This window comes from Actinophytocola sp. KF-1 (assembly GCF_054661535.1).
This window is the reverse complement of record NZ_BAAFVK010000006.1, coordinates 53249-167492: the sequence shown is the minus strand read 5'-3', so window position 1 is coordinate 167492 and position 114244 is coordinate 53249. Positions and strand designations below refer to the sequence as shown.

General features: G+C 70.8%; 113 protein-coding genes (2 of these 113 cut by a window edge). 65 read left to right on the top strand and 48 right to left on the bottom strand.

Going from position 1 to position 114244, the window contains the following annotated elements; all coding sequences use genetic code 11:
* On the bottom strand, positions 1-9 hold the 5' end (the start) of the coding sequence (locus tag ACYQ77_RS19535; RefSeq protein ID WP_459713281.1) for a ferritin. The gene continues 519 nt to the left of window position 1, outside the view; the window shows 9 of its 528 coding nt (coding positions 1-9); it begins with the start codon at positions 7-9; its stop codon lies beyond the left edge, outside the window.
* Positions 10-142: 133 nt separating this feature from the next.
* Here ACYQ77_RS19535 and ACYQ77_RS19530 point away from each other — a divergent pair, with 133 nt between their 5' ends.
* Positions 143-1288: a GNAT family N-acetyltransferase gene (locus tag ACYQ77_RS19530; RefSeq protein ID WP_459713280.1), complete on the top strand. Its 1146-nt coding sequence runs from the start codon at positions 143-145 to the stop codon at positions 1286-1288.
* 172 nt (positions 1289-1460) lie between these two features.
* On the opposite strand, the gene ACYQ77_RS19525 is transcribed toward ACYQ77_RS19530, so the two are convergent.
* Both ACYQ77_RS19525 and ACYQ77_RS19520 read right to left on the bottom strand, forming a co-directional pair.
* On the bottom strand, positions 1461-1871 hold the full coding sequence (locus tag ACYQ77_RS19525; protein ID WP_459713278.1) for an SRPBCC domain-containing protein: 411 nt from the start codon (positions 1869-1871) through the stop codon (positions 1461-1463).
* A complete protein-coding gene (locus tag ACYQ77_RS19520; protein WP_459713277.1) occupies positions 1868-2257 on the bottom strand; it encodes a RidA family protein in 390 nt (129 codons plus the stop codon). The genes ACYQ77_RS19525 and ACYQ77_RS19520 overlap by 4 nt, the downstream gene beginning before the upstream one ends.
* Before the next feature lie 62 nt (positions 2258-2319).
* On the opposite strand from ACYQ77_RS19520, the gene ACYQ77_RS19515 reads away from it, so the two are divergent.
* Complete coding sequence (locus ACYQ77_RS19515; RefSeq protein WP_459713275.1) at positions 2320-3231, top strand: helix-turn-helix transcriptional regulator; 912 nt, start codon at positions 2320-2322, stop codon at positions 3229-3231.
* A 157-nt stretch (positions 3232-3388) separates the two neighbouring features.
* Here ACYQ77_RS19515 and arcA read toward each other — a convergent pair whose 3' ends face one another.
* Positions 3389-4612 (bottom strand): arginine deiminase, encoded by a 1224-nt coding sequence (gene arcA / locus ACYQ77_RS19510; RefSeq protein ID WP_459713274.1) that lies wholly within the window; start codon positions 4610-4612, stop codon positions 3389-3391.
* 62 nt (positions 4613-4674) lie between these two features.
* Here arcA and ACYQ77_RS19505 point away from each other — a divergent pair, with 62 nt between their 5' ends.
* Complete coding sequence (locus ACYQ77_RS19505; RefSeq protein WP_459713273.1) at positions 4675-5178, top strand: DM13 domain-containing protein; 504 nt, start codon at positions 4675-4677, stop codon at positions 5176-5178.
* A 47-nt stretch (positions 5179-5225) separates the two neighbouring features.
* Positions 5226-6095: a hypothetical protein gene (locus ACYQ77_RS19500; RefSeq protein WP_459713272.1), complete on the top strand. Its 870-nt coding sequence runs from the start codon at positions 5226-5228 to the stop codon at positions 6093-6095.
* Here ACYQ77_RS19500 and ACYQ77_RS19495 read toward each other — a convergent pair.
* A complete protein-coding gene (locus ACYQ77_RS19495) occupies positions 6092-6550 on the bottom strand; it encodes a PPOX class F420-dependent oxidoreductase (RefSeq protein WP_459713270.1) in 459 nt (152 codons plus the stop codon). The two genes, ACYQ77_RS19500 and ACYQ77_RS19495, sit on opposite strands and share 4 nt — an antisense overlap.
* A 35-nt stretch (positions 6551-6585) precedes the next feature.
* Here ACYQ77_RS19495 and ACYQ77_RS19490 point away from each other — a divergent pair, with 35 nt between their 5' ends.
* The 3 genes from ACYQ77_RS19490 to ACYQ77_RS19480 are packed head-to-tail and all read left to right on the top strand — an operon-like array spanning position 6586 to position 10325.
* Positions 6586-7386, top strand: a complete 801-nt coding sequence (locus tag ACYQ77_RS19490) for a CPBP family intramembrane glutamic endopeptidase (protein ID WP_459713268.1) — start codon at positions 6586-6588, stop codon at positions 7384-7386.
* 23 nt (positions 7387-7409) lie between these two features.
* Positions 7410-9818: a DNA ligase D gene (gene ligD, locus ACYQ77_RS19485; protein ID WP_459713267.1), complete on the top strand. Its 2409-nt coding sequence runs from the start codon at positions 7410-7412 to the stop codon at positions 9816-9818.
* Complete coding sequence (locus ACYQ77_RS19480; RefSeq protein ID WP_459713265.1) at positions 9819-10325, top strand: O-acetyl-ADP-ribose deacetylase; 507 nt, start codon at positions 9819-9821, stop codon at positions 10323-10325.
* A gap of 656 nt (positions 10326-10981) precedes the next feature.
* On the opposite strand, the gene ACYQ77_RS19475 is transcribed toward ACYQ77_RS19480, so the two are convergent.
* Together ACYQ77_RS19475 and map are read right to left on the bottom strand one after the other, a co-directional pair.
* Positions 10982-11443, bottom strand: coding sequence for a GNAT family N-acetyltransferase (locus ACYQ77_RS19475; RefSeq protein WP_459713263.1), 462 nt, complete (start codon positions 11441-11443; stop codon positions 10982-10984).
* Positions 11440-12207, bottom strand: coding sequence for a type I methionyl aminopeptidase (gene map, locus ACYQ77_RS19470; RefSeq protein WP_459713261.1), 768 nt, complete (start codon positions 12205-12207; stop codon positions 11440-11442). The genes ACYQ77_RS19475 and map overlap by 4 nt, the downstream gene beginning before the upstream one ends.
* Before the next feature lie 54 nt (positions 12208-12261).
* Between map and ACYQ77_RS19465 the strand changes: the two genes are divergently transcribed.
* On the top strand, positions 12262-12510 hold the full coding sequence (locus ACYQ77_RS19465; RefSeq protein WP_459713258.1) for a helix-turn-helix domain-containing protein: 249 nt from the start codon (positions 12262-12264) through the stop codon (positions 12508-12510).
* On the opposite strand, the gene ACYQ77_RS19460 is transcribed toward ACYQ77_RS19465, so the two are convergent.
* Positions 12493-13269 carry a DUF2470 domain-containing protein gene (locus tag ACYQ77_RS19460; RefSeq protein ID WP_459713256.1) on the bottom strand — a complete coding sequence of 259 codons (777 nt, stop codon included), beginning with the start codon at positions 13267-13269 and terminating at the stop codon, positions 12493-12495. The genes ACYQ77_RS19465 and ACYQ77_RS19460 overlap by 18 nt on opposite strands.
* Before the next feature lie 65 nt (positions 13270-13334).
* Between ACYQ77_RS19460 and ACYQ77_RS19455 the strand changes: the two genes are divergently transcribed.
* Positions 13335-13964 carry a LysE family translocator gene (locus ACYQ77_RS19455; RefSeq protein WP_459713254.1) on the top strand — a complete coding sequence of 210 codons (630 nt, stop codon included), beginning with the start codon at positions 13335-13337 and terminating at the stop codon, positions 13962-13964.
* A gap of 3 nt (positions 13965-13967) precedes the next feature.
* On the opposite strand, the gene ACYQ77_RS19450 is transcribed toward ACYQ77_RS19455, so the two are convergent.
* Together ACYQ77_RS19450 and ACYQ77_RS19445 are read right to left on the bottom strand one after the other, a co-directional pair.
* Positions 13968-16202 (bottom strand): PQQ-dependent sugar dehydrogenase, encoded by a 2235-nt coding sequence (locus ACYQ77_RS19450; protein WP_459713252.1) that lies wholly within the window; start codon positions 16200-16202, stop codon positions 13968-13970.
* Positions 16203-16272: 70 nt separating this feature from the next.
* Entirely contained in the window at positions 16273-17451 is a 1179-nt protein-coding gene (locus ACYQ77_RS19445; protein ID WP_459713250.1) for a homogentisate 1,2-dioxygenase, read from the bottom strand.
* 70 nt (positions 17452-17521) lie between these two features.
* Between ACYQ77_RS19445 and ACYQ77_RS19440 the strand changes: the two genes are divergently transcribed.
* Genes ACYQ77_RS19440 through ACYQ77_RS19430 form a run of 3 tightly spaced genes read left to right on the top strand, consistent with a single transcriptional unit; the run spans position 17522 to position 20272 of the window.
* Complete coding sequence (locus ACYQ77_RS19440; protein WP_459713958.1) at positions 17522-18397, top strand: hypothetical protein; 876 nt, start codon at positions 17522-17524, stop codon at positions 18395-18397.
* Positions 18394-19590 (top strand): fumarylacetoacetase, encoded by a 1197-nt coding sequence (fahA, locus tag ACYQ77_RS19435; RefSeq protein ID WP_459713249.1) that lies wholly within the window; start codon positions 18394-18396, stop codon positions 19588-19590. Before ACYQ77_RS19440 ends, fahA begins: the two co-directional genes overlap by 4 nt.
* 1 nt (position 19591) lies before the next feature.
* A complete protein-coding gene (locus ACYQ77_RS19430; protein WP_459713247.1) occupies positions 19592-20272 on the top strand; it encodes a helix-turn-helix domain-containing protein in 681 nt (226 codons plus the stop codon).
* 500 nt (positions 20273-20772) lie between these two features.
* On the opposite strand, the gene ACYQ77_RS19425 is transcribed toward ACYQ77_RS19430, so the two are convergent.
* Complete coding sequence (locus ACYQ77_RS19425; protein WP_459713246.1) at positions 20773-21633, bottom strand: oxygenase MpaB family protein; 861 nt, start codon at positions 21631-21633, stop codon at positions 20773-20775.
* Positions 21634-21682: 49 nt separating this feature from the next.
* Here ACYQ77_RS19425 and ACYQ77_RS19420 point away from each other — a divergent pair, with 49 nt between their 5' ends.
* The 4 genes from ACYQ77_RS19420 to ACYQ77_RS19405 all read left to right on the top strand — a co-directional run bounded on the left by ACYQ77_RS19420 (position 21683) and on the right by ACYQ77_RS19405 (position 24476).
* On the top strand, positions 21683-22312 hold the full coding sequence (locus tag ACYQ77_RS19420; protein WP_459713244.1) for a TetR/AcrR family transcriptional regulator: 630 nt from the start codon (positions 21683-21685) through the stop codon (positions 22310-22312).
* 243 nt (positions 22313-22555) lie between these two features.
* On the top strand, positions 22556-22882 hold the full coding sequence (locus ACYQ77_RS19415) for a PAS domain S-box protein (RefSeq protein ID WP_459713242.1): 327 nt from the start codon (positions 22556-22558) through the stop codon (positions 22880-22882).
* A gap of 20 nt (positions 22883-22902) precedes the next feature.
* Complete coding sequence (locus tag ACYQ77_RS19410) at positions 22903-23775, top strand: GAF and ANTAR domain-containing protein (RefSeq protein ID WP_459713240.1); 873 nt, start codon at positions 22903-22905, stop codon at positions 23773-23775.
* Positions 23772-24476, top strand: coding sequence for a GAF and ANTAR domain-containing protein (locus ACYQ77_RS19405; protein WP_459713239.1), 705 nt, complete (start codon positions 23772-23774; stop codon positions 24474-24476). The genes ACYQ77_RS19410 and ACYQ77_RS19405 overlap by 4 nt, the downstream gene beginning before the upstream one ends.
* Positions 24477-24535: 59 nt before the next feature.
* Here the strand turns inward: ACYQ77_RS19405 and ACYQ77_RS19400 are convergent, their stop codons facing one another.
* Together ACYQ77_RS19400 and ACYQ77_RS19395 are read right to left on the bottom strand one after the other, a co-directional pair.
* Entirely contained in the window at positions 24536-24775 is a 240-nt protein-coding gene (locus ACYQ77_RS19400) for a hypothetical protein (protein WP_459713237.1), read from the bottom strand.
* Between the two features lie 116 nt (positions 24776-24891).
* Positions 24892-25491, bottom strand: a complete 600-nt coding sequence (locus tag ACYQ77_RS19395) for a TMEM165/GDT1 family protein (protein ID WP_459713235.1) — start codon at positions 25489-25491, stop codon at positions 24892-24894.
* A 285-nt stretch (positions 25492-25776) separates the two neighbouring features.
* On the opposite strand from ACYQ77_RS19395, the gene ACYQ77_RS19390 reads away from it, so the two are divergent.
* From ACYQ77_RS19390 to ACYQ77_RS19345, 10 genes are all read left to right on the top strand, one after another.
* The gene (locus tag ACYQ77_RS19390; protein WP_459713233.1) at positions 25777-26184 is read left to right on the top strand and encodes a hypothetical protein; all 408 of its coding nucleotides are present in this window, start codon (positions 25777-25779) and stop codon (positions 26182-26184) included.
* Entirely contained in the window at positions 26150-26821 is a 672-nt protein-coding gene (locus ACYQ77_RS19385) for a DUF3558 domain-containing protein (RefSeq protein WP_459713231.1), read from the top strand. Before ACYQ77_RS19390 ends, ACYQ77_RS19385 begins: the two co-directional genes overlap by 35 nt.
* A gap of 64 nt (positions 26822-26885) precedes the next feature.
* A complete protein-coding gene (locus ACYQ77_RS19380; RefSeq protein ID WP_459713229.1) occupies positions 26886-28340 on the top strand; it encodes a cytochrome ubiquinol oxidase subunit I in 1455 nt (484 codons plus the stop codon).
* Positions 28341-28350: 10 nt separating this feature from the next.
* Entirely contained in the window at positions 28351-29325 is a 975-nt protein-coding gene (cydB, locus tag ACYQ77_RS19375; RefSeq protein WP_459713228.1) for a cytochrome d ubiquinol oxidase subunit II, read from the top strand.
* Entirely contained in the window at positions 29322-33056 is a 3735-nt protein-coding gene (locus ACYQ77_RS19370) for an ATP-binding cassette domain-containing protein (protein ID WP_459713226.1), read from the top strand. The genes cydB and ACYQ77_RS19370 overlap by 4 nt, the downstream gene beginning before the upstream one ends.
* 7 nt (positions 33057-33063) lie before the next feature.
* The gene (locus ACYQ77_RS19365; RefSeq protein ID WP_459713224.1) at positions 33064-34194 is read left to right on the top strand and encodes a GAF domain-containing sensor histidine kinase; all 1131 of its coding nucleotides are present in this window, start codon (positions 33064-33066) and stop codon (positions 34192-34194) included.
* A gap of 94 nt (positions 34195-34288) precedes the next feature.
* Positions 34289-35038, top strand: a complete 750-nt coding sequence (locus tag ACYQ77_RS19360) for an ABC transporter ATP-binding protein (protein WP_459713222.1) — start codon at positions 34289-34291, stop codon at positions 35036-35038.
* The gene (locus ACYQ77_RS19355; protein WP_459713220.1) at positions 35038-37542 is read left to right on the top strand and encodes an FtsX-like permease family protein; all 2505 of its coding nucleotides are present in this window, start codon (positions 35038-35040) and stop codon (positions 37540-37542) included. The genes ACYQ77_RS19360 and ACYQ77_RS19355 overlap by 1 nt, the downstream gene beginning before the upstream one ends.
* A 61-nt stretch (positions 37543-37603) precedes the next feature.
* Positions 37604-38242: a class I SAM-dependent DNA methyltransferase gene (locus ACYQ77_RS19350; RefSeq protein WP_459713218.1), complete on the top strand. Its 639-nt coding sequence runs from the start codon at positions 37604-37606 to the stop codon at positions 38240-38242.
* Entirely contained in the window at positions 38235-38597 is a 363-nt protein-coding gene (locus ACYQ77_RS19345) for a hypothetical protein (protein WP_459713217.1), read from the top strand. Before ACYQ77_RS19350 ends, ACYQ77_RS19345 begins: the two co-directional genes overlap by 8 nt.
* On the opposite strand, the gene ACYQ77_RS19340 is transcribed toward ACYQ77_RS19345, so the two are convergent.
* The 3 genes from ACYQ77_RS19340 to coaA are packed head-to-tail and all read right to left on the bottom strand — an operon-like array spanning position 38598 to position 40934.
* Complete coding sequence (locus ACYQ77_RS19340; protein ID WP_459713215.1) at positions 38598-39230, bottom strand: response regulator; 633 nt, start codon at positions 39228-39230, stop codon at positions 38598-38600.
* A gap of 9 nt (positions 39231-39239) precedes the next feature.
* On the bottom strand, positions 39240-39980 hold the full coding sequence (locus ACYQ77_RS19335; RefSeq protein WP_459713214.1) for a maleylpyruvate isomerase family mycothiol-dependent enzyme: 741 nt from the start codon (positions 39978-39980) through the stop codon (positions 39240-39242).
* 30 nt (positions 39981-40010) lie between these two features.
* Positions 40011-40934: a type I pantothenate kinase gene (gene coaA / locus ACYQ77_RS19330; RefSeq protein WP_459713955.1), complete on the bottom strand. Its 924-nt coding sequence runs from the start codon at positions 40932-40934 to the stop codon at positions 40011-40013.
* 44 nt (positions 40935-40978) lie between these two features.
* On the opposite strand from coaA, the gene ACYQ77_RS19325 reads away from it, so the two are divergent.
* Positions 40979-41467 (top strand): N-acetyltransferase family protein, encoded by a 489-nt coding sequence (locus ACYQ77_RS19325; protein ID WP_459713212.1) that lies wholly within the window; start codon positions 40979-40981, stop codon positions 41465-41467.
* Between the two features lie 47 nt (positions 41468-41514).
* Here ACYQ77_RS19325 and ACYQ77_RS19320 read toward each other — a convergent pair whose 3' ends face one another.
* On the bottom strand, positions 41515-41901 hold the full coding sequence (locus tag ACYQ77_RS19320; RefSeq protein WP_459713210.1) for an SCO5389 family protein: 387 nt from the start codon (positions 41899-41901) through the stop codon (positions 41515-41517).
* Between the two features lie 305 nt (positions 41902-42206).
* On the bottom strand, positions 42207-42827 hold the full coding sequence (locus ACYQ77_RS19315; protein WP_459713209.1) for a macro domain-containing protein: 621 nt from the start codon (positions 42825-42827) through the stop codon (positions 42207-42209).
* 122 nt (positions 42828-42949) lie between these two features.
* On the opposite strand from ACYQ77_RS19315, the gene pheA reads away from it, so the two are divergent.
* The 3 genes from pheA (at position 42950) to ACYQ77_RS19300 (ending at position 45718) form a co-directional block, all read left to right on the top strand.
* On the top strand, positions 42950-43870 hold the full coding sequence (gene pheA, locus ACYQ77_RS19310; protein WP_459713207.1) for a prephenate dehydratase: 921 nt from the start codon (positions 42950-42952) through the stop codon (positions 43868-43870).
* Positions 43871-43967: 97 nt separating this feature from the next.
* Entirely contained in the window at positions 43968-44921 is a 954-nt protein-coding gene (locus ACYQ77_RS19305) for an ATP-binding cassette domain-containing protein (protein ID WP_459713206.1), read from the top strand.
* On the top strand, positions 44918-45718 hold the full coding sequence (locus ACYQ77_RS19300) for an ABC transporter permease (protein ID WP_459713204.1): 801 nt from the start codon (positions 44918-44920) through the stop codon (positions 45716-45718). The genes ACYQ77_RS19305 and ACYQ77_RS19300 overlap by 4 nt, the downstream gene beginning before the upstream one ends.
* Here the strand turns inward: ACYQ77_RS19300 and ACYQ77_RS19295 are convergent.
* Complete coding sequence (locus ACYQ77_RS19295) at positions 45672-46469, bottom strand: arylamine N-acetyltransferase family protein (RefSeq protein WP_459713202.1); 798 nt, start codon at positions 46467-46469, stop codon at positions 45672-45674. The two genes, ACYQ77_RS19300 and ACYQ77_RS19295, sit on opposite strands and share 47 nt — an antisense overlap.
* Before the next feature lie 256 nt (positions 46470-46725).
* On the opposite strand from ACYQ77_RS19295, the gene ACYQ77_RS19290 reads away from it, so the two are divergent.
* A complete protein-coding gene (locus tag ACYQ77_RS19290; protein WP_459713200.1) occupies positions 46726-47166 on the top strand; it encodes a hypothetical protein in 441 nt (146 codons plus the stop codon).
* Between the two features lie 725 nt (positions 47167-47891).
* Here the strand turns inward: ACYQ77_RS19290 and ACYQ77_RS19285 are convergent.
* Entirely contained in the window at positions 47892-48149 is a 258-nt protein-coding gene (locus ACYQ77_RS19285; protein WP_459713198.1) for a hypothetical protein, read from the bottom strand.
* A gap of 37 nt (positions 48150-48186) precedes the next feature.
* On the opposite strand from ACYQ77_RS19285, the gene ACYQ77_RS19280 reads away from it, so the two are divergent.
* Positions 48187-48606 (top strand): DUF4232 domain-containing protein, encoded by a 420-nt coding sequence (locus ACYQ77_RS19280; RefSeq protein WP_459713196.1) that lies wholly within the window; start codon positions 48187-48189, stop codon positions 48604-48606.
* Here ACYQ77_RS19280 and ACYQ77_RS19275 read toward each other — a convergent pair.
* Both ACYQ77_RS19275 and ACYQ77_RS19270 read right to left on the bottom strand, forming a co-directional pair.
* Positions 48603-49262 (bottom strand): response regulator, encoded by a 660-nt coding sequence (locus ACYQ77_RS19275; RefSeq protein ID WP_396106574.1) that lies wholly within the window; start codon positions 49260-49262, stop codon positions 48603-48605. The genes ACYQ77_RS19280 and ACYQ77_RS19275 overlap by 4 nt on opposite strands.
* A complete protein-coding gene (locus tag ACYQ77_RS19270; protein ID WP_459713195.1) occupies positions 49259-50980 on the bottom strand; it encodes a sensor histidine kinase in 1722 nt (573 codons plus the stop codon). Before ACYQ77_RS19270 ends, ACYQ77_RS19275 begins: the two co-directional genes overlap by 4 nt.
* A gap of 187 nt (positions 50981-51167) precedes the next feature.
* Here ACYQ77_RS19270 and ACYQ77_RS19265 point away from each other — a divergent pair, with 187 nt between their 5' ends.
* Positions 51168-51362 carry a hypothetical protein gene (locus ACYQ77_RS19265; protein WP_459713194.1) on the top strand — a complete coding sequence of 65 codons (195 nt, stop codon included), beginning with the start codon at positions 51168-51170 and terminating at the stop codon, positions 51360-51362.
* Here the strand turns inward: ACYQ77_RS19265 and ACYQ77_RS19260 are convergent.
* The 3 genes from ACYQ77_RS19260 to ACYQ77_RS19250 form a co-directional block, all read right to left on the bottom strand.
* On the bottom strand, positions 51359-51673 hold the full coding sequence (locus ACYQ77_RS19260; protein WP_459713192.1) for an ArsR/SmtB family transcription factor: 315 nt from the start codon (positions 51671-51673) through the stop codon (positions 51359-51361). The genes ACYQ77_RS19265 and ACYQ77_RS19260 overlap by 4 nt on opposite strands.
* 252 nt (positions 51674-51925) lie before the next feature.
* Positions 51926-52579, bottom strand: a complete 654-nt coding sequence (shbA, locus tag ACYQ77_RS19255; RefSeq protein ID WP_459713190.1) for an RNA polymerase sigma factor ShbA — start codon at positions 52577-52579, stop codon at positions 51926-51928.
* Between the two features lie 148 nt (positions 52580-52727).
* The gene (locus tag ACYQ77_RS19250) at positions 52728-53906 is read right to left on the bottom strand and encodes an endonuclease/exonuclease/phosphatase family protein (protein ID WP_459713188.1); all 1179 of its coding nucleotides are present in this window, start codon (positions 53904-53906) and stop codon (positions 52728-52730) included.
* A gap of 52 nt (positions 53907-53958) precedes the next feature.
* Between ACYQ77_RS19250 and ACYQ77_RS19245 the strand changes: the two genes are divergently transcribed.
* From ACYQ77_RS19245 to ACYQ77_RS19235, 3 genes are all read left to right on the top strand, one after another.
* The gene (locus ACYQ77_RS19245) at positions 53959-54651 is read left to right on the top strand and encodes a TetR family transcriptional regulator (protein ID WP_459713186.1); all 693 of its coding nucleotides are present in this window, start codon (positions 53959-53961) and stop codon (positions 54649-54651) included.
* Between the two features lie 67 nt (positions 54652-54718).
* Positions 54719-55615 carry an AurF N-oxygenase family protein gene (locus ACYQ77_RS19240; protein WP_459713184.1) on the top strand — a complete coding sequence of 299 codons (897 nt, stop codon included), beginning with the start codon at positions 54719-54721 and terminating at the stop codon, positions 55613-55615.
* A 34-nt stretch (positions 55616-55649) separates the two neighbouring features.
* Entirely contained in the window at positions 55650-56828 is a 1179-nt protein-coding gene (locus ACYQ77_RS19235; RefSeq protein WP_459713182.1) for an RtcB family protein, read from the top strand.
* Between the two features lie 3 nt (positions 56829-56831).
* On the opposite strand, the gene ACYQ77_RS19230 is transcribed toward ACYQ77_RS19235, so the two are convergent.
* Positions 56832-57410, bottom strand: a complete 579-nt coding sequence (locus tag ACYQ77_RS19230) for a TetR/AcrR family transcriptional regulator (RefSeq protein ID WP_459713180.1) — start codon at positions 57408-57410, stop codon at positions 56832-56834.
* 96 nt (positions 57411-57506) lie between these two features.
* Here ACYQ77_RS19230 and ACYQ77_RS19225 point away from each other — a divergent pair, with 96 nt between their 5' ends.
* Both ACYQ77_RS19225 and ACYQ77_RS19220 read left to right on the top strand, forming a co-directional pair.
* Positions 57507-58478: an NAD(P)-dependent alcohol dehydrogenase gene (locus ACYQ77_RS19225; RefSeq protein WP_459713179.1), complete on the top strand. Its 972-nt coding sequence runs from the start codon at positions 57507-57509 to the stop codon at positions 58476-58478.
* A gap of 1792 nt (positions 58479-60270) precedes the next feature.
* Positions 60271-60408, top strand: coding sequence for a hypothetical protein (locus ACYQ77_RS19220; RefSeq protein WP_459713177.1), 138 nt, complete (start codon positions 60271-60273; stop codon positions 60406-60408).
* On the opposite strand, the gene ACYQ77_RS19215 is transcribed toward ACYQ77_RS19220, so the two are convergent.
* The 5 genes from ACYQ77_RS19215 to ACYQ77_RS19195 form a co-directional block, all read right to left on the bottom strand.
* The gene (locus ACYQ77_RS19215; RefSeq protein WP_459713953.1) at positions 60405-60773 is read right to left on the bottom strand and encodes a transposase family protein; all 369 of its coding nucleotides are present in this window, start codon (positions 60771-60773) and stop codon (positions 60405-60407) included. The genes ACYQ77_RS19220 and ACYQ77_RS19215 overlap by 4 nt on opposite strands.
* Positions 60774-61060: 287 nt before the next feature.
* A complete protein-coding gene (locus ACYQ77_RS19210) occupies positions 61061-63517 on the bottom strand; it encodes a VIT domain-containing protein (RefSeq protein WP_459713176.1) in 2457 nt (818 codons plus the stop codon).
* Positions 63514-64110, bottom strand: coding sequence for a MerR family transcriptional regulator (locus ACYQ77_RS19205; RefSeq protein ID WP_459713174.1), 597 nt, complete (start codon positions 64108-64110; stop codon positions 63514-63516). Before ACYQ77_RS19205 ends, ACYQ77_RS19210 begins: the two co-directional genes overlap by 4 nt.
* A gap of 58 nt (positions 64111-64168) precedes the next feature.
* Positions 64169-64519: a metallopeptidase family protein gene (locus ACYQ77_RS19200; protein ID WP_459713172.1), complete on the bottom strand. Its 351-nt coding sequence runs from the start codon at positions 64517-64519 to the stop codon at positions 64169-64171.
* A gap of 1 nt (position 64520) precedes the next feature.
* Positions 64521-65489: a septum formation family protein gene (locus tag ACYQ77_RS19195; RefSeq protein ID WP_459713170.1), complete on the bottom strand. Its 969-nt coding sequence runs from the start codon at positions 65487-65489 to the stop codon at positions 64521-64523.
* An 86-nt stretch (positions 65490-65575) separates the two neighbouring features.
* Between ACYQ77_RS19195 and serS the strand changes: the two genes are divergently transcribed.
* On the top strand, positions 65576-66835 hold the full coding sequence (gene serS, locus ACYQ77_RS19190; protein ID WP_459713168.1) for a serine--tRNA ligase: 1260 nt from the start codon (positions 65576-65578) through the stop codon (positions 66833-66835).
* A 688-nt stretch (positions 66836-67523) separates the two neighbouring features.
* Entirely contained in the window at positions 67524-68393 is an 870-nt protein-coding gene (locus ACYQ77_RS19185; RefSeq protein WP_459713951.1) for a DMT family transporter, read from the top strand.
* Here the strand turns inward: ACYQ77_RS19185 and ACYQ77_RS19180 are convergent.
* Together ACYQ77_RS19180 and lhgO are read right to left on the bottom strand one after the other, a co-directional pair.
* The gene (locus ACYQ77_RS19180; protein ID WP_459713166.1) at positions 68390-70504 is read right to left on the bottom strand and encodes an acyltransferase family protein; all 2115 of its coding nucleotides are present in this window, start codon (positions 70502-70504) and stop codon (positions 68390-68392) included. The two genes, ACYQ77_RS19185 and ACYQ77_RS19180, sit on opposite strands and share 4 nt — an antisense overlap.
* 5 nt (positions 70505-70509) lie before the next feature.
* A complete protein-coding gene (gene lhgO / locus ACYQ77_RS19175; RefSeq protein WP_459713165.1) occupies positions 70510-71685 on the bottom strand; it encodes an L-2-hydroxyglutarate oxidase in 1176 nt (391 codons plus the stop codon).
* A 56-nt stretch (positions 71686-71741) separates the two neighbouring features.
* On the opposite strand from lhgO, the gene ACYQ77_RS19170 reads away from it, so the two are divergent.
* From ACYQ77_RS19170 to ACYQ77_RS19155, 4 genes are read left to right on the top strand one after another with little or no spacing between them, the layout of a single operon-like run.
* Positions 71742-73046: a hypothetical protein gene (locus ACYQ77_RS19170; RefSeq protein WP_459713163.1), complete on the top strand. Its 1305-nt coding sequence runs from the start codon at positions 71742-71744 to the stop codon at positions 73044-73046.
* 11 nt (positions 73047-73057) lie between these two features.
* Positions 73058-73816, top strand: a complete 759-nt coding sequence (locus ACYQ77_RS19165) for a glycosyltransferase family 2 protein (protein ID WP_459713161.1) — start codon at positions 73058-73060, stop codon at positions 73814-73816.
* Positions 73813-74169, top strand: a complete 357-nt coding sequence (locus tag ACYQ77_RS19160; protein WP_459713159.1) for a DUF2304 domain-containing protein — start codon at positions 73813-73815, stop codon at positions 74167-74169. The genes ACYQ77_RS19165 and ACYQ77_RS19160 overlap by 4 nt, the downstream gene beginning before the upstream one ends.
* Positions 74166-75053 (top strand): glycosyltransferase family 2 protein, encoded by an 888-nt coding sequence (locus tag ACYQ77_RS19155; protein ID WP_459713156.1) that lies wholly within the window; start codon positions 74166-74168, stop codon positions 75051-75053. Before ACYQ77_RS19160 ends, ACYQ77_RS19155 begins: the two co-directional genes overlap by 4 nt.
* 1 nt (position 75054) lies before the next feature.
* Here the strand turns inward: ACYQ77_RS19155 and ACYQ77_RS19150 are convergent, their stop codons facing one another.
* Complete coding sequence (locus tag ACYQ77_RS19150; RefSeq protein ID WP_459713154.1) at positions 75055-77016, bottom strand: DUF6541 family protein; 1962 nt, start codon at positions 77014-77016, stop codon at positions 75055-75057.
* A 236-nt stretch (positions 77017-77252) separates the two neighbouring features.
* On the opposite strand from ACYQ77_RS19150, the gene ACYQ77_RS19145 reads away from it, so the two are divergent.
* Complete coding sequence (locus ACYQ77_RS19145) at positions 77253-79913, top strand: PQQ-dependent sugar dehydrogenase (protein WP_459713152.1); 2661 nt, start codon at positions 77253-77255, stop codon at positions 79911-79913.
* A 26-nt stretch (positions 79914-79939) separates the two neighbouring features.
* Positions 79940-82432, top strand: coding sequence for an RCC1-like domain-containing protein (locus ACYQ77_RS19140; RefSeq protein WP_459713151.1), 2493 nt, complete (start codon positions 79940-79942; stop codon positions 82430-82432).
* 46 nt (positions 82433-82478) lie between these two features.
* Here ACYQ77_RS19140 and ACYQ77_RS19135 read toward each other — a convergent pair whose 3' ends face one another.
* Positions 82479-83120, bottom strand: a complete 642-nt coding sequence (locus tag ACYQ77_RS19135; RefSeq protein ID WP_459713149.1) for a class I SAM-dependent methyltransferase — start codon at positions 83118-83120, stop codon at positions 82479-82481.
* Positions 83121-83142: 22 nt separating this feature from the next.
* A complete protein-coding gene (locus ACYQ77_RS19130) occupies positions 83143-85122 on the bottom strand; it encodes a DUF6541 family protein (protein WP_459713147.1) in 1980 nt (659 codons plus the stop codon).
* 165 nt (positions 85123-85287) lie between these two features.
* On the opposite strand from ACYQ77_RS19130, the gene wecB reads away from it, so the two are divergent.
* Positions 85288-86343 (top strand): non-hydrolyzing UDP-N-acetylglucosamine 2-epimerase, encoded by a 1056-nt coding sequence (gene wecB / locus ACYQ77_RS19125; RefSeq protein ID WP_459713145.1) that lies wholly within the window; start codon positions 85288-85290, stop codon positions 86341-86343.
* Positions 86344-86442: 99 nt separating this feature from the next.
* Here the strand turns inward: wecB and ACYQ77_RS19120 are convergent, their stop codons facing one another.
* The 4 genes from ACYQ77_RS19120 to ACYQ77_RS19105 form a co-directional block, all read right to left on the bottom strand.
* Positions 86443-86754 (bottom strand): hypothetical protein, encoded by a 312-nt coding sequence (locus ACYQ77_RS19120; protein WP_459713143.1) that lies wholly within the window; start codon positions 86752-86754, stop codon positions 86443-86445.
* 263 nt (positions 86755-87017) lie between these two features.
* Positions 87018-88151, bottom strand: a complete 1134-nt coding sequence (locus ACYQ77_RS19115) for a glycosyltransferase family 4 protein (RefSeq protein ID WP_459713141.1) — start codon at positions 88149-88151, stop codon at positions 87018-87020.
* Positions 88148-89125, bottom strand: coding sequence for a Gfo/Idh/MocA family protein (locus ACYQ77_RS19110; protein WP_459713139.1), 978 nt, complete (start codon positions 89123-89125; stop codon positions 88148-88150). The genes ACYQ77_RS19115 and ACYQ77_RS19110 overlap by 4 nt, the downstream gene beginning before the upstream one ends.
* Before the next feature lies 1 nt (position 89126).
* Positions 89127-90218: a DegT/DnrJ/EryC1/StrS family aminotransferase gene (locus tag ACYQ77_RS19105; RefSeq protein WP_459713137.1), complete on the bottom strand. Its 1092-nt coding sequence runs from the start codon at positions 90216-90218 to the stop codon at positions 89127-89129.
* Between the two features lie 541 nt (positions 90219-90759).
* Here ACYQ77_RS19105 and ACYQ77_RS19100 point away from each other — a divergent pair.
* From ACYQ77_RS19100 to ACYQ77_RS19085, 4 genes are all read left to right on the top strand, one after another.
* Positions 90760-91068, top strand: coding sequence for a hypothetical protein (locus ACYQ77_RS19100; protein ID WP_459713135.1), 309 nt, complete (start codon positions 90760-90762; stop codon positions 91066-91068).
* Between the two features lie 355 nt (positions 91069-91423).
* Entirely contained in the window at positions 91424-92575 is a 1152-nt protein-coding gene (locus ACYQ77_RS19095; RefSeq protein ID WP_459713134.1) for a glycosyltransferase family protein, read from the top strand.
* Positions 92572-93579: a glycosyltransferase family protein gene (locus tag ACYQ77_RS19090; RefSeq protein WP_459713132.1), complete on the top strand. Its 1008-nt coding sequence runs from the start codon at positions 92572-92574 to the stop codon at positions 93577-93579. The genes ACYQ77_RS19095 and ACYQ77_RS19090 overlap by 4 nt, the downstream gene beginning before the upstream one ends.
* A 2-nt stretch (positions 93580-93581) precedes the next feature.
* Positions 93582-95060, top strand: coding sequence for a lipopolysaccharide biosynthesis protein (locus ACYQ77_RS19085; protein ID WP_459713130.1), 1479 nt, complete (start codon positions 93582-93584; stop codon positions 95058-95060).
* 690 nt (positions 95061-95750) lie between these two features.
* Here ACYQ77_RS19085 and ACYQ77_RS19080 read toward each other — a convergent pair.
* Genes ACYQ77_RS19080 through ACYQ77_RS19070 form a run of 3 tightly spaced genes read right to left on the bottom strand, consistent with a single transcriptional unit; the run spans position 95751 to position 98337 of the window.
* A complete protein-coding gene (locus ACYQ77_RS19080) occupies positions 95751-96419 on the bottom strand; it encodes a class I SAM-dependent methyltransferase (protein WP_459713128.1) in 669 nt (222 codons plus the stop codon).
* A gap of 34 nt (positions 96420-96453) precedes the next feature.
* Complete coding sequence (locus tag ACYQ77_RS19075; protein WP_459713126.1) at positions 96454-97044, bottom strand: acyltransferase; 591 nt, start codon at positions 97042-97044, stop codon at positions 96454-96456.
* A gap of 3 nt (positions 97045-97047) precedes the next feature.
* Complete coding sequence (locus tag ACYQ77_RS19070; RefSeq protein WP_459713124.1) at positions 97048-98337, bottom strand: nucleotide sugar dehydrogenase; 1290 nt, start codon at positions 98335-98337, stop codon at positions 97048-97050.
* A gap of 153 nt (positions 98338-98490) precedes the next feature.
* On the opposite strand from ACYQ77_RS19070, the gene ACYQ77_RS19065 reads away from it, so the two are divergent.
* Positions 98491-99180, top strand: a complete 690-nt coding sequence (locus ACYQ77_RS19065; protein ID WP_459713122.1) for a glycosyltransferase family 2 protein — start codon at positions 98491-98493, stop codon at positions 99178-99180.
* A 7-nt stretch (positions 99181-99187) separates the two neighbouring features.
* Positions 99188-99559, top strand: coding sequence for a DUF2304 family protein (locus ACYQ77_RS19060; protein WP_459713120.1), 372 nt, complete (start codon positions 99188-99190; stop codon positions 99557-99559).
* A 4-nt stretch (positions 99560-99563) separates the two neighbouring features.
* Here ACYQ77_RS19060 and ACYQ77_RS19055 read toward each other — a convergent pair whose 3' ends face one another.
* Positions 99564-100502, bottom strand: coding sequence for an NAD-dependent epimerase/dehydratase family protein (locus tag ACYQ77_RS19055; RefSeq protein ID WP_459713118.1), 939 nt, complete (start codon positions 100500-100502; stop codon positions 99564-99566).
* Positions 100503-100648: 146 nt separating this feature from the next.
* Here ACYQ77_RS19055 and ACYQ77_RS19050 point away from each other — a divergent pair, with 146 nt between their 5' ends.
* The 3 genes from ACYQ77_RS19050 to ACYQ77_RS19040 all read left to right on the top strand — a co-directional run bounded on the left by ACYQ77_RS19050 (position 100649) and on the right by ACYQ77_RS19040 (position 104844).
* A complete protein-coding gene (locus tag ACYQ77_RS19050) occupies positions 100649-102592 on the top strand; it encodes a glycosyltransferase (protein ID WP_459713116.1) in 1944 nt (647 codons plus the stop codon).
* 14 nt (positions 102593-102606) lie between these two features.
* The gene (locus ACYQ77_RS19045) at positions 102607-104499 is read left to right on the top strand and encodes a glycosyltransferase (protein WP_459713114.1); all 1893 of its coding nucleotides are present in this window, start codon (positions 102607-102609) and stop codon (positions 104497-104499) included.
* 84 nt (positions 104500-104583) lie between these two features.
* The gene (locus ACYQ77_RS19040) at positions 104584-104844 is read left to right on the top strand and encodes a hypothetical protein (protein ID WP_459713112.1); all 261 of its coding nucleotides are present in this window, start codon (positions 104584-104586) and stop codon (positions 104842-104844) included.
* 63 nt (positions 104845-104907) lie between these two features.
* Here the strand turns inward: ACYQ77_RS19040 and cspE are convergent, their stop codons facing one another.
* Complete coding sequence (gene cspE / locus ACYQ77_RS19035; protein ID WP_075126052.1) at positions 104908-105111, bottom strand: transcription antiterminator/RNA stability regulator CspE; 204 nt, start codon at positions 105109-105111, stop codon at positions 104908-104910.
* 223 nt (positions 105112-105334) lie between these two features.
* On the opposite strand from cspE, the gene ACYQ77_RS19030 reads away from it, so the two are divergent.
* Positions 105335-105682, top strand: a complete 348-nt coding sequence (locus ACYQ77_RS19030; protein WP_459713110.1) for a hypothetical protein — start codon at positions 105335-105337, stop codon at positions 105680-105682.
* Between the two features lie 14 nt (positions 105683-105696).
* On the opposite strand, the gene ACYQ77_RS19025 is transcribed toward ACYQ77_RS19030, so the two are convergent.
* Both ACYQ77_RS19025 and ACYQ77_RS19020 read right to left on the bottom strand, forming a co-directional pair.
* Entirely contained in the window at positions 105697-106167 is a 471-nt protein-coding gene (locus ACYQ77_RS19025; protein WP_459713109.1) for a SixA phosphatase family protein, read from the bottom strand.
* Between the two features lie 7 nt (positions 106168-106174).
* The gene (locus ACYQ77_RS19020; RefSeq protein ID WP_459713107.1) at positions 106175-106999 is read right to left on the bottom strand and encodes an HAD family hydrolase; all 825 of its coding nucleotides are present in this window, start codon (positions 106997-106999) and stop codon (positions 106175-106177) included.
* Positions 107000-107041: 42 nt separating this feature from the next.
* On the opposite strand from ACYQ77_RS19020, the gene ACYQ77_RS19015 reads away from it, so the two are divergent.
* The 7 genes from ACYQ77_RS19015 to ACYQ77_RS18985 all read left to right on the top strand — a co-directional run bounded on the left by ACYQ77_RS19015 (position 107042) and on the right by ACYQ77_RS18985 (position 113296).
* Positions 107042-107596, top strand: coding sequence for a hypothetical protein (locus ACYQ77_RS19015; protein WP_459713105.1), 555 nt, complete (start codon positions 107042-107044; stop codon positions 107594-107596).
* A 26-nt stretch (positions 107597-107622) separates the two neighbouring features.
* On the top strand, positions 107623-108507 hold the full coding sequence (locus ACYQ77_RS19010) for an LLM class flavin-dependent oxidoreductase (protein ID WP_459713103.1): 885 nt from the start codon (positions 107623-107625) through the stop codon (positions 108505-108507).
* 27 nt (positions 108508-108534) lie between these two features.
* Complete coding sequence (locus ACYQ77_RS19005; protein ID WP_459713101.1) at positions 108535-109776, top strand: outer membrane protein assembly factor BamB family protein; 1242 nt, start codon at positions 108535-108537, stop codon at positions 109774-109776.
* Between the two features lie 162 nt (positions 109777-109938).
* Positions 109939-110547, top strand: coding sequence for an endonuclease (locus ACYQ77_RS19000; RefSeq protein ID WP_459713099.1), 609 nt, complete (start codon positions 109939-109941; stop codon positions 110545-110547).
* Positions 110548-110583: 36 nt separating this feature from the next.
* Positions 110584-111798 carry a UDP-galactopyranose mutase gene (glf, locus tag ACYQ77_RS18995; RefSeq protein ID WP_459713097.1) on the top strand — a complete coding sequence of 405 codons (1215 nt, stop codon included), beginning with the start codon at positions 110584-110586 and terminating at the stop codon, positions 111796-111798.
* A complete protein-coding gene (locus tag ACYQ77_RS18990; protein ID WP_459713095.1) occupies positions 111798-112367 on the top strand; it encodes a phosphatase PAP2 family protein in 570 nt (189 codons plus the stop codon). The genes glf and ACYQ77_RS18990 overlap by 1 nt, the downstream gene beginning before the upstream one ends.
* Positions 112364-113296, top strand: a complete 933-nt coding sequence (locus ACYQ77_RS18985) for a decaprenyl-phosphate phosphoribosyltransferase (RefSeq protein ID WP_459713093.1) — start codon at positions 112364-112366, stop codon at positions 113294-113296. Before ACYQ77_RS18990 ends, ACYQ77_RS18985 begins: the two co-directional genes overlap by 4 nt.
* A 288-nt stretch (positions 113297-113584) precedes the next feature.
* On the opposite strand, the gene ACYQ77_RS18980 is transcribed toward ACYQ77_RS18985, so the two are convergent.
* Positions 113585-113992: a GtrA family protein gene (locus ACYQ77_RS18980; RefSeq protein WP_459713091.1), complete on the bottom strand. Its 408-nt coding sequence runs from the start codon at positions 113990-113992 to the stop codon at positions 113585-113587.
* Between the two features lie 45 nt (positions 113993-114037).
* On the opposite strand from ACYQ77_RS18980, the gene ACYQ77_RS18975 reads away from it, so the two are divergent.
* Positions 114038-114244 carry the beginning of an FAD-binding oxidoreductase gene (locus ACYQ77_RS18975; protein WP_459713089.1) on the top strand. The gene runs 1134 nt beyond the window's last position, so only the first 207 of its 1341 coding nucleotides appear in the window; the start codon lies at positions 114038-114040; its stop codon lies beyond the right edge, outside the window.

The window sequence follows — 114244 nt, the reverse complement described above, 5'->3', positions numbered from 1 at the left end:
CTTCGACATGATTTCGATAATACGCACCGGGATGGGCAATAGCAATTTGCTTGCAATTTAGGCAAGCCTATGGAAATGCAATTCAGGTAAGGCATTCCTAAACTGGATTGCACCCGGCCCGCCGACCGCCGACCATGGTGCGGTGACTTCCTTCCCCGCCGACGTGCCCACGCTCACCGATGGTGAGATCACGCTCCGTGCCCACGCGATGTCCGATGTGGACGACGTGGTCGTGCAGTGCACCGACCCGGCGTCCATCCGGTGGACGACCGTGCCCGTGCCGTACGGCCGCGCGGACGCGGCCGGGTTCGTCGGCGAGATCGTGCCCGCGGGCTGGGAGAGCGGGAAGGACCTGTGCTTCGCGATCGAGGCGCCGCACCCTGACGGCGTCCGCCGGTTCGCAGGCTCGATCTCGCTGCGGCCGATGGGGTCGAACGTCGCGGAGCTCGCGTTCGGCCTGCACCCGGCCGTGCGCGGGCACGGCGTGTGCGGCCGCGCCGTCAAGATGATCCTGGACTGGGGTTTCGAGCAGCGGGACATCGAGCTGGTCGTGTGGTACGCGCACGTGGGCAACTGGGCGTCGTGGCGCGTGGCGTGGGCGAACGGGTTCTCGTTCGACGGCAAGGTCGCGAAGTTCCTGAGCCAGCGCGGCGAACGCCACGACGCGTGGTGCGGCTCGCTGCGCAAGGACGACACCCGCGAGCCCAAGCACGCGTGGCACGTGCCGCCGACCCTCGAGTCCGACCGCCTGCGGCTGCGCCCGCACAACGACACGGACGGTGTCCGCTTCATCGAGATGATGGCCGACGAACGCAGCCGCCACTTCGGCGGCCGCTACGGCTGGGCGAACGAGAAGATGCCGCCCCCGGACAAGGTGCTGCTGCGCGCGATGGAGTTCGACGCGCGCGGCGAACGCTACGACTGGACCATCGCCGACCGCGAGACCGACGAGCTGATCGGGGAGATCCAGCTGTTCAACCTCGGCGGCCTGGACAAGACGGCCGCGGAGATCGGCTACTCGGTCCACCCGGACGCACGCGGCAAGGGCGTGCTGACGGAGGCGCTGGGCATGCTGGTCGACTGCGCCTTCACCCCGAAGGACAAGGGCGGCCTCGGCCTGCGCCGCCTGAGCCTGTCGACCGCGGGGAGCAACAAGGCGTCCCGCTACGCGGCGGAGAAGGCGGGCTTCCTCCACGTGGCGAGCATCCCGGACTCCTTCCCGACCGGCCCGTCCGGCTTCGAGGACGAGACCATCTACGCGCAGGTCAACCCCCGCTGGACGGAGTAGTCCACAGCCCACCCGGTTGTCCACAGCCAAGATCGACTTCCGTCCCCCTGTCGGTGGATACCGGTAGACTGGACAGCGGGGTGCCCCCGGGAGTGGTGGGGGCCGCCCGTACGTACTGGGGGGTGCGCGTTTTCGCAGGTCAGAGGCGATTCGTGGCCTGGGTGGGCCCAGTTCACGCGCTCAGCGCCGCCACCAGGTCGTTGACCACGCCGCGCCAGTGCGTCCGCTGCTGTTCGCGTTCCTCCGCGTCGGCCAGCCGTTCCTGGTGCACGCCCAGCCGTGCCCGCCCCGCGCCCGCGTGGGACACCGTCAACTGCAACGTCGTCTCGTGCCGCCAGCCCGGCGGCTGCCACGTGAGCCGCACCCGGTCCAGCTCGCGGTAGCTCCGCGTCTCGCCGCGCACCCCGGCCGCCGTCTCGTACCCGGCGCCCGGCTCCGACAGCACGGTCACGCCCTCACCCAGCCAGATCGCGATGCCCGCCGGCGACGTGATGAAGCTCCACACGTCCTCGACCGGCCGGTCGATCGTCTTCGACACCCCGATCTGCCAGCCCGCGTCGCGGGTCTTCCCGACCGGGCTCACGCGACCACCGCCGCGACCGCGCTGACCTCGACCAGCGCACCCGGCACCGCCAGCCCGGCGACCCGCGCGACCACGACGGCGGGCTTCGCGCCTGCCAGCTCGGCGGCCGCGACCGGATAGGCCGCACCGATGTCGGTGCCGTCGACCAGCAGGATCGTCATCATGACCAGATCCTGAACGCTCGCGCCCGCCGCGGCCAGCGCGACATGCAGGTTCTTCATCACCTGCCGGGTCTGCGCGACGACGTCGTCACCGACGAGCGAGCCGCTGCCGTCGACGCCGTTCTGCCCGCCGACGTGGATGGTCGTCGCCCCCGGCGGCACTACGGCCACGTGGCTGAACGCGGGCGACTGGACAAGTCCCTCGGGACTGAGAAGCGATGTCATGTGACCATCGTGCCCACATACCCGGACGGATACTGTCAGGGTTTTCCGCCATCATCGACGTCGTGCGCACCACGAACCGCCGCCTCGAGACGCTCTCGCTGCTCCAGGCGCACCCCGGCATCTCGGCGACCCAGCTCGCGGCCCGCCTCGGCGTGACCGAACGCACGGCCCGCCGCGACATCGCGGAACTGCGCGAGGTCGGCTACCGCATCGACGGCGAGGCGGGCCGGACCGGCGGCTACCGGCTGGCGTCCGGCACCGCGATGCCCCCACTGCTCCTCGACGCGGACGAGGTGGCCGCGGTGGCGCTGGGCCTGCGCACCGCGGTCACCGTCGACGGCCTGGAAACGGCGGCGATCACGGCGCTCGCGAAGCTGACACAGGTCGTGCCGTCCCGCTGGCGCACCCGGCTGAGCGCGCTCGCCCAGGTGGAGACGCTGCCACTGCACAGCACGAACCGCGACGTGCTGATCCCCGCCGCGCTCGCGTGCCGCGCGGGGGAGGCCATCCGCATCCGCGGGCGCGGGAACGCGGTCGACGTGCAGCCGCACCGGCTGGTCATGGTGCGGCGCCGCTGGTACCTGGTCGCCTGCCTGCGCGACACGACGCGGTGGCGGGTCCACGCGCTCGACCGGATCACGCACGTGCAGCCGCTGGGCACCCGCTTCCCCGTCCCCGAGCCCCCGGAAGACGCGGCGACGTTCGTGGCCGGCTCACTGGCGCACGGCTCGTGGCGCCACCAGGTCCGCGTCCGCGTCCACACGTCGGCGGACCTGGTCCGCGACCTGGTCGACCCGACGGTGGCCACGGTGGTCGACGACGAGGACGACTGCGAACTCCGCTTCGGCACCGACGACCTCGACTGGGCGGCCCGCTGGCTCACCTACCTGAACCTCGACATCGACGTCCTCGAACCGGCGGAACTGAACGACCACCTGCGCGGGCTGGGCCGCTGGCTGTCGGACCGCTACTGACGTTGTCCACAGCCCACCCGGTTGTCCACAGGCAAGATCGACATCCGTCCCCCTGTCGGTGGACACCGGTAGACTGGACAGCGGGGTGCCCCCGGGAGTGGTGGGGGCCGCCCGTACGTACTGGGGATGCGTGTTTTCGCAGGTCAGCGGCTTGTTACTACAGCTGTGCCCGCACGATCGGGCACGACATGCACCGCGGCCCACCCCGGCCGCTGCCCAGTTCCGAGCCGCGGATCCGCAGCACCTCGATCCCCGCCTCCTCGAGCCGCGCGTTCGTCTCCACGTTCCGCTCGTACGCGACCACCACCCCGGGCGCCACCGCGAGCGTGTTGTTCCCGTCGTCCCACTGCTCGCGCTCCGCCGTCACCGGGTCGAGCCCCGTGTCGATCACCCGCAGCCGGTCGATGCCCATCGCCGACGCGGCCGCCTCCAGGAACGGCACCGGTCCCGCGACCCGCACGCCCTTCGCCTCGTCGGGCTGCAGCGGGTACGCCACCAGCGTGTCCCGCACCGCCGGGTACATCACGACCGCGTCCCGGTCGACCATCGTGCACACCGTGTCCAGGTGCATCGTCGCCCGGTCCTGCGCGATCGGCACCGCCAGCACCGTGTGCGCGAGCCCGTCCGCGAACGCCGACCGCGCCAGCGACTCCGCGCCCGCGGGCGACGTCCGCTCACCGACGCCGATCGCGAGCACCCCGGGCGCCAGCAACAGCACGTCGCCGCCCTCGACCGGCGCCGAGTGCGCGCCGTACGCACGCCCCGCCGACCGGAACCGCGGGTGGTACGCGTAGATCAGGTCCAGCAGCGCCGTCTCCCGGTTCCGCGCCGGCAACGCGAGCGACGCGATCGCCACCCGGTTGCCGATCCACACCGACGAGTCCCTGGTGAAGAGCAGGTTCGGCAGCGGGTCGACGACGAAGTCGTGCGGGTGGTGCATCTTCCGCACCAGCGACGCGCCCTCCGCGGCGGGCAGCTCCTCGAACGTCATGCCCGCCATGAGCACGTCCGCCAGCGCCGACGCGGTCATCGACGACAGGTGCGAGCTGAGCGCGTCGGCCAGCTCGTGTCCCACCCGGCGCCGGTCCACCGCGGTGTCGGCCGCCGCGGCGTGGGCGCGTTCGTCGCTCAGCGCCTCCACCAGCGCGTCCACGAGCAGCAGCACTTCGACGTCGCGGGACTCGAGCGTCTCCGCGAACGCGTCGTGTTCCTCCTGTGCGCGGTCGACCCACGGGATGCTGTCGAACAGCAGCTGGTCGTTGTTGCGCGGAGTGAGGCGCTTCAGCTCGGCGCCAGGCCGGTGCAGCAGCACCGTGCGCAGCGGCCCGACCTCGCTTTCCACCCGGGGCTGCTCGTGAACTTCGAGATCAGGTGCGGTCACGACGGCGAGCGTAATAACTCGGTAAGTAGGTTGTCGCGGCCACCTCCGCCACGATGAGTCACATGCGACGACTGCTGATCTGGGTGGGTGTGCCCGTTGCGCTGATCGGGCTCGGTGTGGGCCTCGCCCTGTTCGAGCCGTGGCGCGCGTTCACGAGCAGCCACCTCGACGAGCCGGTCCCGGTGGCGGCGCCCGTGAGCACCGACACCACGTCGCCGCCCCGGCCGGAGGTCCTCGCCGAAGGCACCTTCGTCAGCCAGGAACACGACACCAGCGGCACCGCCCGCGTCCTGGCGCTGCCCGACGGCTCCCGCGTGCTGCGGCTGGCGGGCTTCTCGACCTCCGACGGCCCGGACGTGCACGTCTGGCTCTCCGACGCGACGGCGGGCGGCGACTGGCACTCCTACGACGACGGCCGGTACGTCCCGCTCGGCGAGATCAAGGCCACCGACGGCAACCACAACTACGCGATCCCCGCCGACGCCGACCTCGCGGGCCTGCGCAGCGCGGTCATCTGGTGCGACCGCTTCAACGTCGCGTTCGGCTCCGCCCCACTCGCACTCTAGTTCGAACACCCTGAGTCAGTGATCGATACGCGCGGTAATATGCGCTGGTGCCCTCCCACGTTCACGAAGCCCTGATCGAGCTGTTCCGTCAGCGTCCGGCGCTCGCCGCCGAGTTGCTGCACGGTCAACTCGGTGTGGCGATACCGCCGTACGCACACGCGACCGTGGGATCGAGTGACCTGACCGATCTGACGCCCACTGAGTACCGGGCGGACACGGTCATCGTGCTGACCAGCGGTGACGTGCAGGTCGGGGCGGTGGTCGTCGAGGTGCAGCTGCGGCGGGACCCGGCCAAACGCTGGTCCTGGCCGGTGTACCTGACGACGCTCCGCGCTCGCCTTCGGGTCCCGGTCGTACTGCTGGTGGTGTGCCCGGACGACGCGACGGCGACGTGGTGTTCCGCGCCCATCGACTTGGGGCACCCGGACTGGGCGTTGCGTCCAGTGGTCATCGCACCCGATCGCGTGCCAGTACTCACCGACCCCGAGGAGGCGGTGGGCAAACCGGAACTGGCGGTGCTCTCGGCCATGGCCCACGGCGCCGGAACCGATGGGGACAAGGTCCTGTCCGCGTTCATGGCCGGTCTGCGAGCGCTCTCTGATGACCAAGCAAACTTGTACACTGACCTCGTGCTCATGACGCTCCCGGCAGCGGCACGAGCTCGTCTGGAGGAACTGATGAGCACTGGAACCTGGGAGTACAAGAGCGACTTCGCCCGCCGCTACTACGGCCAAGGCCGCGAAGAAGGCCGCGCCGAGGGCGAGGCCAGGGCGGTCCTGGGGGTTCTCGAGGTGCGCGGCATCACCGTGCCGGACGGCGCACGCGAGCGGATCATGCAGTGCACCGACCTCGACCAGCTCGAGACCTGGGTGCGTCGCGCCGTGACCGTCGCGACCGTCGACGAGCTGTTCGCTTAGGCCAGCTCGGGCGGGAAGCCGCCGGTCGCGACCGGGCCCCAGCGGTCGATCGTGACGCGGATCAGGCACTTGCCCTGCTTGGCCATCGCCGCGCGGTACTCGTCCCAGTCGGGGTGCTCGCCGGAGATCACGCGGAAGTACTCGACGAGCGGCTCCAGCGCGTCCGGCAGGTCCAGCACCTCCGCGGTGCCGTCGACCTGCACGTACGCGTCGTTGAACTCGTCGGACAGGACCAGCACCGACACCTTCGGGTTGCGCCGCGCGTTGCGGGACTTCGCCCGCTGCGGGTAGCTCGAGATCACGATGCGGCCCTCGCCGTCCAGGCCGCACGTCACCGGCGACATCTGCGGGCTGCCGTCGGACCGCGTGGTCACCAGCACCGCGTGGTGGCGGGGGCGGATGAAGTCGTTCAGCGCTTCTCGTTCGACCGTCTCGGCCGTGGCGATCTGTGGCACGGACACCACCCTACGACTGCCGGTAGCGTTCGGCCGTGCTCCGCGACTGGCTGAAACCGTCGACCCCGGCCTTCCCCGAACCGGTCACCGACGCCCGCGAACGACGGGGGATCGTCGTCGAGCTGGTGATCGTCTTCGCGATCACGCTGGGGCTCTCCGGACTGCGGAGCCTGCTGTCGCTCCTCGACTCGCTGCTGCGCGAGGAGCGGCTCGCCGACCAGGCCGTGGCGCTGAACGTCTCGCAGGCCACCAACCAGGTACTGGACTTCCTGCGCCAGCTGTTGTCGGCGACGCAGCTGTTCGCGTGGGGCGTGCTCGGCCTCTACCTGCTGTGGCGGGCGGGCATCCAGCTGCGGCAGATCGGCCTCGCGCGGGGGCGTTTCCTGCGGGACCTCGGGGGCGGCGCAGGCCTCGCGGCGCTCATCGGCGTGCCCGGGCTCGGGTTCTACCTGGTCGCGCGTGCTGTCGGCGCCAACCTCACCGTGGTGCCGACCGCGCTGGACCACTGGTGGCAGTTCCTCACGCTCCCGCTGTCGGCGTTCGGCAACGCGTGGGCCGAGGAGGTCCTGGTCGTCGGCTACCTGATCACGCGGCTGCGCCAGCTCGGGCTGCGGGAGAACACGTCGCTGCTGGTCTCGGCCGTGCTGCGCGGGTCGTACCACCTCTACCAGGGCTTCGGCGGGTTCGTCGGCAACGTGATCATGGGGCTGGTGTTCGGCCGGGTGTGGCAGCGGACGAACCGGCTGTGGCCGCTGGTACTGGCGCACTTCCTGATCGACTTCGTCGCTTTCATGGGGTACGCGGTCCTGCGTGGCCGCGTGTCCTGGCTGCCGTGACGTTTCCCGGGTACGAATAGGGCATGGCCGGCCTCGACGAGTACCGCAAGAAGCGGGACGCCGCGAAGACCCCGGAGCCCGTCCCCGCCGAGGGGCCGCTGCCGACCGGCAACAACGACACGTTCGTCATCCAGGAGCACCACGCCACCCGGCTGCACTGGGACGTGCGGCTGGAACGCGACGGCGTGCTCGTGTCCTGGGCGGTGCCGCGCGGGCTGCCCGACGTGCCCGGTGACATCCGGTTGGCGGTGCACACCGAAGACCACCCGATGGAGTACGCGACGTTCTCCGGGGAGATTCCGAAGGGTGAGTACGGCGGCGGCCGGATGTTCATCTGGGACCGCGGCCGCTACGAGACGCTGAAGTGGTCCGACCGCGAGGTCGCGGTCGTCTTCGACGGGGAACGGGCCAAGGGCAGGTACACGTTCTTCCGCAGCGGCAAGGACGCCAAGGACTGGATGGTCCGCCGTTCCGAGCCGCCGCTGCAGGCCGGTTTCGAGCGGCTCCCGGAGCTGGTCGAGCCGATGCTGGCGTCGCCGGGCACGCTGCCCGAGGACGAGTCCGACTGGTCGTACGAGTTCAAGTGGGACGGTGTCCGCGCGCTCGCCCGCGTCGAGGGCGGCCGGCTGCGGCTGCATTCCCGCAAGGGCAACGACATCACGGTCACCTACCCGGAGCTGCGGATACTCGGCGAGGAGCTGGGTGCGACGCAGGTCTGGCTGGACGGCGAGATCGTGGCGTTGAAGGACGGCAGGCCCAGCTTCCCGGCGCTGCAGCAGCGCATGCACGTCCAGAACGACCGGCAGGCACGCAGCCTCGCGAACTCGGTCCCGGTGACGTACCTGATCTTCGACGTGCTGCACCTGGACGGGAAGTCGTGCGTTGACCTCCCGCTCGCGGAACGCCGCGCCCTGCTCGAAGGGCTCGAGCTGCGCGGACCGAACTGGAACCTGTCCCCGTCGTTCACCGGCGACGGCGCCGCGGTGGTGGAGACGGCACGGGACCAGCAGTTGGAGGGCGTGATCGCGAAACGGCTGTCCTCCCGGTACTACCCCGGCAGACGGACCGCCGACTGGGTGAAGATCACCGAGGTCCTGACCTTGGAGGTGCTGGTCGGCGGGTGGCGCCCGGGGGAGGGCAGGCGCGCGGGTTCGATCGGCTCGCTGATGCTGGGTGTGCCGACGGACGCGGGCCTGCGTTACGTGGGCCAGGTGGGCACCGGCTTCACCGACGAGGCGCTCGCCGCACTGCACGATCGGCTGAAACCGTTGGTGCGCAAGGAGAACCCCTTCTTCAACGAGGTGCCACGAGAACGGGCCAAAGGCGCCACGTGGGTGATACCCGAACTGGTCGGCGAGGTGGAGTTCCGCAACTGGACACCGGACGGCCGCCTGCGCGCGCCGTCGTGGCGGGGCCTGCGCTCGGACAAGGACGCGGCGGACCTGGAACCGGAAGCGATGCCCGGCGCGGCGGCCGACGACGAGCCACCGTGGACCGACGAGGAACCGGACGACGAGCCGCAGCCGCAGAACGTGCTGGTGGAGGTGGAGGGCAAGCGCCTGCGTCTGTCCAACTTGGACAAACCGCTGTACCCCGGCTTCAGCAAGGCGCAGGTGATCGACTACTACAGCCGGATCGCGCCGTTCTTGCTGCCACATCTGAAAGACCGCCCGGTGACGCTACGCAGGTGGCCGGACGGCGTGCTGGGCCAGCCGTTCTTCGAGAAGAACGCGGCCCGGCACGCGCCGGAGTGGTTGCGGAAGGTGCGGATCGAGACGCCGGGCAGCACCAAGGGCAACGAGACGCTGGACTTCGTGGTGCTGAACGACCTGCCGAGCCTGGTGTGGTCGGCGAACATGGCGGCGCTGGAACTGCACATCCCGCAGTGGAAAGTCGACAAAGCGGGGGAGCGGCTGACGCCGGACCTGCTGGTGTTCGACCTGGACCCGGGCCCGCCGGCGACGATCGTCGAGTGCTGCGAAGTGGCGCTGGAACTGCGGAAGGTGCTGGCGGAGCACGGCCTGAAGGCGTACGCGAAAACCAGTGGCAACAAGGGGATGCAGCTGTACGCCCCGATCACCACGTCGGCGGTGGAGAAGACGTCGGAGTACGCGAAAGCGGTGGCGGAGCACCTGGCGAGCGAACACCCGAAGCTGATCGTGGCGCGGATGGCGAAGGACCTGCGGCCACGCAAGGTGTTCATCGACTGGAGCCAGAACAACCGCTACAAGACGACGATCGCGCCGTACTCGTTGCGCGGCCGCGACACCCCGACGGCGTCGACCCCGATCACGTGGGACGAGGTGGCGAACTGCCGCCACCCGAACGACCTGACCTTCACGGCGAAGAACGTCCTGACCCGCGTGGAGGAGTTCGGGGACCTGCTGAAACCACTGCTGGCGAAGAAACGCCCGAAACTCCCGGAGCTGTAGATGATCGAGGCGGTGCGCGGCGACATCACCGAACAACAGGTGGACGCCATCGTGAACGCGGCGAACTCGTCGCTGCTGGGAGGCGGCGGCGTCGACGGCGCCATCCACCGCAAGGGCGGCAAGGACATCCTCGACGAGTGCCGGGCACTGCGGGCAAGCAAGTACGGTGGTGGCCTCCCGACAGGCCAGGCGGTGGCGACCACCGCGGGCCGGCTGCCGGCGAGGTGGGTGATCCACACGGTGGGTCCGGTGTGGTCGTCGTCGGAGGAGCGATCGGTGCTGCTGGCGGACTGCCACCGCAATTCGTTGCGGGTGGCGGCGGAGCTGGGCGCGTCCACAGTGGCCTTCCCGGCGATTTCGACCGGCGTGTACCGCTGGCCGGTCGAGTCGGCAGCGGAAATCGCCGTGGCGGCGGTGAAAGAGGTGCTGCGGAACAGTCCGGTGACGCTGGTCCGCTTCGTCCTCTTCGATGACCATGCATACAAGGCGTTCAGCGCACAGCTATAGCGTCCGCGAGTTGTCCACAGGTGCCGTGGTTGTCCACAGCCAAGATCGACATCAGTCCCCCTGTCGGTGGACACCGGTAGACTGGACAGCGGGGTGCCCCCGGGAGTGGTGGGGGCTGTCCGTACGTACTGGGTGGGGCGTTTTCGCTGGTCAGTGCCGTTGTGGCGGTTTGTGTTCCCCGGGTTTGGTGGTGTGCCTTGCGCGGGGTTTTCCCTCCGGGGGGTCCTCGCCGGACGGGCTGGTCTCCGGGATGGCGGGGGTCTTGCACGGGGTTGGGTTGGCAAGGACTGGTGTCCGTTGTCTGCCTGCCATCCCGTCGACCTCCCGGAGGGCTATCACACCGCGTCAAGGGGGCCCGGCGGCTTTGGGCATGTGGTTGGTTCGTGCTTCGGGCCCCCTTGACCCGGTGTGATCGGGCTTCGCCAGGTCGACGGGATGGCAGGCAGGCAGTCCCTGTGTGGTGGGGCTTGCGCCCTTTCGGCCTTGCTGTCGTCCGGTGTGGACGGTTGGGGTAGTTGTCCACAGGTGGTGGAGTTGTCCACAGGTGGCTGTCGTGGGCTGGTTTTGTCGGTGTCTGCTGGTAGACTGGCAAGGCGGGTGGCCCCCGGGATCGGGTGGGGTTTCGCATCCGGGCGGGCTGTGTGTGGGCGCCTGGGTCAGGTCGCTGGTTTTTCCAGGTGTACCAAGAACAGTGTGGGCGCGACCCGTTCCTCTCGGACCGTTTCGTAGCCCACCTTTCGGTACAGCGCCAAGTTGGCGGTGCTGCGATCGCCTGTGTGCAGCGCGAACCGCCGCACTGATGCCGGTGCGTGTTCCTCCACCGCCAGCAACAGCCGTCGGCCTATGCCTTTGCCTTGTTGGTCCGGGGCCACCACCAGGCGTTCCACGTGGCAGACCGGGCCATCGACCCTGCCCCGCACGGCGCCCACGATGCGGGGACCCACCCGGGCGACCAGGACGATCTCCGATTCGATGGCCGCCCGCACGCTCTCCAGCGGTTCCGACAGCGCCGAGAAGTGCGGATTGTCGTACAACTGCGCCTCGGACACGTACGCGGCGCGCTGCACCGTCATGATCTCGCCCGCGTCCGTTGTCGTTGCCCGGTCGATCTGGCTCATGGCACCGTCAGGATCACCGGGCCGTCCGCGGTGATCGCCACCGTGTGTTCGAAGTGTGCTGCCCGGCTGCCGTCCACCGTGCGCAGGGACCAGCCGTCGTCGTCGATCGTGTACTTGTCCTGGCCGCCTGCCATGAACATCGGCTCGATCGCCAGTACCAGGCCCTCGCGCAGGCGGAGCCCCCGGCCGGGTTTGCCCTCGTTCGGGACCGACGGGTCCTCGTGCATGCGCCTTCCCACGCCGTGGCCGCCGAAGTCCTCCGGGATGCCGTAGCCCGCCGCGCGACCGATCTCGCCCACCGCATGGGAGATGTCGCCCAGGCGGCCGCCGACCCGCGCCGCCGCTATGCCCGCGTGCAGCGCCTTCTCCGTCGTCTCCACCAGGGCCACGTCCGCGGGGTCCGCCTCGCCGACCACGAACGACACGGCCGCGTCGCCGTGGAAGCCGCCCAGGCTCGCGCCGAAGTCGATGCTCAGCAGGTCGCCGTCGCGCAGGCGGTAGGCCGACGGGATGCCGTGCACGATGACGTCGTTCACCGACGTGATCATCACGCGCGGGAAGGGGGTCGGGGCGAAGTGCGGGTGGTAGTGCTGGAACGACGACGTCGCGCCGAAGTCCGACAGCACGCCGGCCGCCACGTCGTCCAGCTCCAGCAGCGACACCCCCACCGCGGCCGCGTCCCGGCACGCCGCCAGCGCGGTCCCGACGACCCGGCCCGCCTCGCGCATGACCTCGAGCTCCGCCCGGGTCTTCAGTTCCACCATGCTTCCTCCCAATAACTATCCCGGTATTTCTATCACGGGATTAGTATTGGAGCCATGGTGCGCCCCCCGTTGAGTGAGCAGGACCGTGAACGTGGCCTCCGCCTCGGCGAGATCCTGCGGTCGGCCCGCGGTGACCGCTCGATGGTGGAGGTCGCCGCGCAGGCCGGGATCTCCGTCGAGACCCTGCGCAAGATCGAGACCGGGCGCATCCCCACGCCCGCGTTCTTCACCGTGGTCGCCATCGCGCGTGCCGTCGACGTCTCGCTCGACGCCCTCGACCTGCGGCTAGACCCCGTGCTGTAGCGCCAGGAACGGGCAGCCGACCATCCTGCGCAGCTCGTCGGACAGCTCGGCGAGCGTGCTGATCGGCCGCGAGAACGCGAGCCGGATGTCGTGGTCGCCGTCGATGTCCTCCACCCGCAGGCGCAGGCCGTAGCGGTCCAGGCCCAGCGGCCGCAGGTGCCCGCCCTGCAGCCGCTCCGGCAGGTGGCGGCGCAGCGTGTGCACGACCTCCGTGTGCGACAGCTCGAGGTGCCGCAGCCAGCCCGCCTCCTCGTGGCAGAACGGGTCCGGGTCGGTCGCCGCGAACGTCGACTGCGTGACCGGGTGCGTGCCGTCGGCGTCCGCGATCACCATCGACACCGGCGTCAGCCGCAGGAGGGTGGCGCCGTGGCCGAGGTCGAGAAGACGTGGGTCGGGGCGTTGTGCCGCGATCGTCAGCGCCACCCCGCGGGCGGCGGGCAGCGGCAGCGCCGACAGCCGGCCGGTGATCCACAGCAGCCCGCGCACCGGCTCCCGCAGGGGCACCGGCGCCATGTCGACGATCTCGATCATCGACGTGAGCACGCCGTCCGCGAGTGCCGTCGGCAGCTGGTGGTCGTCGGGCAGGAGCACCGACACGACGCCGTCGTCGTGCACGTGGTGGAGCAGCGGCGTCACCCGGTCCGTCACCGCGCCGGTCGGCGGCAGCGACTGCCCAGGTGGCAGCAACGTCGCCGGGCCACGCGCGGCGATCGTCCTGGCGCGCTCACCCGGGCTGGGCGTCGGCGGTCGATCGGTCAAGGAGCACCTCCCCGGAGTTAGGGTAACCTAAGTTCTTCCCGAAGAACAATCGGTAGGCTGGCGCCGTGACCGTGACCCAGGCCCTCGCCCTCGCCGGCGTCATCCTCCTCGCCGCCATGTCGCCCGGCCCCGACTTCGTCATCATGCTCCGCAGCGTGCTGTCCGGCGGCCGTCGCGCCGGCATGGCGTGCGGGGCGGGCATCGCGTCCGGCGTGCTGGTGTGGGCGGTCGTGACGTCCGTCGGCATCGCCGGGGTGCTCGCCGCGTCCGCGGTCGCGTTCACCGTGGTCAAGCTCGTCGGCGCGGCCTACCTCGTGCTGCTCGGCGTCCAGTCGCTGCTCGCCGCGCGCCGCGGTGGCTACGAGCAGACCAAGGAGCCGGCCGCCGAGCAGACCCGGCGCAGCGCGTTCGTCGCCTACCGCCAGGGCCTGCTCACCAACATCTTCAACCCGAAGGTCGCGGTCTTCTTCCTCGCGCTGTGGCCGCAGTTCCTGCCGCACGACGCGACGGTCGCCGACACCTCGATCCTCGCCGCCGTCGCGGCGGGGACCTCGCTCGTCTGGTTCACGGTCCTGTCGAACGTGGTCACCGCGCTGCGGCGGTTCCTCACCGCGTCGAAGGTCCGGCGGACGATCGACGCGGTGATGGGCACCCTGCTGGTCGGGATCGGTGTGCGGATCGCGATCAGCCAGTAGGCCTCAGCACAGGCACAGGCTGAAGTTCGCCCGGTAGGTCGCCGGGCTCGCGGGCGCGGTGATGTTGTGGGTCTGCGCCCCGCCGTCCGACCAGTTCGAGAAGCGGAACCGCAGGCCCAGCGTGAGGCTTTGCGGGCTCGGCGCGCTGACCGAGTTGCTCGACCCCACGATCACGGTCCGCGTGAACGGCGCGACCTGCTCGACCGAGCCGACCACCAGCCGGGCGCCGGTCGGGTTGGACTGGAACGTCAGCGTCACCGTGCGCGGGTTCAGCCGCACCGTCTGGGACGTCGTGTTGCCGTCCGAGTCGGTCGCCCGCAACGTCAGGTCCAGGAACGACGGGTACTCGTGGTCCGGTGCGACGAAGCTGCCGGACGCGACGCCGTTCCACGACTGGACGTTGTGCGCGTGGCAGTTCGTCGACGTCGTGCAGTGCTGCAACGTGAGCTGCCACGACAGCGCGGACGCCGGCAGGTTCCCGTCCTGCGCGTCGGCGGCCCGGCCCGCGAACGGGATGGTCTGGCCCACGCTCCACTGCGTCGCCGCGGTCGGGTTGTCGATCGTCACCACCGGCGCGTTCGACGGCGGGTTCCCGACCGTGATCACCACCGACTCCGTGTCGGTCAGGCCGCCGGGATCGGTGACCAGCAGCCCGGCCGTGACCGACGCCTGCGTCAGGTACGTGTAGGTCGGGTTCGCGGCCGTCGAGTCGTCGTAGCCGCCGTCACCGTCGAGGTCCCACGCGTAGGTCAGCGCGCCGCCCTCCGGGTCCGTCGACCCGGAACCGGTGAACTGCACGGTCAGCGGCGCGTTGCCGGACGTCGGGTTCGCCGTCACCACCGCCGTCGGCGGCTGGTTCGTGCCCGTCGGGTAGCTCACCCGGCGCAGCTGGCCGGCGCCCAGCGCCACGTAGTACAGGTCGCCGCCGGGGCCGGTCAGCACCTGCACCGGCGCGTTCACACCGGTCACGAACGGCACGATCGTCGCCGGGTTCGGCAGGCCGTTCGAGCCGCGCTGCATGGCCCAGATGCAGCCACGCGAGCTGTCGGCGAAGAACAGCGCGCCGTCGTAGGCGGCCGGGTAGTTGCTGGTCGTCTCGAACGCGATGCCCGCGATCGACGAGCCGCCGGTGGGGCAGCCGTCGCCGGTGACGACCGACGCGCTGTGGTTGTAGGCGTAGTACGGGGCGGTCTGGCCCACGCTGTACAGCGACTCGCACAGCGTCAGGTTCGCGCCGTCGTAGCCGGACTGGCGGCCCGCGCCCTCGTAGCACGGCCAGCCGAAGTTCTCGACCGCCGCGTCGGACACGTCCGTGATCCGGTTGATCTCCTCCCACGTGTTCCAGCCGACGTCACCGGCCCAGATCTCGCTGGTGCCGGGGCGGAACGCGAAGCGGAACTGGTTGCGCAGGCCGTACGCGACGATCTGGTGCGCGCCGGTGTCCGGGTTGACGCGGGTGACCGCGCCGTCGAGCGTCACCGGCTCACCGGCCGGGCGGCGCGGCGACTGCGACCGCAGCGCGCCACCGCGGGCGTCCGGCGGCGCCAGGTTCGTCCCCGCCGGGCTGGGCGGGTCGGCACACGGGTTCCCGCGCTGGCCCCAGTCGGCGAAGTTGAAGCTCGCGCCGTCACCGCCGCCGACGTACAGGTTGCCGTCCGGGCCGAACGCGACCGTGCCGATCGAGTGCGACGGGTACTGCTGGCACCAGTCGGTGAGCAGCACCTGCTCACCGCCGGTCGCGACGCCGTCCGTGCCGAGCGTCAGCCGCGACAGGCGGCCGGTGACGACACAGCCCTGGTCGGTGGCCCCCGGCGGGGTCGGGCACTGGTCACCCCAGCGGGGCGCGGCGCCACCCGGTTCCGCGTCGTAGGTGTACAGGACGTACAGGTACGGGCGGGCCGGGTAGGCCGGGTCGAGCGCGAGGCCGAGCAGGCCGCGGTCCCAGAAGTCCTGCGTCTGCGTGCGCAGGTCGGCGGTGATCGTCGCGGTGGTGTCGGCGAGCGAGTCGAACGTCTTGACCAGGCCGCTCTTCTCGCTGACGAACACGCGGCCGTCCGGCGCGAACACCGCGTTCGTCGGCGACGTCAGGCCGCTGATCACCGCGGTGTCGGTGAATCCGGCCGGTACCGCGGCCGCCGCGTTCGTGACCGGCGTGAGCGCGGTCAGCAATCCGGCGACGAGACCTGCCGCGGCGACCAGAGCTGTTTTCGGGCGCGCTGAAGTAAGGCGGGTACGCACGGGCTTCCCCCAATCCAGGCAGTTCGCTGCCAGGAGAGTCGGCCCGTGCGGCCGTCCCGTTTCACCCGATTCAGCTACCCGGTCCGCGCCCCGACCACGACCACGCGTAGGCGGGGTCTTCGCAGGTCATGGCCGCTTCGCCGAGGTCGAGCGGCCGGAACGTGTCCACCATGACGGCGGTTTCGTCGAAATAGTCCGCACCAATGGACGCCTCCGCGGCACCCGGTTGGGGGCCATGAGTGAATCCGGATGGGTGCAAGGACAGCGAACCGATGCCGATTCCGGAACCTTTTCGTGCCTCGTAATTCCCGCCGACGTAGAACATCAGCTCGTCGGAGTCGACGTTCGCGTGGTTGTAAGGCACCGGGATCGACAGCGGGTGGTAGTCGACCTTGCGCGGGCAGAACGAGCAGACCACGAAGTTCGGGCCCTCGAACGTCTGGTGCACCGGCGGCGGCTGGTGCACGCGGCCCGTGATCGGCTCGAAGTCGCGGATGTTGAACACCCAAGGGTAGAGGCAGCCGTCCCAGCCGACGACATCGAACGGGTGATTGGCGTAGGTGAACCGCGTGAGGCCTGCGCGGTGCCGGACCAGCACGGGCACGTCGGTGCCGTCGGCCAGCAGCGGCTCGGACGGGCCGCGCTGGTCGCGCTCGCAGTACGGCGCGTGCTCCAGGAACTGGCCCTTCGTCGACAGGTACCGCTTCGGCGGGCCGATGTGACCGGTCGCCTCGATGACGTACAGGCGCGCCTCGCCGTGGGGGAGCACGCGGTAGGTCGTGGACGTCGGCAGCACGACGTAGTCGCCGTCCGTGACCTCGAGGGCGCCGTAGACGGTCTCGATCGTGGCGGCGCCCGCCTGGACGTACAGCAGCTCGTCACCGGCCGCGTTGCGGTACAGCGGGCTCGGCGCGGAGGCGATGGCGAACGCGATCGTGAGGTCGTTGTTGCCGAACAGGGTCCGCCGACCGGTCACCGCGTCGGCTTCGTGCTGGCCTTCCGCCTTGAGGTCCTGGGTGCGGAAGTGCCGCGGCTTCAACGGGTGGTTGGGCGTCAGCTTGCCGCGGAAGTCCTCGACGACCTCGGCGTTCACGATCGCCGTCGGCAGGTGGCGGTGGTAGAGCAGAGCCGAGTCGGAAGAGAAGCCCTCCACGCCCATGAGCTCCTCGGCGTACAGGCTGCCGTCCGGTGAGCGGAACTGTGTGTGCCTCTTTCGGGGGATCTCCCCGACGCTGCGGTAGTAAGGCATTGGCCTCTCCGAAACGTCCGATAGTCGGACATCTTTGTTCAGTTGCCGATACGCTACTAGCGTGTCAGCCGTGTCAAGCGCCGCACCCCAGCCCGCATCGGATCAGCGGGACGTGCCATCCCTGCTCGCCCGTCTCATCGACGACGCCGCGTTGTTCCCGCCCGGCAACGCGACCGTGCCCGACGCGGTGCGGTTGCACCTCGAAGGCAGATCGAGCGACCACGCCGACCTCGTGGGGCTCTTCCTGTGCCCCGCCTCCCGGTTGCCCGAGCTCATCACCGAGTTGATCAAGGTGAAGCCGGGCAAGCCAGTGGAGTTGTCCCTCGTCATCGACACCGGACTCGGTGGCGTGCCGAAGGCCCTGTCGATCGTCGAGTCGCGAGCCGAGCTGCTCGCGCTGCGCATGGTCGAGATGCCCGCCCCGTCCGACGTCGACGAGGTGTGGCTCGAACGCGTCTCCGAGTTCGTGCCGGAGGACGTGATCCGGGTGATCGAGCCGCGCCGCGGCGGCGCGGGCTGGCTGGACGGCATCCAGCGCGTCATCGAGCACGGCAGCTGGCCGAAGCTGCGCTGCGGCGGGCTGTCCGCCGAGAACTTCCCGAGCGTGGACGAGGTCTTCGAGTTCCTCAAGGTCATCAACACCGGTGGCGCGTCGTTCAAGGCGACCGCAGGCCTGCACAACGCGGTCCGGCACACCGCGGAGGACACCGGGTTCACCCACCACGGCTTCCTCAACCTGCTGATGGCCACCGGCCGCCTGCTCGCGGGCGCCGACGCGGAGGACGTGCGGGCGGCGCTCGCGTCCACCGACGGCAAGGCGCTCGCCGAGGAAGCGCAGAACATGACCGAGCACGAGGCACTGTCCGTGCGCGGCGTGTTCGCCTCCTACGGGTCGTGCTCGCTCACCGACCCGGTCGCCGACCTCGAGGAACTGGGCCTGCTGTGACCGCGACGTGGGTGCGCGACCCGGCCTTCGCGCGTGACCAGCCGTTCGGCCCGCAGACCCTGCCGTACGGCGTGGTCGACGCGGGCGACGGCCCGCAGGTCGCGGTCCGGCTCGGTGACCACGCACTGCCGCTGCGCTCGGTCGCGCACGACCTCGGTGACCTCGCCGACCTGGTGGCCGGCCCGTCGCTGGACCCGCTGCTGGCGGCGACGCGGGCCGAGTGGAGCGCGCTGCGGGCCCGGCTCGTCACGCTCGTGACGCAGACGTCCGCGCCGCGCGGTGTGACGCTGGTGCCGCTGGCGGACGTGCGGATGGCGCTGCCGTTCACCGTCGGCGACTACGTGGACTTCTACTCGTCGCGCTACCACGCGGAGAATGTCGGCCGGATCATGCGGCCGGACAGCGAGCCGCTGCTGCCGAACTGGACGCACCTGCCGGTCGGCTACCACGGCAGGTCCGGCACGGTCGTCGTGTCCGGCACGGACGTCGAACGCCCGCACGGTCAGCGGCGCGGCTCGTCCGGTCCGCACTTCGGCCCCAGCGGCCGGCTCGACATCGAGGCGGAGGTCGGGTTCGTGTGCGGCGGCCCGGTCGCCCGCCGCGTGCCGACGTCGGCGGTGGCCGAGCACATCTTCGGCGTGGTGATGGTGAACGACTGGTCGGCACGCGACATCCAGGGCTGGGAGTACCAGCCGCTGGGACCGTTCCTCGGCAAGTCGTTCGCGACGTCGATCTCGGCGTGGGTCACCCCGCTCGACGCGCTGGCGGTGGCGCGGGTGCCGGTCCCCGACTTCGACCACCCCCGGCTGCCGTACCTGGTCGAGGACACGCCGTGGGGCCTCGACCTGCGGCTGAAGGTCGAGTGGAACGGCACGGTGGTGTCGCGGCCGCGGTTCTCGGACATGTCGTGGTCGTGCGCGCAACAGCTCGCGCACATGACGGTGAACGGCGCGACCGTCCGGCCGGGCGACCTGTTCGCGTCCGGCACGGTGTCCGGCCCGGAGAAGAACCAGCGCGGCTGCTTCCTCGAGCTGTCGTGGGGCGGCCAGGAGAAGATCACCCTCGCGGACGGCGACACCAGGACGTTCCTGGAGGACGGCGACGAGGTCGTGATCAGCGCGACCGCACCGGGCGAGGACGGCTCCACCGTCGGCATCGCCCCGGTGACCGGCAAGGTAGTCCCGGCGGTCTGACGTGGCCCGCCCGATCCGCCCGATCCAGCCAGCGGCCCGCCCGCCGGCCGGGACCGGGCGGGAGAGCTCGCTGACGCTCGAACGTGGCCTGGCCCTGTTGCAGGCGGTGGCGGACTCGGAGTCGGAAGCCCCGACGATCAGCGACCTGGCCACGGCCATCGGCGCGTCCCGGGCCGCGGTCTACCGCCTGCTGGTGCCGCTGCAGGAACGCGGGCTCGTGCGGCGCGACGGTTCGAAGGTGCGGCTGGGACTGGGCCTGCTGCGGCTGGCGGCGAGCGTGACCCCGCAGCTGCGGCTCGCCGCCCTGCCCGCGCTGCGGGAACTGGCGGAGTCGGTGGGCGCGACGGCACACCTGACGGTCGCGGACGGCGAGGAGGCCCAGGCGATCGCGGTGATAGAGCCGTCGTGGACGACGTACCACGTGGCTTACCGGGTGGGCACGCGGCACCCGTTGTCGCGGGGCGCCGCGGGGAAGGCGATCGGGCTGCGGTCCGAGGACCCGGGGTGGCTGGCCACGACGGGGGAGCTGCAGTCGGGGGCGTCCGGGATCGCGGCCCCGGTGCGCGGGGTGCCGGGGTTGCGGGCGAGCGTGGGCGTGGTCAGCTTCGAGCCGCTGGACAGCGACGTCGTGGGACCAAAGGTGCTGGCGGCCGCGTCCTCGGTGGCGGCCGCGCTCCGCTGAGTTGTCCACAGGTGGGGTGGTTGTCCACAGCCAAGATCGACTTCTGTCCCCCTGTCGGTGGGTACCTGTAGACTGGCATGGCGGGTGGCCCCCGGGAATGGGTGGGGGTTCACGTACGTACTGGGTGGGGCGTTTTCGCAGGTCAGCGCCTTGCGTCTGCGCTTTGTGGTTGGCCTTGCCTGGGTTTTTCCCTCCGGGGGGTCCTCGCCGGACGGGCTGGTCTCCGGGATGGCGGCGGGTCGGGCACGGGGCTGGGTTGGCAAGGACTGGTGTCCGGGGTGTGCCTGCCATCCCGTCGACCTCCCGGAGGGCTATCACACCGCGTCAAGGGGCCCGGGAGGCTTGGGCACGGGGTTGGTTTGGGCATCCGGGCCCCTTGACCCGGTGTGATCGGGCTTCGCCAGGTCGACGGGATGGCAGGCAGCAGGCCCTTGGTGTTGTGGGGGCTTGCGCCCGTTCGGGGGCTTGGGCAGCTGTTTGTGTGCGTCACCGCGTCCTGGTCATATCGGGCGGTGTTCGAGCGCTCGGCGTAGTGCGCGCTGTGCGCGTTCGACCTTTCGCGCCTCGTACGCGATGGGGAAGTACCGGAACCGTTCCGGCAGCAGTGGCACCACGCGGCCGATCACGGACCCCAGCAGCCGCAGGACGCGTTCGTCGCGGGGTGTCCACGGCAGGCCCAGTTTCTCGCGGGCCGCGGCGGGCAGGGTGCCGACCGTGACGAAGTGCTGCACGCGGCCCGGTATGTCCATCGCGAGGCGCCACAGTGGGCGTAGGGCGGCGGGCATGTCGACCGGCGGTGGGGTGTGGCGTGTCGACTCGAGGAAGTCGTACGCGGTCGGGTGGGCGACCAGGGTCTCGTCGACCATGTCGGCGAAGTACTTGAGGTACGCGTCGTAGGTCGGCGGGATCTCCTTCTCCGCCACGTGCAGGTTCCGCGCCAGCTGCACGATCTCCGCGTAGTACGCCTCCTCCTCGGCCCTGGTCAGCGGCCGTTTCGAGAAGTACCGGGCCGCGGTCGTGTACGCGTAGGGCGCGGTCAGGATGATCCACGCCCACGGGCCGGACGCGAGCGCCGTGTACGTCTTGCCGTCCACAGTGGACTTCAACGGGGCGTGCAGCGCGCGGAGGCGGTCGCCCTCGCGCAGTGCCTCCTCGCCGCCGTACACCCACGTCATCACCGACGCGATCGACCGCTGCGCGCGCCCGATCGCGTCCGTGCGGAACACCGAGTGCTCGCCGACGACGGCGCCGACCGCCGGGTGCATCACCTGCAACGCGAACGCCGCGCCCGTGGTCAGGGAGAACGTGACGAGCCCGGTCTCGTCCCACAGCCGCGTGTCCGGGCCGATCGGTTGCCGCATGAGCCCGCTCCCTTCTGGTGAAGGACGTCACCAGATAATGTAGGTTCGCATGAAGACCTACGGTGGCGCCAGCCCCGGCGAGCGAAAGGCCAAGCGCCGCGCCGCCTTGTGCGAGGCCGCGCTCGACCTGCTCGCCGAGGGCGGCTGGGAACGCGTCACCGTGCGCGGGGTCTGTGGCCGCGCCAAGCTCAACGACCGGTACTTCTACGAGAGCTTCCGCGACCCGGCCGCGCTGCTGCTCGCCGTCCGCGAACAGGTGACCGCCCACGCGTTCGCGGTCGTCGACCAGGCGATCGCGGACACCAAACCCGACCCCGACGTGCGGGTCCGCGCGGTGATCGTGGCCCTCGTCGACTTCTTCACCGAGGACCCGCGCCGCGGTCACGTACTCGTCCAGTCGCAGGCCACCGAGGAACTGCGCGCCGCGCGCCAGACGTCCATCCGCGCGATGGCACGCGTGGTCGCCGACCAGGGCGCCGCGATGCTCGGCACGCAGGCCCCGCCGGAACAGGACCGCGAACTGGCCGCGCTGACGCTCGTCCACGGCACGCTCGAACTGTTCGCCTCGTGGCTGCGCGGTGAACTGGACATCACCCGTGAGCACCTCGTCGACTTCCTCGTCGCCATGGTCCGCACGACCGAGGACCTGGCGGCGGCGCTGCGCCGCCAACGGGGCTGAACCCCTGCCGCACGGCTGCCTCCGTGCACACCGGCAGCCGCGCGTACGACGTCGTGGCGTGACGCCGGAGAACACCGACCGGCAGCGGCAGATCCGCGACCTCGCGCTGGACACGCGCCGAACGCGATGGTGGGTCCACCAACGAGGAACTCCAGTCCGGCAACGAGGAACTGGAGACGGTGAACGAGGAGATGCGGAGCCGCGCCAACGAGCTCGAGCGAGGCGCGCACGTTCCTCGAGGGCGTGTTGTCGAGCATCGCGGCCTGCGTCGTGGTGCTGGACGCGGACCTGCGGGTGCGCAGCTGGAACCGCGGCGCCGAGGAACTGTGGGGACTGCGCGCCGCGGAGGCCGACAGCGCGGACTTCTTCACGCTCGACTTCGGGCTGCCGGCAGGCGGCCTCCGCGAGCTGGTCCGCCGGTGCCACACTGAAGGGCGCCGGATGGGCCCGGTCGAGCTGGCGGCGGTCGACCGGCGCGGGCGCTCGTTCCCCTGTGCGGTCACCTGCACGCCGCTGAACAGCGACGGAGGCGGTGTGGTCCGGTTGATGGAGTCGCTCGATCAAGGCTGAAGCGGAGTACCCTGTGGCGGGTGCCTGAGCAGCACACCGGAGAGCCCGGTATCACCACGGCCGGTCAGCGCGCCGCCCGTGAGCGGACCCGCGCCCTACGTGCCCGCGAGATCGCGCGGCGGCACGAACTCCTTGCGGCGCAAGCGAATCCCGAGCTGCGAGCCCTGCACCTCGACATGGCCGAGATGCACCGCGCGATCGAGCGCAGGCACATGGCCGCCGCGCGGATGCACGCCTACCACGCCGCGCGCCTGTCGACCTGGAGCGGCCGGTCCGCGATGCCGCGCTTCATGTCCGCCGTTGCCACCGCACTCGGTGTCGAGCACGTCGGGGTCAGCCTCGTCTTCGGCAACCGGGAACAGGCCGTGAACGTGGGGTCCGACGAGGTCGCCGTCGCCGCGCAGGAGGCGGAGTTCACCCTCGGTGAGGGCCCGGTGCACGACGTCACCAAGGCCGGTGCCGCGGTGACGGTCGACGAGGCGGCGTTGACGTCGCGGTGGCCGCGCTTCGCGTCCGCCGTGACCGGGCTCGGCGTGCGGGCCGTCGCGGCGGCACCGCTGCGGACGAGCACCAACTGCCTCGGCGTGCTGACCGTGTTCGACCCGCCCGCCGAGCCGGAACGCGCGGCGGCGGCGCTGGCCACGGTCGCCGACGCGCTGGTCTACTCGTCCCTCCTCGTGCCGGAGAGCGGCGATCCACTCGACCTCCCGCTGCTCGACGGCGGCGAGGACCACGCCGTCGTGCACCAGGCCAGCGGCATGGTCGCCGAACAACTCGGCTGCCGCGCCGACGACGCGCTGATCGTCCTGCGGGCGCGGGCGTTCACGACGGACGAACCACTCGCCGCGATCGCGGCCGAGGTCGTGCACAGCGGGCTGAGATTGGACAGATGAACGAGAGCAGTCGGGGGTTAGTGGACCTCACCGAGATCCTCGTCGGCGGGCTGGACGGGCCCGCCCAGCGGCAACGACTGACCGTGATGTGCGCCGAACTGCTCGACGTGCGGGCCACCGCGCTGCTGGCGCTCGACCTGGACGGCGTGCCCGCGATGGAGGCCGCGTCCGAGGAGACGGCCGAGCTGCTCACCCGGTTCGAGCTGGTCTACGAGCAGGGCCCCGGCATCGACGTGCTCCGGACCGGTGCGCGGGTGGAGTGCACCGACCTGACCGCGGCCAAGCTGCGGTGGCCCCGGTTCGCCCCGGTCGCGCTGGACGCGGGCGTCGCCGCCGCGGTCGGGCTGCCGTGCGTGCTGTGCGACGACGTGGTCGGCGCGCTGACCCTGTACATGGACACCCCCGGCGCCATGTCCACCGACGGCGACGAGCTCAGCAGGGGCCTGGCGAACACGATGTCGTTGGGGGTGACCGCGCACCGCAGCCGGGAGCTGGCGGCACGTGCCGCGCAGCTGCAGGGCGCGCTCGACAGCAGGGTCGTGATCGAGCAGGCCAAGGGCATGCTCGCCGAACGGGAGTCCATCACCGTCGACGAGGCGTTCACGCTGCTGCGCAACCACTCGCGCAGCACCGGCACGAAGCTGCGCGAGGTGGCGCAGGACGTGGTCAAGGGCGTGCTGAGGCTGCCCCGCAAGGAGTGACGGGGTCGCCGGCCGGCGACGTGGACGTGCTCGGTTCGTCCTCGGGGTGGCGTGGTGAGTTACCCCGGTCGCCGGCCGGCACCTCCCGCCCCCAGGCGCAGCTGGCCCGCGGCCAGCAGCCGGATGTCCCGGATGGCCTGGTCGAGCCCGGTGATGGCCTGTTCGAGACGGGCCCGCGCGTGCCCGTCGGTGTCACTGAGCGCGACATTCATGTCGAGAGCGGCACGCGCGAGTCGTTCGCTGATCAACCCGGCCTGGACGACGAGCACGTCGCCCGCCTCGTGATCGTCCCAGCCCATGCGGTCCCTCGACGGGGTCTGGTGAAGCGCGCCGGGTCCTGGGCGGCAATTTCAAGACGTTCGCACTGTAACTCCGCCGCGGACACGCTGTGTATCCGCCAAACGGTCGACACAGGTCAGAGGACCGCCTGCCACAACGCGACGACCGCGAACACGGCGAAGACGACCGCCGCGCCGCGCTGGATGACGTGCGCGGGCACCTTCGCCCGCAGCTTCCTGCCCACCAGCAGCGCAAGGATCGTGACACTCATCAACGCCAGGAACGTGCCAAGCCCGACAGCCACCGGCGTTGCGTACCGCGCGGCGACGCCGATGGCCGTGACCTGCGACGCGTCCCCCCACTCGGTGAGGAACAGCGTGCCGAACGAGATCATCGCCGCCCGCACGAACGTCGTCGCGTCCCGGTTCACCGGCCCGGCGGCGTCGGTCTCGTCGGTATGGCCCTCGCGGCTCTCCCGCCACAGCAGGAACGCCCCGACCCCGAACAACACCGCGATCGCCGCCGCCACCACCCGGTCCGGCAGCAGCGTGATCGCACTACCCAGAGCAACCGCGATGACCGCCTGCAGCGCGAACGCCAGCCCGGCCCCCACGAGAACGGGCCTGCTGCGGAAGCGGCTGGACAGCACGAGCGTCAGCGCCGTGGTCTTGTCCGGCAGCTCGAGCAGGAAAACGGCGCCGTACGCCGAGACGAAAGCGAGGAGCCAGTGGCCCATGTGGACGGAATTCCCTCCGCGTCGGGCCCGGACGGAGGCAGCATGACTCCGGCCGGGCATGCTTCTACCCGGCCGGAGGTCTCGTTCGCCCGCACGAAGCGGGTGAGGCACCGGACCCGAAACGGGTCAGTATGTCGATGCGCTCGCCGGGCAGGCACAAGGCCCGCCGCGGGAACTACTCCCCTCTGGCACCCCCAGTGTACCGAACCCCGAGACCCCCCGAACCCACCCGGTGACGAACACGACTCCCGTATGCTCGATCACCGAGTGTGGCGAGGAGGGGCGATGGGTCAGGGGGACCAGGACCGCATCCAGGCACTTCTGGGCGGAATCCAAACCGGCGAGACCACCGGCACGGTCACGGGCGGCCAGTTCAGCTACGACGAAGCCACTTTGCGCCAGATCATCAAGAACTGGCGAGAACTCGCCCAGAGCTACAACGACTCGCTGAGAAACGCTCGTCCGATGGCGCTGATCTCGTCGCCCGCGGACGACTTCGCCAGCACGACCTTCACCGGCAAGGCCAACGAATCCGGCAAGGCTTATCTGTCGTACCTTCAGCACAATCGGGACTACTGTTTGGAGCAGGCTCAGTTGTTTCAGGACGCGCTGAATGACTATCTCGGCACTGAGGAGCAGGTGGTCATCGATCTCAACGATGCCGCCGACAGCGGTCCTCAGCCAGGGCTGTAAAGGCATGAAGACCAGCCGCCTCGCCACGCTGGTCGTCCTGTCGGCAGTCGTTCTCGCCGGTTGCACGACGACGCGCCAGGGCGATCCGAACCCCGCCACCACGGTTGTCGAGAGCACCACCGATTCGGTGCCGTCCGCCGGCGACGAAGAGCTGCCGTTCGCCGGGGCTCCCGAGGTGGATGATCCACTCGAGACGGACCGCTTCCAGCAGGACCCCTGCCAAGCGCTCACCGCTGACCAGACGCGGCGGCTCAACCTGCCGCCCAGCGGCGAACCGGTCGACAGGCCCCTCGGCGAGGCCTGCCAGTGGCGGAACCCGGACACGCGTGCCGACACCGAGGTCCACTTCCTGGACGGGAACACGCAGGGGCTCAGCGCGGAATACCAGGCCAACGACAACGGCGAGTTCGCCTACTTCACCGAGCTGCCGCCGATCGAGGGCTACCCCGCGGTCGCCAACGATGTCGTCGACGACCGGGACGCCGGGCGGTGCACCGTGGTCGTGGGTGTGTCCGACGAGGTCACCTTCGAGGTGCCGGTCCAGCTGTCCGACGCGAACGTGGGCAAGAGGGATCCCTGTGATGCGGCCGTGCAGGTGGCCGGGATGGCGCTGGAGACGATGAAGGCCGGGACCTAGGTCCCGGCCGGACAGGACCGGGAGACCTGCCGCGACAAGCCCCTCACCAGGCACTGTGGCAGGCGTGGAAGTACTCGATCTCGCCCGGTGGCAGTTCGGCATCACGACCGTCTACCACTTCCTGATGGTGCCGCTGACGATCGGGCTCTCGCTGCTCGTCGCCGGCATGCAGACGGCGTGGGTGCGCACCGGCAACCCGCGCTACCTGGCCATGACGAAGTTCTGGGGCAAGCTCCTGATGATCAACTTCGCCATGGGGGTGGTGACCGGGATCGTCCAGGAGTTCCAGTTCGGGATGGCGTGGAGCGAGTACTCGCGCTTCGTCGGGGACGTGTTCGGCGCGCCGCTCGCCATGGAGGGGCTCGTCGCGTTCTTCGTCGAGTCGACGTTCCTCGGGCTGTGGATGTTCGGCTGGGACCGGCTGCCCAAGCGCGTCCACCTCGCATGCGTGTGGGCGTTCTCGCTGGCCACGGTCGCCTCGGCGTACTTCATCCTCGCCGCCAACTCGTGGATGCAGCACCCGGTCGGCATCGAGATGGTCGACGGGCGGCCCCGGCTCACGTCGATCTGGGCGGTGCTCACCAACTCGACCGTGCTCGCCGCGTTCCCGCACGCGATCTTCGGCGCCTTCGCGGTCGCGGCGACCTTCCTCGTCGGCATCGGCGCGTGGCGGTTGTGGCGCTCCCGCAAGGACGAGGGCACGTGGCGGGCGTCGGTGCGGCTCGGCGCGTGGGTCGGTGTCGTCGCGTTCGCCGGTCTCGCGATCAGCGGTGACCTGCAGTCGAAGCTGATGTTCGAGCAGCAGCCGATGAAGATGGCGTCGGCGGAAGCCCTGTGCCACACCGAACAACCCGCCGGGTTCTCGGTCTTCGCGATCGGCGACGTGTCCGAACCGGACTGCGAGAACGTCAAGTCGATCACCGTGCCCGCGCTGCTGTCCTTCTTGGCGCACGGCGATTTCGACGCCAAGGTGACCGGTGTCGAGGACCTCATCACGCAGTACCAGGAGAAGTACGGCACGCACTACCCGGTCGACCCCCGGCTCGGCGAGCTGTCCGGCCAGCCGATCGACTACGTGCCGAACCTGCCGGTGACGTACTGGAGCTTCCGGCTCATGATCGGCCTCGGCGCCATCGGGACCGCGGCGGGCCTGGCCGTGCTGTGGTTCACGAGAAAGGGCCGGGTGCCGACGACCCGCTGGTTCCCGCGCCTGGCGCTCGCGAGCATCGCGCTCCCGTTCGTCGCCAACAGCTTCGGGTGGATCTTCACGGAGATGGGCCGCCAGCCGTTCGTCGTGGCGCCCAACCCGTCCGGTGTGGACGGTGTGTGGATGTTCACCGCGCGGGCGGTGTCCGGGCTGACCGTCGGCGAGGTGCTGGCGTCGCTGATCGCGCTGACGCTCACCTACGGCGTGCTCGCCGTGGTGGAGGTCGTGCTGATGCGCCGCTACGTGCGGGCGGGGATCGAGGAACCCGAGCCCGGGAAGAAGTCCGACGACAACCTGACCTTCGCGTACTGAGGAGCGTGCGGTGGAGACCTTCTGGTTCGTCGCGATCGCCGTGCTGTGGTTCGGCTACCTGTTCCTGGAGGGGTTCGACTTCGGCGTCGGCATGCTGCTGCGCCTGCTCGGCCGCACCGAACGGGACCGGCGCGCGATGCTCACGACGATCGGCCCCGTCTGGGACGGCAACGAGGTCTGGCTGATCGTCGCCGCGGGCGCCACGTTCGCCGCGTTCCCCGGCTGGTACGCGGGCCTCTTCAGCGCCGGCTACCTGCCGATGCTGCTGTTGCTGCTGGCGCTCATCGGCCGCGGCGTCGCGCTCGAGTGGCGCGGCAAGGTCGACACCGACCGTTGGCGTGCCGTGTGGGACGCGGTGATCACCGGCGGCTCGCTGCTCGCCACGCTCGGTGTCGGACTCGTGCTGTCGTGGAACGTGCTCGGCCTGCCGCTCGACGAGAACGGCAACCGCGTCGGCTCGCCGTTCGCCGCGCTGCGGTGGGACACGGCACTCGGCGCGCTCGCGCTGACCGGGTTCGCGCTGGTGCACGGCGCGGTGTTCGTCGCGCTCAAGACCGACGGCCCGCTGCGGCACCGCGCCCGCAGGCTGGCGCTCGGGTTGCTGCCCGTCGCGGTGACACCGCTGATGGCGCTCGCCGTCATGGTGCAGCTGCGGGCAGGCGCGGAGTGGACGTGGCTCGCCGTGTTCGCGGTGCTGGTCGCGGCGGTGTGCGCGTGGCTGTTCCTGGACGCGGGCCGTGAGGGACGGGCGTTCGCCGCGCTGGGTGTGGCGCTGGGTGCGGGGGTACTGGCGTTGTTCGGTGCGCTGTACCCGAACGTGTTGCCGTCCACTGTGGATCCCGCGTACTCGCTGAGCATCGCCGACGCCGCGTCCAGCCCGTACACGCTGACGGTGATGACGTGGGTCGCCGGGTTCGGCGCGCCCGCCGTGCTGGTCTACCAGGGCTGGACGTACTGGGTGTTCCGCAAGCGGGTGACGGCATGACGCCGCTGACCAGGCTTTCCCGTGCGGCACGGCGTGCGCTCGTCGGCTGCGCGGTGCTCGCCGGGCTGAGCGGCGTCGCGCTGGTGGTGCAGGCGTGGGCGCTGGCGTCGGTGATCACCGGTGGTGGCGGGCTCGCCGTGCTGGCGGGCGCGGTCGTGGCCAGGGCGCTGCTCGTGTGGGTGACGCAGGTGGTCGCGGCCCGTGCGGCGGCGGGCGCGAAGGAGGAGCTGCGGGCCCGGCTGCTCGATCGGGCGCTCGCACTGGGTCCGGAGTGGACGGTGCCACGCGGGTCGGCGCTGACCGTGCTCGCGACCCGGGGACTCGACGCGCTCGACGACTACTTCACCGTGTACCTGCCCGCGCTGGTGAACGCGGCGGTCCTGCCGCTGGGCGTCGGCGCGGTGCTGCTGGCAGCGGACTGGGTGTCGGCGCTGGTCGTGGGTCTGACGCTGCCGCTCGTGCCGTTGTTCGCGGCGCTGGTCGGGCTGCGCACGAAGGACCGCGTCGCCGAGGCGTCGGCGACGGAACAACGCGTGGCGCACCACCTGCGTGAGCTGGTGCGGGCACGGCCGGTGCTGACCGCGTTCCGCCGCGTCGACGCGCAGGCGGCGACGATCCGGCGGCTGTCGGAGTCGCAGCGCCGCTCGACGATGGCGACGTTGCGGGTGGCGTTCGCGTCCGCGCTGGTGCTGGAACTGGTGGCGACGCTGTCGGTCGCGCTGGTGGCCGTGCTGATCGGGCTGCGGTTGATCAGCGGCGACCTGTCGCTCGCGGTGGGGCTGTTCGTGCTGGTCCTGGCGCCGGAGTGCTACCTGCCGCTGCGGCAGGCGGGCGCGGCGCACCACGCGAGCGAGGCGGGCATGCAGGCCGTGCGGGAGATCGCGGAGCTGCCGGAGCCGCGGGAGTTCGGCACCGCCGCGCCGGTCGGTGCGTTGACGGTGACCGACCTGCGGGTGCGCAGGCGCGACGGCTTCGCCCCGGACGGGGTGACGTTCACGGCGCGGCCGGGGGAGGTCGTGCACCTGGACACGCCGAGCGCGTCGGGCAAGTCGACGACGTTCGCGGCCATCCTCGGCTTCGTGGCACCGACGTCCGGCTCGATCCGCGTCGGCGGACGGGAATTGTCCGAAGTGGACATCGAGGCGTGGCGCCGCCGTGTGGCGTGGGTGCCGCAGACACCGCGGTTCGCGGGCGGAACCGTGCGTGATGAGGTCGGTGACCTGGCGGAACAGCTGAACCTGACGCACGTCCTCGACCGCCGGATCGCGGAACTGTCCACAGGGGAACGGCAGCGGGTGGCGGTCGCGCGAGCACTGCGGCGCGGCGCGGACGTGCTCCTGCTCGACGAACCGACCGCGCACCAGGACCCGGCCAACGCGGCGCGGATCCACTCGGCGATCGCGGCGTCGGGCGCGGCCGTGGTGATCGCGAGCCACCGCGCGGCCTCCGGTGCGGCGGAACCCGCCCCGGTCCGCGCCGCGAACTCGGTGACCCGGGAGGTGACCCGGCGGGTCCCGCTGCGCACGCTGGTCACGCCGAGGCTGCTGGCGGGCGCGGCACTGGGCGCGGCAGCGTTGCTGGCAGGAGTGGCGTTGACGGCGACGTCGGCGTGGCTGATCGCGAAGGCCGCGACACAGCCGCCGATCCTGCTGCTGGGCGTGGCCGTCGTGGGGGTGCGCGCGTTCGGCCTCGCGCGGGCGGGCCTGCGGTACGCGGAACGCCTGGTCACCCACGACGCGGCGTTCCGGATGGCGGCGGAGCGCAGGGTGCGGCTGTGGCGGACGGCGGACTACCGGCGGCTCACCACGGACGTGGACACCGTCCGGGACCTGACCCCCCGGGTGCTGCTGCCACCGATGGTGGCGGCGGTCGTGTGCGTGGCGGCCGTGGCCGTGCAGTCGGCGATCCTGCCGGCGGCGGGCCTCGCGCTGGCCATCGCGGTCGCGGCGGCCGGCCTGGGTGCACCGGCCCTCGCGCTCGCGGTCGACCGGCACGCGACCCGCGCGCTGGCGGAGGGCCGCCGCCGGGTCGCGGACCGGGTGCTGGGGTTGCTGGAGGCGGCCCCGGACCTGATCGCGTTCGGCAAGCACGTCGAGCACCGGGCGGAGGTGGCGAGGGAGGACGCGGCACTGGCCCGCGAGGCCCGGCGCCAGGCACTGAGCGCAGGCGCGGCGACGGCGCTGATCACCCTGTGCCTGGGCCTGGCGAGCGTGGTGTCGCTGGGACTGGCGAGCGGGGTGGACCCGCTGCTGGTGCCGGTACTGGCCCTGGTCCCGCTGGCCCTTGCGGAGACCCTCACCCCACTGCCGACGGCCGTCCAGCACGTGGCCCCACTGCGCGCCTCACTGGCCGAGCACAGCCCTGGGCCCGCCGAACCCCAGCCCGACGACACCCCGCGACAGAACGACGCGACAACCGCCGCCCGTCAACACCCCCACCGGACAAACCCGAACGAGAGTCCCACTCGCCCGGCCGGGAGCCCCCCGATTTCCACGCTACCGAAGATCGCGACCAACGAAAAAGCCCCGACGAGAACGAACCCGAACGAAAGTCCCATTGCCACGCCCGGGGACCCCCTGATTTCCACACTACCGACAAGCACGAGCGCCGGAAAAGCGCCGACAACGACGAGCCCGAACGAGAGTCCCATTGCCGCGTCCGGGGGTCCCCTGATTTCCACGCTACCGGAGAGCCCGAGCGTCGGGGAAGCATCGGCGGAGGCGAGTGCGAATGAGAGTCCCATTGGCGCGTCCGGGGATCCCCTGGATTCCACGCTACCGGCGAGCGCGGGTGGCGGGGAAGCGTCGACAGCGACGAGCCCGAATGAGAGTCCCATTGGCGCGCCTGGGGGTCCCCTGATTTCCACGCTACCGGCGAGTGCGGGCGTTGGGGAAGTGTCGGCGGAGGCGAGTGCGAATGAGAGTCCCATTGGCGCGTGCGGGGGTCCCCTGATTTCCACGCTACCGGGGAGTGTGGGTGGCGGGGAAGGATCGGTGACAGCGAGTGCGAGCGAGAGTCCCATTGGCGCGTGCGGGGGTCCCCTGATTTCCACGCTACCGGCTAGCGCGGGTGGCGGGAAAGCGTCGACGACGACGAGTCCGAATGAGAGTCCCATTCACGCATCCGGGGGACCCCCCGGGTTCCAGCCTAGCGCCGAGGACCGACAAAACCGGGTCGTTGCCTTGCGGGGTGTGGATGTCCGGTGGCCGGGTGCCGCCGCGCCCACCCTCCGCGGCGTGGACCTCGACCTCCAGCCCGGCGCGCACCTCGCCGTCGTCGGGCCGTCGGGGGTCGGCAAGTCGACACTGGTCGCCTTCATGGCCGGCCTGCTGCCCGCCGAGCGCGGCACCGCGAACCTGCCGACCACCGCCTGGGTGCCGCAGGAGCCGCACCTCGTCGCGACCACGCTCCGCGAGAACCTGAAGATCGCCGATCCGCACGCGACCGACGACCGTCTCCGCGAGGCGCTTCGTCAGGCTGAGCTGCCCGGCTGGGTGGACCGCCTCGACGACGACCCCACCACCGCCTCCGGGGGTGAGGCGCAGCGGATCGCGCTCGCGCGGGCGCTCCTCGCCGACGCGGAGCTGCTCCTGCTCGACGAGCCGACCGCTCACCTCGACGCGCCGACCGCCGCCCGGGTGCTCGCCAACCTCAAGGGCCGCACCGTCGTGCACGTCACCCACCGGCCCGAGGAGGCGGCCGCCGCCGACGCCGTGTTGGAACTAGCCTGACGTGCGTATGGAACCCGCACTGGCCGCGCAGGCGCTCGGCGCCTCCACGGAGATCGCGACGGCGGCACTGTCCGGCGAGGACCCGGACGCGGTGCTGCGCCTCGTCGTGCGTCACGCCGCCGAGCTGGCCGAGGCCGACCTCGGCCTGGTCATGACCCGCGGCGCGGACGGCGCGCTCACCGTCGAGGCCGCGCACGGCAGCCCCGGCCCCACCTTCACCGACCCCGTCGGGCTCGTCCTCTCGCCGCGCAGCTCCGCCGCCCGCACGGCACGCAGCGGTGTGGCGACCGTGGTCGACGACGTGGCCGCCGACCCGCGCACCGCCCCGTTCGTGCCCCGCGAGCTGCGGCACTTCGGGCCGTTCGCGGCCGCGCCGTTCGGCACCGAGCAGCGGCGGCTCGGCGCGCTCACCGTCTACCGCAACCGCGGCGCGCGGCCGTTCGCCGAGAGCGCCGTCGAGATGCTCACCGCGTTCGCCGCGCAGGCCGGGCTCGTGCTCGTGCTCGCCGAAGGCGCCAACGCCCGCGCCCGCCTCACCCTCTACCAGGAGCGCGAACGCATCGCCCGCGACCTGCACGACGTGCTCGTCCAGCGCCTCTACGCCGCCGGCATGCAGCTCGACCTGCTCGCCCGCCGCCCCGCGGGCAAGCTCGTCCGCAAGGACGCGCAGCGGCTCGCCGACGCCATCGACCAGCTCGACGCGTCCATCGCGGACGTTCGTGCCGTGGTCCGCGCGCTGCGCAACCCCGACCCCGAGGAACGCGCGACCGACCTCGCCGAGTCGGCACGCACCGAGGTCGCGATCGCCGGTGAGCTGCTCGGGTTCCAGCCCGTCCTGGAGATCGACGGCGACCTCGCCGACGTGCCCGCCGCGCTCGCCGACCACGCCAGGGCCGCGCTGCGCGAGACGCTGTCCAATGTGGTCCGCCACTCCGGCGCGCACCACGTGCGTGTCCACATCGGACGCGACGACGTGCTGCGGCTCGTCGTCGCCGACGACGGGTGCGGCATCCCCGAGGGCGTCACCCACCGCGGCCTCAAGCACCTCGAGGAACGCGCCCGGCAGGCGGGCGGCCGCTCCGACATCCGCTCCTCGCCCAAGGGCACGACCGTGACCTGGACCGTGCCGCTGGGGTAGGGCTACCCCCACCCCGCATCCGCCGGGCCGCACCAGTGATCCCGGCCCGCGCGACCGCCAGGCTTCTCTTGTGCGACAAGAGAAGGAGAACACCATGGACGTGGTGCGACTCACCGAAGTGCGGAAGACCTACGGCGGCCGCCGCAACGCGGTGACCGCCCTCGACGGCGTCACCATCGGCTTCCCCAAGGCCACGTTCACGGCCGTCATGGGCCCGTCCGGGTCCGGCAAGAGCACCTTCCTGCACTGCGCCGCCGGGCTCGACCGCCCGACCAGCGGCTCCGTGCTGCTCGAGGACGAGGAGCTGTCGAAGCTCTCCGAGGTCGAGCTGACCAAGCTGCGCCGCGACCGCGTCGGGTTCGTCTTCCAGGCCTTCAACCTGCTGCCCGCGTTCTCCGTGCAGGACAACGTGACGCTGCCGCTGCGCCTCGCGGGCAAGCGGATCAAGGGCGAGGCCGTCGACCGGGTGCTCCAGCAGGTCGGCCTCGGTGAGCGCCGCAAGCACCTGCCCGGCGAGCTGTCCGGCGGCCAGCAGCAGCGCGTCGCGATCGCCCGCGCACTGATCACCCGCCCGGCCGTCATGTTCGCCGACGAGCCGACCGGCGCCCTCGACACCCGCACCGCACGCGAGGTGCTGAACCTGCTGCGCGCGTCCGTCGACCAGGCCGGTCAGACGGTCGTCATGGTGACCCACGACCCGGTCGCCGCGGCCTACGCCGACCGGGTCGTGTTCCTCGCCGACGGCAGGCTCGTCGGCGAACTGCACCGCCCGACCGCCGAGGCCGTCGCCGAGCGCATGACCCACCTCGGCGCGTGGGGCGAGCAGCCCGCGGGGGTGCGGTGATGCTGCGGATCGCGTTGCGGACGCTGCGGTTCCGCAAGGGCGCGTTCGTCGCGACGTTCCTCGCGATGACGTTCGGCGCCGTGCTGGTCCTCGCCTGCGCCGGGCTGATGGAGACGGGCATCCGGGGCGACATCCCGGCGCAGCGGCTGGCGGCCGCGCCGTTCGTGGTGACCGGCAGCCAGACGTGGGCGCTGCCGAAGGAGAACCCCGCCGACCCGGAGGAGGACAGCGACGCCGCGTACCTGCCGGAACGCGTGCGGCTGTCCGACGACCTGGTCGACGAGGTGTCGCGGGTGCCGGGGGTGGCGACCGCGGTGGGGGAGACGTCGGTGCCGGTGCTGGCCGGCGGGCAGCGGACCGACGGGTACGGATGGGCGTCAGCGGCGCTGACACCGGTGTCGCTCGTGTCGGGGGAGGCGCCCGCGACGGGTGAGGTCGTGCTCGGCCAGGGGGCGGGCGCGGCGGTCGGCGAGCGGGTCGAACTGGTCGTGCGGGGGAGCGCGGAGACGTTCACGGTGTCGGGCCTGGTGCCCGGGCAGGCCGTGTACTTCGCCGACGACCAGGTCACCCGGCTCGCCGGTCACCCCGGCACCGTCGACCTGATCGGCGTGCTCACCGCGCCCGGCGCCGACATGGCCGCGGTCGCCGACGGCATCGGCACGCTGCTCCCCGGCCGGAACGCGACGCTGCTGTCCGGGGAGGACCGCGGGTTCGCCGAGTTCGCGGGCTCCGAGAAGGCCAGCGAGAACCTGATCGTGCTGTCCGCGGTGTTCGGCGGGCTCGCTACCATGGTCATGCTGTTCGTGGTGTCCACGACGCTGGGCCTGTCCATCCAGCAGCGGCAGCGCGAGCTCGCGCTCCTGCGGGCGGTCGGCACCACGCCGGGCCAGCTGCGGCGCATGGTGATCGGCGAGGCGCTGTTCATGGCGGTGTTCGCGGCCGGGCTCGGCCTGCTGCTCGGCGGCGTGTTCGGCGAATGGCTGTTCGAGCGGCTCGCGGACAACGGGATCGTGCCCACGGCCATGACTCACTCGTCCGGGTGGATCCCGATGGTCGTCGCGTCCGGCGCGGTGCTGATCGGGTCGTTCTTCGGCGCGCTCATCGCCGGCCGCAAGGCGGCGAAGACCCGTCCGACCGAGGCGCTCGCGGACGCCGCGATCCAGCGGAAGTGGCTGTCGTGGGTGCGGGTCGTGCTGGCGGTGCTCGCGTTCGGCGGCGGGATCGCGCTGTTCATCGTGACCGTCGCGGTCATGACCGGACCCATCGCGGCCAGCACCGCGGGCCCGTCGGTGATGCTGTGGGCCATCGCGCTCGCGCTGGTGTCGCCGGGTGTCACGAAGGTGTTGCTGGCGGTCCTGCGCTGGCCGGTGCGTGCCTTCGCGGGCACCGCGGGTTACCTGGCGACGCTGTCGACGAAGACCCGCTCGGTGCGGGTCGCGGCCGTCGTCACGCCGATCATGCTGGCCACCGGCATCGCCACCGCCAACATCTACCTGCAGACCACGACCGTCGCGGTCGCCAACGAGGCGTTCGCCGACAACCTGCGGGCCGACCTCGTGGTGACGTCGCCGACCGGCATCCCGTCCGGCGTGCTCGACGAGGTCAGCGCCGTGCCGGGCGTGACGGCCGCGTCGGAGTTCGCCACCAGCACGGTGTTCGTGGCGAAGCCGTACGACTCGTCGCTGTCCGAGGACGGCTGGTCCGTCCAGGGCGTCACCGGCGGGACGGCCGCCGAGACCACCGCGGTCCGGCCCAGCGCGGGCACGCTCGCCGACCTGACCGGCGACACGGTCGTGCTGCCGGAAGCGCACGCCGCCGACCTGGGCAAGGGCGTCGGCGACACGATCACCGTGCTCATGGGTGACCGTGCCGAGGTGCCGGTGGAGATCGTCGCGCTGTATCCGGCGCGGGAGGGCTTCGAGACGCTGCTCATGCCCGCGTCGCTGGTGGCCGCGCACACCACCGACGGTCTGCCGAAGCAGATCATGATCCGCACCGACGACCCGGCCGCGGTGACGGCCGCGCTCGAGCCGGTGCTGGGCGACCACCCCGGCCTGTCGCTGGTGGACCGCGACGCGCTCCTGTCCGGCCACGCGAAGGACCAGGAACTCGGCGCGTGGATCAACTACCTGATGGCGGGCATGATCATCGCCTACACCGCGATCTCCGTGGTGAACAGCCTGGTCATGTCCACCGGCGCCCGCCGCCGCGAGTTCGGGCTGCAGCGGCTCACCGGCTCCACCCGCGGCCAGGTGCTGCGCATGATGACGGTCGAGGCAGGCATGTCGACGGTCATCGGCGTCGCGCTCGGCACCCTGATCGCGGGCATGACCCTCATGCCGTTCACCCTGGTCACGGACGGCTCGATCCTGCCGACCGGCCCGATCGGGGTCTACCTGGGCGTCGTCGGCGCGGCCGCGCTGCTCACCTTCGGCGCCACGCTCCTGTCCACCTGGGCAGGGCTGCGGACCCGGCCGGCGGAGGCGGCTGTCGCACCCGCCTGACGCGGCCGAAGCACTGCGGGCGGTCCCACCGGGGCCGCCCGCAGTCGCGTTACCGTGCGACGTGGACTTCCTCGACGCGACCCGGCGTGCCTACGACGCCACCGCCGACGACTACGCCGAGTGGATCCGCGACGAACTGGCCGCCAAGCCGTTCGACCGGGCCGTGCTCGCGGTGTTCGCCGAACTGGTGCGCGGCCCCGTCGCCGACGTCGGCTGCGGCACCGGCCGCATCACCGCCCACCTGGCCGGCCTCGGCGTCGACGTGTCCGGAGTGGACCTGTCACCCGGCATGCTCGCCGCCGCCCGCCGCAGCCACCCGCACCTCACGTTCACCGAAGCCGCCATGACCGCGCTGCCGATCGACGACCACACCCTCGGCGGCGTGGTGGCCTGGTACTCGACCATCCACGTCCCCGACACCCACCTCCCCGCCGCGCTGGCCGAGTTCCACCGCGTCCTGCGCCCGGGCGGCCTGCTGCAGCTGGCGTTCCAGTCCGGCACCGGCGCCGAGCACCGCACGAACGCGGGCGGCCACGAGGTCTCGCTGACCTTCCACCACCGCACCCCCGAGGCGATGGCGGACCTGTTGCGCGACAGCGGCTTCACCGTCCGGGCACGGCTCCTCCGCGCCCCCGACACGGTCGGGCCGTACCCGGAGAAAACCCCGCAGGCCTACGTTCTAGCCTTCGCGCATGGCTGAGAGACCCACCGACGTGTGGCGTGCGGACGTGGCGGAGAACCCGGACGACGCCGAGCTGTACCCCGAGACCATGATCCTCCGCACCGACGAGGTGCTCACCGAGTTCGAGGTCGAGGTCGCCGAGTTCGACGACCCGTCCGACGAGGAGGTGCTCGCCGCCGTCGAGAACGTGGTGCTCGCGCTGAACGCCGTCAACGAGGAGTTCGACGAGACGGCGTACGAGACCGACGAACGCGAGCTGCTCTGCGCCTACATCGACGCCACGCTCGTCGAGGCGGGCATCGACGTGGCCGCGCTCGCGGGCCGCCAGGGCATCGACCGGAACGAGATCACGGACAAGTGGCGCGACTGGTGATCAACGCTGCGGGCGGCGGGCGAACCACGCCACCGCCTGCGTGCGCCGCTCCATGCCGAGCTTCGCGAGCACGGACGTCACGTAGTTCTTGACCGTCTTCTCGGCCAGGAACAGCCGCTCCGCGATCTCCCGGTTCGACAGGCCCTCACCCATCAGCTCCAGCACCGCGCGCTCCCGCTCGGTCAGCGCCGCGAGGTCGTCGGTCGCCGCCTCGCGGCGCACGCGGTCCAGCACACGGGCCGTCGTCACCGGGTCGAGCAGCGACCGGCCCGCCGCCACCTCGCGCACCGCGTCCACCAGGTCCTGCCCGCGCACCTGCTTCAGCAGGTACCCGGACGCGCCGGCCATGATCGCCTCCATCAGGGCCCGCTCGTCGTCGAACGCGGTCAGCACCAGGCAGCGCGGCGGCGGGTCGAGCTGCCGCAGCTCACGGCACAGCGCCACACCGTCCCCGTCCGGCAGCCGCACGTCGACCACCACCACGTCCGGCAGCGTCGCGCCGACACGCACCAGCGCCTCCTCGACGCCACCGGCCTCGGCCACCACCTCGATGCCGGGTTCGCCGTCGAGCAGGTCGCGCAGCCCACGGCGCACCACCTCGTGGTCGTCGACGAGCGCCACCCTCACGGCCATGCCGCCAGACTATTGCGTCGCCGCCCCCAGCAGTGCCCTGAGCTTCCCGATCGCCCACCGGTTGCCGTTCAGGCGGACCTCGTCGTCGCCCGCGCGCCGCCACACCCACCGCAGCACCGCGCCCGGGTCCCCGACGACCGCGGCCTCCGCGTCCGACTCGCCGCGCTCGACGGTGACCGTCTCCGGCCCGAGCTGCACCTGCCAGCCCGCGCCCTCGGTCGCGATCTGCACGGTCCGCCCGTCGCAGTCGGCGAGGTACTCGGCGATCTCGTCCGGGTCCTCCTCCGACGCGTACGCCAGGAAGCACGCCACCAGCTCGTCGATGCCGTCCACCGCGAGGTCGGCCGGGATCGGGTCGTGCTCGGCGCCTGCCGCCAGCTCCGCGTCCAGCCGGTGGATCACGGTCTCGTGCGCCATGCGACGTAACCAGAACCCGACGGTCTGGTCGTGCGCGTACCAGGTCAGGGCCTTGTCGGTGACGTCACGCGCGGTGAGCTCCGCCACGAGCCCCCGGTAGGCGTCGTCGAGCGCGGGCAGCACGTCCGGTAACTCCGGCGGCCACGGCGCGGGCCAGGCGCCCCGCCGCATGGTCTCCGTCTTGTGCAGGTACACCTCGGCCACGTGCCGCGCGAGGTCGGCGCCGGTCCAGCCGGGGCAGGACGGCACCGGCGCGTCCAGGGCACCCTCGACCACCGCACGCAGGCGCGTGAAGTCGGCCGCCAGGCACTCCAGGAATCTGTCCTTGTCCACGGCTGACACCCAACCACGGACCACCGACAATCAGAGCTTGCGGAGCCTGACGCGGCTGATCCGGTGGTCGGCGTTCTTCCGCAGCACCAGCGACGCCCTCGGCCGCGTCGGCAGGATGTTCCGCACCAGGTTCGGCTCGTTGATCGTCTTCCACAGGCGGGCGGCCTCGCCGCGGGCCTCGTCGTCGCTCAGCCCGGCGTAGTGGTGGAAGTGCGAGTCCGGGTCGGCGAACGCCGTGTCCCGCAGCGTGAGGAACCGCTCCACGTACCAGCGGGCGATGTCCTCGGTGTGCGCGTCCACGTAGATCGAGAAGTCGAACAGGTCCGCGACCGTGAGCCCCTGGCCCGGCAGCAGCACGTTCAGGCCCTCGATGATCAGGATGTCCGGTTTGCGGACCACCTGCGTCTCCCCGGGCACGATGTCGTACGCGAGGTGCGAGTACACGGGCGCGTGCACCTCGGGCGACCCCGACTTCACGTCCGACACGAACCGCAGCAGGCTGCGCCGGTCGTAGCTCTCCGGGAAGCCCTTGCGGCTCATCATGCCGCGCCGGATCAGGTCCGCCTTCGGCCACAGGAACCCGTCGGTCGTGACCAGGTCCACGTGCGGGTGGTCCGGCCAGCGCGCCAGCAACGTGCGCAGCAGGCGGGACGTCGTCGACTTGCCGACCGCCACGCTGCCCGCGATCCCGATCACGAACGGCACCCGCTGCGCCCGCTCGCCCAGGAACGACGTGGTGTCGGCGTAGAGCCGCTGGTGCGCGGCCACCCGCAGGCTGATCAGGCGGGACAGCGGCAGGTAGACGTCGACGACCTCGTCCAGGTCGACGGGGTCGCCGAGGCCGCGGAGGCGCACCAGCTCGTCGAGGGTCAGGGTCAGCGGGGTGGCACGCCTCAGCTCACGCCACTGCTCGCGCCGCAGCTCCACGTAGGGGCTGAGGTCGCGGGTCTTCACCGCCACGTCAACAAACGTTAGGTGTTCCTGGCACTGTGGGCACTGTGACGCACTACACGCTGCGGCCGCTCACCCCGGCCGACCGGGCTGTCGTGGCGCCGATCCTGGTCCGCGAATGGGGTGCCACCGAGGTCGTGGCCCTGTCGCTGGGCGGGCTCGTCGACGCGGCCGCGCTGCCCGGCTGGCTGGCCGAGCGAGACGGTGAGGTGGTGGGCCTGCTCACGTACCTGGTCCACGACGGGGTCGCCGAGCTGGTCACCATCAACGCGTTCACGGGCGGCGGCGTCGGCGCGGCACTGCTCGCCGAGCTCGTCGAGCACTGCCGAGGGGCGGGCGTGCGGACCATCCGCCTGACCACCACCAACGACAACACCGGGGCGCTGCGCTTCTACCAGCGCGCCGGCTTCCGGCTGACCGCCCTGCACGTCGGCGCCGTCGCGGAGGCGCGGAGGCGCAAACCGGAAATCCCCGAGATCGGCAACGACGGCATTCCCATCCGCGACGAAATCGAACTGACCATGGAATTGCAATAACTGCATGAGTCGACCGGAGAAAAGGGAGCCGCGAGGGCTCCCCTTTCTCAGCAGTTGACCAATTCCGGACTCTGGTTCAGCAGTTGCGCGCGCGGGCTCGTGAACTCCGCGTACGCGGCGTGCGCGGCCGGGTCGAACAGCGCCAGCCGGTGGCAGTTCTGGAACGCGAGGCGCACGTTGAAGTGCCGCTCCACCGCGGCGCGCATCGCGTCGCTGCCGACCAGGCGCAGGAGCTGACCACGGGACTGCTCGTCCGGCGGCTCCTTCTGGTTGTCGGCGAAGGGACCGCCGCCGGCCGAGAGCCGCTCCGCCACGTCGGTGACGACCGACCACGCGTAGGGCAGCGAATCACGGATGCAGGCGATGAAATCGTCGTCGGACACCGGGCCCTGCTGGGCTTTCTCCAACAGGTCGGCGGGCACCGTTAACGACATTCGACCTCCTAGGTGGGAAATTGCGGTCGCCACCCACTTAACCCGCAGTGCCCGATTTTGGCGAGCCACCCAAAGTGTGAACTTGCGGCACGTATTTCGTCACCGTCAGGCACGGTGTCCGGTAGGACGGAGCAGCGGCCGGTGCAACTCCACGGCGGCCCCGCCGTGCCTCTCGTGCGCCGCCCGCGACACGTCCGCCCAGTCCAGCCCGCCGTTCCCCACCGCGAGGGCGGGCAGCGCGACGAGTCAAGTCCCCGGCTCACGGATCACCCACACGAGGCCGGGCCGAAGAGGATCGCGGTTCGTCACCGATCCGGTCCGCGCGGGGCGAGCACCTCGTCCCACGCGGCCATCACCTGGCGGGCGCACACCTCGGGCGGCACGCCGCCGATCCCGGTGCCCAGGCCCGGCATGGCGATGGTCGACACCACCGACCGCACCGGCCGGTCGTCGTCCAGCCTGCCGTCGCGCCACATCCGGAACACCGCGCGCGCCGCGAGGTACGGGTGCACGGTGTCCTGCGGCAGGCGCTCGCCCGGCTCCCGCATCGTCGGCGCGCTGATCAGCCACGCGGGCGCGGCCACGTCGGTCGGCACGATCACCGCCTGGCCCACCGGCAGCTCCCCGCCGTGGTAGGCGAGCACGGCGCTGCGCACGTGCTGTTCGATCGCCGGGAACGCGTGCGTGTACACCGAGTCGATACCGCCGCGCATCCACCCGTACGAGTTAGCCGGGCTCACCACCGCGTCCGCGGGCACGTCGAGCGTCGAGCCGCGGTGCGTGTACACCTCGCGCCGACCGTCCGCCGCCGCCTCCCACGCCGCTGCCAGGGCGTCGTCGACGGCGCACAGGACGAGGCGAAGCGGTTCCCCTGTCCCGGTCCCCGCTTGCGAAGCCTTTTCAGCGGCGGTCACGGGTTTCAGCATGGCACTTCGGAGGCACCGGGCGTAACCGCCAACCGCGAACTCAGTCCCCCTGGCAGGTTAAGTCTCCGTGCACCCGATCGGGCATGCCAGCAACGCAGAGCAGCGGGGCTAGGGTGGGTTTCGTGCCGAGCATCGCGTACTTCGGACCGCAGGGGACCTTCTCCGAGCAGGCCGCGCTGGCGGCGAACCGCCCGGACCACACGCTCGTGCCGGAGGCGACCGTGCCGGAGGCGCTCGCCGCGGTCCGGCACGGCCACGCCGACCTCGCGTGCGTGCCGGTGGAGAACTCCGTCGAGGGCGCGGTGTCCGCCACCATGGACGCGCTCGCCGTCGACGAGCCGCTGGTGGCGATCGCCGAGGTCGTGCTTCCCGTCAAGTTCTCCCTGCTCGCCCGGCCCGGCACGGACCTCGGCGACATCCGGTCCGTCGCCAGCCACCCGCACGCCCTCGCGCAGGTCCAGGGCTGGCTCGCGAAGCACCTCAGCCACGCCACGCAGCTCGCGTCCACCTCCACGGCGGCCGCGGCGGTCGGCGTGCTGGACGGCCAGTGCGACGCCGCCATCACCGCGCCCGTCGCCGCCGACCACTACGACCTCGACATGCTCGAGACGGGCATCGCGGACGTCGACGACGCGGTCACCCGCTTCCTCGTGCTGCAGCGCCCCGGCGTGCTGCCCGCCCCGACCGGCTCGGACCGCACGTCGATCGTCGCCGTCGCCGCCTACCAGCGCACCGGCGTGCTCGCCGAGATGCTCACCGAGCTGGCGCTGCGCGGCATCAACCTCAGCCGCATCGAGTCCCGCCCCATGAAGGGCCGCCTCGGCGAGTACCGCTTCTACCTGGACTTCGACGGGCACGTCGCGGAGCAGCGGGTCGCCGACGCGCTCGCCGCGCTGCACCGCCGCTGCCACGAGGTCCGCTTCCTCGGCTCCTACCCGAAGGCCGACGGCACGCCGACGCTGGCGGGCGCGGACAACACCGACGCCGACTACGCGGCCGCCGCGAGCTGGGTCACCGGGGTGCGCGAGGGCCGCACCGGCTAGACGTCCCCGCAGAGCCCCTCGTCGCCCATAAACCGGGCGAAATTGTCGGTGCTCCGGTCTACAGTGCGCCCCGTCACACGACGAATGGGGGAGGCGCATGCCGACCGACGCCGCCGTCCGGGCGGAAGCGCTGGTGAAGACCTTCGGGTCCACCCGCGCGCTCGACGGTATCGACCTGGAGATACCGACCGGCACCGTGCTGGGCCTGCTCGGCCCGAACGGCGCGGGCAAGACAACGGCCGTACGGATCCTCACCACCCTGTTGCGCCCCGACTCCGGCCGTGCCTGGGTGGCGGGGCACGACGTGCTGGCCGAACCGAACAAGGTGCGCAAGTCGATCGGGCTGTCCGGCCAGTACGCGGCCGTCGACGAGAACCTGACCGGCTTCGAGAACCTGTACATGGTCGGCCGGCTCTACGGCATGAACAAGGCGGACGCCCGCGCCCGCGCCGACGAGCTGATCAGCCGGTTCCGGCTGACCGACGCGGCGGCCCGGCCCGCGAAGACGTACTCGGGCGGCATGCGAAGGCGCCTCGACCTCGCGGGGGCGCTCGTGGCCGCCCCGCAGGTCGTGCTGCTCGACGAGCCGACCACGGGCCTCGACCCGCGCGGGCGGCTGGACACGTGGGAGGTCATCGGCGAGCTGGTGTCCGACGGCACGACCGTGCTCCTGACCACGCAGTACCTGGAGGAAGCCGACCAGCTGGCCGACACGATCCTCGTGATCGACCACGGCAAGGTCATCGCGAGCGGCACCGCCGACCAGCTCAAGGCGGAGGTCGGCGGCGAACGGCTGGACGTCGTGGTCGCCGACGACGCCGAGGTGGCGGTCGCCAAGCGGGTGCTGACCGAGGTCGGCTCGGCCGAACCGGTCGTCGACGAGCACGGCAGGCGCGTGCAGGTGCTGGTCGACGCGGGACCGAAGTCGCTGGTGGAGGCCCTGCGGCGGCTGGACGTCGAGGGCGTGACCGTGCTCGACGTCGCCCTGCACCGGCCGACGCTCGACGACGTGTTCCTGTCGCTCACCGGCCACGCGACGGAGGAGCCATGACTGTCCTGACGCAAGGCCTGCGCGACGGCGGCATCGTCGCGTGGCGCAACCTGCTGAACGTCCGCCGCAACACCGAGTGGCTGATGGCCGCGGTCGTGCAGCCGATCATGTTCGTGCTGCTGTTCGCGTACGTGTTCGGGGGCGCGCTCGGCGGCGCGCAGTACCGCGAGTTCCTGATCGCGGGCATCTTCGTGCAGACCATCTCGTTCAACTCGGCGTTCACCGTGATCGGCCTGTGCAACGACCTGCAGAAGGGCATCATCGACCGGTTCCGGTCGTTACCCATGTCCCGGCTCGCGGTGCTGCTGGGCAGGACGACGTCCGATCTGGTGGTGTCGTCGCTGGCGCTGCTGATCATGTCGCTGTGCGGGCTGCTGGTGGGCTGGCGGATCCGCGGCAGCTTCCTCGACGCGGTGCTGGCGTACCTGGTGCTGCTGCTGTTCGGGTTCGCGATGTCGTGGATCGGCGCGCTGATCGGGTTGTCGGCGCCGAGTGTCGAGGTGGCGCAGAGCGCGGGCCTGATGTGGCTGTTCCCGCTGTCGTTCATCTCGTCGGCGTTCGTCGGCGCGGGCACGATGCCGGGGCCGTTGCGGGTGATCGCGGAGTGGAACCCGTTCACGGCGGTGATCCAGTCGGTGCGCGACCTGTTCGGCAACCAGGCGCCGCCGAACATGGTGCCGCCGCCGGGCTGGCCCGCAGACAACGCGGTGCTCTACGCGCTGCTGTCGTCGGTCGTGATCCTGGCCGTGTTCATCCCGCTGTCGGTCGCGAAGTACCGGAGGGTGGCGAGCAAGTAGGCACGCGCGGCAACTGGAAGCCGAAGTGTTTCTCGTACGCCGCGAGGAGTTCGTCCTCGGCGAGCGTGGTCTCCGTCCGTACACCGTGGACGGTCTCGATGAGACGGTCGCCGCGGATGGTGACGCGCCCCGACTCGGTGGCACGTGAGCACCGGGGCCCGGAGCGGAAGTGTGAGCCGGGCGAGTTCGCGTGCCACCACGCGAGGCGGGCGAAGTCGGTGATCCGGCGCGGCCGCAGTTCGGCGCGGTACTGGGGGACGCCGTCCTGGCGCACGTCGACGTCGCCGCCGGGTGCGTCGAGGACGAGGAACGAACCGGCGGGGTCCTCCTGCGCCTCCGGCCAGTCGAGGCGCAGCGGGTAGACCGCGTGCGCGCCGAACCCGACGTCGACGAGGTACCGCTCGTCCAGCTCGACGAGCAGCGCGAGGTGGTCGAAGGCGGGCGTGAGCGTGCCGTCATCGCCGAACACGGACGCGCCGAGCAGGCGCACGTCGTACCCGAGCGCGGTCAGCAGCGCGGCGAACGCCCCGTTGAGCTCGTAGCAGAACCCGCCCCGCCGCCCGCGGACGATCTTGTCGACGAGCGCGTCCTCGTCGAGGCTGACCGGCTCGCCGAGCACGATCGACAGGTTCTCGAACGGCACGGCCTCGACGTGCCGCCGGTGCAGTTCCCTCAGTGCGGCGGCGTCCGGCGCGGCGGGCCGCCGTGCGCCGATCCTGGCGAGGTAGCGGTCAGCGGTGTCGACGTCCATGAGTACACAGTGACCGCTCCACCTAGGTCGAGGTCAAGCAGAAAACTTTCCTCCAACTGACCAGTTTCACCGAAATACTTGACGGATCCCTGATGCTCGGCGCTAATGGATATTGTCGGACCGAGGGATGGATTCGTAACAACCGGGAAACGGTGAGAGGTGCTCCGGATGACCTGATGACCCGTCGGCGCTGCCGGGTCGACCTGCCGTAGCGCCATGCCGTTGTCCCTGGGGTTGGACGGCATGCTGGCAGGAGGTGCAGGGCATCATGAACACGTTTCTGATCGCGCTGGGGTGCGTACTCGTTCTGGTTTTCGTCACGAGGTTCGTGGCGGGGAAGCGGCGCACCCGCGAGCTGGACCGGGATTTCTCCCTGGAACTGGCATGCGGCCGCTCCCGGGCCCTGCTGACCGCCGCGACCGCGGCCAGGGGCGTGCTGTGGGAGGTCGAGTTCACCGACAACGGCCTGCGCACGAAGCACATCCACGCCCGCAACGTCATCCACGTATCGATCTCCGAGCTGCCGGACCGCACCGGCCGCAGCGTCGCCAAGGTGTGGACCCGCTACGCCCTGACCGACGCGGCGATCATCCAACGACCGCGCTCGTACACCGACACCCGCCGCAAGCGCGACAAGATCATTCGAGCGCTGACCACGCATGCGAGTTCACGTACTCGCGACGCGCGTATCCGGTGACCGGACTCCCGGTTCCGTTTCGGCGGGGGGCGGGTTGTCCACAGGTGGGGTGATTGTCCACAGGCAAGATCGACTTCCGTCCCCCTGTCGGTGGTCACCGGTAGACTGGACAGCGGGGTGCCCCCGGGAGTGGTGGGGGCTGTCCGTACGTACTGGGCGGGGGCGTTTTCGCAGGTCAGTGCCGTTGTGGCGGTCTGTGTTCCCGGGTTTGGTGGTTGGCCTTGCGCGGGGTTCCCTCCGGGGGGTCCTCGCCGGACGGGCTGGTCTCCGGGATGGCAGCGGGTCTTGCACGGGGTTGGTTTGGCAAGGACTGGTTTCCGGGGTCTGCCTGCCATCCCGTCGACCTTCCGGAGGGCTATCACACCGCGTCAAGGGGTCCGGGTGGCTTGGGTATGGGGTTGGGTCGTGCTTCCGGACCCCTTGACCCGGTGTGATCGGGCTTCGCCAGGTCGACGGGATGGCAGGCAGCAGCCCCCTTGGTGAGCTGCGCTCGGCTTGGGCGGGCGAAGCCCGCTTCGCGGGCCGGGCGCGGAGCGCCCGGTCTCTGGCGTGTTGAACGCGCCTTTCAGGATGCCGTCAACCGAGGGGTCCGCCGCGCCGCTTGTGTACGCGAAGGCGGGGGACTTTCACGCTGTGTGACGACTTGTTGTTTGTTGTTACCCACCGAGGGGTAGTTCTGGTGGGAAGCAACCCAGGGGGCGGCCGAGCGTCTTTCCTTGTAGAAGTCAGAAGAGCGTCCAGTGGTGTCGGGGCCAGGTGGAGGCGATGACCATGCTGCGAACCAGGATCAGCGCAGGCGTAATCATCAGCGGTGCGGTACTGCTGCTGGCGGCCTGCAACAGCGGTGGTGGGTCGGCCGGTTCGGGGGAACCGAACGTGCCGACGATCACCGACAGTTCGACCTCCCAGCCGGCGGAGTCCTCGCCGACCACCGAATCCAGTCCTACGAGCACCGCGCAGGCCGGGCAGCCGCCCACGTCCACCGGGCAGGGTGGGGTCACCAACAGCGCGGAATGCAAAGTGGCGGACCTCAAGCTGAGCCTTCGCGACGGGGACGCGGCCGCCGGCACCGTCTACCGCAGCCTCGTGTTCACCAACAAGGGCAGCCGCACCTGCACGATCCAGGGGTTCCCCGGTGTCTCGTACGTCGCGGGGGACGATGGGCATCAGGTCGGACCCGCCGCCTACCGGGTCGGCAAGAAGGGGCCCGCCATCACGTTGAAGCCGGGGGCCAGCGCCTCCGCTGACGTCGGGTTCGTGCAGGTCCGCAACTTCGACCCCGCCGTGTGCAAGCCGACCGACGTGCGCGGGCTGCGGGTCTACCCGCCGCACGAGTACGACTCCATGTTCGTGCCCAGTCCGGGCACCGGCTGCGCGGGCAACCCGCCCGGCAACCAGTTGACCGTCGCCACGGTCAAGGCGGGTGTGGGCGGCGCCTAGCCCTCGTCGGCCATCAGGCCGGTGCGCCACGCCCACGCGGCCACCTCGACGCGGTTGCGGGCCCCGATCTTGGCCTGCACCGCGGCGAGGTGCGTTTTGACCGTCGACAGGGACAGGTACAGCTCCGTCCCGATCTCCGTGTTCGTGAGGCCGCGGGCCGCGGCCTTCACCACGTCCAGTTCCCGTTCGGTCAGCGGCTCCGTCGTCGTTTCCCTGGGGGCCGTCGCGTTCGCCGTCGAGAAGTGCTTCAACAGGCGCACGGTGATCTGCGGGGACACCAGTGCGTCGCCGCGGTCGGCTGCTCGGACCGCTTCCAGCAGCAGCGCCGGGCCCGCGTCCTTCAACAGGAAACCGTTGGCGCCGTTGGACAACGCGGTGTGCACGTACTCGTCCAGGTCGAACGTCGTGACCACCACGACCTTCAGCGGGTCCGCGACGCCCGGGCCCGCCAGCGCCTTCGTCACCTCGAGGCCGTCCATGCCCGGCATGCGGATGTCCAGCAGGCACACGTCCGGCCGCAGCTCCCGTGCGCGCCGCACCGCCGACACCCCGTCGGCGACGTCGGCCACGACCTCGATGTCGTCCTGGGTTTCCAGGATCATGCGGAAACCCGCGCGCACCATCTCCTGATCGTCCGCGATCAGTACCCGGATCACATTCCCTCTTTCCGCAGCGGCAGCCACGCCTCGACGCTCCAGCCGACGTAACCGCTCGGCCCCGCGTCGAACCGGCCCCCGAGCAGCTCCACCCGCTCACGCATGCCGACCAGACCGTAGCCGCCCGACCCGCCCGCGGGGTTCACCGGGCGCTTCGTGCCGTCGTCCGTCACCCGGATGTGGAGGGTGTCGCTGGGGGTCTGTGCCACCAGCACGTGCACGGCGCTCGCGTCCGGGGCGTGCTTGCCGACGTTCGTCAGCGACTCCTGCACCAGCCGCAGCACCGACCGGCCGACCTCGTGCGGCAGCTCGTCCGGCAGGTTCAGTTCCAGCTCCACCGGCGGGCCGGCGAAGTTCTCGGCGAGACCGGCCAGGTCGCCCGCGAGGTCCGTCGTCGCCTGCTCGGCCATGTCGGTGTTGCCCGCGGTCCACGCGGCCGTGCCGTCGCGGAGGCTGCCGACCAGCGTGCGCATCGCCGTCAGCGCCTCGGTGCCGCTGCGTTCGATCTTCTCCAGCGCGGGCACCGCGACCGCCGGGTTCTTCTCGGCGACCATCAGCGCGGCCTGCGCCTGCACGACGATGCCGGTGACGTGGTGCGCGACCACGTCGTGCAGCTCGCGTGCCAGCGCCATCCGCTCACCCTGCTGCGCCGACGTCACCGCGGCCTGCACCGTCTGGTTCCGCTCCCGGTCCCGCGCGCGGAAGTACATGCCCGCCGCGATCGACACGAGCAGCAGGAACAGCAGGATGAACGAGAAGTTGGTGTCCGTGATGGTGCGCGGGTTCCACATGGCCATCGCCAGTGCGTTCGCCGTCGCCAGGCCCGCGGTCGCCCCCGCCGCCTGCTTCGGCTGCGCGAACCGGACCACGTACGCGACCAGCGCCATGCTCGCGGCCAGGCTCGTGAACGACACCACCGTGCCGACGCCGCGCCCGTACATCACCGAGATCAGACCGCTCGACAGCACGATGCCCGCCGCGAGCCACGTGTTCCGCAGCGGGTACTTCGGCCCGAAGAACGCGCACACGCCCGCGCCGACCGCGCCGGCCAACGGGATCAGGCCGTAGAAGCCGTTCTGGGACAGCTCAAGCAACGCGAGCACGCTGAGCGCCGCGCCGAGCGGCCACTGCTTGCGGATCAGCTCGCCCATCTCGGTCACGACCCGCTGCCGGGCGGTCCGCCGCAGGTACAGGCCGGTGCCGACGGCGGCGACCAGCAGCAGGAACCCGAGGAACAGCGACTGCAGCACGTCGGTGGGTGACACGAAGTCGATGAGCCCGGACGAATAGCCGCCGCAGAAGTAGTCCGCGCAGTACGGCTCCCGCAGGACGATCGACGCCAGGCACGACACCACCAGCGCCGTCGTGCACGCGAACGCGACCACCGGCGCCGTCCGCCACACCACCAGCACGACCAGCACGACCCCGGCGATCAGCTCGGTCAGCATGATGTTGGACAGCGCGACCGACGGCGGGTTCACGCCGAAGCCCCGCATCATCAGCGACGAGATGGTCAGCGTGAGCGCCCCGACGATCGACGCGCTCGCAGGCCGGGTCACCCCGAACCACGCGCACGCGGCGAAGATCGCCGCGCCGGGCAGCGCCAACAGCGACCGGACGCCGGCCGAGTAGCCGGTGGCGATCATGATGAAGTCGAGCAGCAGGGCGACGCCCAGCAATGTGGCCAGCCAGCGATGCGGCACCGGTTGCGGTGTCATGCGGTCAACGTAAGGCAGCGGCACGGTTCCCGCCTCGGCCGGACGGCGGGCGGAGGTCGGCCGATCGGCCAGTGGGCGGCGCCGAGGCGGTGACCGGTCGGCCGGTGGGCCGCGACTGTTCGACCGATCCGCGGGCAGGGTCTCCGGGGAGAAGCTGTGACCAGCAGGTTCACCGGAGGAGGAAGACATGCTGCAGGCGGTTCTGGTCTGGGTCGGGGCGGTACTGGCGGTCACGCTGCTGCTCGTGATGGCGCTCGGCCCGGTCATCGTGGAGGTCGACTCGTGGTGGTACGAGCGGCGGCACAACCGGAAGGCGCGCAAGGCGGCCGCGCGCAAGGCCGAGGCACACGCGGCGCAGCGGGTCCCCCAGCCGGTGGCCTAACCCACGTCCAGGACAGTGCGGACGAGCCCGGGGAAACGCTGGTCCAGCTCGTCCAGGCGCAGCGTGTTCATGCGCTGCCTGCCGTCGTCGTACTGGCGGAGGATGCCCGCGTTCCGCAGGGTCCGGAAGTGGTGGCTGAGCGTCGAGGCGGCGACCGGCAGGCCGAACGTGCCGCAGGGGCGGTCGCCCTCGGTCATGAGCAGGCGGACGATCTGCCGCCGCGTCGGGTCGGCCAGCGCCTTCAGCACCTCGTCGACCTCGACGGACTCGACGTCCGGGTGCGGAACCGGCGCCCACCGCCCGATCGGCATTCCTGAACGACCTCTCAGTTCTCTTCGACACTTAACGAAGACACTACCCGCGCTCCGAGTACGTCGAGAACCTCGGCCGAAGGTGGGATCGGGCCGCGCGGAGTTCCACCCGTCGGGCGGCGCGGACGTGGCCGTCGACAACACGCGGTTCGCGAACGGCATGCGTGGCGTGCTCATCACCATCCCGGCGCCCGTGACACCGCTTCGGTGGTGCGGGCAGCCCCCTGCAGCCGCCCGCACCACCGAAGTCATCTACCGGGTGACCGTCTTGCGCAGACGGTTGAGCGCCCGGTGCTGTGCGACGCGGACCGCGTCGGGGGTCGTGCCGACGGCGTCCGCGGTCTCCTGCGCGGACATGCCCATCACGACCCGCATCACGATGATCTCCCGCTGGCGCGGCAAGAGCGTGCGGAGCAGGTCTCCCGTCTGCTCGACAAGCTCGCGGCGCAGCGCGATCTGTTCCGGGCTCTCGTCGACGAGCACGGTGTCCGGGGTCTCCGCGGTCGGCAGCGACCGGTCCCGCGCGGCGGCGCGGTGCACGTCGGCGACCTTGTGCGCGGCGACCCCGAACACGAACGAGAGGAACGGGCGGCCGAGGTGCCGGTAGGTCGGCAGGGCGCGGAAGACCGCGATGCACACCTCCTGCGCCACGTCGTCCGCGGAGCTGATCGGGCGTACCCGGCCCAGCTTGGTGCGGCAGTACCGCACCATGATGGGTCGCAGGTAGGCGAGCAACTCGGCCATCGCCGCGGTGTCCCCCGCGGACGCGGCGGCGGCCACGTCGTCCAGGTTCCCCCTGGTTACCGGGCGTGACCACGCCGGGGCGGTCACCGGCGGCGCGGTCACGCCCGCCAGCTCGGCCTCGAGCTGGGAGAGATCAACGTCTGGCTCTGCCGTGCACAACATCGCGTGCCTCCTGTGCCCCCCGGCTGTTGTGTTCACTCAAGAGAGCACGAACGGGCGGCACAAATACGTCGGCAGCGAAATGAAATCCCCGGAGAACCAAAGCGTTGCCCCATTGGGCAGCGTGCCCGTACGGGACGTGTGCCTGCGGTTACCGCCTGCTGACGAGCACGTCCACGCGCACGAGGTGGTGGTCCGAGGCGTCGTTGAGACGGGACAGCTCGTCGGTCGGCCAGTAGACCGCCGAGCGCACCGGCCACAGCCCCCGCGACGGCAGCACGTAGTCGGCGCGGAGGTTCCCGGGCGCGTTGTCGTTGAAGTCCGCGGTGTCGTAGTACGGGTCCGACCGGTGGGTCAGGTTCGCCCCGCCCTGGGTCTGCGCGGCGAGCACCGCACCCGCACTGCCGGGGAGCGGGTCGATCACTCTCCGTGCGTTCAGCAGCTGCTGGATCGCGCCCGGCACGCTGTCCCCGTCGAGCGGGTCGGAGTTCTGGTCGCCCGCGACCACGAACTTCTGGCTCGGGTTCAGCCCGCCCCGGCGACCCTGGTCGTCGTAGATGTAGCGGCCCTTGCCGGGCGTCACATAGTCCGCCCAGAAGCGGATCTCGTCGTGGTTGCGGGTGCCGTTGCGGTCCTCGGGGCCGTCGAACGTGGGCGGCGTCGGGTGGGCGACCAGGAAGTGCACGGTCTCGCGGCCGACCCTCACCGGCACGTCCCAGTGCGACTTCGACGACAGGCGCAGCACGTCGAGGACCTCGGGGGAGTACCAGTCCTTCGGCGCCGGGGTCGCCGGGTCGTCCGGCAGCATCGCGTTCGGCATGTCCTGCCACAGGAAGTGCTGGAAGGTCCGCACGTTCGCCTTGTCGATCGGGTACTTCGACAGCACCAGCATCCCGTACTGGCCCTCGAACAGGCCGAAGCCGTGGGCGTCGTTGCCGGTGTTCGTGCTGCCGTTGCGGTCCAGGTCGAAGCCGGTCAGCACCCCGGTGTTGGACGGCGCGATGAACGCGTACGGGTAGTCGATGGGCCGGGCGCCGTTCTGGCCGCGCTCCAGGTAGTTGTCGCGGAACAGGTCGACGGCGGCCGGCGCGTAGTCGAACTCGTTGATCAGCAGGACGTCCGGCCGGTTGCGCTGGACGACCTCGGCGACCTCGCGGGCCTGCGCGTTGTCCGGCGTCGACAGGTCGGTGACCAGCTGACCGGCCGCGCCGCGGTTGAGCGAGGCGTTGAACGTGGCGAAACGGACGGTCTCGGCGCCCGTCGCCTGGGCACTGGGGGCGGCGAGCACGCCTGCGGCGAGTGCCACCACGGGTAAGAGCAGAAGACGCATGGGCCACCCTGACACGCCCACGTGAACGTGGTCACGGGGATACGGTGAACGGGTGGCGGATTCTCCGGAGGCGGTGGTCAGGACACCCAAGAGCGAGGCGACACGCACCCTGATCGTCGAGACGGCGTTGCGGTTGTTCCAGGAGAACGGCTACGACAAGACGACCATGCGCGCCATCGCCAAGGAGGCGGGGGTGTCGGTCGGCAACGCGTACTACTACTTCTCGTCGAAGGAACAGCTGGTCCAGGGCTTCTACGACCGGATCACCGCCCTGCACGAAGAGGCCTGCGCCGACGTCCTGACCAGCGAGAAGGACTTCGCCAAACGTTTGCGGGCCGTCTTGATGGCGTGGCTTTCGGTTGCCGCGCCCTACCACGAGTTCGGCAGGCAGTTCTTCGTCAACGCGGCCGACCCGTCGAGCCCGCTGAGCCCGTTCTCCACCGAGTCGAGCCCGGCGCGGGACGCCCAGATCGCGTTGTTCCGGCGCGTGCTGGAGGGTTCGACGGCGAAGGTCGACCCGGAACTGCGGCCCGAACTGCCGGAACTGCTCTGGCTGTACGAGATGGGCGTCGTGCTGTTCTGGGTGCACGACCGCTCGCCGGACCGCCGCCGCACCCGGATGCTCGTCGACCGCACGGTGCCGCTGCTCGACCGCGTCATCGGGCTGTCCCGGCTGCGGCTGTTGCGGCCGGTGACCAGGGAGATCGTGCAACTCGTCGGTGAGCTGACGCGCCCGGACGCTTGACAGGGGTCGCCGCGCGGTCCAGCCTGACTGTTACGGGAAGTAACACGTACTTGTCGGGAGGATCGCGATGGCGCGAGTGCTGCAACCCAAGGACCGGGACGTCACAGCGGAGCGGCTGCTCGACTCGTCCATGCGCAACTCCTACGACCCCGACGTGGACGTCGACTGGGACGCGCCACTGGTCGACGGTCTCGGGTTCATGCCGGAGGAACGGGTGTCGCTGTACGGCACCCACCTGTGGGACCGCCTCACGCCGGAGCAGCGGCTGGAACTGTCGAAACACGAGATCGGCAGCATCACCAGCGTCGGGCTGTGGACCGAGATCGTGCTGATGCAGCTGCTCGCGCGGTACGCGGCCGACCTCGACCCGCGCAGCCCGCACACCCACTACGCGCTCACCGAGATCGGCGACGAGACCCGGCACGCGATCATGTTCGGCAAGGGCATCGCCCGGCTCGGCCTGCCCGCGTACGGCCCGCCGCGCGTGGTGCGGGTGCCCGCGAAGGTGTTCGGCGCGGTCATCGGCGGACCCGCCATGTTCGCGTCCGTGCTGGTCGTCGAGGAGACGACCGACCGGCTGCAGCGGTCCATGCTCGACGACGACCGGATCCAGCCGATGATCCGCATGATCAACCGGATCCACGTGGTCGAGGAGGCCCGGCACGTCCGGTACGCGCGGGAGGAGCTCGTGCGCGGCCTGACGAAGCTCTCGCGCCCGGCGCTCGAGGTGCACCGCCTGGTCACGGCGGTCGTCGCGGCCACCGTGATGGACATCCTGGTGCACCCGCGCGCGTACGCGGCGGTCGGTCTCGACCCGCGCGAGGCGCGGCAGGTGGCGCTGGCCAACCCGCACCACCACGAGTCCCGGCGGTGGATGGCGGAGAAGATCGTGGCGTTCCTGGACGAGGTCGGCATGATCGGCGGGCCGTCCAAGGCCATCTGGAAACGCGCGCACCTGATCTGAAAATTCGCTGGTTCCGGCGCCTACCCTGGAATTCATGGCAGCAACGACGATTCCAGGGAAGCACGTCGACATTCGCATGTGGACCCGGCCGGAGACGGTCGAGGAACAGGCGATGCGACAGCTCCAGAACATCGCCGCGCTGCCGTGGACCTTCAAGCACGTCGCCGTCATGCCGGACGTGCACTACGGGAAGGGCGCCACGGTCGGCTCGGTGATCGCGATGCGCGATGCCGTGTCCCCGGCCGCGGTGGGCGTGGACATCGGCTGCGGCATGACCGCGATCCACACGTCCCTGCGGGCGGCCGACCTGCCGGACGACCTGCGGCGCCTGCGTTCCGAGCTGGAGCGTGCCGTGCCGGTGGGCTTCGGCCAGCACCGCGCGACCGCGTTCGACGAGCGGGACGCGTCCGACTGGTCCGCTTTCTGGCGTGCCTTCGACGACCTCACGCCGGAGGTGAAGGCGAACTCGGCGAAGGCGCTGCACCAGATGGGCACGCTCGGTGGCGGCAACCACTTCATCGAGATCTGCCTCGACACCCGCGGCGACGTGTGGGTGATGCTGCACTCGGGCAGCCGCGGCATCGGGAACCTGCTGGCGCAGCACCACATCGAGGTCGCGCGGGGCCTCGCGCACAACGCGTCGCTGCCGGACCCGGACCTGGCGGTGTTCCTCGCGAACACCCCGGAGATGAAGGCGTACCGGCACGACCTGTTCTGGGCGCAGGACTACGCGCGCCGCAACCGTGCGGTCATGCTCAGGTTGATCTGCGACGTGCTGCGCACGCAGTTCCCGCAGGTCCGCTTCGACGAGCCGATCTCCGCGCACCACAACTACGTCGCCGAGGAGACCCACTTCGGCGAGGAGGTGCTGGTGACGCGGAAGGGCGCGATCCGCGCCGGCCGCGGTGACATGGGCATCATCCCGGGTTCGATGGGCACGGGTTCGTACATCGTCCGCGGCCTCGGCAACCCGGACTCGTTCGAGTCGGCGTCGCACGGTGCGGGCCGGAAGATGTCCAGGAACAAGGCGCGGAAGCAGTTCACGGCCGAGGACCTGGCGGCGCAGACGGCGGGCGTCGAGTGCCGCAAGGACACCGGCGTCGTGGACGAGATCCCGGCCGCGTACAAGGACATCGACGAGGTGCTCCGCAACCAGGAAGACCTCGTCGAGATCGTCGCGAAGCTGAAGCAGGTCGTCTGCGTGAAGGGCTGAGCCTCAGCCGGGGCGCAGTGCGAGCGGAGCGGGCGGTGGCAGCGGGGTGCCGCCGCCCGCCCGGAACGCCTGCAGCAGGTAGGCGACCAGTCGACGGGACGCGGCCATGGCAGCCGCGGGGGAGTCGCCCGTGACACCCGCGTTGGCGTGGAGGACGAGGGCGAGATCGGTGCGGTCGAAGTCGGCACGCAGGTCGCCGGAGGCCTTGGCCCGCCGCACCACCTCGGCGAACCGCTCCTCGGCGCGGTCCCGCAGGTGCTCGAAGTCCACCGCGCCGGGGAAGGCGGTCAGGAACGCGGCGCTGAACCCACGGTCGGTCACCTGCATCGCGCACACCCGCTCGATCGCGGAACAGAACCCGCGCCACGGGTCGGGGTCGGCGAGCGCGTCGTCGACCACGGACAGGCAGTGCGTGAGCTGGTCGCTGAAGACCGCGGTGATCAGCGCCGCCCGAGTCGGGAACCGCCGGTAGAGGGTCGCCACCCCGACACCGGCCCGCCGAGCGATCGCGGCCATGGGCACGTCGAGCCCCCGCGCGGCGAACGCCGCACGCGCCGCGTCGAGGATCCGATCACGGTTCACCCGAGCGTCGGCCCGCAACCGAGACGATCCACCGGACATGTTTCTCACATTAGCCACAAGTGGAGTCCCCCGTCCGGTTGCGCCGTTGACGCGGACATGAACGAGATGCGTGCTGCCCTGTACGACAGGTACGGACCCCCGGACGTGCTCTACGAGGGCAGGCTCCCGAAACCCGCCCCCGCCCCGGGCGAGGTGCTGGTCCAAGTCCGTGCGTCAAACGTGAACGGCGGCGAACTGCACGGCCGCGCAGGCAAGATCCGCCTGGCAACCGGTGTGCTGGGCCGCGGCTTCCCGAAACGCGTCGGCATCGACTTCGCAGGCGAGATCGCCGAAACCGGCGAAGGGGTCGCGGAGTACGGCCCCGGCGACCGGGTGTGGGGCGCGCTGCCGAGGAGGTTCGGCAGCACAGCCGAGTTCGTGGCGGTACCCACAAGCCACATCGCACCGGCGCCGAAGAACCTCGACCTGGTGCAGGCCGCCGCCCTGCCCGCGGTAGGCGCGACCGCGATCATCGCACTACGCGACAAGGCAAAACTCCAACGCGGCGAACGCCTCCTGGTACGCGGCGGTGCGGGTGGTGTCGGCAGTGTCGCCGTGCAGCTGGGCCATGCCTACGGCGCACACGTCACCGCACTGGCGAGCGCACGACACCGCGACGCGGTCCTCGCCCTGGGCGCGGACGAGGTGCTCGACTACCGCACCGCGCGCCCCGAAACGCTGGGCCGTTTCGACGTAGTGCTGGACACGGTAGGCACGGAGTTCCCGGTCTACCGCAACCTGTTGACCCGCTCGGGCCGCATGGTCGCGATCGCCTTCGACCTCGACCACGTCGTCGCTTCCCTGTCCTACCTGTTCGCAGCGTCGGTCTTCGCCCGCCGCAAAATCCACTTCTTCAGCGGCAACCCACGCACCGACCTGTTCACGGACCTGACCCGCCTCACCGAGTCCGGCGCCATCCGCCCGGTCGTGCACACGGTGTTCCCGCTCGCCAAGATCGCGGAAGCCCACCACACCCTCGAAGCGGGCGGAGTACTGGGCAAGATCGTCATCGAGGTACAACCACACTGATCTGGCCCCTGGACATCCACCCAGCCACGCAGACGCCAACCGCCGACGGCACCCGCACGCACCGGTTGCCCTGTGGGCTGGGTGCACCCGCCGATGCTTCGCATCGACCAAGAGACGGACGAAGTGGTCGCGTGGCTTCACCAGGTCCCTGCCCGGGGCGGGGGCGGCGCCCGCCGGCGTCGGGGTTGTGCGGACGCTGGTGGCGGTGCGGTCGAACCTGTCCAGACGATGCTGGCGGACTGCCACACCGAGGGGCTGAACGTCAGGTCCTGTCCGACCTGAGCGGTCAACTCCTGGCCGCGGCCGAACCAGTTTCGGGGGCGCACCCACGACCGGGCCACCATCGGCGCGATCGGGTCGACCAGCGTCTCGCTCGCACCCACCGCAGTGACCTGGGCTATCAGGCACCACGGTGGTCCGGCCGCGCCTGAAGGTGGCCCGGTCACGCCGAGCATGACCCGGCCACCCAGGTCCGGAACCGCAGCATCGTCAGCCTGCGGGTCGCGGTCGAGCGCGCTGTCGCTCACTGGAAGGACTGGAAAATCCTCGCCACCGGCTACCGCGGACGACCCGCCGAACTCCTCAACCTCATCCGCATCATCACCACCCTCGAGCACTACCGCCTCGGCTGGTGACGCGGTTCTTGAGCGAGGCCAGCCCATGCACCGCAAACGCCAGGAGTGGCTGTGGAGGACCGAACGACGATCCGTGTAACTCCCGATCATGGAAGTGCGCCTGATGACCGACATGATGTCCGGTGTGGGGAACGCATCGGGCACGCCACCGCACCGCCCTTGGTCGACGTCCACACCACGACTGCATCGCGGTGTCCTCCACGCCCTCAATCGACAGCGCCGAAAGGCCCGAGAACACCACAACGACCAGCGTCGCCATCTCAGCGGCACAGGATCGTGACAGTCCGCCGACCCGCTCCGGCGGAGGGCCACAACGGCACCACTTTTCGGTGGTGGTGTTGTCCAAGGAGGATGTGGTGGCGGAGGAGGGTGATCGCTGCGGTGGCGGCGTCGCTGTCCTGGTCGAGGCCTCTGACGGAAAGTAGGTCCGCTTTGCGTGTGGCGGTGGTCCATTCCGCCAACAGGTTGGGTTGTCCTTGTGAGGAGCGAGCAAGGCGGCGAAAGAACGCACGGGGTCTGCCAGCGCCGTCATCGCGGGGCGGCCGCGGTCAGGGCTTGGAGTTGTTGGCGTTGCCGTTCGGTGAGGTTCTCCGGCCGGGGCAGTAGTAGGCGAGTGGATCTCGGCTAGTAGCGCGGTAGCCCCCACGCCCGGTTTCTGTTCACGGCAGGCGGAGGTGGCCCCGATGTGGGCCGACTCTGCAGGTGCGGTACTTGGGAACCCGCTGAACGTGTTGCGGTGTGGCCGCGCGGGCGTATCGCTTGACGGTGTTCATTGCCAGGCCGAGGCGGCGTGAGCAGTCCAGCAGCCCGACTCCAGCGTCGAGCAGAGCATGGATCTGCTGCCACCGCTGAGGGGTGATTTCGGCGAGCTTTCCCTCGCGCAGTCGCGCGACCGTGGCCAGCATGCACTGTGGGCGGGCCACTTCCTTACCACGGCGTCACACAGACCGTGCCGGAGATGCCATCGGCCGGCGACCTGGACCGCCTTCGGCAGTCCGTCACGCACCGACTGCGCGTACGCGGCCGAGCCGTCCCTTCACATAACTTCGGCTCGTGGATGCGCCCGCAGCCACCCGGCCAGCACCTTCGGCACCGCGCCCAGACAACACGTCTATCCGGGCGCCGGTGTCGGTATCAATCAACACAGTCGCGTAGTCATGACCTCTCAGCAGGGCGAGATCGTCGATTCCCAGCACCCGCGGCACCTCACGACCCGGCAAGGGGTTTCCCAGCAGGACCGCGCAGCGGTGTCCCGCCCGACCGCGATCCCCATCGCCGGCAGCAACCGGGCCTAAGCCCTGCCCGCCAGCTCGCGCACGACACTGTGAACCTGCTCGCGCAGCCGGACGGTCCCGCCGCTGCTACCGCTCAACAAGCTCGGTACTTGCTCTCGGAAGGTCTGGTGCGCGTACTCGTTCGACAGCGCAACGCATCCGATGTACCGCAACCTCACCAGCACCCACCGTCCATCGACCGGCACATCCGCAGGCACCCGCTTGTGGAAGGCATGAACCCGGTCTGTCGGCGTCCCACAGACAGGACACGCCACCTGAGTGCCCCTGGTCGATGCCCGCACCACGATCACATCGCCGGCATCCTCGACGTCCCCGACCGACAGCGCCGATAGCCCCGAGAACACCACGCCGACCAGCGTCGCCATCTCAGCCACGAACGATCATGCCGCCCGCTGGCCGCTCCGGCAGAGGGCCACGACGACGGCACCATCGAAAGCGCGCTAGAGCCGCTTGTTTGGCAGAGCCGGCGGTCGCGGCGCGCGAATGGGTGTTTGTGTCCTGCGGGCTGGTGTGCGGGTGCGGCCTGGGAGCCGCACCCGCACTGCCGGGTCTTGCTGGTCTTCTTGCTGTCAGCGTTTCCGGACCGCTGGGGCTTGCTGGACTCCTTGCTGTCAGCGTTTTCAGATTGCTGGCTTGCCTGGTCTCCTTGTTGTCAGCGTTTCCAGAACGGGCGGCGGGTGCGGGGGGCGCCGCTGGTGGTCAGGGATCGCAGGGTGGCGATCGTCTTGTGCCAGCGGTGGTCTACTTCGGACGGGTCAGCTGTTGGTGTGGCCAGTTCTGTTGACAGGGTGCCCAGTGTGGTGCGTGCATCCAGGGGTTCGTTGTTCTGCTGCCACACCGCCAGCTGGACGCGGATGCGCTCGGACAGCGCGGTCAGCAGGCCCGCTCGTAACCACACGTCCTGGCCTTCGTGCTGGAGGAGTCGCGTCAGCTCGTCCTGCACGAACGTTGTCAGTGTGACGACGTTGCCCGGGGCGGGAGGCGGTGTTGCCGCGCGCTTGCCGCGCTTGCGTGGCAGGCCGATCCCCGGCAGACCCGGGCGGGGTGGGACGCCTGCTGCCGGCGGCGGTGGTGGGAAGCTGCCTGGTGCCGGCGGGGGAGGACCGCCGTAGCCGCCCTGCAGGTCGTGGCCGCTGTCGAAGGCCGACGCGCCACGTGTTGCTTCGGCTGCGCTGAAGCGTGCGACCGCGCCGAACGTCGGCATGCTCGCCGGTGCCGCCGCGGCCGCCGGCGCTGTGCTCGCCCATGGGCTTTCCCAACCGCTCGGGTGATCCACCGGCTGTGTCACCTGGCGGGTGGTGCCGCCCTCGTTCACCACGCGCTGGTCCACCGCCACGAACGCCGTGAACCGGGACAGCACGCCGAACTTCAACGAGGTCTCGACGATGCGTTCTTCCAACGACGTCTGCCCGGTGACGTACTTGTCCTCCAGGTCGCGGATGATCGCCCGGGCCCACAGGTTCGCTAACGCCGGGTTGTCGCTGCGCGTCGCCGTGAGTCTCGTTTTCAGGCTTGGCTGGCCGGTGACCGTCACCGCACCCTGCGGCGAGCCCGTGTAGCGGCCCATCACGACCACCGGTGCGCCCGGGAAGACGTCCGGGAGCGGAGTGGGCGCGAGCGTCGTCCTGTCCAGCGTCAGGCCGTCACCCGTGACCTGGAGCTCCGTCACCAGCGGCGTGCCGATCCTGCGGTGGATGTTGTGCATGGCCTCGTCGAGGCGGTCCTCCGACTCCACCAGCTCGCAGCGGCCCCGCGTGCCCGCCAGGCGCTGCAGGAAGCCCTCGTTCACCGAGCGGTCGATGCCCACGGTGTGCACGCGCACGCCCGCCAGCTTCGGCGACAGCTCGTACAGGATCTGGTCCTCGTTGCCGATCTGACCGTCCGTGACCAGCACCAGGACGCGTTCCCGTTCGGTCTCCTCGCGCAGCAGGTCGGCGGCGCGGCGCAGCGGCGACAGCATCTCCGTCCCGCCGCGGGCATCCAGCGTCGCGAGGAACTCCACCGCGCGGAAGCGGTTGCGGTCGCTCGCCTCGACCAGGCTGTCCGGCAGGCCGGGTGGCGTGTCGATCTGGTAGTCGAAGCCCATCACGGCGAACCGGTCGTCGCCGCCCAGCGTGTCGATGATCCTCCCCGCCGCACGGCGGGCGGCGACCATCTTCCAGCCGCCCATCGAGCCCGAGCGGTCCAGCACCAGCACGACGTCGCGGCCGCGCTTCGCCGGTGCACCGGTCGGGGGCAGGACGGTCAGCGCGAACGTGCCCGCCTGCTCGTCCTCGTCCGGGAGGACGGTGAGCGCGGTGCTGATCGCCGACTCGTCGCCGATCTTCAAGCGCAGCAGGAAGTCGCGGTCGGCGCGTTCGCCCGGGTTGAGGCTGATCCGCATGCCGCTGTCGGTGTCGTCGGTCCTGGTCGCGTGCAGGCTGGAGCGCACGGCGGCCAGCGGGAGACCCGCCGTGTCGACGTCCACCGACAGTGATAGGTCGACCGGGTTCGGGAAGCCGGGTAGCAGCACCGGCGGCGAGATGCGGGACGCGTCCGGCACCTGATCGGTGTCGAGGGCGGTGCCGTCGCCCACCTGCTCGCCGTCGACCGGCCGGCCCGGGATGTACTTCGGCGCCACGACCAGCGGGAACCGGTACGTCGCCTCCCCGTCCTCGTAGGCCAGCGCCCCCGCCAGCGTCAGGTGCACGGTCACCCGCTCGCCCGGCATGACGTTGCCGACGCGCATGGTGAACACGCCCGGTCGCTCCTCCTCGGCGATGGACGCGCGCTTGCCCTCCTGGATGGCCTGGTCGTAGGTGGCGCGTGCCTCGCCGCGTTCCTTCAGCACACCCTCGACCACCCGGCCGTCGGCCTCCATGCGCATCGCCGTGACGGCGGCGCGCGGCGGCAGCGGGAAGACGTAGGTGGCCTCGAGCGGCTCGTCGTACGCGTTGTGGAAGCCCTGGGTCAGCTCCGTGTGCGACGCGAGACCGGTGATCCTGGCGCGGACGTCGATCGACTCCAGCGGCAGGTTGCCGTGCTTGGTGCGCAGGCAGCCGAGCCCGTCGTCGTCGGTCGGCCGGGCGGTCACCTCCGCCTGGTCGATCAACTCGATGTCGGTGCTCATCGACGTTCCTTTCGTGGGGTCAGGCCGAGGCGTTCGATCGCGTCGAGCAGCGGCGCGGCGGCCGCGGTCAGCTCCGCGACGTCGGCTTCGCCGAGGTTTCTGGTGGCGCCGTCGAGCAGCACGGTGACACTGTCACCGACGCGGAAGGCGGGCACTACGTTCATGACAGTGTTCGAGGTGACAGTGTCGGGCTCGCCGGCCTCGACCCGCCGCAGCAGGCGTCCCATTTCCACCGCCACCTCCCGCGGCGGGTACACGATGTCCATCGTCACGTGGGGTTTGACCTTGGCCAGCTCGGCGAGCTCGGCGTCCGAGACGCCGAGCAGCTTCTCCTGGATCTCGGCCAGTGCCAGGCCTTGTGCCTGCAGTTTCTTGATGGCGGCCAGCTGCATCGCGTGCCGCTCCCCGTACAGCGCGACCCGCCCGCGTGTCGCCAGCGGACGGTCGACGAGCCCGATGGTCGTGTACCACCGGATGGTGCGCCCGTTCGGCAGCTCCCGGACCCGCCCGCTCTGCTGCCCGTCGTAGTCCTCGGCCAGCAGGTCGGCGACACGTTCCGAAAGCTGCTCGAGGGTGTACAGCTCGTCGCTCATGCCGCAATGTTGACAGTGTTCGATGACAGTGTCAAGCTGTCAGTGTCACAAACTTCCGTCAACCCCAGCCGAGCTCGTGCAGACGGGCGTCGTCGATACCGAAATGGTGGGCAATCTCGTGAACGACCGTGATCGCGACTTCCTCGACCACGTCCTGCTCGTCCCGGCAGATGTCGAGGATCGCGTCGCGATAGATGGTGATCGTGTCCGGCAGCACGCCGCCGTACTGCGACGTGCGTTCCGTCAGCGCGACACCGTGGTAGAGCCCGAGCAGCGTCGGGTTCTCGGGATTGCGGTCCTCGACGAGGATCACCACGTTGTCCATGGCCCGTGCGAGCTCGTCCGGGATCAGGTCGAGCGCGTCGCCGACCAGCTCCTCGAACCGCAGGCGGGTCATGGCGAACGCCATGTCAGCCGCCCGACTTCGGGGTGCTCGACGCCGGGGTGTTCGGTGTCGAGGAGTTCAGGGGCTGGGCCTTCACGCTCCCGCGCACCGGGCGGAGTGTCTGGTTCGGCTCGAGCGCGCCGACCTTGCAGTCGACCTTCCGCGAGCCCGCGGCCCAGCTCTCGGCCTTCAGCGTGTCCGAGTACAGCGAGAGCCCAAGGGCCGCCAGGTCCTTGTCGCCCGTGTACTTCGCCGCCACCGGCGGGCAGAGGTCCACGGTCTTCTGGAGCTGCTGCGCCTCGGACGGGTACGCGCCCGGGAACGTCTTCGACAGGTCGATGCTGCCGACGACCTCGTAGGAGTGCTCGGTCGAGCAGTCGACCGGGTCGCCGACCTCCTTCTTGTTCACCAGGGCGAAGCACGTTCCCGGGTCGTGCACGTTCGACTGGTCCTGGTTCTTGGCGCTCCCCGTGGTGGGCAGCAGGCGCTTGCCGGACGGCGTCACGCGCTGCAGGCCGCAGCGCAGCTTGCGGTCACCGTTGCGCCACTGGTCGGCGTTGGGCTTCAGCGCGCCCACCGTGTACTTGCCGTACGGGTCGAGCTTGCCGCCGAGGTACTTGGTACCCACCGCGGTGCACTTCTCCGTCACGACCTGCTGCCAGCCCTCGTCGTTCGGTGGTGGCGCGCTCGCGGGGTAGTCCTTGCCGATGTCGACGTTCTCGGTCACCTCGAAGGTGTGTGGCTTCGAGCACGGGACCCGGCGCATGTTCTGCGGGGCGTCGTTCGGCCAGTCCAGGCAGGTGCCACTGGGCGAGTCGAACGCGGCGGCCGCCTCTTCCGCGACCGTGTCCGCCGAGCTCTTCACCGACACCGGCCACGAGAACAGCATGCTCATGCTGAGCACGGCCAGCGCCCCGACGAAGGCGCCCGCCATCACCAACCGTGTTTTGAGCGTGCTCCTCCGGGAGCTCGACAACCCGACGCGTGCAGACATCGCGTCCATGATGCCAGCGTCACGCACCGTGGTAGGGGTCGAATCGACTTGCGGGTGGAAACAGGTCGGCGGATACGCTCCGGGCCGTGATCGACCTGAGGACGTTGCGTGAGGATCCGGAGGCGGTGCGCGCGTCCCAGCGCGCCCGAGGCGAGGACGAGGCGGTGGTCGATGCGTTGCTGTCCGCGGACGAACGGCGCCGGAGCGCGGTAGCCGCCGCCGACACGCTGCGTGCCGAGCAGAAGCAGCTGGGCAAGCAGGTCGGCCGTGCGCGCGGTGAGGAACGTGACGCACTTCTCGCCAAGGGCAAGCAGCTGGCGGCGGACGTGCGTGCGGCGGAGGCGGCGCAGGCCACGGCTGAGGAGGAGCTCGCCAAGCTGCACATGGCGGTGCCGAACGTGGTGCACCCGGCCGCCCCGGCCGGCGGCGAGGACGACTACGTGGTGGTCAGGGAGGTCGGCACGCCACCCGAGTTCGACTTCGAGCCCGCCGACCACCTCGACCTCGGGGTGCGGCTGGGCGCGCTGGACGTCGAGCGCGGCGCGAAGGTGTCCGGTTCGCGGTTCTACTTCCTGACCGGTGTCGGCGCGCAGCTGCAGCTGGCGCTGCTGAACCTGGCCGCGGCCCAGGCGACCGCGAACGGGTTCACGCTGATGATCCCGCCCGTGCTCGTGCGCCCGGAGATCATGGCCGGTACGGGCTTCCTCGGCGCGCACGCGAGCGAGGTGTACCGCCTGGCGGACGACGACCTGTACCTGGTGGGGACGTCGGAGGTGCCGCTGGCGGGCTACCACTCCGACGAGATCCTCGACCTGTCGAACGGCCCGAAGCGGTACGCGGGCTGGTCGTCGTGCTTCCGCCGAGAAGCGGGCACGTACGGCAAGGACACGCGCGGCATCATCCGCGTGCACCAGTTCGACAAGGTCGAGATGTTCGTCTACTGCCGCCCGGAGGAGGCGGAGGCCGAACACGCGCGGTTGCTGGCGTGGGAGGAGGAGATGCTCGCGAAGATCGAGGTCCCGTACCGCGTGATCGACGTGGCGGGCGGTGACCTCGGCACGAGCGCGGCGAGGAAGTTCGACTGCGAGGCGTGGGTGCCGACGCAAGGCCGTTACCGCGAGCTGACCTCCACGTCGAACTGCACGACGTTCCAGGCCCGCAGGCTGGCGATCCGCTACCGCGACGAGAACGGCCGCCCGCAGGTGGCGGCCACGCTGAACGGCACGCTCGCCACCACGCGATGGATCGTGGCGATGCTGGAGAACCACCAGCAGGCCGACGGCTCGGTGCGTGTCCCGGAGGCGCTGCGCCCCTTCCTGGGGCGCGACGTGCTCACCCCTGCGTGACGGGCCACCTGGATGGGTGGTGCCCGCCGGGGACGGTCCGATGACGGTCGCTACCCGAGCCGAGGAGCGCCAGGACGGGGCTGACCTGGGCGGATGGGACCGGCGAGCTGGAGAGGCCACGACGCTGGTTGCGGAATCGCGTCGCTGGGTGGGGACGCCTTGAGGTTGGGTGGCCGGCTCCGCGGTTGTGGTGCGGGAGTGCCAGGTGGCTGACGTGGGCGGATGGGACCGGCGAGCTGGGTGAGGAGGCTCGAGGAGAGGCCGCGACGCTGGTTGCGGAATCGCGTCGCCAGGTGGGGACGCCTTGAGGTTGGGTGGCTGCCTCTGCGGTGCGGTGCGGGAGCGCCGGGCTGTCGTTCGGTGGGACCGGGGCAGCCGGATCGGTGAGCCTCGTTGTCGGAGGTGGGGTCGGGTGCCGGGCAGTTGGCGGAGCCGGCGGCCCGGAGCGGTGGCACCCTCCCGCTGGGGGTATCGGGTGGCCTCGGGGTGCTGGGGGGACGTAGCCTGCGGGCGTGCACCGGTTGTTTCTTGTTACTCCGCCGCCCCGCTTCTGAGCGGGTGTGTGCTGGAAGGCTGTGACGCTGTGAGCTGATGCCGCGGCGTCTATTTGGTGCTGCCCGGCTTACATCCGCGTATGCGAGGTTTCCTTTGACTTCGATCGCGGGAGCGGTTTTTCTTGTTCACATTTGTGGGTCGTCCTGTGCGTATTTCCGGGGCGTTGGTTCTTGTTGCCGGGGTTCTGTGGGGTACTGGTGGACTTGCCGGTGCCTTGCTGCAGAAGGCGGGTGAGGTCGGGCCCGTTTCTGTTGCCGCCTACCGCCTGCTTGTCGGTGGGGGTGTGGCGACCGTGGTCGTCGCCTGCATGGGGCAGTTGCGTTATCTGCGGGGGCGGGCTGTTGTGTGGCGGCTTGCCGTTTCCGGCATTTTGCTGGCCGAGTTTCAGGCTGCTTATCAGGTCGCTGTCGCGCAGATTTCTGTCAGCTTGTCCACTTTGATCACTATCGGGTGTGTTCCGCTGTTCGTCGCCCTGGGGACCGCGTTGCGTGAGCGGCGGTGGCCTTCTCCTCGGACCGGGATCGCCATTCTCGCCTCCGTGGTCGGGCTGGGGTTGTTGTCCGGGGGGACCGGTGACCTGGACGGGTGGCGGACGTTTTATGGGGTGGTCGCTTCCCTCCTGGCAGGCGCTGGGTTTGCTTTGCTGACGCTGGTCACCGCTCGGGCTGTGGTGGGGCAGCACGTGGTGACCTGCGTTGGGTTGTTGCTCGGCGGGGTGTTGTTGACGCCGTTCGCCCTTGTTGCCGGTATGGGGTTGTCCTTTGCGGGTGACGTCGTCGGGCTTGTTCTCTTTCTCGGGGTCGTGCCCACCGCTCTCGCGTATGGCGCCTACTTCGTCGGCCTGCGGCACACGCATCCCACCGCCGCCGCGCTTGCCACCATGCTCGAGCCGCTCACCGCCACCGTGCTCGCCGTCGGCCTGCACGGGGAGCAGCTTCACCTTGCCGGGGTTGCCGGGGCCCTGTTGATCGGGCTGGCGCTGGTGGTGGGGAGTCGCGGTTAGCGGAGGCCGATGGCCTTCGCGATCATGGGTTTCAGGCTGCGGCTGAACTCCAGGTTCATGTGGTCGCTGTCGAAGTACACGGCCACGTTGCCCACCACCGCGTAGCAGCGGGTCTTGTCGCAGAAGTAGTTGCTCAGATCGATCAGCTCGACGTTGCGGACGCGGGTCTTCCTCGCCACCTCGGTCAGCGGGTCCCTGGGGTGCGCCACCTTCCTCTCGACGGCGCACGCCAGCGGCTCGTCGGGGTTCAGGACCACGCAGTCGCGGTTCCGGACCTTGCCGTTCAGCGGCGGGTCCGCGAGCACGAAGACCCGCGCCCCCACGTCTGTCCACTTCCGCCAGTACGGCTCCAGGCCCTCGCGGTACTGCTCCGTCTGGGACCGGTCGCTGCCGTCGTTCGCGAACTCCTCGCGGGCGAAGAACGACGTGAAGACCATCTTCGGACGATCGTCCCGCACGACGTCCGCGATCTTCGCGGTCCAGTTCATGCAGGCCTTCTTGCTGCCCTCCGAGGCCACGGTCCGGTAGCCCTCGAACTCGATCCGCGCGAACGGGCAGCCGCCCAGCAGGGAGAGTTTCAGGACCCAGCCGTTCTCCTTCGCCAGGTCGAACAGCGGACCCTGCCACTGCTGGGCGTGCGAGTCACCGACCAGCCAGACCCTGGGGGCCTTGGCCCTGCCCCGGCTGAAATCGCAGACCGACGTGGTTCGCTTGTCGCCGACCATGTACTTGTCCGTGGACCGGCACTCCGGCGGCTTGTTGTAGTACTGGTTCGCCGGGCCCATGTCGACGACCGCCGCCGGGCCGAAGCGGTCCTCGCACTTCACGCCACCCGCCAGCGCCGGGGCGCCGTGGCACGGGGTCTCCTCCACCACCTCCGCCTTGCGCTGGGCCGCCGTCACCTCGCGGTCGTAGGCGCCGTTGAGCAGGTGGGCGGCCACCGCCACCACCGCCACGCCGGCGACCATGGCCGCGAACGTCAGCTTCGTGCTGCGGGCCAGCGGGCCGAACGCCAGGCCGCGGTCCTCCACCAGCACCTTCGACAGGTACGACAGGACCAGCGACACCGCCAGCACCGCCAGCAGCCACGGCGTGGTCATCTCGCCCGCGTCCAGCACGTCGCCCAGGACGAACGGGGCCAGCAGGATCAGCGGCCAGTGCCACAGGTACAGCGAGTAGCTGATGTTGCCGACCAGTTGGACCGGCCACGAACCCGTCACCGGGGAGTGCCACTGCCTGCCGGGACGCAGCCCCGACATGATCACCAGCGCGGTGCCCGCCACGGGCAGCAGCGCGTGGTAGCCGGGGAACGGGGTGTGGTGGTCGTACAGCACCGCCGACGCCACGATCATGGCGAAACCCGCGAACGACGTGAGCCCCGCCGCCACCTTCGGCAGCACGAGCCGGTGCGCCAGCAACGCGACCAGCGCGCCCGCCGCGAACTCCCAGGCCCGGCCCGGCGTCACGAAGTACGCCTCGTTCGGGGACGCGTCCGTGTAGTACACGCTGAACGCCAGCGCCGCGGCGCCGACCACGGCGATACCGACGACCTGCGCACGCCGGCGCCGGACCAGGAACAGCACCAGCAGCAACACCGGCCAGACCAGGTAGAACTGCTCCTCCACCGACAGCGACCAGTAGTGCTGCACCAGGCTCGCCTGCGCGTTGGCCGCCGAGTAGTCGACGGACTTCGCCGCCAGCAGCCAGTTCTCCCAGTACATGGCGCTCGCGGCGGCCTCGTGCGCGGTCGCCTCCCAGCGCGGGTACGGCAGCAGGAAGTACGCCGCCGCCACCGACAACCCCAGCACCAGCAGCGCGGCGGGCAGCAGGCGGCGGATGCGGCGGGCGTAGAAGCGGCCGAGCCGCACCCGGCCCGTGCCGCTGATCTCCTTGTCCAGGTGGGAGCTGATCAGGAACCCGGAGATCACGAAGAAGACGTCGACACCGACGTAACCGCCGGTCAGCCAGTCGGCCGACAGGTGGTTGAGCACCACCGCGAGCACGGCGACGGCCCGGAGCGCCTGGATGTCCGGGCGGAACCCCGGCCGTGCGGACGCGGGACCGCGCGCGGGCGCGCCGTCCGCCCGACGGTGTTCTGTGACGGTGCCCATACCCCTCAGACCTGGTCGGCGACGTGTTTCGCGATCTCGAGCGCGCAGGTCGCACCAGGGGACGGGGCGTTCAGCACGTGCACCTGGTGCGCGGCGGACTCGATGACGAAGTCCTGCACCAGTGTGCCGTCCGGCAGCAACGCCTGTGCACGGACACCGGCACCCGCCCGCACCAGGTCCTCCCTGCCGACCGCGGGCACCAGCCGGGCGAGGCTCGTCGCGAACCGGCGGCGGGAGAGCGAGCGGGCGACCTCCGCGACCGCCGTGCGCGGGTACCGGCGGGCCAGCTTCCAGATGCCGGGGAACCGCGCCACCTCGGCGAGGTCGGCCACGGACACGTCCCGCCAGCGGTACCCCTCCCTGCGCAGCGCGAGCACCGCGTTGGGCCCGGCGTGGACGCTGCCGTCCAGCATCCGGGTCAGGTGCACGCCCAGGAACGGCAGCGTCGGGTCGGGCACCGGGTAGATCAGGCCGCGGACCAGGTGCGCCGCCTCCGGCCGCAGCGTGAAGTACTCGCCGCGGAACGGCACGATCCGCACGTCGGGGTTCAGCCCCGCCAGCCTCGCGACCCGGTCGGCGTGCAGGCCCGCGCAGTTCACCAGCGCGTCCGCGCGCAGCACCTCGGTGCCGGTCGCGATCTCCACCCCGCCGGCCCGGCCCGGCCGGATGCCCAGTGCGGGGGTGGAAAGCCGCAGGTCAGCGCCCGCATCCGTGAGCAGCCGGACCAAGGCGGCGCACACGGCGGGGAAGTCGATGATGCCCGTGCTCGCCACGCGGAGCGCGGCGAGGCACGCCACCTCGGGTTCCAGTTCATGCGCCTCGGCGGGCTCGATGAGCTTCGCAGGCACGCCGTTCGCCTCGGCGCGCGCCGCCAGCGCGTGCAGGCCGGGCAGCTCCTCCTCGCGGGTGGCGACCACGAGCTTGCCGCACACCTCGACGGGCACGCCCTGCTCGCGGGCGAACGCGACGATGGACCGGTTCCCGGCCACCGACATCCGCGCCTTGAACGAGCCGGGTGCGTAGTAGAGGCCGGCGTGGACGACGTTCGAGTTGTGCCCGGTCTGGTGGCCCGCCCAGTGGTCCTCCTTCTCGAGGACGGTCACCCGGTCGCCACGCGAGGTCAGCTCCCGCGCGGTCGCCAGGCCGAGGATGCCGCCGCCGACCACCACCACATGTCGCACGGGGGTGAAGCGTAGGTGATGCGGAGGGTGCGGGGCGTGTTCTCTACCGTGGTCGTGTGCTCGACGTGCGCAAGCGGTTCGGTCCCGCCATCGACATGGGTGGCGGCCTCCTGCTGGTCGGCGCCGCCGGGTACGTGTTCGTGGCGCTGGCCGGGCACACGCTGCCCCCGGCGGACGCGGCCGCGCTCGCCAGCCTCTACCTCATGGTCAACATCGTCGGGTCGGGCGTGTTCACCGCGCTCGAGCAGGAGACGAGCCGCTCGGTGAGCGCCGAGGCCGCGGCGGGCCGGGGGCCGGGCACGGTCGCACGGCACGCGTGGCTGCTGGCCTGCGGGTTGCTGGTGGCGCTGCTCGTGGTGCTCGGCGCGGTGTCGCCGGTGCTGACCGACAAGGCGTTCGGCGGCCGGTGGGGGCTGTTCGCCGCGGTGGTGGTGAGCGGGTTCGCGGCGGCCGCGGTGTACGTGGTGCGGGGACTGCTCGGCGGGCTGCAGCGGTTCACCGGCTACTCGGCGACGCTGGCGGGGGAGGGCCTGGCGCGGATCGTCCCGTGCGTGCTGATCGCGTGGCTGGCGACGCCGGACGCCACCACGTTCGCGCTGGTCTTCGCGGCCGGGCAGGTGCTCGGCGCGGTCGTCGGCCTGCTCTGGCTGCGGCCGAAGCCGGTGCTGCCCGCCGAGGTGACCCCGGCCCCGCCCGTCACCGTCGGCGGGATGGCGCGGTCGGTGGCGCTGCTGGTCGGCGGCACGCTGCTGATGCTGGTCGTGATGAACATCGGGCCGGTCGTCGTCACGTCCCGGATGACCGGGCACGCGGCCGCCGCGGCCGCGTTCGCGTCGGCGTTCGTGCTGGCACGCATCCCGTTGTTCCTGTTCGCGCCCGTGCAGGCGATGCTGCTGCCGTCGCTGACGCGGGCGGCGGCCGCCGCGGACTTCGCGACCGTGCGCGCCAGGCTGCGGCTCATCGTCCTCGCGGTGCTCGCGATCGGCCTGCCCGCCGTCCTGGCCTCGTTCACGATCGGGCCGTGGGCCGTGCAGGTGCTGTTCGGCGCGGAGGTCCGGCTGTCCGGCGTGGTCGTCGGGCTGCTCGGCGTGAGCACCGTCGGCATGATGACCGCGCTGGTCCTGCAGCCGGGGCTGATCGCACTCGGCGCGCACAAGTCGGTCACCGCCGCGTGGCTCGCCGGGACCGTGGTGCTGGCCGGCCTGCTCGCCCTGCCCGGGGACCCGATCCGGGCCGGGGTGATCGCACAGCTGGTGAGTGCGGCCGTCGTCGTGGCCGTGATGGTCCGCGCGGTTTCCACCTCGTTGCGGCGCGGAAAAGCCGATCCTGCCCCCGCCGGTGCCACCGTCGTGACCGGCTAACGTAGTCGCCCGTGTCCACGGACAGACCTGGCCTGCCCATCATCATCGTTCCCGCGTGGAACGAGCAGCAGACGGTGGGCGACACGGTCCGGGAGATCCGTGCCGCCACCCCTGACCTGCCCGTTCTGGTGGTGAGCGACGGCTCGACGGACCGCACCGCCGACGTCGCCCGCCAGGCCGGGGCGCTCGTGCTGGAGCTGCCGTTCAACCTCGGCGTGGGTGGCGCGATGCGCGCCGGTTTCCGCTACGCGGTCCGCCACGGGCACTCCGCGGCCGTGCAGGTCGACGCCGACGGCCAGCACGACCCGGCCGAGGTGCCGCTGCTGCTGGAGAAGCTGGCCGAGGCGGACGTGGTGATCGGCGCCCGCTTCTCCACACCCGACGACGAGTACCGGGTGCGCGGGCCGCGCAAGTGGGCCATGGTCGTGCTGTCGAAGGTGCTGTCGCGGCTCGCGAAGACCCGGCTCACCGACGTCACGTCCGGGTTCAAGGCGTCCGGTGGCCGCGCGCTGGCGGTGTTCGCCGAGCACTACCCCGTGGAGTACCTGGGGGACACGGTCGAGTCTTTGGTGATCGCGTTGCGGGCGGGCTGCCGGGTCACGCAGGTGCCCGCGCGGATGCGCCCCCGGCGCGGCGGCAACCCGAGCCACCGCCCGGTCAAGTCCATGATCTATCTCTTCCGCGCCGGGTTCGCCCTGCTGCTCGCGCTGATCCGCAGGTGGGAGACGGCCGACGCGCCGGAACCCGCGCGGCAAGGAGGTGTCCCGTGAGCACGTACCTGGTCGCGCTGGTCGGCAGCCTGCTGGTGCTGGCAGGCATCGTGGAGCTGCTGCGCAGGCGTCAGCTCGGCGAGAAGTACGCCGTGCTGTGGCTCGTCGTCGGTGTGTTCCTGCTGGTGTTCACCGCCGTCCCCGGGCTCGCGATCTGGCTCGCGCGGGCGCTCGGCGTCGCGGTGCCCACCAACCTCCTGTTCTTCGTGGGCATCCTGTTCCTGGTGGGCGTGGTGCTGCACCTGTCCTGGGAGGTGTCCCGGTTGGAGAACGAGACCCGCAAACTCGCCGAGGACCAGGCGATCCTGCGCCTGGAGGTCGAGCAGCTGCGGGAGGAACGCGAGCAGACGTGAGCACCGTCGACATCATGATGCCCTTCTACGGCGACGCCGCGATGATGCGCGCGTCGGTGGAGAGCGTGCTCGCGCAGGACGACCCGCGCTGGCGGCTGACCGTCGTGGACGACAACCCGGACGACGACCCGGCCGTGACGGCGTGGTTCGCCGGGCTGTCCGACGACCGGGTGCGGTACCTGCGCAACCCGCGGAACCTCGGCCTGACCGGCAACTTCAACCGCTGCCTCGAGCTGGTCGAGCACGAGCTGGCCGTGCTGATCGGCTGCGACGACCTCATGCTGCCGAACTACGTCGGTGTCGTGCGTGGCGTGCACCTCGACCACCCGGACGCGGGCATCATCCAGCCGGGGGTGCGGGTGATCGACAGCGCGGGCAACGAGACGAAGACGCTGGTCGACGAGGCCAAGCGCATCCTCTACAAGCCGAGGTTCGACCGCCGCCTGACGCTCGCGGGCGAGGAGCTGGCGGTCAGCCTGCTGCGTGGCGACTGGCTGTACTTCCCGGCGATCTGCTGGCGCTCCTCGGCGCTCAAGGAGCTGCGGTTCCGGCCCGACCTGCGGGTCATCCAGGACCTGGCGCTGCTGATGGAGCTGGTGGTGCGTGGCGAACGGCTCGTCGCGGACCGGACCGTGTGCTTCGAATACCGCAGGCACGACGCGAGCGAGTCGTCCTCGACCGCGTTCGACGGGTCGCGGTTCACCGAGGCGGGCGAGTTCTTCGTGGACGTGGCCGGGCAGATGGCCGCGCACGGCTGGCACCGCGCCGCGCGGGTGGCGCGGCTGCACCTGTCGTCGCGGATCTTCGCGCTGACCAACCTGCCGCAGGCGCTGCGGGCGCGGAACGGGGTCCGGCCGCTGGTGCGGCACGCCTTCGGCCGCTGACTCAGCCGTTCCTGCCGCCCTCGCCGCACGCGGTGACGCGGTACAGCTTGTTGGTGCCGTCGCTGTCGACCAGCTCGAAGCCGGGCGCCGAGCCGGGGTCGGCGAGGCCGCGGTAGTAGTTCCAGTACCCGTCGTACGTGCGGAACTTGGCCGCGCCGACCAGCAGGTAGTCCGCGTGCAGGTGCCGCACCGCCTCGCACACCACGGGCTCGGTGGTGACCTCGTTCAGGTGCCCGGCGATGATCCGCTGCTCCCTGCTGTGCTCGCTGCGGAAGTGCGGGAAGAGCACCTCGCGGTCGGCCAGCGCCCACAGCATCGCGCTGCCGTTGAACGGGTTGCCCGCGACCACCGCGTCCTCGGGGATCTCGTTCTTGACGCGCAGGTAGAAGCGCTCCATGTCCGCGGTCACGAGCTTGCTGACGTCCGACACGGCGTAGCCCGCGGCGACCCGCTTCTGCCGGTCGGCGGGGTAGAGGCCGGTGGTCACGACCAGCAGCAGCACGGTCAGCCCGATCGCCGCGTAGGTGCTGGGCACCCTGCTGAGACGGGTCGGCGACTCGCTGACCTTGGCCGCCAGCAACAGGATGCCGCCGACCGCGAGCGGGACCGCGGTGATCGGCACCATGGCGGCGAGGCGGTGCGAGTCGTTGTACCAGAAACCGGTGAACATCCTGGTGTCCGGCCGGTTGATGGACGCGGCGAGCACGTAGAGGAACGTGGTGGCCGCGTGGCCGGCGACGACCAGCCACAGCACCCGGTACCGCCGCGCGGCGACGATCCCCGCGATGACGACCGCGGACAGGACCCACAGCGCGTCGCGCTTGTTGGTGGCGTTCAACGCCACGTCGCCGACCGCGTTGGCGGGGGTCTCGAACGGCGGCCAGTAGGTCTGGCGCACGTCGGCGAACGCGGGGGTGGTGGCCGCCCAGTACCAGGCGACCGCGAACACCAGCACGAACGCGGCGAACTCGGCGACACCGCGCCAGGTGCGGCCGTCCCTGTGCAGCCGCAGGCCGCGCGCGCCGATGGCGGCCGCGATCGGGATGAGCGACAGGACGCCGACGGAGAACAGCACGTTGGGGTGCGTCAGCCCGGTCGCGACGAGCACCACCGGCAGCGTGAGCCACGCGCGACCGCGGCCGATGGCGTCGTCCTTCGTCCAGCCGGTGATGGTGAAGACGAGCGCGAGCACCGCAGGCGCCAGCGCCATGCCGAGGAGGTTCGGCCACAGGACGCCGAACCCGAGCAGGTCCCACGGGAACGCGGCGAAGCCCATGCTCAGCACGCCCGTGATGGCGAGTGCCGCGGTGTTGCGCCCGAAGAGCTGGCGGACGAACAGCAGGCACGACAGCGGCCACAGCACGAGCGCGGCCACGACGCTGACGAGGTTGGCGGCCACGGGGATGGTCGTGCCGGTCGTCATGACGAGCAGCGAGCCGAGGTCGTGCCACGCGCCCGGGTAGAACACGCCGGGCACGTCCGGGTTGCCGAACGTGGCGAGCGTCAACGACGACGCCTTGTGGGAGTCGAGGATGTAGGCGAGCGCGTTGTAGTGGAACAGCGCGTCATAGGTCTGTGACAGCGTGTCCGGGGTGCGGATCGCACGGACGACCGTGACCGCGCCGAGCGCGAGCGCGGGCACCAGCCCCGCGAAACCGGCGACCGTGACGGGCCGGGGGTCCGCGTCGACGGCGAAGATCCGCCGCCCGCGCAACGGGATCGCGATCGCGGCCACCACGGCGATCGCCACCGCGCACACGACGAGCACAATGCCGAGCGACCAGTCGACGCCGATCATCTCGGCCAGGATGGCGGTGCCGGCGATCAACGCGATGCTGGTGACGGGTGCGATCGCCCACGCGGCGATGCCGCGCAGCCCCGTCAGGTAGCTGATCGCCGCACCGGGCAACAGCAACCACGCGACCGTGACCAGGGCATGTGGCACGGCTTCGAACCAGTTCATCGCGGTGCGACCTCGATTTCCTCGCTGGGGATCCAGCCCTCGGGCGCCGCCGATTCTAGGAAGGCGCCACCCCGTCGCCCCCAGGACGTGCGACGGACCTCAACGGTTCGCAGGAAACTTTCCCGCACTTTTGCATACGGATCACGTTTGGGTGAAACGCCGTAACGCGTTGCGGCGATAGGGGGCACGAATGGATGAAATCGGCCTCCTGGTCGATGCACGTATGGGGGGCGTCCATGGCGAAGTCGCTGCGCCGTGTCACCTTGCTGTCTGTCCTCGCGACGGTCGCGGCCACGCTCGCTGTGCTTCCCGCGACCCCCGCCGCGGCGGCCACCCTGCCGAAGGACTTCGTGCTCCGCGACATCGCGACCGGCCTCGCGGGCATCTCCGCGGGCGGCCTCGGCGACGGGCTCACCGACTTCGCGTACCTGCCGGACGAGAGCATCATGGTCGCGGGCAAGTACGGCAAGGTCATGCACGTGCCCCGCTCGGGCGCACCGCGCCAGATCGCGATGCTCCCGACCAACGGCACCGGCGACCTCGGCCTCGCGGGCCTCGCCATCGCACCCGACTACGCGACGAGCAGGACCGTCTACACGGCACGCGCCGTCCACAAGACCGGCACCGGCACCGGTGCGAACGGCGTGCTGCGGGTCAGCCGCTGGACCGCCACCACCGACCAGGCGGGCGCGCCGACCGCGCTGACCGGCGAGCAGATCGTGGTCGAGACCTTCGCCGACGCCACGATCCACGGCATCTCCGGCCTGGTCGCGGCGGCCGACGGCACCCTGTGGGTGACCATCGGCGACAGCGCCAAGATCGGTTCACCGCTCGGCCTGCGCGCGCAGAACCTCGACGACCCGCACGGCAAGGTCCTGCACGTCAACCCGGACGGCACCGGCGTGCCGGCCAACCCGTACTACAACCCCGCCAACCCGGGCGGTGTCCGCAGCCAGATCTACGCGAGCGGGTTCCGCAGCCCGTTCCGGATCTCCCTCGACCCGGTCTCCGGGCAGCCGGTGGTCGGCGACGTCGGCAACGGCACCTACGAGGAGATCGACTTCATCAAGTCGGGCAACAACTACGGCTGGCCGTGCTGGGAGGGCGGGGTCCGGACCGGGCTGAGCTCCTACCCCGAGTGCGCGGGCGTCACCACGGCCATGCCCATGCACGCCTACCGGCACAGCACCTCGCCGTACGGCATCAACGCGAGCGTCACCGGCGGCGTCGTCTACACCGGACAGTCCTATCCGGAGCAGTACCGGGGTGCGTACTTCTTCGGCGACTACTCCGACCGTCTGCTGTGGTCGCTGAAGTTCGACGAGAAGGGTGTCGTCACGAGGGCCGCCGAGACCGGCGGGCTCGGCGTCGAGATCGGCGCGCCGGTCAAGTTCGCGACCGTGCCCACCGGCGGCGACATCGTCTACGCCGACATCCACTCCGGGAAGCTGCGCAGGCTCGTGTACTCGCCGGGCAACGTGGCACCGGAACCGGAGATCACCGCGACCGTCGACGCGGACACCCGCACGGTCGCCTTCGACGCGTCCAGGTCCGCCGACCCCAACGGCGACCCGCTCACCTACACGTGGGCGTTCGGCGACGGGCAGACCGGCACCGGCGAACGCGTCAGCCACACGTACGCGGCCGGGGAGAGCTTCGAGGTGACGCTCACCGCCAGCGACGGCAGCAAGACCGGCGCCGCCACCAGGACCGTGTACCCGGGCAACCACGCCCCGGTGCTCACGGTGCGGGCGCCGGACCCGGCGCGGACGTTCGCCGTCGGCGACGTCGTCCAGGCGCAGGGCTCGGCGACCGACCCCGAGGACGGGGCGCTGACCCTCACGTGGGCGATCCAGATCGTGCACTGCTCCTCGCCCGCCGAGTGCCACCAGCACCCGGGCGCCCGCCAGGAAGGGCCGGACTTCAGCCTGGAGTTCGAGGGACATCCCGGCGACAGCAGGCTCGAGGTCACCGCCGTCGCCACCGACGCGAAGGGCGCGTCGACCGAGCAGACGTTCACCGTGCACCCGAAGCAGCGGCGCGTGACGCTGCGCAGCACCGCGGCCGCCGACTTCACCATCGACGAGGAGCACACCAGCTCCGGCCTGTTCACCGTCGGCACCCCGTTGACGATCATCGCGCCCGAGGTCGCGCAGGACGGCTTCGCCACCTTCAGCCAGTGGGCCGAGGGCCGGACCGAGCGGGTGCGCGAGGTGACGCTGCCCGACGCGGACCAGGTGTACGAGGTCATCTACTTCTCGCCGATCGACCGCCGGTACAACACCGACGCGGCGATCAGGACGATCCTCGGCACCCCGACCGGCCCGGAGCAGGGTGACGCGGGCGTGCGCTGGCGGACCTACACGAAGGGCCGCATGTACTGGTCGCCGGCCACCGGCGCCCACGCCGTCAACGGCGCGATCCTGACCAAGTACCTGGCCGCGGGCGGGCACCTGGTGATGGGCTTGCCGACCACGGACGAGACCGCGGGCAAGGACGGCGGCCGGTACAACCTGTTCAGCGGGAACCGGGGCATCTACTGGCACCCGCAAGCGGGCACGCACGCCGTCGTCGGCGCGATCCACACGCGGTACCGGGCACTCGGCGCGGAGGCGTCGCTCGGCTACCCGACCACGGACGAGGCCGACACCGCGAGCAAGACGGGCCGCTACAACCACTTCCAGCGCGGCACGATCCTGTGGTCGGCCGCGACGGGCGCGTTCGCCGTGAAGGGCGCGATCCGGTCCAGGTACGCCGCGCTGGGCTACGAGAAGTCCTACCTCGGCTACCCGAAGAGCAACGAGTACGCCGTGACCGGCGGACGTCGCAACGACTTCCAGCACGGCTACATCTTCTGGAACTCCACAACCGGCCAGGTAACCGACCGCCGGTACTGACCAACACTGGGATGAAGGGGAATTCGTTGGGGCGTAAGAGAAACACACTGCTGATCGGGGTGGCCGCGGTCACCCTGCTCGGCACGCAGGGCACGGCTTCGGCCGAGCCTGCCGCACCGGTCGAGCAGGCACCGGTCGCGGCGAGCACCGACAGCGTGGACGTCATGACCATCGCGGAGGCTCGCAAGAGCGTGGGGCTGGGCTCCGCGACGACGGCCGCGCCGCGGGCGAGGACGGCAGCGGCCGCACCGGAAGCGGCCGCCGTCGGTTCCGGTGGCTCGGCGTTCACGTCGATGACGCCGACCCGGGTGCTGGACACCCGCTACGGCACGGGCGTGCCCGCGGGCGCGGTGCCGGGCGGCGGGGTCATCACGGTCGACCTGTCGTCGCGGGTGCCCGAGAACGCCACCGCCGTGGTGCTGAACGTGACCGGTGTGCAGCCGTCGGTGTCCACTGTGATCAACGTCTGGCCGTCCGGCGAGCCGCGGCCGATCGCGTCGACGCTCAACCTGCGCGCCAAGGAGATCCGCGCCAACGCGGCCACCGTCGCGCTCGGCCCGGACCGCAAGATCCAGCTGCGCAACAACTCCGGCAACGTCCACCTCGTGGCCGACCTCGCCGGGTACTACGCACCCGCGACCGGCGCGCGGTTCACGTCGATGGCGCCGACCCGCGTGCTCGACACCCGCGTGTCGGGCGGTGCGCTCGGTCCGGGGCAGACGCGGACCATCAACCTGTCCTCGCGCGTGCCGGAGACGGCCACCGCCGTCACGTTCAACCTGACCGGCGCGAGCGCGACGCTCAGCACCGTCGTCACCGCCTACCCGACGGGCCAGTCGCGGCCGCTCGCGTCGAGCCTGAACCTGGTGCCGGGGCAGATCACGCCGAACCTGGTGACGGTCGCGCTGGGCACCAACCGCAGCATCACGCTGCACAACAACTCGGGCAACACGCACCTGGTGGTCGACCTCGCGGGCTACTACGCCACGGACCGGGGCAACCCCTTCTACCAGATGTACCCGTACCGGGTGTACGACACGAGGTACGGCGAGCCGCTGTACCAGGGCGAGACCGCGGTCTTCGAGTTCACGACCGAGGTGCCCCCGTCGGCGACCTCGCTCGTGTTCAACCTGACCGGCACCGCACCGTCGGCCTCGACGTTCGTCACGGCGTGGCCGGGCGGCGCGAGCAGGCCCAACGCGTCGAACATCAACCTCGCGAAGGCGCAGACCGCGGCCAACATGGCGGTCGTGGCGCTCGGCCCCGGCCGTGAGATCTGGATGCGCAACAACACCGGCGTCGTCGACGTGATCGTCGACGTGGCGGGCTACTTCGCGCCGCCGCCCGCCGCGTGCGGCAGTGCGTGCGTCCGCTCGTGGGGCACCAACTCCAACGGCCAGCTCGGCGTCGGCACCACCGGCGGCTACTCGGGCGAGCCCGGCAGGGTCGACGGCGGCAGCGGGTACACCGCGGTCTCCGGCAGCATCGACAACGGCTACGGCCTGCGGGGCGACGGGACCGTGTGGGCCTGGGGTTCCAACGGGCTGCAGCAGCTCGGCAACAACACCCCGTGGGGGCTGTCGACCGTGCCGGTGCGCGTCGGTTCGCTGACGAACATCCGGCAGATCTCGTCCGGCGGCTTCAGCGCCTACGCGCTCGACAACAACAACAAGCTGTGGGCGTGGGGCCACAACGGCAACGGCGAGCTGGGCGACGGCAGCGTGAACCAGCGCAACGCGCCGGTCGCGGTGAACATCCCGAGCGACGTCCAGCAGGTCGCGGCCGGCTACCTCACCACGTTCGCGCTGCGCGCGAACGGCACGGTGTGGGCGTGGGGCGCCAACGGCGGCTCGCTGGGCAACGGCGCCTACGGCACCGGCTGCGACACCATGCCGGTGGGCCCGGGGTGCCGTGCGGTGACGCCGATCCAGGTGCCCGGCCTGACCGGCGTCGTCTCGATCGCCGCCACCTACAACGCGGTGTTCGCCGTGAAGTCGGACGGCACCGTGTGGACGTGGGGCTTCAACGCCGAGGGTGAGCTGGGCATCGGCACCGCCGGTGGCCCGGCCTGCTACGACAACCCGCTCGCCACGAACTGCATGAAGCTGTCGCCGGTCCAGATCCCGGGGCTCACCGGGGTCAGCAAGATCGTGACCGGTGGCACGACGGCGACGTACGCGCTGATGGCGGACGGCACCGTGCAGTCGTGGGGCTACAACGCCGCGGGGCAGCTCGGCAACGGCACGACCGGTGTCAACTGCGTGGACGCGACGGTGCCCGACTGCGTGCGCAGCACGCCGGGCCCGGTCACCGGGCTGACCGACGTGGTCGACCTCGCCGCGGGTGACGCGTTCGCCATGGCGCGCCGCTCGGACGGTTCCGTGTGGACGTGGGGCCTCAACAGCCGCGGCCAGCTCGGCGGCCAGTGGTCCCCGGCCGACGTGCCGACGCAGGTGCCCGGGTTGACCGGCGCGACGGCGATCGGCGCGGGTCTCGCCACGGCCTACGCGGTGAGCTGACCCGGTAGGACAACGAAAAGGCGCGCCCGGCGACGGGCGCGCCTTTTCACATCTCGGCGGTCCTGCGCAGCGCGTACAGGACGTTGTTGCGGCGCGGCGGGATCCGCGCCTCGCACACGACGGAGAACTCCGGCAGGCCGTCGGCGATCATCGCCTGGAGCTCGTCGCGGGCCGGGAAGCGGACGGTCTTGTCGCCGGAGACGTAGCGGTCCGCGGTGTAGGCCATGAGGTGGGCGATGCCCTTGCCGCGTTCCCAGTCCTTCACGGCCACCATGCCGCCCGGCGCGGTGAGCTTCGCCGCGTCGGTGAGGATCGGGACGCGCAGCTCCTCCGGTACGTGGTGCACCACGTCGACGATGGTCACCAGGTCGAACGGCGCCGGGTGCTCCGCGATGAAGTCGCTCGACGTGATCGACCGGAACGTGGCGCGGGCCGGGTCGCCGCGGTAGAGGCGGCCGGGGTTCGGGGCCACGTCGATGCCGACGTACGTGGCGTCCGGGAACGCCCGCACCAGCCGCTGGCCGAACGTGCCGTCACCGCTGCCGATCTCCAGGGTCCGCTTGGCGGTGGTGAGGCTCGCCAGCGTCGTCGCGAGCGAGTCCAGGTCGATGAACCGGTTGCGGTACGCGTCGGCCGCCGGGATCTCGAAACGGCCGAGCCTGTGCCGGACTGCTGAACCGAAACCCATGCGGCGAGGGTAGTGCCAGCGTTCAGCAGGCGGTGATGCGGTACAGCCGCGCCCGCAGCCCCTCGTGGTCGACCTCGTCGACGCCCGGGTTGGTGAACAGCGAGTCGAGGCCGTCGAACCGGACGTGCCGGTCGTGCACCTGCCTGCCGTCGAAGTCCAGGACCCAGTACGCGTGCAGGTCGCGGACGATGTCGCACACCTTCGGGTCGTCCTCGACGTCGTCGAGGTTGTCCATCACGTACTTGATGTCCGGCGGGATGGTGCCGCCGACGTGCGGCGTCAGCATCCGCCTGCCGGAGAACGCGTACGCGAGCGCGGTGCCGGTCCACGGGTTGCCGATGATCGAGTCGCCCGGCGGGATCTCGTCGTCGAGCCGTTCCATGAGCTTCAGCTCGTCGGTGGAGACCACGATCGAGTCCCCGTGCAGCGAGTACGTCGACTGGCCGCGCACGACCTCGTAGTTCACCGAGCTGTACTGGCCCGCGACCGCCATCGCGGCGGCCACCACGAACGCCGTCACCGCGGCGACCGGGCCGGCGCCCGGGGTGTTGCGCAGCTTGTCGAACGACGGCCTGCGGGCGGCCAGCCGGTCCAGCACGACCGTGTACAGCCAGGTCGCGGCGACCGTCGCCACGACCACGATGATCACCGGCAGCTGGCCGGCCAGGCGGAACGGGTCGTTGTACCAGACCCCGGTGATGAAGTCGCGGAACCGGCCGACGGGCGCGGCCGCGACCACCACGTACAGGCCTGCGGCGATCACGTACATGCCGACCAGCCACAGCGCCACCTGCCTGCGCATGATCAGCCCGATCGCGACCAGCGTCAGCAGGAACACGACCCACGTCGGCCCCTGGAAGGAGAACCCGGCGGCGATCACCTTGCCGACCGCCTGCGGGATCGTCTCGATCGGCGGCCACCAGCCGTTCGCGCTGGGCCGCGCCCGCTTCCAGATCACGACGCCCACGACCACGTACGCGAGCATCAGCACCACGCCGAGCCAGTACCGCACCTCGGCGGCCCGGCCGATGGCCTTCACGCGGCGGCGGTAGCGCACCAGCGTGACGACGAGGATGGGGAGCGCGAGCAGCAGCAGCACCAGCAGGGTGCTCGGGTGGGCGAGCGCGATGCTCGGCACGACCGCCACGAGCAGTGCCATCGACATCCACCGCGGCGTGCCGCCGCGGACGCCGACGCCGGTCGACATGGCGACCAGCGCGAGGCCCGCGGGCAGCAGCGCGATCGACATGAAGAACGGGTACAGCACGCCGAAGTCGGTCATCAGGTACGGGAACGCCCCGAACGTCGCCGACAGCGCGCCGGCGAACAGCACCGGCACCGGCCGCATGCCGGTGAGGCGGGTGGTGAAGAAGATGGCGCCGATCGGCCACACCAGCGCGCCGACCACCAGCGTCACCGCGTTGATCGCCTCCGGCAGCGACACCCCGGTCACCTGCACGACGAGGCTCACCAGGTCGTGCCACGCCGCCGGGTACGTGGCGGGCCGCGCGCCGTTGCTGTACATCCCGCCGAGCGTCAGCGACGACCCGGAACCGGTCTCGAGGATGAAGCGGATCGCGTTGAGGTGGAAGACGTTGTCGTAGGTCTGCGAGAAGTTCTCCGGGCCGCCGATCATCCTGGTCAGGCCGCGGATCAGGAGCACGGCCGGGATCAGCAGCGCGCCGAGGTGCACCAGCAGGTGCCACCGCGACCGCAGCGGCTTCGTGGCGTGCGGCCTGCGGCGGCCGCGCGTGAGCAGGCGGTACACCAGCCCGGCGAGCGCGAGCACCACCGCCGTGCCGAGCACCGGGTACACGCTCCACCGCAGACCGGCCATCTTCGCGAGCACCGCGACGACCGCCATCAGGCTGATCGACAACGGCGCGGCGACGCCGACCGCCACCAGACCGCTCACCCGCCAGCAGCGGACGACCACGTAGCCGGGCAGGAAGACCATGGCGGCGGTGACGATGACGGCTGGGGCCAGCTGCCACCAACTCATGTGTGTGTGCTCCTTCGCACGGCGTGCTGACGGGCTCGAACACGAGGGGCCCCGGTGCGCGTACGCAGGGCGAACCAGCTCGGAGCACGGGCAGATTACCAACCTGTTTCACGCGTCGGACGCGGGCGTCGGGGCTGGTGACGGTCCTCGTTAGACTGCCTCGCTGTGCGAGTGCTGAGCGTCGTCGGAGCCCGTCCTCAGTTCGTCAAGCTGGCGCCGGTCGCGCGTGCCATGCGAGGACGGGCGGACCACCTGATCGCCCACACGGGCCAGCACTACGACCACGACATGAGCGGGGCGTTCTTCACCGACCTCGGCATCCCCGAGCCCGAGTACAACCTCGGCATCGGGTCCGGCGGGCACGGTGAGCAGACCGGCGCGATGCTCGCCGGGCTGGAGAAGATCATCCAGGACACCGCGCCCGACTGGGTGCTGGTGTACGGCGACACGAACTCGACGCTGGCCGCCGCGCTCGCCGCGGTGAAGCTGCACGTGCCGGTCGCGCACCTGGAGGCGGGCCTGCGGTCGTTCAACCGGCGGATGCCGGAGGAGCACAACCGGGTGCTCACCGACCACGCCGCCGACCTGCTGCTCGCGCCCACCCAGGTGGCGATGGACCACCTCGCCACCGAGGGGCTCGCGGCACGCAGCGTGCTGGTCGGGGACGTGATGACCGACGTGCTGTTCGAGACCAGGGACAAGGTCGCGGGCACCCCGGTGAAGCTGTCCGTGCCGGTCGAGCCGGGCGACTACTACGTGGCCACCATCCACCGCCCCGACAACACCGACGATCCCGAGCGGCTGCGGGCCATCGTCGAGGGCATCTCCAAGGTCGGCAAGCCGGTGGTGCTGCTCGCGCACCCGCGCCTGCGCCACCTCGCCGAGAAGCACGGGATCACGCTCGACCCGGGCTCGATCACGCTGTCGACGCCGGTCGGCTACCCGGAGCTGGTGAACGCCGTGCAGCACAGCGCGGGCGTGATCACCGACTCCGGCGGGCTGCAGAAGGAGGCGTTCCTGCTGCGTGTGCCGTGCACCACCATCCGGCCGGAGACCGAGTGGGTGGAGACCGTCGACCTCGGCTGGAACGTGCTGGTGAACACCGACTTTGCGGCACTGCCGGGGATCGTGGAACGCCCGCGACCCGCCGCGACCGACGCGGCCCCGTACGGCACGGGCCACGCCGCGCAGGCGACGGTGGACGCGCTCCTCAGCGCCTGAGGCGCTCCGCCCCGGGGTTCAGCCTTCTGGCGGCGACATCACGACGTTTGCCCGCCTCCGGCGGCCTGGCCAACGCGATGCCCACTGTCGTGAGCACGGTCAGGTCGAGGTGCCAGTCGCGGGCGGACCGGCGCGCCGCCATGTCGCGAAGGCGTTGTCGAGGTGTGCGCGAGCCTGGTCCGCGGTCATACCGGTGACCGCGACGAGGTGGTCGAACGCCTGCCGTTCCTCGCCTTTGACCTGCGCGTACCCGACATGTGTCGTGCGGTGACAGTCGGAACACACAACGATCAGGCGCCGCAGCACCTGTGTGGTCGTGGCGTCGTCGAAGAACCGTCGTTCGTGAGCTTCCAGCCACCGCTTGATTTCGCGATCTTCAGGGCGACCCGGAGCCGAATGCGCGGTCTTCACCTGGCAACAGGTTCGGCACGTCCTTCTCGCTGTACGGCACGTCCAGCCAGATGCGTCTGCTGGTCATCTGTGCCCTCCCGATCGGTGAGCCGCCTCGGGCCCAGGATGCCGGGCAACACCCACGGCAACCGAGCGTGCACGCTGCAGACCACCCGATCGGCCCAGCTCGGACCACGTGCGCACCGTTGTTCAGGCGTAAAGCACGAACCGCCTGGTCACGTAAGGTGCCAGGCGGTTCGGGACGGGTTCGACGGCGGTGACTGTCAGCGGCGCGCGTGCTCCGTGATCCAGGCCGCGGCCAGGCGGCCCGTCGTCGCCAGGGACGCGTTCTCGCGGACCCACTCGACGAGGTGTGCGCTGTCCGGGCGTTCCCCGTCGAGCATGGCGATCATCTTCGCCGCCACGTCCGCCGGGGTGTAGGCCGCGACCGAGCCGAGCTTGTTCTCCTCGATCAGCTCCGCGCTCGCGCCGACACCGGCGAACAGCACCGGCGTGCCGCACGCGGCCGCCGCGTAGATCTTCGTCGGCTTGGCGAAGTCGTAGCCCTTGCCCGGCACGATGCTGACCAGCGCACCCGACGCGCCGGAGAGCCAGCGGGCCGCGTCCGCCGGTGGCACGACGCCGCCGAACGCCACGGCGTCCGGCGCGATCTTCGCCGCCAGCTCGCGCAGTGCGGGCTCCGCCGAGCCCTGGCCGAAGAACCGCAGCCGTGCCGTCGGGTGCTTCTCCCGCACCAGCGGCATGGCCTGCACGAACACCTCGCAGCCCTGCCACTCCGACATCGTGCCGGTGTAGACGAAGTACGGCTCCTCGCCGGTCGCACCGGCGACCGGCTGGAACTGCGCGGTGTCCACGCCGTTCGCGATCACCTCGACGTTGCGGGCGCCCAGCGCACGGGCCCGTTCCGCGACGCCGTCGGACACCGCGATGACCCCGCGCGCCCGGCGCAGCGCGAACTGCTCGAACGCACGCATCACCTTCGTGACGAAACCGGGCGCGTCGATGGCCGCCACCGCGTCGGACCAGATGTCCGCCGCGTAGTAGAACAGCGGCTTGCGGCGCACCAGGCACGCCAGCGCCGCGAGGGCCCCGGTGGTGGGCGGCGGCTCGGAGACCACCACGTCCGCCGACCGGAACAGCAGCCGGGGCACCATCGGGAAGTCGAAGCTCGCGTACTGCACGTAGCCGCGGACGTTGCCGCCCGCGTCGCGCAGCACCGGCCAGCGCAGGACCCGGTAGTCCGGGAAGTCCTGCGTGGCCGTGCCCTTCGGCGGCTTCGTCGTGAGCACCGTGATCTGGTGGCCCGCCGCGGCCAGGCCGTCGGCCAGGGCCTTCAACCGGAACGCGGCCGCGGCCACCTCCGGCGCGAACAACCGGGTCACGATGACGACCTTCATGCCGGGACCACCGCCGAGCTGGCGAGCAGCTGCTCCGCCGTGCGCAGCGTGTTCTGCCCCTCCTGCAGCGTGACGATGTCCAGGTCGCGGCCGAGGATCGCGTCGCGGAACTTCTCGTGCTCCACGCGCAGCGGCTCGCGCTTCTGGATCGCGAAGCGGGTCACGTCACCCTCGGACACGCCGCGGAAGTTCGCGACGGAGTCCCACTCGGTGGTGACCACGCCGTTGGCGTAGAAGGTGAGGTCGGCGGTCAGGGTGTCCGCGACGAACGCGCCCTTCTCGCCGGTCACGACCGTCAGGCGCTCCTTCATCGGCGACAGCCAGTTCACCAGGTGGTTGGTGACCGTGCCGTTCGCGAGGCGGCCGGTGGCGGCCACCAGGTCCTCGTGCGGGCGGCCCGACCGCAGCGCGACCTGCGCCGACACGGTCAGGTACTCGGACTGCGCGAGCCACGCGGTCAGGTCGATGTCGTGGGTCGCGAGGTCCTTGACCACGCCGACGTCGGCGATGCGGGCCGGGAACGGGCCCTGCCGGCGGGTGGCGATCTGGTAGATGTCGCCGAGGTCGCCGTTCGCCATCCGCGCGCGCAGCGACTGCAGTGCCGGGTTGTACCGCTCGATGTGCCCGACCGCGCCGACCACACCGCCGTCCGCGAACGCCTTCACGAGGCGCTCACCGGCCTCGACGCTGTGCGCGATCGGCTTCTCGATGAGCGTGTGCACGCCCGCCTCGGCCAGCGCGAGGCCGACCTCCTCGTGCATGCCGGTCGGCACCGCGACCACGGCCGCGTCGATGCCGGCCTTGATCAGCTCGTGCACGTCACGCAGCACGGGCAGCCCGCCCGCCACGCCGTGCGGGTCGCCGGTGGCGTCCGCGACCGCGACCAGCTCCAGCCCGTCGACCTCGCGGACGACGCGAGCGTGGTGGCGGCCCATCATGCCGAGGCCGATGAGGCCAACGCGAAGATCGGTCATCTCAGGCACCTGCCTTGGCGAGGGTGTTCACCGCGTGCACGATCCGGTCCCGGTCCTCGTCGTCCAGCGACGGGTGCACCGGCAGCGAGACGACGGTCTTGGCCGCCTGCTCGGTGTTCGGCAGCTCCTCGGTGCGCCGGAAGGACTCGAGGCGGTGGTTCGGGATCGGGTAGTAGACGCCGGACCCGATCTGGTGCTCTTCCTTCAGCGCCGCGACGAAACCGTCGCGGTCGTCGGCCACCGTGATCGTGTACTGGTGGTAGACGTGCGTGGCGCCGTCCGCGACCGCGGGCACGCCGACGCCGGAGAGGTGCTGGTCGAAGTACCGGGCGTTGGCCTGCCGCTGCTCGGTCCAGCCGCCGACCTTCTTCAGCTGCACCCGGCCGATGGCGGCGTGCAGGTTGGTCATGCGGGCGTTGAAGCCGACGATCTCGTTCTCGTACTGCTTGAGCATGCCCTGGTTGCGCAGCAGGCGCAGGGTGCGCTCGCGGTCGGCGTCGCCGGTGGAGATCATGCCGCCCTCACCGGACGTCATGTTCTTCGTCGGGTAGAGGCTGAACATCGCGAACGCGCCGAAGGTGCCGACCTTCTCGCCGTCGATGCTCGCACCGTGCGCCTGCGCGGCGTCCTCGTAGAGCGCGAGGCCGTGCTCGTCGGCGATCGCCCGCAGCGCGGACATGTTCGCGGGGTGGCCGTACAGGTGCACCGGCATGATGCCCTTGGTGCGCTCGGTGACCTTGCTCGCGACGCTCGCCGGGTCGAGGCAGTAGTGCTCGAGCTCGATGTCGGCGAACACCGGCGTCGCGCCGGTCAGCGCGACCGAGTTGGCGGTGGCGGCGAAGGTGAACGACGGCACGATGACCTCGTCACCCGGGCCGACGCCCGCGGCCAGCAGCCCGAGGTGCAGACCCGCCGTGCCCGAGTTGACCGCGACCACGGGGCGGCCGTCGAGCAGCTCGGCGCTGAACTCCTTCTCGAACTCGGCGACCTCGGCACCCTGTGCCAGCATGCCGGAGCGGAGCACGGCGTCGACCGCCGCCCGCTCCTCGTCGCCGATGATCGGCTTGGCGGCCGGTATGAACTCCTTGCTCACAACTCTCCCGTGGTTAGGTCCGGGGATACGTCGGAGCCACTGTATTTGGCGACGGATTCGATCTGTCGCCAGGGTGTTGGGTCTGGTATAGGCGGTTCCACCGAGGTCATGGCGGCGAACGCCGTGCTCAGGGCGCGCTGGTGGGCCGCGCCAGGGAGACAGGACACCACGTGACGAGTCGTGGCTCTCCGTTCTGAGTGACGCCTGTCTCCCCACGCGGACCGCCCCTGCCTGGTCAGACGGCCAGGCAGAGGTTCTGCACCGACGGCGGGTATTTCTGCCGCTCCACGCCGTTCACCTGGACAGTTCGCAGGGTGCCATCTGCGTCGTGCCGCCAAACAGCCTTCTGTATTTGAACATGGATCTCCCTGGGGGCGTTTTCAGAAAAATGTGTGGCTCCGGATCAATGCGCGGCCCACGAACGTGGTTGACACAAAACGGGCGCGTCGATGACCAGGCGAGAAATCAGAATCGGGTGTTTCCCCGGCGGTGGCTCAGACGTACGGCGAGATGCCGAGGCCAACACCGTTGGCGAAACCGGATGAGTCCACCGGGGCTGCTCTGGGTGACGGTGCTGCCGAAGCACACCGACCACGAATGGGCGCCGACCCCGGACGCCGGGCAGATCCACAGGCCGAGGTCGACGTTGGACGACGTGACCAGGTCCATACCCGCTTCCACGCTGTACGTGCCGGCGTTGTTGTTCCGCACGACCACCGCTCCCTGCACGCTCCCGCCGCTCGCCGACCGGACCGCGCAGACCTGTGCCACCACGTTGGTCCCGATGGTCTGGCTGGCGGCGCAATGCCACGTGCTGGAACTCGAGGTGATCGGATTGGTGTTGCCGTAGGGTCTCCACACACCGCTCGCGGCGGATGCGACCCCTGCTGACAAAAGAAGAGCGGCCACGACGGTCACGGCCAGGGTGAAAACGCGCTTCACGAGGACCTCCATGATTATGTGCAGGCCGATATGCGCTCCACTTGTGGTGGAACGGGTCGGCGAATCGAGCGCTTACAGTTCTCCCCAGAACGCCAAAAGCGTGCTTTTGAATGCTAACCGACTGGTGTTCTTGCCGGAAATCGACCGAACGGGGCAACCGTCGGTTCGAATCGATCTTCGCTCGGCGGGAAAGCCGAGGTCCGGTGCGTGACCGCTCAGGCCGATGGGATCGCGGAGAGGTGTGCCGGTTAGGCTGCCGAGCCATGTCCGAAGGTACGGGGCGGCCGAGCATCCTCTGTGTCTCCTTCTCCGACATCAACCGGGACGCCCGGGTGCTGCGGCAGATCGAGGTGCTCGCCGAGTTCGGCGACGTGACGACCGTCGCGTACGGGACGAAGCCGCCCGGGGCCGCCGACCACCTCGCCGTGGACGAGAGCCTGCCGTCGTTGCCGCAGACGCCGTCCGGTGTGGCGCTGCTCGCGTTGCGCCGCTACGACAAGGTCGAGTTGAGCGCGCCCGCCATGCGCGAGGTGATCCGCCTGGTCGGCGACCGGAAGTTCGACCTCGTGGTCGCCAACGAGGGCCGCTCCATGGGGGTCGCGCACCACGTGGCGAAGGGCGCGCCGGTGCTCGCGGACATGCACGAGTGGGCACCGGAAGAGCGGGCGCACGTGCTGGTCTGGCGCCTGCTGGTGAAGCCGTTCATGTTCCACCAGTGCGCCAAGTACCTGCCGAAGATGTCGGGCCGCCTCGTGGTCAACGACTCCATCGGCAAGCTCTACCACGACCGGTTCGGCGTCGAGCTGCGCACGGTGCGCAACACCGGCCCCTACCGCGACGTGCAGCCGAGCGAGGTGCGGGACGGCCGCATCCGGCTCGTCCACAGCGGTGGCGCCGTGCCGGGGCGCAACATCGAGGCGCTGATCCAGGCCGTGCACGAGCTGCCGGAGAAGTTCACGCTCGACCTCTACCTGGTGCCCGCCCGCGACGACGGCAAGTACCTCGGCACGCTGCGTGAGCTGATCGGCGACGACCCGAGGATCACGCTGCACCCGCCGGTGCGCCCCCACGAGCTCGTGGACACGCTCAACGCCTACGACATCGGGATCTTCAGCCTGCCGCCGCTCACCCCGAACCACCGGCTCATGCTGCCCAACAAGATCTTCGACTACGTGCAGGCGCGGCTGGCGGTGGTGTTCAACTCGTCCCCGGAGACCGACCGGCTGATCAACGAGCACGAGCTGGGCGCCGTCGCGCCCGGCTTCGACGCCGCCGCCATGCGGGACACGCTCGCCGCGATCACCGAGGACGACGTGCGCGTGTTCAAGCAGAACGCCGACCGTGCCGCCAAGGTGCTCAACTCCGCCGAGGACACGGCCGTGATCCGCGAGGCAGTGCGGAAGCTGCTGCCGTGAGCGACGTGCCGCAACCGTCCGTCCTGCACGTCAACGACGCCGCGTTCACCGCGCAGAACATGATCGTCGAGGCGACCAGGCGCGGGTACGTCTGGCACTACCTGCCGAAGGCGGCGCCCGCGCAGGAGTGGCGCGGCATCACCGGCAAGGCCAGGCGCGCCGCCATCGGCGGCGCCTGGGTGGCCCGGCTGCGCGTGCAGGCACGCCGCCACGACATCGTCCACGTCCACTCCGCGTCCACGCTGGCGCACTCCCGGCTCGGCGCGCCCCGGTACGTCGTGCACTGCCACGGCACCGATGTGCGCGTCGCGCAGTACGACCCCGCCCGGCAGCGCAGCATCCGCGACGGGCTGCGGGACGCGGAGGCGGTGTTCTACGCCACGCCCGACCTCGCCGAGCACGTCCTGCCGCACCGCGCGGACGCCGTCTACCTGCCGGTGCCCGTCGACGTGGACGCGGCCCAGCCGTGGCGGCCAGCCGACGGCCGGCCGCGCGTGGTGTTCGCGTCCCGGTGGTCGCCGGACAAGGACGGCGCGCACACCGACGCCGGCCAGCTCGTGGTGGCGCGTGCGCTGGTCGAGGCGCTCGGCGACCGCGCGGACGTGCTGGGCATCGACTGGGGTCCCCAGGCCGCCGAGGCCGCGGCGGCGGGCGTGCGGCTGTTGCCGCGCGGCGACCACGCCGACTACATGAAGCTGCTGTCCGAGGCGCACGTGGTGATCGGGCAGTCGACCGGCATGCTCGGCGCCAGCGAGCTCGAAGCCCTGGCCACGGGCGCGCCGCTGGTCATCGCCGTGCCGATGCCGCTGTACGACGACGTGCGGCCGCCGGTGCGCGGCGGCAGCGTCGCGGACGCGGTGGCGGCGGTCGCGGCCCTGCTCGACGGGTCCGAGCCGCACGACGCGGACGGCACCCGCAAGTGGACACGGGACCAGCACGGCATCGAGCAGGCCGTGGACACCGTCGCCGCGGTGCACCGCGACGTCGTGGCGGCCCGCAGGTGACCGTGACCGAGAAGCAGCGGGGACCGCTGGGCCGGATGCTGCGCCCGGTGCGGCTTGACCGGCCGATCACCACCACCCTCGCGCGCGGCGGCGTCTACAGCACGGCCGGGCTGATCGCCCAGGGCATCCTGCGGTTCGCCACCTCCTTCCTGGTCGGCCACATCGCGGGCAAGACCGTGCTCGGCGAGGTCGCGTCCGCCATCGCCATGTCGCTGACGCTGGCGCTGCTGTGGCCGACCACGACCGGCAGCGCGGCGTCGATGTTCCTCGCGCGTGCCCGCGGCGCGGACAAACCGGACGAGCTGCGGTCCACCGCCGCGCACCTGCGGATGCGCACCATGCAGACCGGGCTGCTCCTCGGCGGGGTGGCCATCCCGCTGTGGGTGCTGGTCGACGGCGGTTCGTGGCAGGGCGCGCTGAGCGTGGCCGCGCTGACCATCGCGTACTCCGGCTACAGCTTCACCCGCGGCGTGCAGTTCGGCGCCGGGCAGGTGCTGCGCGCGACCATGTGGGACGTCACGAGCGTGGTGCTCGGCCTCGGCTGCCTCGTCGTCCTGCTGCTGGCGGGGGTGCGGGACACCGCGCTGGTGATCCCGCTCGTGCTCACCTACGGCCTGTACACGCTGGCAGGCTGGCCGTACGGGGCCGGCGGCCGCGCCGACCGGGCGCGGCGGCGGGAACTGGACGGGTTCGTCGTGCTCGGCGCGATCGGCTCGCTCGCCAGCACCGGCTTCCTGCAGCTGTCGCAGGTCACCGCGAAGCTCGCCGCGGGCGACACGGACGCCGGTCAGTACGCGTCGGCGATCGCGCTCGCCACCCCGGCGTCGCTGTTGGCGGCGTCGCTGACGTTGGTGCTGCTGCCGTCGCTGTCGGAGGCGTTCGGCCGCGGCGACCACGACGCGTTCCGCGCGCAGACCGACCGCGCCACGCGGGGCCTCGCCGTGACGATGGTGGCGATCTTCTGCTCGATCATGGTGTGCAGCAGGTTGATCGTCACCGTGGTGTGGGGCCCGGCGTTCGCGGGTGCGGAGAAGCTGCTGCCGGTGCTGGTGGTCGCGGTGCTCGCGACGAACCTGTGCGTCGCGTCGGTGAGCGCGCTGAACACCCGCTCACGCCGGGGCATGATGATCAACATGATCTCGAGCGTCGTCGGCATGGTCGTCGGGGTGGCCGCGTGGCTCGTGCTCGCACCGCGCTTCGGCACGTACGGCGTCGCGATCGGCTACCTGTGCGGCACGATCACCATCGCCGCGGTGCCGATCGCCAGGGTGTGGCGCATGGACGGCCACCGGTGGAGCGTCGTGTTCGGGAAGGTGGCGCTGGGCGTCGCCGTCGCGACCGCGATGGTCGTCGCCCAGCACCTCGCCGACCTGCCGCTGCTCCTCGACCCGGTGTTCGTGGTCGGCTTCCTCGCGTTCTGGTGGCTCGTCAACCGAGCCGAGGTCGCGAGGCTACCGATCCCGGGGCTGCGCCGACGCTGAACCACGCCAGGTGGCGGGTCGCGGCTCCGCAGCGGCGGCCCGATCCGGGCGTTTCGGCCGGGAACTGGATCGCCCTTTCTCAAGCACTGAGGCGTGCGCCGCGGTCGCCAGGCTGCCGGATCCCGGGGCTGAGCCGACGGTGACACGGCTCGTCGATGGCACGAACCTTGTTGGCGCATCGGGCTGCGCTCGGCAGCGGCAAACGCCTCCGTTCCCGCGGTCCGCGACTCCACGACAGCGGCGGCCCGGTCCCGGTGTTTCCGGCCAGGAACCGGATCGCCCTTTCACACACTGCGGCGTGCTCGCGGCTGCGCCGCGGTCGCGAGGTTGCCGATTCGAGGTTGCGTCGATGCTGAGCCACGGCTCGTTGACGCCACGAACCTTCTCGCGTCGCGACGGGGTGCGTCAGGCTCTGCTCGGCAACAGCGGACCCACGGTCGCGCGTTAGCAAAGAGGGCGCACCGCGGCGGCGGGCCGTGTCGAGGGCGGCGTTCGCGGGAGTGGTTGTGGCGGTCCGCGGCTCCACGAACAGCGGCGGACCGGTCCGGGCGGCGCGCGTCGGGCTGCTCGGCAACAGCGAACCCCTCGGTTCCCGCGGTCGCGAAACAACGGCGGCCCAGTCCGGGCGTTCCCGGCCAAGAGCTGGACCGCCTCCTCACGCGGATCGCGTGGGTGCGCCGACGTCGAGCGTCAGGCGGCCTTCTTCTTGTAGAGGAAGAACGACGACATCATCGTGACGTCCGACGGCGGTTCGACGCGGCGGTCGAGTTCCCACTCCGGGCGGTTCCGCTCGATCCACTTGGTGAAGTCGCGGTGCCGTTCGTGGGAGACCTGCTCGTCGTCGACCGTGGTGTTGCTGCAGATCACCACGTACCGGTCGGCGCTCTCGAAGAGCCGGGTCATGTAGTTCTCGAACAGCTCTTCCTCGACCAGGTGGAAGATGACCTCCATGGACAGCGCGAGGTCGCCGCGCAGCCAGCCCGCCGGGTCCGCCAGGGCGGACGGGTCGTAGGCGATGAAGCTCTTCGTCGGGTCGTCGCGGAAGCGCTTCATGCACAGGCGCACCGCGGTGGCCGACGGGTCGAGGCCCAGGTAGCGGGGGTACTTCGCGAGCCCCAGCTGGTTGCCGTCGCCGCAGCCGAGGTCGACCACCGACGTGACGCCGAGTTCGGCGACCCAGTCGTTGACGATCTCGGCCTTCCACTCGGCCTCGCGGCCGTAGGACCCGGCGCCGGAGGTGCCGCCCTTGGCGTATCGCTCTTCCCAGTAGGTGGTGGTCCCCTTGAAGGTGCGCTTGCGCACCTGGAGCACCAGCGGGTTCTTGCTCAACGTGGTCAGGACGGATCGAAGGCTGCTCACGCCAGGAGACGATAGTGGAGCGCCGTGTCGATCATCACTCGGCGTCGGGCGTCAGCGCTCCGTCACGTTCCGTGTAAGTGGCGCCGGTCAGCGGGCACACCCAGTGGTCACCCTCCTGGCGCAGCGGCGCACCGGCCTTGCCGACCCAGCCGATGCGGCGGGCCGGCACGCCGGCGACGAGCGCGAACGCAGGCACGTCCTTGGTGACCACGGCACCCGCGGCGACCGTGGACCACGCGCCGATCGTCACCGGCGCGACGCACACCGAGCGCGCGCCGATCGCGGCGCCCTGCTCGACCGTCACCCCGACGGCCTCCCAGTCCGACGCGCTCTTCAGGCTGCCGTCCGGGTTCACCGCGCGCGGGTAGGTGTCGTTGGTGAACACGACCGCCGGCCCGACGAACACGCCGTCCGCGAGCTTCGCCGGCTCGTACACCAGCGCGTGGTTCTGGACCTTGCAGTTGTCGCCCATCACCACGCCGGTGCCGATGTACGCGCCCCGGCCGACGATGCAGTTCGCGCCGAGGGTGGCGTCCTCGCGCACCTGCGCCAGGTGCCAGACCTTCGTGCCGTCGCCGAGCTTCGCGCTGTCCGCGACGTCGGCGCTGTCCGCGACGAATGACATGGTTCAGGCCTTCCCGATGACGCGGTAGGTGACGCCCGGCCAGGCGTCCGCGGAGCTGACGCGGCGGCCGTCGACGAACGTGGTGATGCCGGGCAGGTCGGCGGGCGACAGCGTCCGGTACTCGGCGTGGTCGGCCTGCACGACGGCGGCGTCGACCTTCTCACCGAGGTGGTAGGCGTCGAAGCCGAGCTTGGCCAGCTCCTCGTCGGTGTACATCGGGTCGTGGACCAGCACGGTCGCGCCCCGGTCCGTCAACGCCCGCACGGTGGCGAACACGCCGGAGAACGCGGTCTCCTTCACCCCACCGCGGTACGCGGCGCCCAGCACGGCCACGCGCTGCCCGGACAGGTCGCCGTGCGCGCCCTCCAGCAGGCCGACGGTGTAGTCCGGCATGCCCGCGTTGGCCTCGCGGGCCGCGCGCACGACCGTCGCCTCCGGGTCGTTCCACAGGTACAGCCGCGGGTACACCGGGATGCAGTGCCCGCCGACGGCGATGCCCGGCCGGTGGATGTGGCTGTACGGCTGGGAGTTCGACGCCTCGATCACCTGGTAGATGTCGATGCCCGCGGTGGCGGCGAACCGGGCGAACTGGTTCGCGAGGCCGATGTTCACGTCGCGGTAGGTGGTCTCGGCGAGCTTCGCCATCTCGCTGGCCTCGGCGGAACCCAGGTCCCACACGCCGTTGCCGCGTTCGAGGTCGGGCCGCTCGTCGAAGTCGAGCACGGCCTCGTAGAACTCGCGGGCCTTGGCGGCGCCCGCCTCGGACAGGCCGCCGATCAGCTTCGGGTACTTGCGCAGGTCGGCGAACACGCGGCCGGTCAGCACCCGCTCGGGGGAGAACACCAGGTGGAAGTCGGTGCCCTCGGTCAGGCCCGAGCCCTCCTCCAGCATCGGCTTCCACCGGGTGCGGGTGGTGCCGACGGGCAGCGTGGTCTCGTAGGAGACGAGCGTGCCCTTGGTGAGGTGGCGGGCCAGCTCCTTGGTGGCCGCGTCCATCCAGCCGAAGTCCGGCCGGGCCTCGTCGTCCACGAACAGCGGCACGACCAGCACGACGGCGTCGGCGCCGGGTACCGCGTCGGCGTAGTCGGTGGTGGCGCGCAGCGCGCCGGAGGGGACCAGCGCCGAGAGCCTGTCCTGCAGCTCCGCCTCACCCGGGAACGGCTCGACGCCCTTGTTCACCAGGTCCACCACGTCGGCGTTCACGTCGACGCCGACCACTTCGTGGCCCTTCGACGCGAACTGCACGGCGAGCGGCAGGCCGATCTTCCCGAGCGCGATGACAGCAATCTTCACCGAGACAGTCCCTTTTCCTGGATTCGCGGAGCTCGCGGAGCGAACATCCGGCACAGTCGCGAATGCGGTTGCAGCCTAACGTCACCCTGTGCTGCCCCTGCCCGGCCCGCCGGTAGTCTGGTCGGCGCGATCTGGCGGGCATCAGGAGGCGACGTGGCGGACCAGCGTGACGTGTGGCTGGTGGTACCCGTGTACAACGAGGGCCCCGTCGTCGCCGAGGTCATCAACGACGCGCTGCGGGTGTTCCCGAACATCGTGTGCGTCGACGACGGCAGCAGGGACAACTCCGCCGAGCAGATCCGCCGCACCGGCGCCCACCTCGTGCGGCACCCGGTGAACCTCGGCCAGGGCGCGGCGATCCAGACCGGCGTCGAGTACGCGAGGTCACAGCCCGGCGCGCAGTACTTCGCCACGTTCGACTCCGACGGCCAGCACCTCGTGTCCGACGTGGAGCGGATGGTGCAGCGCCTGCGCGACGAGCCGCTGGACATCCTGGTCGGCACCCGGTTCCACGGGAACACCGAGCACATCCCGTTCCTCAAGCGACTGGTGCTGAAGACGGTGGTCGCGCTGTCGCCGCGGCTGCGCAAGCTGAACCTGTCCGACGCGCACAACGGCCTTCGCGTGTTCAACAAGAAGGTCGCCGACGACATGAACATCACGCTCAACGGCATGGGCCACGCGTCGCAGATCGTGGAGATGATCGTGCGCGAGCGCTGGCGGGTCGCCGAGGAGCGGGTGACCATCCAGTACACCGAGTACTCGATGGCCAAAGGCCAGTCCCTGATCAACGGCGTGAACATCATGTTCGACACCGTGCTGCGCACGAACGCCAGGAGGTGAACGCGCGATGATCCAGTTCCTGCTCATCCTGGCCGTGCTCATCCTGTTGGTGACGTTCCTGCGGCACCACGGCACCACCCTCGCCGGCGCGGGCGTGAAGATCGGTTTCGCGCTGTTCATGGTGTTCGGCGTGCTCGCGGTGCTGCTGCCCGCCGAGGTCAGCCGCCTGGCGCAGGTCATCGGCGTCGGCCGTGGTACCGACCTCGTGCTGTACGGGCTGGTGGTCGCCTTCGCGTTCGCCACCATCAACACGTACCTGCGGTTCAAGGAGCTGGAGCTGCGCTACGCCCGGCTCGCCCGCGCGATCGCCATCCGCAGCGCCGAGCCGCCGTCGGCCCACCCCACCGAGTCCGGGGACGCCGACCAGCAGGCTTCCTGACCCCTCAGAGCTGCTTGCGGAAGTAGTCGACCGTCCTGCGGATGCCCTCTTCCAGGGTGACCTCCGGGCGCCAGCCGAGGTCGGCGGTCGCGGCGGTGGCGTCCAGGGCCGATGCGCGCAGGTCGCCGAGGCGGGCCGGGGCGAACACCGGTTCGTCGCCTGCGTTGGCGGCCTTCGCGACCAGCGTGTGCAGCTCGCGGTCGGAGGTCTGCACGCCGGTGCCGATGTTGTAGCGCTTGCCGCCGCCGACCTCGCCCGCCGCGGCCACGAACGCGGCCACCACGTCACCGACGTACACGTAGTCGCGGGTGTTGCCGCCGTCGCCGAACAGCGTGGTCGGGCGGCCGGTGAGCAGGGCGTTCGCGAAGATGGCGACCACGCCCGCCTCGCCGTGCGGGTTCTGGCGCGGGCCGTACACGTTCGCGGGCGCCAGGTGGGTGCAGTCGAGGCCGTACAGCTCGCGGTAGGTGTTCAGGTACACCTCGGCGGCGATCTTGCTCGCCGCGTACGGGGCCTTCGGGTGCAGCGGCGCGGTCTCGGCGACCGGCAGGTCCTCCGGCGTGCCGTAGATGGAGCCGCCGGAGGACGCCAGCACGACCTTCCGCACACCCGCCTTGCGGGACGCCTCCGCGACCGCGATCGTGCCGAGCACGTTGCGGTTCGCGTCGTCGAGCGGGTCGGCCACGCTGCTGCGGACGTCGATCTGCGCGGCCAGGTGGAACACGACCTCGGGGGCCGCCTCGGCGACCACGCCGGCCAGCGCGGGGTCGGTGATGCTCAGCTCACGCAGGTGGAGGCGGCCGGACTCCTGCGCCTCGGCGAGGTTCGCGCGGGTGCCGCGGGACAGGTCGTCGACGACCGTGACCTCGTGCCCGTCCCGTACGAGCCGATCCACCAGGGTCGAGCCGATGAAGCCGGCGCCGCCGGTGACGAGTGCGCGCACGGCGTCTCCCCTTCAGAAGATCTTGGACGTCACATCATATCCGGCGGGCGAGCGCCACCGTCGTGACCTCAAGGTGATCGAATCGTGGTGGCAGGTACGCTGGCTCACCGACAGTCGCCGTGCCCCTCGTGGAGGTCTGGACTCGAATGCCCGGTAGCAGCTCGACAACCGGCGAAGCCGCCGCGACCGTCCAGCCCGAGGGCCACACGGCGGCGGAACCCAGGTCAGCGGTGCGGGAACCGAGCGGTCGCCTCGTCGCGCAGCGCGGGCTGTTCCGCGGGCCCGACCCGGTGTGCCCGGACGACCTGTACCTCCAGATCGAGCACGGCAGCGCGGTGCGCGAGCGGCAGCGGCTGCTCGTGCACGCGGGCTCCTCGGTCACCACCGACACCTACTTCGGCCGCTTCCCGGCGAGCTACTGGCAGCGCTGGACCGTGGTCGGCCAGGTCGACGTCGAGCTGACGCTGACCGGCTCCGGCCGCGTGTCGCTGGTCGCGTCCGACCCCGCGGGGGAGACCCGCGTGGTCGCCGCCCGCGACCTGTCCGGGCTGCGGAGCGAGTCGCTGACGCTGACCGCCGCGCTCGACAAGTTCGTCGACGGCGGGTTCCTGTGGGTCGAGATCACCACCGGTGACGAGGAACTGGCGGTGGAGCGGCTGCGGTGGACCGTCGCCGCGCCGGAGAAGCTCCGCAACACCGCCGTGGTGATCTGCACGTTCAACCGCGCGGACGACTGCACGCGCACGCTCCAGTCGCTCGGCCGCGACCCGGAGAGCCTCGCCGTCCTCGACGCCATCTACGTCGTCGACCAGGGCACCGACACCGTCTCCTCCCGGGACGCGTTCCCGGAGATCCAGCGGACGCTCGGCAACCGGCTCCGCTACATCCAGCAGCCCAACCTCGGCGGCGCGGGCGGTTTCGGCCGCGGCATGTACGAGGTCACCGAGCAGGGCGCCGACGGCGCGAACGTGCTGCTCATGGACGACGACGTGCTGTGCGAGCCGGAGATCGCGATCCGGCTGACCGCGTTCGCCAACCGCACCACCGAGCCGACGCTGGTCGGCGGCCAGATGCTGCGGCTGCTGCACCCGACCGTGCTGCTCGCGGGCGCCGAGTACGCCGACTTCGCCCGGCTGGTGCCCGGCCAGGTCGTGAAGGGCGCGCTGGACGACGTCGACCTGCTCGCCGAGGAGGTCGACGAGGACGGCGTGCCGACCGGCATGATCAACCGCGGCGACCGCAGGGTCGACGCCGACTACAACGCCTGGTGGTCGTGCCTGATCCCGGCCGAGGTGATCGCCGAGATCGGCCTGCCGCTGCCGCTGTTCTTCCAGTGGGACGACGTCGAGTACGGGTACCGGGCCAGGGCCCGCGGCTACGCCACCGTGACCCTGCCGGGCGCCGGCCTGTGGCACGCGGACTTCGACTGGAAGGACGCGGACAAGTGGAACGAGTACTTCGCCGTCCGCAACGCGCTGATCGTCTCCACGCTGCACTCCGAGACCGACCCCAAGCAGTCCGCCCGGGTGCTGATCTCGCGGATCACCCGCAACCTGCTGTCCATGGAGTACGGCCTCGCCGCCACCCTGATCAAGGCCATGGAGGACTTCCTCGAAGGCCCGGCGTTCCTGCACGACGGCGGCCAGGCCGCGGCGAAGGAGATCCGCCGGATCCGCGCCGAGTACCCGGACACGGTCATGCACCCGGCGGGTGAGGTGCCGGGCCTGAAGTCCGGTTCCGTGCCGATGGTGCAGGCCGGCCCGAAGCCCAGCATGACCCGCCTGGTGATGCTGAAGCGCCTGATCTACCTGGCCATGGGCCGCACCGTGCACCAGCTCGGCGCCGTGAACCGCAAGGACGCCACCTGGTGGCACCTCTCCCAGTTCGACACGGCCATCGTCACCGACGGCTCCCAGGAGGGCGTGCGCCTGCGCAAGCGCGACCGGGAGATGACCATCAAGCTCGCCAAGGACGCCGCTCGTGTCGCCCGGCGGCTGGTGTCCGAGCTGCCGCGCCTGCGTGCGGAGTACCGGGCCGCGGTGCCGGAGCTGGTCAGCCGGGACAACTGGCGTCGCCTGTACGACCTGTGAGTGAGGAGCTAACCGTGGCCGAGCAGGCGACCCCCGAGACCGACCGGGTGCTGCAGCGGGTGATCCTGCCCCGCGACCGCGACCCGCTCGACGTGCGACCGCTGTACCTCGACGAGCCGGAGAACGTGCACAGCCACGTCTCGTCCCGGCGCGAGGTGGTCATCCCGCCGTCGGCCAGGGTCTCGTTCGCCTCGTACTTCAACGCGTTCCCGGCGAGCTACTGGAAGCGCTGGACGACGGTCACCGACGTGACCCTGCGGGTGCGGATGAAGGGCGCCGGCCGGATCGAGCTGTACCGCTCGAAGCCGAACGGCGACATCGTCCACCTGACCGGCGCGCCCGTGCACGCCGAGCAGGACTGGGAGACCTTCGAGTTCCGCACCACGCTCAAGCCGTTCGAGGACGGCGGCTGGCTGTGGTTCGACGTGTTCACCGAGAACGTCGAGCTGACCGTGTCCGAGGCGGTGTGGCTGTCCGACGAGCCGATCCCGGTGAAGCGGCTCGCGGTCGGCACCACCACGTTCAACCGCCTCGACGACTGCGTCGTCTCGCTGCTCGCGCTGGCCGAGGACCCGGCGGTGCTCGACGTGATCGCCAAGGTCTACGTCGCCGACCAGGGCCCGAAGAAGATCCGCGAGCACGAGCGGTACGAGGAGGTGAAGGCCGCGCTCGGCGAGCGCCTCTCGATCATCGAGCAGGGCAACCTCGGCGGCTCCGGCGGCTTCACCCGCGCGCTGTTCGAGTCGATCGAGCACACCAAGCCGGGCACGGTCGACCAGATCCTGCTGATGGACGACGACATCGCGCTGGAGCCGGACTCGATCCTGCGCTCCAACATGTTCGCCCGCGCGGCGGCCAAGCCGGTGATCGTCGGCAGCCAGATGCTGAACCTGCAGGCCAAGTCCCGCCTGCACACCATGGGCGAGGTCGTCGACCTGGCCACGTGCGTGTGGCGGGCGGCGCCGGGCGCCATCACCGACCACGACTTCGGCGCAGGCTCGCTGCGCGAGACCCGGGCGCTGCACAAGCGCATCGACGCCACCTACAACGGCTGGTGGATGTGCCTGTTCCCGCGCGAGGTGGTCGAGAAGGTCGGCCTGCCGCTGCCGCTGTTCATCAAGTGCGACGACGCGGAGTACTCGCTGCGCGCGCTGGCGCACGACATGCCGACCGTGACCCTGCCGGGCTCCGCGGTGTGGCACGAGCCGTGGACCGACAAGAACGACACCAAGGACTGGACCGTCTACTTCCACCTGCGCAACCGGCTCATCATGGCCGCGCTGCACAGCCCGTACGACATGCGCAAGACGCTGCTCAAGCAGGGCGCGCGGTCCGCGGTCCGGCGGCTGCTGTCGATGGAGTACTCGACCGCGGCGCTGGAACTGAAGGCCCTCGAGGACTTCATGGCGGGCCCCGACCGCCTGTTCGACAAGCTCGGCACCGCGCTGCCCGAGGTCCAGGCCGTGCGCAAGCAGTACACGGACGCGCAGTTCCTGCCGTCCGCGCGGGAGTTCCCGCCGCCGAGCTTCGACATGGTGAAGGCGGAGCAGATGCTGCACCCGCCGGTCCACCCGGCGAAGATCGCGCTGCGGGCGGGCAAGGCGCTGGTCCACAACCTGCGCTCGCCGAACCCGGAGGCCGCGGACCGGCCGCAGGTCAACCTGCCCGCGAACAACGCGCTGTGGTTCCTGCTGGGCAACCTCGACAGCGCGACCGTGTCCAACGCCGACGGCAGCGGAGTGGCGTTCCGCCGCCGCGACCCGAAGGTGTTCCGCGAGCTGGCGGTGCGGACCACGCAGACCTACCGGCGGTTGATCGCCGAGTGGCCCGCGCTGGTCGAGCAGTACAAGGCGGCCCTGCCGGAGCTGACGTCGACCGTGTCCTGGCGGAAGGCCTTCCAGGACTAGCCCGCAACCCGGGCCCGCCCCCGGACGTCTTCCCAGACGTGGAAACGCTGGACCACGGCGTTTTTCGAGTTCTGGGGGATGGTCATGAAGGCAAGGCTTGTTTCGGCCTGCGCTGCTTCGGGGCTCGCGTTGCTGGCGGTCGGCGCCGGCAACGCGGACGCCGAGCCGACCGCGCAGCCGCACGCGGTGGTCGCGACCGCTCAGCGGGAGCCGGTGGACGCGCCGGACGGTTCGCAGGACCCACCCCGCGACGACAGCTCCGACGGGCTGCTCGCCCCGGCCATCACCCTGGTCGCGGCGGGCACCGCCTGCGTGCTGGCGCTGCGCCGGTTCCGGCGCTACTGACCCGGACACGAGAGAGGCCGCCGGGGCGAGCCCCGGCGGCCTCTCAATCGCAACTAGGCGAGATCAGACGGCGCGCACGCCGGTGGCCTGCGGGCCCTTCTGGCCCTGGCCGATCTCGAACTCCACGCGCTGGTTCTCGTCCAGGCTGCGGAAGCCGTTGCCCTGGATCTCCGAGTAGTGCACGAAGACGTCAGCGCTGCCGTCGTCCGGCGCGATGAAGCCGAAGCCCTTCTCGGAGTTGAACCACTTCACAGTTCCCTGTGCCACTACATATCTCCTGATACTGCTATGCAAGCCGCCGCGGTTGCGACAACCCTTGGCCGGTTCAGACGGCGACTCAACCCTCAGGAGCCAACTCGCGCGCCCGCAATCGTTCGCGAGCGTTGATCGAACACGAACTCATCACGACCATGGACTAGTGAACCACAGGAAGTGGATAGAACGCACTAGAAGGGTTGCGGCTCTTCACTCCCTGGGAGACGCTCGTAGGGTGAGCGAGCTCGCTAGTGACCAGCCCCAATCAATTGCACTGAACCTGGACGACGCAGGCGTCTCCGTGGACCTCCCCAAGCCCTCTCACCAGGAGGATCAGGTCTACGGCGTCCCCTACCGCCCCGTCGAGTTCCGCGACGACGACCTGCCCGCGGCCCTCGAACGTTCCGCGGCGTGGCTCAGGCGCACACAGGAATGGCTGGGTGAACCGGTAGACGTCATCGCCATCCACCTCGACTACGACGACAGTGGCGATTCCCCGTACTACGACGTGAAGCTCCTCTGCAACGAGGAAGACCTGGCAGGCGCGCCCATCGCGCTGCGTAACGCCAAGCAGTCCAAGTAACCCGTTTTCCCTGGTCAGCCACGCGGAGTCGCGTGGCTGACCAGGCTCGCGCCACGGGCCCACACGTCCGGCCAGCCGCCCTGCCACGACACCACGGCGATCGCCGAGGTCTTCAGCTCCAGCGGCTCCCCGGTCAGCACGCCGACCAGCTCGGACAACCCCGGGTTGTGGCCGACCAGCGCGACGGTGCCCAGGTCGTCGGACACCTCGTCCAGCACCGACATCAGGTCCTGGTGACCGGCCGCGTACACCCGTTCGTCGTGCCGCACCTCGGCGGCGGTCAGCCCGGAACGGCTGAGGGTCTCGCGTGCCCGCACCGCCGTCGAGCAGAGCACGAGGTCGACCGCGCCGACGTGCTCGGCCACCCACTGCCCGATCAGCGGCGCCTCCCGCCGCCCGCGCGGGTTCAACGGCCGCTGGTCGTCGGGCACGTCGTGGCTCCAGTCCGACTTGGCGTGCCGGATGACGACCAGGGTCCTGTTCATGGGTTCATTAGAACCACCGCTCCAGGACCTGCGCCACGCCGTCCTCGGAGTTGGGGGCCGTGACCTCGTCGGCGACCGCCAGCAGGTCGGCGTGCGCGTTGGCCATCGCCACGCCGTGCCCGGCCCAGCCCAGCATCGGCACGTCGTTGGGCATGTCGCCGAACGCGACCACCCGTTCCCGGTCGACGCCCAGCGTCTCGCAGACCCACTCGAGGCCGGACGCCTTCGTCACGCCACCCTCGGAGATCTCGAGCAGCCCGCTGTTCGACGAGTAGGTGACCTCGAGCGCCATGTCGGCGACCACGGTCTCGACGACCTGCGCCATCTGGTCGCTGGTCATCCCCGGGTGCCGCACGAGCAGCTTCGTCGCGGGCTTCCCGATCACCTCGGCACGCGGCGCGAGGTCCGGTGAGTCGGTCTCGCCGTCCGGGTTGCCCCACGGGTTGCGGAACCCGGGCTCGATCGCGAACGGCTCCGGCTGGTCCCGGCCGAGCACGGTCCGCTCCGCCGCCACCCTGATGTCCGGCAGCGCCGCCTCCACCGCGCGGACCACGTCCCGCAACCGCAGCGGCGACAGGTCCCGCACGTGCAGCACCTCGTCGGCGCCGATGTCGTAGACGGACGCGCCGTTCGCGCACACCGCGTACCCGGACAGCCCCGCGGCCGCCGCCACCCTCGGGATCCAGCGCGGTGGCCGCCCGCTGACCAGCACGAACGGGGTGCCGGACGCGAGGACGCGGGAGATCACCCGCGCGGTGCGGTCGGTGACGCGCTCGGCCGGGTCGAGGAGGGTGCCGTCCACGTCGGAGGCAACGAGATCGGGTCGGTGCACAAACCCCATCTTCCCTGGCCCGAATGGACTACGGTGCGTTTCGTGAGCTACCCACCACAGGGTTATGGACCGCAGGGGTACCAGCCGTACGGGCCGCCCCCGCCTGGTTACGGTCCGTACGGGTACGGGCCGCCCAGCCCCGCGCTGGGGTACGTCACCGCGGTCGCGTTCATCGTGCTCGGGCTGCTCGAGCTCCCGCTGGCCATCAACGGGTGGGACGGCACCAGCGACAACGGCACGCTGATGGCCGCGCTGGTCGGGGTCGCGTTCACCGACGACCTCACCGGCAACGTCGACTTCGCGATCTCCGCGACGATGTCCGTCGCCTGCACCGCGGTGCTGTTCGGGCTGGTGATGTTCACCCGGCTGGAGTGGGTGCGCTGGGTGCTCGCCGTGATCGGCGGCCTGGTGACCGTGTACTACCTGTACGCGATCATCTGGATCCTCTCCAACGACGCGGGCGAGTACGTCGGCATGGCGCTGGTCTGCTGGGTCCTGTGGCTCGCGGCGACCGTGGTCGCGGTGCTCCCGGCGACCGGCCGCGCCATGCGCAAGCGCCCCGGCCCGCCGCGGATGGGTTATCCGCAGGCGTACTGACGGGGTCCTCGGTTACGGTGCTCGGCGTGCGCGTCGGCATCGTGATCCTGCCCGAACACCGCTGGTCGTCCGCCGAGCGGCGGTGGCGTGACGCCGAGGCCTACGGCTTCGACCACGCCTGGACCTACGACCACATCGGCTGGCGGTCGCTGGTCGACGGCCCGTGGTTCGACGCCGTGCCGACGCTGACCGCCGCGGCCATGGTGACCAGCCGGATCCGCCTCGGCACGCTGGTCGCGTCACCGAACTTCCGGCACCCGGTGCCGTTCGCCCGCAGCCTGCTCGCACTGGACGACATCTCCGGCGGCAGGCTCGTGGTCGGCCTCGGCGCGGGCACCATCGCCGGCTACGACAACGTCGTGCTGGGCGGCGACACGGTCGAAGGCCTGCCGCCGAGGCAGCGCGTCGACCGGTACGGCGAGTTCGTCGAACAGCTCGACTCGCTGCTCACCGCCGAGCGCACGTCGATCAGCGGCGAGTACTTCACGTCGGCCGACGCCCGGTCCGCCCCGGGGTGCGTGCAGCGGCCCCGCGCCCCGTTCGTGCTGGCAGGCAACGGGCCGCGCTCGATGCGGATCGCCACCCGGTTCGGCCAGGGCTGGGTCACCACGGGCAAGGGCGGCGACGACATCGAGGCGTGGTGGCGGGGCGTGGCCGAGCTGGCGGCGCGGTTCGCCGGCCTGCCGGACAGTGCCGGCAGGGACCGCTACCTGAGCCTGGACGCGGCGCCGGTGTACTCGCTGTCCAGCGTGGAGTACTTCCGCGAGGCCGCGGGCCGGGCGGCGGAACTCGGCTTCACCGACGTCATCACGCACTGGCCACGCGAGGACGGCGTCTACGCGGGCCGTGTGAGCACACTCGAGGCGGTCGTCTCCTCCGTTTTGCCCGAACTGCACGCGCGGGCTGGCTAACCTCTGACCTCCACAGGAGGTGAGAGCATGAACCGTTGGCTGGTGGCGATCGCCGCGGTGGCCGTGACGGCCGGGGCCGTGGTGACGTTCGTCCTCACCGGGGACGACGAGCGGCCCGGCCCCGCCGCGCCGACCACCACGGCAAAGCCGGAGCCGACACTGCGACCGCTGGCCTTCGCGCCGGAGGCGAGCTGGTCGATACGGCGGGGCTCGTCGCTGGTCGACGTGCGGGACGGCGTCGCCCTCGCCGAGGACAGCGAACACCTCACGCTGCTGGACGCGGCGACCGGCGCCACGCGCTGGCAGCTCACCGCCTTCGCGGACATGCCCGCCGACGGCGACATCATGTGGCAGCCCTCACGGGACGCGCCGTCCGCGCTGGTGCCGCACGACGGCGGGCTCGCCGTGCTCACCCAGTACTACTGGACCGACTGCCCGACCGACATCTGCGCCGACGACCACGGCCCGTCCGACGAGTCAGGGCTCGTGCTCCTGTCGGTCACCGACGGGAGCGTCCTGTGGCAGGCGCCCCTGCGACCGTCGGTGAACCGTCCCGGGACACCGCGCCCACCGCGGTACGAACTGAACGCGGTCGACGACCGGGTCGCGGTCGCCGCCTTTGACGGCGGCGGGACGGTGGCCGTCTCGGTCGAGACGGGCGAACAGCTCTGGAGCCGTCCTGGCGTGTGGGGTGTCGCGATCGCGGGTGACACGGTGCTGGCCCAGGCCGACGGCAAGCCCGGCATCGCCCCCGGCCGGGGTGCGCTGACGCCGGGCTCGGTCACCGCCCTCGACCTGTCCACCGGGGTGCCGCGCTGGGACCTCGTCGACGAGTACGCCGCGTCCGAGGTCGTGGCGACCGGCGGGGACGCCGTGCTGGTGCGTGTCCGGTCCGGCAAGGAAGCGGCAGGCAAGGTCCTCGCGCTCGGCGACGGGCACGAACTGGCCGAAACGGACGCGGCCGGCATGATCGCCTGCGCGACCGACGGCACCCTGCTCGCGTGCCCGGCCGACGACGGGGTGGTGGTCCACGACCTCGGGACAGGCGCCGTGACCAGGACCGGCGTGGTCGCGCTCGCCGTCGACCGGATCCAGGACGGCCGCCTCTTCCTGATCGGGAGCGGCAACCGCGCGTGGACCATCGACCAGGTGGGCAACGTCATCGACGCGGAGCTGCCCGGCCGGGTGGTCGCCATGACCACCGGCCACATCTGCTTCGTGGCGCTCGACCCGAAGCCGGGGGAGGGGGCCTGTCACGTCCTCGGCTGAAGATCTTTTCGAAAGTGACCCAGCGCACGGGAACGTATGAGGGGGCCACGGCGTCTCTATTACCGAGGCGAATGCCGGAGCTAGGGGAAACGCCAGGGGAAGAAGGCCCTCGTACCAGGGGAGGTACGGGGGTCTTCGACATTTCCGGGGTACCCGGCGGCCATGGACACCGTGCACGCACTGCTCGACAAGGCCGGCACCACCTACGCGGAAGAGGCCGGCATCTCCCTCGCCGACAAGCCGTCCCCGCTGTACCGCCTGCTCGTGCTGAGCACGCTGCTCTCCACCCGCATCAAGGCGGACATCGCCGTCGCCGCGGCGCGGGAGCTGAAGTCCTACGGCACGCCGCGCAGGATGCTCGACGCCTCCTGGCAGGACCGGGTCGACGCGCTCGGCCGCGCCCACTACGTCCGCTACGACGAGTCCACGGCGACCGCGCTGGGGGACGGCGCGCGGCTGCTGCTCGACGAGTACGGCGGCGATCTGCGGAAGATCCGCGGCGACGACCTCGCGAAGCACCTGCGGCGGTTCCCGAGGATGGGGCCGGTCGGCGTCGACATCTTCTGCCGCGAGGCGCAGGCCGTGTGGCCCGAGCTGCGGCCCTACCTCGACAAGAAGACCCTGGACGGGGCCAGGAAGATCGGCTTGCCCGCCGAGCCGGAGAAGCTCGCCGGGCTGGTCGGTGCGCACGACGTGCCACGGCTCGCCGCCGCGCTGGTCCGGGTCAGCCTCGACAAGAAGCTCGCCGACGCCCTCAGGGGTGACCGATAGTCGGCATGTCGTACCACGCAGGTAGCCTGAGTCGCCGTGAGCGCCCCAGCAGACAACTCTGACAACTACTCCGGCTACGACCTCGTCATCGTCGGCTCCGGGTTCTTCGGGCTGACGGTCGCCGAGCGGGTCGCGACGCAGCTGAACAAGCGGGTCCTCGTGCTGGAGCGCAGGTCGCACATCGGCGGCAACGCGTACTCCGAGCCGGACCCCGAGACGGGCATCGAGGTGCACAAGTACGGCGCGCACCTCTTCCACACCTCGAACAAGCGCGTGTGGGACTACGTGAACCAGTTCACCGAGTTCACGAACTACCAGCACCGCGTGTTCGCGCGCGTCAAGGACCAGGTCTACTCGTTCCCGATGAACCTGGGTCTCATCAACCAGTTCTTCGGCAAGTCCCACACGCCGGACGAGGCGCGCGAGCTCATCGCCAAGCAGGCGTCGGAGTACCGGACCGAGGACGCGCAGAACCTCGAGGAGAAGGCCATCTCGCTGGTCGGCCGCCCCCTCTACGAGGCGTTCATCAAGGGGTACACCGCCAAGCAGTGGGAGAACGACCCCAAGGACCTCGGCGCGAACATCATCACCCGCCTGCCGGTCCGCTACACGTTCGACAACCGGTACTTCAACGACACCTACGAGGGGCTGCCGGTCAACGGCTACACCGCGTGGCTGGAGAAGATGGCCGAGCACGAGAACATCGAGGTCCGGTTGAACGTCGACTACTTCGACGTGCGCGACCGGATCCCGGCCGGCACCCCCACGGTCTACACCGGCCCGCTCGACCGGTACTTCGACTACTCGGCGGGCAAGTTCACCTGGCGCACGGTCGACTTCGAGTCCGAGGTCGTGCCGACCGGTGACTTCCAGGGCACCTCGGTCGTCAACTACAACGACGAAGAGGTCCCCTTCACCCGGATCATCGAGTTCCGGCACTTCCACCCGGAGCGCAAGCACTACCCGGCCGACAAGACGGTCGTGTTCCGGGAGTTCTCGCGCTTCGCCAAGGACGACGACGAGCCGTACTACCCGATCAACACCCCGGAGAACCGCGAGAAGCTCGAGCAGTACCGCGAGCTGGCCAAGAAGGAGGCCAAGGAGCGGAACGTGATCTTCGGCGGTCGTCTCGGCACGTACAAGTACCTCGACATGCACATGGCCATCGGGTCGGCGCTGTCGGTGTTCGACAACAAGGTGGCGCCGCACCTCACCGAGGGCGCGCCGCTCGACGGTTCCCTGGACGGCTGATGACCACCACCGCTCCGGCTCGGCTGCGCTCTGTCGAACCCGGCACCCCGCCTCCCGAGCCGGAGCGCACGGCCGAGGTCAGGGCCCTGGCCGCGGTCCAGCGCACGATCGGCAGGAGGCCGGTCGTGCGTGCCGCGCGCGGCCTGTCGCTGTTCGGCGAGCACGCCGCGGGCTGGTTCGCGCTGGGCCTGGTCGGCGCGGCGGTCGACCGTGACCGCCGCAAGGACTGGCTCGTGAGTGCCGCCGGTGTGGTGGCCGCGCACGCCGCGTCGATCGCGGTGAAGCGGGTCGTGCGCAGGCAGCGGCCGATCGACGAGTCGGTCGAGGTGCTGGTCACGACGCCGTCGTCGCTGTCGTTCCCGTCGTCGCACGCGACGTCCACGACCGCGGCCGCGGTGGTCTACTCGGGCCTGACCGGGCGGAACCTGGTGCCCGCGCTGGTGCCGCCGATGCTGGTGTCGCGGCTGGTGCTGGGCGTGCACTACCCGAGTGACGTGCTGGCAGGCGCCACGCTGGGCGCGGTCGTCGGCGGCGTGGTCCGCCGCGCGTTGCGGAAGCGCGCCAGATGAGTAGCACGGCGGAGGACGCGCAGGTGCGCTCCGCCGACGCCCCGCGCGGCGGGCTCGTGCGCGGCGTGATCCGCACGGCCCGGCCACGCCAGTGGGTGAAGAACGTCCTGGTGCTGGCGGCGCCGTTCGCCGCGTACGCCGCGAACCCGGTGTTCCGGATGGACGTCGTCATCGACGCCGGCATCGCGTTCGCCGCGTTCTGCCTGGCCGCGTCGGCCGTCTACCTGGTGAACGACGCGATCGACGTCGAGGCCGACCGCGCACACCCGACCAAGCGCAACCGCCCCATCGCGGCGGGCATCGTGCCGGTGCGGGTGGCGTACGGGCTCGCGGTGTTCCTGTTCCTGGCGTCGTTCGCGGTGTCGCTGGTGTCGAGCTGGCGGCTGCTGGTGGTCGTCGGCGTGTACGCGGCCGTGCAGATCGGCTACTGCCTGGGGCTCAAGCACCAGCCGGTGATCGACCTGTGCATCGTCGCGTCGGGCTTCCTGCTCCGCGCCATCGCGGGCGGCGCCGCGGCCGGCCTGCCGCTGTCGCAGTGGTTCCTGCTGGTCACGGCGTTCGGCTCGCTGTTCATGGTGGCCGGCAAGCGGTACGCGGAGATCGTGCTGTACGAGCGCACGGGGGCGAAGATCCGCGCGTCCCTGTCCAAGTACTCGGCGAGCTACCTGCGGTTCGTGTGGGCCACGTCCGCGGCCATCATGATCATGACGTACGCGCTGTGGGCGTTCGAGATCCGCCAGCGCACCGGCACCAACTCGGTGTGGGCGGTCATCTCGATCGTCCCGATGGTGGTCGCGGTGCTCCGCTACGCGGTCGACGTCGACGGCGGCAACGCGGGCGAGCCCGAGGAGATCGCGCTGCGGGACCGGGTGCTGCAGGTGCTCGGCGTCTCGTGGGTCGTGTGCGTCGCCCTGTCCGCGTTCCTGTAGTCCCGCCGCGGGACGGCGGCCAACGGCGCTGCTCCGACCGCAAGACGCTGGTCCGCCGCCGGGGCCTGCGGTGGGAGCCGCACCTGACGGGTGGCTCGACCTGGGCAGCCTCCGGCCCCCGGAATCCAGCGTAACGAGGAGCACCGACAACGCCGGGTCCCGACCGCGCGGTTGTCCACAGCCCACCTGGTTGTCCACACGCGCCACGTGCACGGCCGGAACTGTCGGTGCCGTCCCGTAGGCTGGATTCCGGGGGCCGGAGGCCGCCGGAGCTCTCGGCGACGGGTGTCAGCGCGGGCGGAACACCACGGTGCGCAGCATCACGAAGTTGATGACCGTCGCCAGGCCCTGGGCCACGACCCACGCCGCCGTGATGCGCCAGCCGCCCGCGGGCAGGACCTGCAGCATCAGCGCGTTCACGCCCACGTTCACGAAGAACGTCACCGTGTACAGCAGCGCGAACCCGCCCGCCTGGCCGATGCCGCCACGTCCCGCGGCGAACGTGAACCGGCGGTTGAGGAAGAACGCCGTCGTCGTGCCCGCGATGAAGCTCAGCGCCTTCGCCGCGTGGACCCACAGGCCCAGCGCCAGCAGGCCCTGGTACACGCCGTAGTCGACGAGCGCGCAGAAACCGCCGATCAGCACGAACCGCACCAGCTGGCGCACCAGGCGCGGTTGGGTGTCGACGGCGGTCACGGAGCCAGTGTAGGAGCCCCCGGGCACCCGGATACCCTCGGTGCGGTGAAGCCACAAAAGCTCACCGGCTGGGGCCGGACCGCCCCCACGAGCGCGCGGGTCGTCCGCACCGCCGACCTCACCACCATCGCGGACGCCGTGAAGAACGCCGGGCCGCGTGGGGTGATCGCCCGCGGGCTCGGGCGCAGCTACGGCGACCCGGCGCAGAACGCGGGCGGGACGGTCGTCGACATGACCGCGCTCGACCGCATC

Coding starts and splice junctions, on each gene's coding strand:
- ACYQ77_RS19445 (WP_459713250.1), bottom strand. CDS start 17,451: ATGCCTTACTACCGCAGCGTCGGGGAGATCCCCCGAAAGAGGCACACA.
- ACYQ77_RS19295 (WP_459713202.1), bottom strand. CDS start 46,469: ATGGACGTCGACACCGCTGACCGCTACCTCGCCAGGATCGGCGCACGG.
- ACYQ77_RS19300 (WP_459713204.1), top strand. CDS start 44,918: ATGACTGTCCTGACGCAAGGCCTGCGCGACGGCGGCATCGTCGCGTGG.
- ACYQ77_RS18990 (WP_459713095.1), top strand. CDS start 111,798: ATGACCACCACCGCTCCGGCTCGGCTGCGCTCTGTCGAACCCGGCACC.
- ACYQ77_RS19390 (WP_459713233.1), top strand. CDS start 25,777: ATGGGTCAGGGGGACCAGGACCGCATCCAGGCACTTCTGGGCGGAATC.
- ACYQ77_RS19520 (WP_459713277.1), bottom strand. CDS start 2,257: ATGACATCGCTTCTCAGTCCCGAGGGACTTGTCCAGTCGCCCGCGTTC.
- ACYQ77_RS19270 (WP_459713195.1), bottom strand. CDS start 50,980: ATGACACCGCAACCGGTGCCGCATCGCTGGCTGGCCACATTGCTGGGC.
- ACYQ77_RS19000 (WP_459713099.1), top strand. CDS start 109,939: ATGGACACCGTGCACGCACTGCTCGACAAGGCCGGCACCACCTACGCG.
- ACYQ77_RS19480 (WP_459713265.1), top strand. CDS start 9,819: ATGATCGAGGCGGTGCGCGGCGACATCACCGAACAACAGGTGGACGCC.
- ACYQ77_RS19250 (WP_459713188.1), bottom strand. CDS start 53,906: ATGCGTCTTCTGCTCTTACCCGTGGTGGCACTCGCCGCAGGCGTGCTC.
- ACYQ77_RS19370 (WP_459713226.1), top strand. CDS start 29,322: ATGACGCCGCTGACCAGGCTTTCCCGTGCGGCACGGCGTGCGCTCGTC.
- ACYQ77_RS19195 (WP_459713170.1), bottom strand. CDS start 65,489: ATGTCTGCACGCGTCGGGTTGTCGAGCTCCCGGAGGAGCACGCTCAAA.
- ACYQ77_RS19465 (WP_459713258.1), top strand. CDS start 12,262: ATGGTGCGCCCCCCGTTGAGTGAGCAGGACCGTGAACGTGGCCTCCGC.
- ACYQ77_RS19180 (WP_459713166.1), bottom strand. CDS start 70,504: ATGGGCACCGTCACAGAACACCGTCGGGCGGACGGCGCGCCCGCGCGC.
- shbA (WP_459713190.1), bottom strand. CDS start 52,579: ATGTTGTGCACGGCAGAGCCAGACGTTGATCTCTCCCAGCTCGAGGCC.
- ACYQ77_RS19345 (WP_459713217.1), top strand. CDS start 38,235: ATGGCTGAGAGACCCACCGACGTGTGGCGTGCGGACGTGGCGGAGAAC.
- ACYQ77_RS19425 (WP_459713246.1), bottom strand. CDS start 21,633: ATGCGGCAACCGATCGGCCCGGACACGCGGCTGTGGGACGAGACCGGG.
- ACYQ77_RS19320 (WP_459713210.1), bottom strand. CDS start 41,901: ATGTCGTTAACGGTGCCCGCCGACCTGTTGGAGAAAGCCCAGCAGGGC.
- ACYQ77_RS19475 (WP_459713263.1), bottom strand. CDS start 11,443: ATGAGCCAGATCGACCGGGCAACGACAACGGACGCGGGCGAGATCATG.
- ACYQ77_RS19145 (WP_459713152.1), top strand. CDS start 77,253: ATGGCGAAGTCGCTGCGCCGTGTCACCTTGCTGTCTGTCCTCGCGACG.
- ACYQ77_RS19505 (WP_459713273.1), top strand. CDS start 4,675: ATGCGACGACTGCTGATCTGGGTGGGTGTGCCCGTTGCGCTGATCGGG.
- ACYQ77_RS19210 (WP_459713176.1), bottom strand. CDS start 63,517: ATGAGCACCGACATCGAGTTGATCGACCAGGCGGAGGTGACCGCCCGG.
- ACYQ77_RS19075 (WP_459713126.1), bottom strand. CDS start 97,044: ATGTCATTCGTCGCGGACAGCGCCGACGTCGCGGACAGCGCGAAGCTC.
- ACYQ77_RS19360 (WP_459713222.1), top strand. CDS start 34,289: ATGGACGTGGTGCGACTCACCGAAGTGCGGAAGACCTACGGCGGCCGC.
- ACYQ77_RS19405 (WP_459713239.1), top strand. CDS start 23,772: ATGAACGAGAGCAGTCGGGGGTTAGTGGACCTCACCGAGATCCTCGTC.
- ACYQ77_RS19385 (WP_459713231.1), top strand. CDS start 26,150: ATGCCGCCGACAGCGGTCCTCAGCCAGGGCTGTAAAGGCATGAAGACC.
- ACYQ77_RS19205 (WP_459713174.1), bottom strand. CDS start 64,110: ATGAGCGACGAGCTGTACACCCTCGAGCAGCTTTCGGAACGTGTCGCC.
- ACYQ77_RS19215 (WP_459713953.1), bottom strand. CDS start 60,773: ATGGCGACGCTGGTCGGCGTGGTGTTCTCGGGGCTATCGGCGCTGTCG.
- ACYQ77_RS19050 (WP_459713116.1), top strand. CDS start 100,649: ATGCCCGGTAGCAGCTCGACAACCGGCGAAGCCGCCGCGACCGTCCAG.
- ACYQ77_RS19150 (WP_459713154.1), bottom strand. CDS start 77,016: ATGAACTGGTTCGAAGCCGTGCCACATGCCCTGGTCACGGTCGCGTGG.
- ACYQ77_RS19400 (WP_459713237.1), bottom strand. CDS start 24,775: ATGGGCTGGGACGATCACGAGGCGGGCGACGTGCTCGTCGTCCAGGCC.
- ACYQ77_RS19025 (WP_459713109.1), bottom strand. CDS start 106,167: ATGAACAGGACCCTGGTCGTCATCCGGCACGCCAAGTCGGACTGGAGC.
- ACYQ77_RS19095 (WP_459713134.1), top strand. CDS start 91,424: ATGTCCGAAGGTACGGGGCGGCCGAGCATCCTCTGTGTCTCCTTCTCC.
- ACYQ77_RS19420 (WP_459713244.1), top strand. CDS start 21,683: ATGAAGACCTACGGTGGCGCCAGCCCCGGCGAGCGAAAGGCCAAGCGC.
- ACYQ77_RS19130 (WP_459713147.1), bottom strand. CDS start 85,122: ATGAGTTGGTGGCAGCTGGCCCCAGCCGTCATCGTCACCGCCGCCATG.
- ACYQ77_RS19340 (WP_459713215.1), bottom strand. CDS start 39,230: ATGGCCGTGAGGGTGGCGCTCGTCGACGACCACGAGGTGGTGCGCCGT.
- ACYQ77_RS19060 (WP_459713120.1), top strand. CDS start 99,188: ATGATCCAGTTCCTGCTCATCCTGGCCGTGCTCATCCTGTTGGTGACG.
- ACYQ77_RS19315 (WP_459713209.1), bottom strand. CDS start 42,827: ATGCTGAAACCCGTGACCGCCGCTGAAAAGGCTTCGCAAGCGGGGACC.
- ACYQ77_RS19110 (WP_459713139.1), bottom strand. CDS start 89,125: ATGACCGATCTTCGCGTTGGCCTCATCGGCCTCGGCATGATGGGCCGC.
- ACYQ77_RS19235 (WP_459713182.1), top strand. CDS start 55,650: ATGGCAGCAACGACGATTCCAGGGAAGCACGTCGACATTCGCATGTGG.
- map (WP_459713261.1), bottom strand. CDS start 12,207: ATGGTGGAACTGAAGACCCGGGCGGAGCTCGAGGTCATGCGCGAGGCG.
- ACYQ77_RS19240 (WP_459713184.1), top strand. CDS start 54,719: ATGGCGCGAGTGCTGCAACCCAAGGACCGGGACGTCACAGCGGAGCGG.
- ACYQ77_RS19115 (WP_459713141.1), bottom strand. CDS start 88,151: ATGAAGGTCGTCATCGTGACCCGGTTGTTCGCGCCGGAGGTGGCCGCG.
- ACYQ77_RS19100 (WP_459713135.1), top strand. CDS start 90,760: ATGAGTCCACCGGGGCTGCTCTGGGTGACGGTGCTGCCGAAGCACACC.
- ACYQ77_RS19040 (WP_459713112.1), top strand. CDS start 104,584: ATGAAGGCAAGGCTTGTTTCGGCCTGCGCTGCTTCGGGGCTCGCGTTG.
- ACYQ77_RS18985 (WP_459713093.1), top strand. CDS start 112,364: ATGAGTAGCACGGCGGAGGACGCGCAGGTGCGCTCCGCCGACGCCCCG.
- ACYQ77_RS19395 (WP_459713235.1), bottom strand. CDS start 25,491: ATGGGCCACTGGCTCCTCGCTTTCGTCTCGGCGTACGGCGCCGTTTTC.
- ACYQ77_RS19220 (WP_459713177.1), top strand. CDS start 60,271: ATGACCTCTCAGCAGGGCGAGATCGTCGATTCCCAGCACCCGCGGCAC.
- ligD (WP_459713267.1), top strand. CDS start 7,410: ATGGCCGGCCTCGACGAGTACCGCAAGAAGCGGGACGCCGCGAAGACC.
- ACYQ77_RS19005 (WP_459713101.1), top strand. CDS start 108,535: ATGAACCGTTGGCTGGTGGCGATCGCCGCGGTGGCCGTGACGGCCGGG.
- ACYQ77_RS19265 (WP_459713194.1), top strand. CDS start 51,168: ATGCTGCAGGCGGTTCTGGTCTGGGTCGGGGCGGTACTGGCGGTCACG.
- ACYQ77_RS19305 (WP_459713206.1), top strand. CDS start 43,968: ATGCCGACCGACGCCGCCGTCCGGGCGGAAGCGCTGGTGAAGACCTTC.
- ACYQ77_RS19225 (WP_459713179.1), top strand. CDS start 57,507: ATGAACGAGATGCGTGCTGCCCTGTACGACAGGTACGGACCCCCGGAC.
- ACYQ77_RS19135 (WP_459713149.1), bottom strand. CDS start 83,120: ATGGGTTTCGGTTCAGCAGTCCGGCACAGGCTCGGCCGTTTCGAGATC.
- ACYQ77_RS19260 (WP_459713192.1), bottom strand. CDS start 51,673: ATGCCGATCGGGCGGTGGGCGCCGGTTCCGCACCCGGACGTCGAGTCC.
- ACYQ77_RS19355 (WP_459713220.1), top strand. CDS start 35,038: ATGCTGCGGATCGCGTTGCGGACGCTGCGGTTCCGCAAGGGCGCGTTC.
- ACYQ77_RS19200 (WP_459713172.1), bottom strand. CDS start 64,519: ATGGCGTTCGCCATGACCCGCCTGCGGTTCGAGGAGCTGGTCGGCGAC.
- ACYQ77_RS19365 (WP_459713224.1), top strand. CDS start 33,064: ATGGAACCCGCACTGGCCGCGCAGGCGCTCGGCGCCTCCACGGAGATC.